This window comes from Buttiauxella sp. A111 (genome assembly GCF_014189855.1).
In the GTDB taxonomy this organism is placed as follows: domain Bacteria; phylum Pseudomonadota; class Gammaproteobacteria; order Enterobacterales; family Enterobacteriaceae; genus Buttiauxella; species Buttiauxella selenatireducens.
Map to the genome: position 1 here is coordinate 57,672 of NZ_BJFN01000007.1, position 115,343 is coordinate 173,014.

The 115,343-nt window shown below is 50.7% G+C and carries 99 protein-coding genes and 1 pseudogene (2 of these 100 cut by a window edge); 58 read left to right on the forward strand and 42 right to left on the reverse strand.

Annotated features, from left to right (window positions below; all coding sequences use genetic code 11):
* Window positions 1-625, forward strand: the 3' portion of a protein-coding gene (locus BSPA111_RS19220) for an ornithine decarboxylase (RefSeq protein WP_183272750.1). The gene continues 1,514 nt to the left of window position 1, outside the view; only the last 625 of its 2,139 coding nucleotides appear in the window; the start codon falls outside the window, past its left edge; the stop codon is at window positions 623-625.
* 42 nt (window positions 626-667) lie between these two features.
* On the opposite strand, the gene BSPA111_RS19225 is transcribed toward BSPA111_RS19220, so the two are convergent.
* From BSPA111_RS19225 to mutY, 4 genes are all read right to left on the reverse strand, one after another.
* A complete protein-coding gene (locus tag BSPA111_RS19225; protein ID WP_183272751.1) occupies window positions 668-1,921 on the reverse strand; it encodes a nucleoside permease in 1,254 nt (417 codons plus the stop codon).
* A 252-nt stretch (window positions 1,922-2,173) separates the two neighbouring features.
* The gene (gene mltC, locus BSPA111_RS19230; protein WP_183272752.1) at window positions 2,174-3,250 is read right to left on the reverse strand and encodes a membrane-bound lytic murein transglycosylase MltC; all 1,077 of its coding nucleotides are present in this window, start codon (window positions 3,248-3,250) and stop codon (window positions 2,174-2,176) included.
* A 60-nt stretch (window positions 3,251-3,310) separates the two neighbouring features.
* Window positions 3,311-3,583 carry an oxidative damage protection protein gene (locus BSPA111_RS19235; RefSeq protein WP_034493327.1) on the reverse strand — a complete coding sequence of 91 codons (273 nt, stop codon included), beginning with the start codon at window positions 3,581-3,583 and terminating at the stop codon, window positions 3,311-3,313.
* A 2-nt stretch (window positions 3,584-3,585) separates the two neighbouring features.
* A complete protein-coding gene (gene mutY / locus BSPA111_RS19240) occupies window positions 3,586-4,668 on the reverse strand; it encodes an A/G-specific adenine glycosylase (protein ID WP_183272860.1) in 1,083 nt (360 codons plus the stop codon).
* Window positions 4,669-4,823: 155 nt separating this feature from the next.
* Here mutY and trmB point away from each other — a divergent pair, with 155 nt between their 5' ends.
* From trmB to BSPA111_RS19255, 3 genes are read left to right on the forward strand one after another with little or no spacing between them, the layout of a single operon-like run.
* On the forward strand, window positions 4,824-5,543 hold the full coding sequence (gene trmB, locus BSPA111_RS19245) for a tRNA (guanosine(46)-N7)-methyltransferase TrmB (protein ID WP_183272753.1): 720 nt from the start codon (window positions 4,824-4,826) through the stop codon (window positions 5,541-5,543).
* Window positions 5,543-5,869 (forward strand): YggL family protein, encoded by a 327-nt coding sequence (locus tag BSPA111_RS19250; protein WP_183272754.1) that lies wholly within the window; start codon window positions 5,543-5,545, stop codon window positions 5,867-5,869. Before trmB ends, BSPA111_RS19250 begins: the two co-directional genes overlap by 1 nt.
* 54 nt (window positions 5,870-5,923) lie before the next feature.
* Complete coding sequence (locus BSPA111_RS19255) at window positions 5,924-6,640, forward strand: DUF2884 domain-containing protein (protein ID WP_183272755.1); 717 nt, start codon at window positions 5,924-5,926, stop codon at window positions 6,638-6,640.
* 156 nt (window positions 6,641-6,796) lie between these two features.
* Here BSPA111_RS19255 and leuD read toward each other — a convergent pair whose 3' ends face one another.
* From leuD to leuL, 5 genes are all read right to left on the reverse strand, one after another.
* The gene (gene leuD, locus BSPA111_RS19260; protein ID WP_183272756.1) at window positions 6,797-7,402 is read right to left on the reverse strand and encodes a 3-isopropylmalate dehydratase small subunit; all 606 of its coding nucleotides are present in this window, start codon (window positions 7,400-7,402) and stop codon (window positions 6,797-6,799) included.
* An 11-nt stretch (window positions 7,403-7,413) separates the two neighbouring features.
* On the reverse strand, window positions 7,414-8,814 hold the full coding sequence (leuC, locus tag BSPA111_RS19265) for a 3-isopropylmalate dehydratase large subunit (RefSeq protein WP_183272757.1): 1,401 nt from the start codon (window positions 8,812-8,814) through the stop codon (window positions 7,414-7,416).
* A 2-nt stretch (window positions 8,815-8,816) separates the two neighbouring features.
* Window positions 8,817-9,908, reverse strand: coding sequence for a 3-isopropylmalate dehydrogenase (gene leuB, locus BSPA111_RS19270; protein WP_183272758.1), 1,092 nt, complete (start codon window positions 9,906-9,908; stop codon window positions 8,817-8,819).
* A gap of 1 nt (window position 9,909) precedes the next feature.
* Window positions 9,910-11,481 carry a 2-isopropylmalate synthase gene (leuA, locus tag BSPA111_RS19275; protein ID WP_183272759.1) on the reverse strand — a complete coding sequence of 524 codons (1,572 nt, stop codon included), beginning with the start codon at window positions 11,479-11,481 and terminating at the stop codon, window positions 9,910-9,912.
* Window positions 11,482-11,569: 88 nt separating this feature from the next.
* On the reverse strand, window positions 11,570-11,653 hold the full coding sequence (gene leuL / locus BSPA111_RS22830; RefSeq protein WP_183272861.1) for a leu operon leader peptide: 84 nt from the start codon (window positions 11,651-11,653) through the stop codon (window positions 11,570-11,572).
* A 671-nt stretch (window positions 11,654-12,324) separates the two neighbouring features.
* Here leuL and leuO point away from each other — a divergent pair.
* The 20 genes from leuO (at window position 12,325) to lpxC (ending at window position 35,508) form a co-directional block, all read left to right on the forward strand.
* Complete coding sequence (gene leuO / locus BSPA111_RS19285) at window positions 12,325-13,269, forward strand: transcriptional regulator LeuO (RefSeq protein WP_183272760.1); 945 nt, start codon at window positions 12,325-12,327, stop codon at window positions 13,267-13,269.
* A gap of 414 nt (window positions 13,270-13,683) precedes the next feature.
* Entirely contained in the window at window positions 13,684-15,408 is a 1,725-nt protein-coding gene (ilvI, locus tag BSPA111_RS19290; RefSeq protein ID WP_183272761.1) for an acetolactate synthase 3 large subunit, read from the forward strand.
* A gap of 2 nt (window positions 15,409-15,410) precedes the next feature.
* Window positions 15,411-15,902 (forward strand): acetolactate synthase small subunit, encoded by a 492-nt coding sequence (gene ilvN, locus BSPA111_RS19295; protein WP_183272762.1) that lies wholly within the window; start codon window positions 15,411-15,413, stop codon window positions 15,900-15,902.
* Between the two features lie 176 nt (window positions 15,903-16,078).
* Window positions 16,079-17,083 carry a catabolite repressor/activator gene (gene cra, locus BSPA111_RS19300; RefSeq protein WP_183272763.1) on the forward strand — a complete coding sequence of 335 codons (1,005 nt, stop codon included), beginning with the start codon at window positions 16,079-16,081 and terminating at the stop codon, window positions 17,081-17,083.
* A 562-nt stretch (window positions 17,084-17,645) separates the two neighbouring features.
* Window positions 17,646-18,104, forward strand: coding sequence for a division/cell wall cluster transcriptional repressor MraZ (mraZ, locus tag BSPA111_RS19305; RefSeq protein ID WP_064539946.1), 459 nt, complete (start codon window positions 17,646-17,648; stop codon window positions 18,102-18,104).
* 3 nt (window positions 18,105-18,107) lie between these two features.
* Window positions 18,108-19,049, forward strand: a complete 942-nt coding sequence (rsmH, locus tag BSPA111_RS19310) for a 16S rRNA (cytosine(1402)-N(4))-methyltransferase RsmH (protein ID WP_183272764.1) — start codon at window positions 18,108-18,110, stop codon at window positions 19,047-19,049.
* Window positions 19,046-19,411, forward strand: a complete 366-nt coding sequence (gene ftsL, locus BSPA111_RS19315; RefSeq protein ID WP_183272765.1) for a cell division protein FtsL — start codon at window positions 19,046-19,048, stop codon at window positions 19,409-19,411. The genes rsmH and ftsL overlap by 4 nt, the downstream gene beginning before the upstream one ends.
* 15 nt (window positions 19,412-19,426) lie before the next feature.
* Window positions 19,427-21,193, forward strand: coding sequence for a peptidoglycan glycosyltransferase FtsI (locus BSPA111_RS19320; RefSeq protein ID WP_183272766.1), 1,767 nt, complete (start codon window positions 19,427-19,429; stop codon window positions 21,191-21,193).
* Window positions 21,180-22,667, forward strand: a complete 1,488-nt coding sequence (murE, locus tag BSPA111_RS19325; RefSeq protein ID WP_183272767.1) for a UDP-N-acetylmuramoyl-L-alanyl-D-glutamate--2,6-diaminopimelate ligase — start codon at window positions 21,180-21,182, stop codon at window positions 22,665-22,667. Before BSPA111_RS19320 ends, murE begins: the two co-directional genes overlap by 14 nt.
* Window positions 22,664-24,022 (forward strand): UDP-N-acetylmuramoyl-tripeptide--D-alanyl-D-alanine ligase, encoded by a 1,359-nt coding sequence (gene murF / locus BSPA111_RS19330; protein WP_183272768.1) that lies wholly within the window; start codon window positions 22,664-22,666, stop codon window positions 24,020-24,022. The genes murE and murF overlap by 4 nt, the downstream gene beginning before the upstream one ends.
* On the forward strand, window positions 24,016-25,098 hold the full coding sequence (gene mraY / locus BSPA111_RS19335) for a phospho-N-acetylmuramoyl-pentapeptide-transferase (RefSeq protein ID WP_183272769.1): 1,083 nt from the start codon (window positions 24,016-24,018) through the stop codon (window positions 25,096-25,098). The genes murF and mraY overlap by 7 nt, the downstream gene beginning before the upstream one ends.
* Window positions 25,099-25,100: 2 nt before the next feature.
* On the forward strand, window positions 25,101-26,417 hold the full coding sequence (murD, locus tag BSPA111_RS19340) for a UDP-N-acetylmuramoyl-L-alanine--D-glutamate ligase (protein WP_183272770.1): 1,317 nt from the start codon (window positions 25,101-25,103) through the stop codon (window positions 26,415-26,417).
* Window positions 26,417-27,661 carry a cell division protein FtsW gene (gene ftsW, locus BSPA111_RS19345; protein WP_183272771.1) on the forward strand — a complete coding sequence of 415 codons (1,245 nt, stop codon included), beginning with the start codon at window positions 26,417-26,419 and terminating at the stop codon, window positions 27,659-27,661. Before murD ends, ftsW begins: the two co-directional genes overlap by 1 nt.
* Entirely contained in the window at window positions 27,658-28,725 is a 1,068-nt protein-coding gene (gene murG, locus BSPA111_RS19350; protein ID WP_183272772.1) for an undecaprenyldiphospho-muramoylpentapeptide beta-N-acetylglucosaminyltransferase, read from the forward strand. The genes ftsW and murG overlap by 4 nt, the downstream gene beginning before the upstream one ends.
* A gap of 67 nt (window positions 28,726-28,792) precedes the next feature.
* On the forward strand, window positions 28,793-30,268 hold the full coding sequence (gene murC / locus BSPA111_RS19355; protein WP_183272773.1) for a UDP-N-acetylmuramate--L-alanine ligase: 1,476 nt from the start codon (window positions 28,793-28,795) through the stop codon (window positions 30,266-30,268).
* Window positions 30,261-31,181, forward strand: a complete 921-nt coding sequence (locus BSPA111_RS19360) for a D-alanine--D-alanine ligase (RefSeq protein ID WP_183272774.1) — start codon at window positions 30,261-30,263, stop codon at window positions 31,179-31,181. The genes murC and BSPA111_RS19360 overlap by 8 nt, the downstream gene beginning before the upstream one ends.
* 1 nt (window position 31,182) lies before the next feature.
* On the forward strand, window positions 31,183-32,016 hold the full coding sequence (gene ftsQ, locus BSPA111_RS19365; protein ID WP_183272775.1) for a cell division protein FtsQ: 834 nt from the start codon (window positions 31,183-31,185) through the stop codon (window positions 32,014-32,016).
* A gap of 2 nt (window positions 32,017-32,018) precedes the next feature.
* A complete protein-coding gene (gene ftsA, locus BSPA111_RS19370) occupies window positions 32,019-33,275 on the forward strand; it encodes a cell division protein FtsA (protein ID WP_034460940.1) in 1,257 nt (418 codons plus the stop codon).
* Window positions 33,276-33,338: 63 nt separating this feature from the next.
* The gene (gene ftsZ / locus BSPA111_RS19375; protein ID WP_064539921.1) at window positions 33,339-34,490 is read left to right on the forward strand and encodes a cell division protein FtsZ; all 1,152 of its coding nucleotides are present in this window, start codon (window positions 33,339-33,341) and stop codon (window positions 34,488-34,490) included.
* Window positions 34,491-34,590: 100 nt separating this feature from the next.
* On the forward strand, window positions 34,591-35,508 hold the full coding sequence (gene lpxC / locus BSPA111_RS19380) for a UDP-3-O-acyl-N-acetylglucosamine deacetylase (RefSeq protein ID WP_183272776.1): 918 nt from the start codon (window positions 34,591-34,593) through the stop codon (window positions 35,506-35,508).
* A gap of 8 nt (window positions 35,509-35,516) precedes the next feature.
* On the opposite strand, the gene BSPA111_RS19385 is transcribed toward lpxC, so the two are convergent.
* Window positions 35,517-36,035 (reverse strand): DUF721 domain-containing protein, encoded by a 519-nt coding sequence (locus tag BSPA111_RS19385; protein WP_183272777.1) that lies wholly within the window; start codon window positions 36,033-36,035, stop codon window positions 35,517-35,519.
* Between the two features lie 22 nt (window positions 36,036-36,057).
* Here BSPA111_RS19385 and secM point away from each other — a divergent pair, with 22 nt between their 5' ends.
* The 3 genes from secM to mutT all read left to right on the forward strand — a co-directional run bounded on the left by secM (window position 36,058) and on the right by mutT (window position 39,791).
* The gene (gene secM / locus BSPA111_RS19390) at window positions 36,058-36,564 is read left to right on the forward strand and encodes a secA translation cis-regulator SecM (RefSeq protein ID WP_183272778.1); all 507 of its coding nucleotides are present in this window, start codon (window positions 36,058-36,060) and stop codon (window positions 36,562-36,564) included.
* 67 nt (window positions 36,565-36,631) lie between these two features.
* Window positions 36,632-39,337: a preprotein translocase subunit SecA gene (gene secA / locus BSPA111_RS19395; RefSeq protein WP_183272779.1), complete on the forward strand. Its 2,706-nt coding sequence runs from the start codon at window positions 36,632-36,634 to the stop codon at window positions 39,335-39,337.
* A gap of 64 nt (window positions 39,338-39,401) precedes the next feature.
* Window positions 39,402-39,791, forward strand: coding sequence for an 8-oxo-dGTP diphosphatase MutT (gene mutT, locus BSPA111_RS19400; RefSeq protein WP_183272780.1), 390 nt, complete (start codon window positions 39,402-39,404; stop codon window positions 39,789-39,791).
* Here mutT and yacG read toward each other — a convergent pair.
* Genes yacG through coaE form a run of 3 tightly spaced genes read right to left on the reverse strand, consistent with a single transcriptional unit; the run spans window position 39,788 to window position 41,358 of the window.
* Window positions 39,788-39,985: a DNA gyrase inhibitor YacG gene (gene yacG / locus BSPA111_RS19405; protein WP_183272781.1), complete on the reverse strand. Its 198-nt coding sequence runs from the start codon at window positions 39,983-39,985 to the stop codon at window positions 39,788-39,790. The genes mutT and yacG overlap by 4 nt on opposite strands.
* Before the next feature lie 9 nt (window positions 39,986-39,994).
* Window positions 39,995-40,738, reverse strand: coding sequence for a cell division protein ZapD (gene zapD, locus BSPA111_RS19410; RefSeq protein ID WP_183272782.1), 744 nt, complete (start codon window positions 40,736-40,738; stop codon window positions 39,995-39,997).
* Between the two features lie 2 nt (window positions 40,739-40,740).
* The gene (gene coaE / locus BSPA111_RS19415; RefSeq protein ID WP_183272783.1) at window positions 40,741-41,358 is read right to left on the reverse strand and encodes a dephospho-CoA kinase; all 618 of its coding nucleotides are present in this window, start codon (window positions 41,356-41,358) and stop codon (window positions 40,741-40,743) included.
* Window positions 41,359-41,632: 274 nt separating this feature from the next.
* On the opposite strand from coaE, the gene BSPA111_RS19420 reads away from it, so the two are divergent.
* A complete protein-coding gene (locus BSPA111_RS19420) occupies window positions 41,633-42,676 on the forward strand; it encodes a GMP reductase (RefSeq protein ID WP_183272784.1) in 1,044 nt (347 codons plus the stop codon).
* A gap of 36 nt (window positions 42,677-42,712) precedes the next feature.
* Here the strand turns inward: BSPA111_RS19420 and hofC are convergent, their stop codons facing one another.
* The 4 genes from hofC to nadC all read right to left on the reverse strand — a co-directional run bounded on the left by hofC (window position 42,713) and on the right by nadC (window position 46,823).
* Entirely contained in the window at window positions 42,713-43,918 is a 1,206-nt protein-coding gene (hofC, locus tag BSPA111_RS19425) for a protein transport protein HofC (protein WP_183272785.1), read from the reverse strand.
* Window positions 43,911-45,290 carry a type II secretion system protein GspE gene (gene gspE, locus BSPA111_RS19430; RefSeq protein ID WP_183272786.1) on the reverse strand — a complete coding sequence of 460 codons (1,380 nt, stop codon included), beginning with the start codon at window positions 45,288-45,290 and terminating at the stop codon, window positions 43,911-43,913. The genes hofC and gspE overlap by 8 nt, the downstream gene beginning before the upstream one ends.
* A 3-nt stretch (window positions 45,291-45,293) precedes the next feature.
* Window positions 45,294-45,743 carry a prepilin peptidase-dependent pilin gene (ppdD, locus tag BSPA111_RS19435; protein WP_183272787.1) on the reverse strand — a complete coding sequence of 150 codons (450 nt, stop codon included), beginning with the start codon at window positions 45,741-45,743 and terminating at the stop codon, window positions 45,294-45,296.
* 189 nt (window positions 45,744-45,932) lie between these two features.
* Window positions 45,933-46,823, reverse strand: a complete 891-nt coding sequence (gene nadC / locus BSPA111_RS19440; RefSeq protein ID WP_183272788.1) for a carboxylating nicotinate-nucleotide diphosphorylase — start codon at window positions 46,821-46,823, stop codon at window positions 45,933-45,935.
* A gap of 82 nt (window positions 46,824-46,905) precedes the next feature.
* On the opposite strand from nadC, the gene ampD reads away from it, so the two are divergent.
* Both ampD and ampE read left to right on the forward strand, forming a co-directional pair.
* On the forward strand, window positions 46,906-47,469 hold the full coding sequence (ampD, locus tag BSPA111_RS19445; protein WP_183272789.1) for a 1,6-anhydro-N-acetylmuramyl-L-alanine amidase AmpD: 564 nt from the start codon (window positions 46,906-46,908) through the stop codon (window positions 47,467-47,469).
* On the forward strand, window positions 47,466-48,320 hold the full coding sequence (gene ampE, locus BSPA111_RS19450; protein WP_183272790.1) for a beta-lactamase regulator AmpE: 855 nt from the start codon (window positions 47,466-47,468) through the stop codon (window positions 48,318-48,320). The genes ampD and ampE overlap by 4 nt, the downstream gene beginning before the upstream one ends.
* A 27-nt stretch (window positions 48,321-48,347) precedes the next feature.
* Here the strand turns inward: ampE and BSPA111_RS19455 are convergent, their stop codons facing one another.
* The 3 genes from BSPA111_RS19455 to aroP all read right to left on the reverse strand — a co-directional run bounded on the left by BSPA111_RS19455 (window position 48,348) and on the right by aroP (window position 52,253).
* Window positions 48,348-49,304 carry a family 43 glycosylhydrolase gene (locus tag BSPA111_RS19455; protein WP_183272791.1) on the reverse strand — a complete coding sequence of 319 codons (957 nt, stop codon included), beginning with the start codon at window positions 49,302-49,304 and terminating at the stop codon, window positions 48,348-48,350.
* Window positions 49,305-49,314: 10 nt separating this feature from the next.
* A complete protein-coding gene (locus BSPA111_RS19460; protein ID WP_183272792.1) occupies window positions 49,315-50,715 on the reverse strand; it encodes a glycoside-pentoside-hexuronide (GPH):cation symporter in 1,401 nt (466 codons plus the stop codon).
* Between the two features lie 167 nt (window positions 50,716-50,882).
* Window positions 50,883-52,253, reverse strand: coding sequence for an aromatic amino acid transporter AroP (gene aroP, locus BSPA111_RS19465; RefSeq protein ID WP_183272862.1), 1,371 nt, complete (start codon window positions 52,251-52,253; stop codon window positions 50,883-50,885).
* Window positions 52,254-52,834: 581 nt separating this feature from the next.
* Between aroP and pdhR the strand changes: the two genes are divergently transcribed.
* From pdhR to lpdA, 4 genes are all read left to right on the forward strand, one after another.
* Window positions 52,835-53,599: a pyruvate dehydrogenase complex transcriptional repressor PdhR gene (gene pdhR, locus BSPA111_RS19470; protein ID WP_064516235.1), complete on the forward strand. Its 765-nt coding sequence runs from the start codon at window positions 52,835-52,837 to the stop codon at window positions 53,597-53,599.
* Window positions 53,600-53,749: 150 nt separating this feature from the next.
* Complete coding sequence (aceE, locus tag BSPA111_RS19475) at window positions 53,750-56,413, forward strand: pyruvate dehydrogenase (acetyl-transferring), homodimeric type (protein WP_183272793.1); 2,664 nt, start codon at window positions 53,750-53,752, stop codon at window positions 56,411-56,413.
* A gap of 15 nt (window positions 56,414-56,428) precedes the next feature.
* On the forward strand, window positions 56,429-58,300 hold the full coding sequence (gene aceF / locus BSPA111_RS19480; RefSeq protein WP_183272794.1) for a pyruvate dehydrogenase complex dihydrolipoyllysine-residue acetyltransferase: 1,872 nt from the start codon (window positions 56,429-56,431) through the stop codon (window positions 58,298-58,300).
* 201 nt (window positions 58,301-58,501) lie between these two features.
* Window positions 58,502-59,926: a dihydrolipoyl dehydrogenase gene (lpdA, locus tag BSPA111_RS19485; protein ID WP_183272863.1), complete on the forward strand. Its 1,425-nt coding sequence runs from the start codon at window positions 58,502-58,504 to the stop codon at window positions 59,924-59,926.
* A gap of 49 nt (window positions 59,927-59,975) precedes the next feature.
* Here lpdA and BSPA111_RS19490 read toward each other — a convergent pair whose 3' ends face one another.
* A complete protein-coding gene (locus BSPA111_RS19490) occupies window positions 59,976-60,824 on the reverse strand; it encodes a DUF2950 domain-containing protein (protein ID WP_183272795.1) in 849 nt (282 codons plus the stop codon).
* Between the two features lie 11 nt (window positions 60,825-60,835).
* Window positions 60,836-62,449 carry a DUF3300 domain-containing protein gene (locus BSPA111_RS19495; protein ID WP_183272796.1) on the reverse strand — a complete coding sequence of 538 codons (1,614 nt, stop codon included), beginning with the start codon at window positions 62,447-62,449 and terminating at the stop codon, window positions 60,836-60,838.
* 404 nt (window positions 62,450-62,853) lie between these two features.
* On the opposite strand from BSPA111_RS19495, the gene acnB reads away from it, so the two are divergent.
* Together acnB and yacL are read left to right on the forward strand one after the other, a co-directional pair.
* Entirely contained in the window at window positions 62,854-65,451 is a 2,598-nt protein-coding gene (acnB, locus tag BSPA111_RS19500; RefSeq protein WP_183272797.1) for a bifunctional aconitate hydratase 2/2-methylisocitrate dehydratase, read from the forward strand.
* A gap of 245 nt (window positions 65,452-65,696) precedes the next feature.
* Window positions 65,697-66,062, forward strand: a complete 366-nt coding sequence (gene yacL, locus BSPA111_RS19505; RefSeq protein WP_183272798.1) for a protein YacL — start codon at window positions 65,697-65,699, stop codon at window positions 66,060-66,062.
* A 129-nt stretch (window positions 66,063-66,191) separates the two neighbouring features.
* Here the strand turns inward: yacL and BSPA111_RS19510 are convergent, their stop codons facing one another.
* Complete coding sequence (locus tag BSPA111_RS19510; protein WP_064539870.1) at window positions 66,192-66,539, reverse strand: YacC family pilotin-like protein; 348 nt, start codon at window positions 66,537-66,539, stop codon at window positions 66,192-66,194.
* Between the two features lie 156 nt (window positions 66,540-66,695).
* Between BSPA111_RS19510 and cueO the strand changes: the two genes are divergently transcribed.
* On the forward strand, window positions 66,696-68,279 hold the full coding sequence (gene cueO / locus BSPA111_RS19515; protein WP_183272799.1) for a multicopper oxidase CueO: 1,584 nt from the start codon (window positions 66,696-66,698) through the stop codon (window positions 68,277-68,279).
* 92 nt (window positions 68,280-68,371) lie between these two features.
* Here the strand turns inward: cueO and BSPA111_RS19520 are convergent, their stop codons facing one another.
* Complete coding sequence (locus BSPA111_RS19520; RefSeq protein ID WP_373925647.1) at window positions 68,372-70,786, reverse strand: glucose/quinate/shikimate family membrane-bound PQQ-dependent dehydrogenase; 2,415 nt, start codon at window positions 70,784-70,786, stop codon at window positions 68,372-68,374.
* Between the two features lie 160 nt (window positions 70,787-70,946).
* Between BSPA111_RS19520 and hpt the strand changes: the two genes are divergently transcribed.
* Complete coding sequence (hpt, locus tag BSPA111_RS19525) at window positions 70,947-71,483, forward strand: hypoxanthine phosphoribosyltransferase (protein ID WP_183272800.1); 537 nt, start codon at window positions 70,947-70,949, stop codon at window positions 71,481-71,483.
* Between the two features lie 65 nt (window positions 71,484-71,548).
* On the opposite strand, the gene can is transcribed toward hpt, so the two are convergent.
* Entirely contained in the window at window positions 71,549-72,229 is a 681-nt protein-coding gene (gene can, locus BSPA111_RS19530; RefSeq protein ID WP_034493430.1) for a carbonate dehydratase, read from the reverse strand.
* A gap of 233 nt (window positions 72,230-72,462) precedes the next feature.
* On the opposite strand from can, the gene BSPA111_RS19535 reads away from it, so the two are divergent.
* The 4 genes from BSPA111_RS19535 (at window position 72,463) to BSPA111_RS19550 (ending at window position 76,598) form a co-directional block, all read left to right on the forward strand.
* Window positions 72,463-73,389, forward strand: coding sequence for an ABC transporter ATP-binding protein (locus tag BSPA111_RS19535; protein ID WP_183272801.1), 927 nt, complete (start codon window positions 72,463-72,465; stop codon window positions 73,387-73,389).
* Window positions 73,386-74,156, forward strand: a complete 771-nt coding sequence (locus BSPA111_RS19540; protein WP_183272802.1) for an ABC transporter permease — start codon at window positions 73,386-73,388, stop codon at window positions 74,154-74,156. Before BSPA111_RS19535 ends, BSPA111_RS19540 begins: the two co-directional genes overlap by 4 nt.
* Before the next feature lie 675 nt (window positions 74,157-74,831).
* Window positions 74,832-75,263, forward strand: coding sequence for a PTS sugar transporter subunit IIA (locus BSPA111_RS19545; RefSeq protein WP_183272803.1), 432 nt, complete (start codon window positions 74,832-74,834; stop codon window positions 75,261-75,263).
* 84 nt (window positions 75,264-75,347) lie between these two features.
* Window positions 75,348-76,598: a polysaccharide deacetylase family protein gene (locus tag BSPA111_RS19550; RefSeq protein ID WP_183272804.1), complete on the forward strand. Its 1,251-nt coding sequence runs from the start codon at window positions 75,348-75,350 to the stop codon at window positions 76,596-76,598.
* Between the two features lie 53 nt (window positions 76,599-76,651).
* On the opposite strand, the gene panD is transcribed toward BSPA111_RS19550, so the two are convergent.
* The 9 genes and pseudogenes from panD to thpR form a co-directional block, all read right to left on the reverse strand.
* A complete protein-coding gene (gene panD / locus BSPA111_RS19555) occupies window positions 76,652-77,032 on the reverse strand; it encodes an aspartate 1-decarboxylase (RefSeq protein WP_034493438.1) in 381 nt (126 codons plus the stop codon).
* 98 nt (window positions 77,033-77,130) lie between these two features.
* Entirely contained in the window at window positions 77,131-77,985 is an 855-nt protein-coding gene (gene panC, locus BSPA111_RS19560) for a pantoate--beta-alanine ligase (protein ID WP_183272805.1), read from the reverse strand.
* Window positions 77,986-77,998: 13 nt separating this feature from the next.
* Window positions 77,999-78,793: a 3-methyl-2-oxobutanoate hydroxymethyltransferase gene (gene panB / locus BSPA111_RS19565; protein WP_183272806.1), complete on the reverse strand. Its 795-nt coding sequence runs from the start codon at window positions 78,791-78,793 to the stop codon at window positions 77,999-78,001.
* Between the two features lie 119 nt (window positions 78,794-78,912).
* Window positions 78,913-79,392 carry a 2-amino-4-hydroxy-6-hydroxymethyldihydropteridine diphosphokinase gene (folK, locus tag BSPA111_RS19570; RefSeq protein ID WP_183272807.1) on the reverse strand — a complete coding sequence of 160 codons (480 nt, stop codon included), beginning with the start codon at window positions 79,390-79,392 and terminating at the stop codon, window positions 78,913-78,915.
* On the reverse strand, window positions 79,389-80,786 hold the full coding sequence (pcnB, locus tag BSPA111_RS19575; protein ID WP_221200576.1) for a polynucleotide adenylyltransferase PcnB: 1,398 nt from the start codon (window positions 80,784-80,786) through the stop codon (window positions 79,389-79,391). Before pcnB ends, folK begins: the two co-directional genes overlap by 4 nt.
* A 56-nt stretch (window positions 80,787-80,842) precedes the next feature.
* Window positions 80,843-81,747 (reverse strand): annotated as a pseudogene (gene gluQRS, locus BSPA111_RS19580) (tRNA glutamyl-Q(34) synthetase GluQRS).
* Between the two features lie 190 nt (window positions 81,748-81,937).
* Entirely contained in the window at window positions 81,938-82,393 is a 456-nt protein-coding gene (dksA, locus tag BSPA111_RS19585; RefSeq protein WP_183272810.1) for an RNA polymerase-binding protein DksA, read from the reverse strand.
* A gap of 191 nt (window positions 82,394-82,584) precedes the next feature.
* The gene (gene sfsA, locus BSPA111_RS19590) at window positions 82,585-83,289 is read right to left on the reverse strand and encodes a DNA/RNA nuclease SfsA (RefSeq protein WP_183272811.1); all 705 of its coding nucleotides are present in this window, start codon (window positions 83,287-83,289) and stop codon (window positions 82,585-82,587) included.
* On the reverse strand, window positions 83,290-83,829 hold the full coding sequence (gene thpR / locus BSPA111_RS19595) for an RNA 2',3'-cyclic phosphodiesterase (RefSeq protein WP_183272812.1): 540 nt from the start codon (window positions 83,827-83,829) through the stop codon (window positions 83,290-83,292).
* A gap of 79 nt (window positions 83,830-83,908) precedes the next feature.
* On the opposite strand from thpR, the gene hrpB reads away from it, so the two are divergent.
* The 6 genes from hrpB to fhuB all read left to right on the forward strand — a co-directional run bounded on the left by hrpB (window position 83,909) and on the right by fhuB (window position 95,153).
* Window positions 83,909-86,341, forward strand: a complete 2,433-nt coding sequence (hrpB, locus tag BSPA111_RS19600; protein WP_183272813.1) for an ATP-dependent helicase HrpB — start codon at window positions 83,909-83,911, stop codon at window positions 86,339-86,341.
* Window positions 86,342-86,485: 144 nt separating this feature from the next.
* Window positions 86,486-89,029 carry a bifunctional glycosyl transferase/transpeptidase gene (mrcB, locus tag BSPA111_RS19605; protein WP_183272814.1) on the forward strand — a complete coding sequence of 848 codons (2,544 nt, stop codon included), beginning with the start codon at window positions 86,486-86,488 and terminating at the stop codon, window positions 89,027-89,029.
* 211 nt (window positions 89,030-89,240) lie between these two features.
* On the forward strand, window positions 89,241-91,412 hold the full coding sequence (fhuA, locus tag BSPA111_RS19610) for a ferrichrome porin FhuA (RefSeq protein ID WP_183272815.1): 2,172 nt from the start codon (window positions 89,241-89,243) through the stop codon (window positions 91,410-91,412).
* 62 nt (window positions 91,413-91,474) lie between these two features.
* Entirely contained in the window at window positions 91,475-92,272 is a 798-nt protein-coding gene (fhuC, locus tag BSPA111_RS19615; protein ID WP_183272816.1) for a Fe3+-hydroxamate ABC transporter ATP-binding protein FhuC, read from the forward strand.
* Window positions 92,272-93,171, forward strand: coding sequence for a Fe(3+)-hydroxamate ABC transporter substrate-binding protein FhuD (gene fhuD / locus BSPA111_RS19620; protein WP_183272817.1), 900 nt, complete (start codon window positions 92,272-92,274; stop codon window positions 93,169-93,171). Before fhuC ends, fhuD begins: the two co-directional genes overlap by 1 nt.
* Window positions 93,168-95,153 (forward strand): Fe(3+)-hydroxamate ABC transporter permease FhuB, encoded by a 1,986-nt coding sequence (gene fhuB, locus BSPA111_RS19625; RefSeq protein WP_183272818.1) that lies wholly within the window; start codon window positions 93,168-93,170, stop codon window positions 95,151-95,153. The genes fhuD and fhuB overlap by 4 nt, the downstream gene beginning before the upstream one ends.
* A gap of 210 nt (window positions 95,154-95,363) precedes the next feature.
* Here the strand turns inward: fhuB and hemL are convergent, their stop codons facing one another.
* Window positions 95,364-96,644, reverse strand: coding sequence for a glutamate-1-semialdehyde 2,1-aminomutase (gene hemL, locus BSPA111_RS19630; protein ID WP_183272819.1), 1,281 nt, complete (start codon window positions 96,642-96,644; stop codon window positions 95,364-95,366).
* Between the two features lie 138 nt (window positions 96,645-96,782).
* Here hemL and clcA point away from each other — a divergent pair, with 138 nt between their 5' ends.
* Window positions 96,783-98,204, forward strand: coding sequence for a H(+)/Cl(-) exchange transporter ClcA (clcA, locus tag BSPA111_RS19635; RefSeq protein WP_183272820.1), 1,422 nt, complete (start codon window positions 96,783-96,785; stop codon window positions 98,202-98,204).
* An 82-nt stretch (window positions 98,205-98,286) separates the two neighbouring features.
* Complete coding sequence (erpA, locus tag BSPA111_RS19640; protein ID WP_183272821.1) at window positions 98,287-98,634, forward strand: iron-sulfur cluster insertion protein ErpA; 348 nt, start codon at window positions 98,287-98,289, stop codon at window positions 98,632-98,634.
* Window positions 98,635-98,822: 188 nt separating this feature from the next.
* Here erpA and BSPA111_RS19645 read toward each other — a convergent pair whose 3' ends face one another.
* The 3 genes from BSPA111_RS19645 to mtnN are packed head-to-tail and all read right to left on the reverse strand — an operon-like array spanning window position 98,823 to window position 100,956.
* Window positions 98,823-99,443: a TRIC cation channel family protein gene (locus tag BSPA111_RS19645; RefSeq protein ID WP_183272822.1), complete on the reverse strand. Its 621-nt coding sequence runs from the start codon at window positions 99,441-99,443 to the stop codon at window positions 98,823-98,825.
* Between the two features lie 21 nt (window positions 99,444-99,464).
* The gene (gene btuF, locus BSPA111_RS19650) at window positions 99,465-100,265 is read right to left on the reverse strand and encodes a vitamin B12 ABC transporter substrate-binding protein BtuF (RefSeq protein WP_183272823.1); all 801 of its coding nucleotides are present in this window, start codon (window positions 100,263-100,265) and stop codon (window positions 99,465-99,467) included.
* Complete coding sequence (gene mtnN / locus BSPA111_RS19655; protein ID WP_183272865.1) at window positions 100,258-100,956, reverse strand: 5'-methylthioadenosine/S-adenosylhomocysteine nucleosidase; 699 nt, start codon at window positions 100,954-100,956, stop codon at window positions 100,258-100,260. Before mtnN ends, btuF begins: the two co-directional genes overlap by 8 nt.
* Window positions 100,957-101,050: 94 nt before the next feature.
* Here mtnN and dgt point away from each other — a divergent pair, with 94 nt between their 5' ends.
* The 3 genes from dgt to BSPA111_RS19670 all read left to right on the forward strand — a co-directional run bounded on the left by dgt (window position 101,051) and on the right by BSPA111_RS19670 (window position 105,479).
* Window positions 101,051-102,565 (forward strand): dGTPase, encoded by a 1,515-nt coding sequence (gene dgt, locus BSPA111_RS19660; RefSeq protein ID WP_183272824.1) that lies wholly within the window; start codon window positions 101,051-101,053, stop codon window positions 102,563-102,565.
* A 143-nt stretch (window positions 102,566-102,708) separates the two neighbouring features.
* Window positions 102,709-104,157, forward strand: a complete 1,449-nt coding sequence (degP, locus tag BSPA111_RS19665; RefSeq protein ID WP_183272825.1) for a serine endoprotease DegP — start codon at window positions 102,709-102,711, stop codon at window positions 104,155-104,157.
* Window positions 104,158-104,321: 164 nt separating this feature from the next.
* Window positions 104,322-105,479, forward strand: a complete 1,158-nt coding sequence (locus BSPA111_RS19670; protein ID WP_183272826.1) for a CdaR family transcriptional regulator — start codon at window positions 104,322-104,324, stop codon at window positions 105,477-105,479.
* 84 nt (window positions 105,480-105,563) lie between these two features.
* Here BSPA111_RS19670 and BSPA111_RS19675 read toward each other — a convergent pair whose 3' ends face one another.
* The 4 genes from BSPA111_RS19675 to map form a co-directional block, all read right to left on the reverse strand.
* Window positions 105,564-105,953 carry a DUF3461 family protein gene (locus tag BSPA111_RS19675; RefSeq protein ID WP_034493480.1) on the reverse strand — a complete coding sequence of 130 codons (390 nt, stop codon included), beginning with the start codon at window positions 105,951-105,953 and terminating at the stop codon, window positions 105,564-105,566.
* 236 nt (window positions 105,954-106,189) lie between these two features.
* Window positions 106,190-107,014 carry a 2,3,4,5-tetrahydropyridine-2,6-dicarboxylate N-succinyltransferase gene (gene dapD / locus BSPA111_RS19680; RefSeq protein ID WP_034461055.1) on the reverse strand — a complete coding sequence of 275 codons (825 nt, stop codon included), beginning with the start codon at window positions 107,012-107,014 and terminating at the stop codon, window positions 106,190-106,192.
* A 37-nt stretch (window positions 107,015-107,051) separates the two neighbouring features.
* Window positions 107,052-109,724 carry a bifunctional uridylyltransferase/uridylyl-removing protein GlnD gene (gene glnD, locus BSPA111_RS19685; protein WP_183272827.1) on the reverse strand — a complete coding sequence of 891 codons (2,673 nt, stop codon included), beginning with the start codon at window positions 109,722-109,724 and terminating at the stop codon, window positions 107,052-107,054.
* Window positions 109,725-109,786: 62 nt separating this feature from the next.
* Window positions 109,787-110,581 (reverse strand): type I methionyl aminopeptidase, encoded by a 795-nt coding sequence (gene map, locus BSPA111_RS19690; RefSeq protein ID WP_183272828.1) that lies wholly within the window; start codon window positions 110,579-110,581, stop codon window positions 109,787-109,789.
* Between the two features lie 311 nt (window positions 110,582-110,892).
* Between map and rpsB the strand changes: the two genes are divergently transcribed.
* The 5 genes from rpsB to ispC all read left to right on the forward strand — a co-directional run.
* Entirely contained in the window at window positions 110,893-111,618 is a 726-nt protein-coding gene (gene rpsB, locus BSPA111_RS19695) for a 30S ribosomal protein S2 (protein WP_183272829.1), read from the forward strand.
* Between the two features lie 153 nt (window positions 111,619-111,771).
* A complete protein-coding gene (gene tsf, locus BSPA111_RS19700; RefSeq protein ID WP_183272830.1) occupies window positions 111,772-112,623 on the forward strand; it encodes a translation elongation factor Ts in 852 nt (283 codons plus the stop codon).
* A 143-nt stretch (window positions 112,624-112,766) separates the two neighbouring features.
* Window positions 112,767-113,492, forward strand: a complete 726-nt coding sequence (gene pyrH, locus BSPA111_RS19705) for a UMP kinase (RefSeq protein WP_183272831.1) — start codon at window positions 112,767-112,769, stop codon at window positions 113,490-113,492.
* A 172-nt stretch (window positions 113,493-113,664) separates the two neighbouring features.
* The gene (frr, locus tag BSPA111_RS19710; protein WP_183272832.1) at window positions 113,665-114,222 is read left to right on the forward strand and encodes a ribosome recycling factor; all 558 of its coding nucleotides are present in this window, start codon (window positions 113,665-113,667) and stop codon (window positions 114,220-114,222) included.
* A 131-nt stretch (window positions 114,223-114,353) separates the two neighbouring features.
* Window positions 114,354-115,343, forward strand: partial view of a 1-deoxy-D-xylulose-5-phosphate reductoisomerase gene (ispC, locus tag BSPA111_RS19715; RefSeq protein ID WP_183272833.1) — the 5' portion only. 210 nt of this gene lie beyond the right edge of the window; the window shows 990 of its 1,200 coding nt (coding positions 1-990); the start codon lies at window positions 114,354-114,356; the stop codon falls past the right edge of the window.

Consider the following 115,343-nt stretch of genomic DNA (forward strand, 5'->3'; position numbering starts at 1 on the left):
TGGTGTGCCTGCGGCGATCCTCGCAAACTATCTGCGTGAGAACGGTATTGTGCCTGAGAAGTCGGATCTCAATTCGATCCTGTTCTTGCTCACTCCTGCGGAAAGTACTGAGAAAATGGCGCATCTGGTCGCGATGCTGGCGCAGTTTGAGCGGCATATCGAAGACGATGCGCCTTTGGCGGATGTACTGCCGACAATCTATCAGAAGTATTCACAGCGCTATCACGGCTACACGCTGCGTCAACTTTGCCAGGAAATGCACGATCTTTACGTCAGCTTTGCCGTGAAGGATCTGCAAAAAGCGATGTTCCGCAGCGCCAGCCTGCCTGCCGTTGCAATGAACCCACAGGATGCAAACAGTGAGTTTATTCGCGGTAACGTCGAGCTGGTGCGTTTGAGTGAGTCTGAAGGGCGTATTGCTGCTGAAGGCGCGTTGCCATACCCGCCAGGCGTGTTATGTGTGGTGCCGGGGGAAGTGTGGGGCAGCGCTGCGCTGCGTTATTTCCTGGCACTGGAAGAAGGTGTGAATATGCTGCCGGGATTCTCGCCGGAATTGCAGGGTGTTTATAGTGAAACGGATGCGGACGGGATTAAGCGACTGTACGGCTATATGATCCAAGCCTAAAAAAATGTTCCCCATGTCGGGTGACACGGGGAACATTATCTATCAGGCCGCTGGCTGGGCTGCCGTTGGTGTTCTGACGTGTTTATATTTGAAGAGTGCGACAAAGGCGAAGGCCAGAACCAGTGAATAACCGGCGAAAATTAGCCATACGCTCTGCCAGTCGGTGATTCCCGCCGTAGTGAAGTTCTCCACCACTTTCCCGCTGACAATCCCACCCAGGATGCAACCAAACCCGTTGGTCATCATCAGGAACATGCCCTGAGCACTGGCACGAATCTCTGGTTTCACCTCTTGTTCCACGAATACAGAACCGGAGATGTTGAAGAAGTCGAAGGCACAACCGTAGACGATCATCGACAATACCAGCAGTACGGTGCCCATTGGTGTTGGGTCGCCAAAGGCAAACAATCCAAAGCGTAGCATCCACGCAACGATACTGATAAGCATCACGTTTTTGATGCCGTAACGAATCAGGAAGAACGGAATCGTCAGGATAAATACGGTTTCAGAGATCTGCGAAATAGACATCAGCACTGACGCATGTTCGACAATAAAGCTGCTGGCGAACAATGGGTTCTGATCAAAGCTGTGAAGGAAGGTATTACCAAACATATTGGTAATTTGCAGTTCTGCGCCTAACAGCATGGAAAAAATGAAGAAAATTGCCATGCGCTTGTTTTTGAAAAGTGCGAACGCATCCAGTCCTAACATTGAGCTCCAGCTCTGATTTTTTTGTGCATTGGCGACTGGAATATGTGGCAGTGTCAGGGTGAAAAGCGCTAACACGACTGACAGTGTTGCACCGATATAAAGCTGCATGTGGCTGAGTTCAAAGCCTGAGAAGCTTACGCCCCACATGGCGAAGATGAAGCCGATTGTTCCCCAAATACGAATTGGCGGGAAGTCGGTGACGATATTCATCCCTGCGGATTGCAGGCGATAGTAAGAAATCGTGTTAACCAGTCCAAGCGTTGGCATGTAGGCGAGCGAGTTCAGCAGGATCACAATGAACATCGCACTTGGTGAGGTAACCTGGGCTGCGAAATACAATGTGATGGCGCCTACCAGATGACAGGCCGCGTAGAGCCAGCGCGCACTGATCCATTTGTCCGCAATAATACCAAGCAGCGTTGGCATAAATACCGCAGCAATACCCAATGAACTGTATACCGCGCCGATGGCTGCACCATCGAACTTGAGGGTGACGAACATATATGAGCCGAGCGTAGTCAGCCAGCTTCCCCACAAGCAGAACTGCAGAAACGAAAGTACTTTAAGCTGCAGCTTAAGGTTCATGTAAATTACCTCACAGGATTTAATATCGGATGTTGCATTTCTAACATATCCCTTTCGATATGTTGTAATCGTAACATTAGCAGTGCTGCGGGGTAATTTTTGGTACATTCAGCAAATAAATGAAAACATCTGCAGGTTACATTTGAAAATAGTGACCTGGGCTGCATTTTTGGGTGTTGAAACGTGGAAATCAGAAGGGAGTTGTATCTCCCGCCGTCAAAAAGAGTGGCAGGAGATACAACAAACTGAGTGTTAACGCCGACGATAGCTCTTCTGCGCGGTATTCACTTTGTACAGATAATGACGTGATTCCGCTGAAGGATGGCGTGTTGTCAGTACCTGATACACATCACCTGGCGTCATGCTGTTGATAATACTGAAGGCGCGGTTCTTATCGTTGTTGAACACACGCAGCACACTGCCCGCACCACCGTTATACGCGGTGATCACTGCATAGCGGCGTGAGGTTGGGTTATCAATTCCGCCCAAATAACTCTCTTGCAAAATTGCCAGATAAGCCGTGCCGGTATCGATATTGCTTTCAGGATCAAACAAGAAGCTGCGGCTCGGTTTGCCCCATTTGCCTTGCGATTTAAAGACATCAACCCCTGCGCTGTGCTGTACAACCTGCATCAGACCCAGTGCATCAGCGTGGCTCACTGCATACGGGTTAAAGCTCGATTCGGTTTGCATGATAGCCAGAATCAGGGATTCATCGACACCATATTTCTTCGATGCTTTGCGCACCATGCCAAGGTATTTATGTGCACGTTTATCAAGGTGGTTGGGGACCAGATTGATGGTCACGCTATAAACAATTTTCAGCCCGGTGCTGCGGCTTTTCATGCGTGTTTGCAGCAGGTAATCAGCAAATTTTGACGCACGTCCTTCCCAGCGAATAGGCTGGCCGGTGTTATCCACAACCTGACCATACAGGAACGGTTCTTTGGAGATAACCACATCGTTGGCATCAGAATAAAGATCGATAGAGCCTGGATCGTCACCCATCAGTAAGGTGTTGATAATAGCCTGACGCAAGTGCGCGGCAGGTTCAGTGCCGGCAATGGTTTCGATGGTAATCGTACCTTCGTCAAAGTTGATATGGCTACGGGTCAGGTATTGGTCGGTATATTTTACGTAGTCTTTTGGACCCGCAATCAACACTTCCTTCATGCCCCAAATATTTTCGATGTTATGAGCAAATTGCCCCATCAAAATATCGAAACCATTGGTGTCCTTAACAAAAGCCTCGTTATAGGCATCGTCTTTTTTGCTCGAACATGAAATGAGCAGGGGGACAACCAGAGCTAGCGCGAGAAATTTTTTCATCGTTCCGTGTATGAGTTGTGCTTGATGTGTTGTGCAAAAGGGCCGAAGGCCCCTGTATTTTTATTTTTCTGGTGGCGTGTAGCCTTCGATATGGACTTCTTTGCCTTCGAACAGGAAGTTGACCATTTCAGCTTCCAGCTCTTTACGGTGTTCAGGATTCATCATGCTCATTTTACGTTCGTTAATCAGCATGGTTTGTTTGGTTTGCCACAACGCCCACGCTTCTTTTGAGATCTCGTTATAAATACGTTTGCCCAGTTCGCCCGGATAAAGTTGGAAATCCTGGCCTTCTGCGTCACGTTGCAGGTAAGTACAAAAAATAGTTCTGCTCATCATTATTCCTCTTCAACGATGCGGGCGGGTTTTAGTACCACCGGATCGGCGTGTAATTGCTGTAATAAACGCTCTACCGGAGCGGCCAGTCCTACGGACGGAGGCTGCGCTAAGTTATACCAGAGAGCGGTTCCTTCATCCATGCACCCGCTAAACGAAAGCACCGGGAGCCACATTGGAACAATATCCAAATGGAAGTGGCTGAATGTATGGCGGAAGGCGGTTAATTGCGTGAGATTTTCCGCAGGGATTTGGCGTTGTGCTAGCCAGTCGCGTAACTCTGCTTCGGTTTCGAACTGTGGGAAGCAATACAAACCGCCCCAAAGACCAACAGCAGGGCGCTGGGATAGCAAAATACTTTGCTGATGCTGCATCATCAGGAAATAGCCAGTACGCTCCGGTATTGTCACCTTCGGTTTTTTTCCTGGATAGTTCGCCCAGCTATTATTGGCATACGCCAGACAAATATTATTCACCGGGCATAGTTCGCATTTGGGTTTCGAGCGGGTGCAAACCATCGCGCCCAAATCCATCATCGCCTGGTTAAATTGGCTAACACCTTGCGCTGGCGTGACTTGTTCAGCTATATCCCACAGCTTCTTCTCTACGTCTTTTTTACCCGGCCAGCCAGAGACTGCGTAACAACGTGCGAGCACGCGTTTGACGTTGCCATCCAGAATAGGGAAATGTTTGCCGAGTGAAAGCGAAAGAATGGCACCCGCGGTAGAACGCCCAACACCGGGAAGTGCGGCCACTTCTTCAAAGGTTTCCGGGAATACGCCGTGGTGCTGGTTTGCCACCATTTGCGCAGCTTTGTGCAGGTTTCTGGCACGCGCGTAATAGCCAAGGCCGGTCCACAAATGCAGAACTTCATCCAGTGGAGCGTTGGCAAGATCGGTTACCATTGGGAAGCGATCCATAAAGCGCTCAAAGTAAGGAATGACGGTAGCAACTTGCGTTTGTTGCAACATCACCTCAGACAGCCATACTTTATAAGGCGTTTTTTCGAGTTGCCATGGCAGGGTTTTGCGCCCGTATTTTTGATACCAGTCAAGAACCTGGTTGGCGAATTGCGGCGCTTGTATCATTGTTGCCCAGCATCCGATAAATGTGTGATTTAGGGGGCTGATTCCAGCACAGACGGCTCCGTGCTGTAAACCGGAACTTTCTGGTGCTTGCTTCTCATCATTAACTTTGGATAATGCCCGTTTCCCGAACACTAACTCAAAGCCTGAACACCATGAAAAATGACGTCATCTCACCGGAATTTAATGAAGAAGGCCGCGCAATGCGCCGGATTCGTAGTTTTGTGCGCCGCCAGGGCCGCCTGACTAAAGGTCAAGAGTTCGCACTGGAAAACTATTGGCCGGTGATGGGCGTTGAATATGAAACCGCACCTGTTGATTTTGCAGCACTATTTGGTCGCGAAGCGCCAGTAACGCTGGAAATTGGTTTTGGCATGGGGACGTCGCTTGTCGCAATGGCACAGGCAAATCCACAGCAGAATTTTTTGGGTATTGAAGTACACTCGCCAGGTGTCGGGGCTTGTCTCGCGACAGCCCATGAAGAAGGCGTTGAGAACCTGCGTGTGATGTGTCACGACGCAGTAGAAGTGTTGCAAAAAATGATTCCTGACAATTCTTTATCTATGGTTCAGCTCTTTTTCCCTGATCCATGGCACAAAGCACGTCATAATAAACGCCGTATCGTTCAAGTGCCGTTTGCCGAGTTGGTGAAAAGCAAATTGAAACTGGGTGGTGTGTTCCATATGGCAACCGACTGGGAACCTTATGCGGAACACATGCTCGAAGTGATGTCCTCTATCGACGGTTATCAAAACCTGTCGCAGAGTAACGACTACGTACCGCGCCCGGATTCACGTCCGGTGACCAAATTTGAACAACGTGGCCATCGTCTTGGTCACGGCGTATGGGACTTAATGTTCGAGAGGATAAAGTAATGGCAAAAAATCGTAGCCGTCGTTTGCGTAAGAAAATGCACATCGACGAATTCCAGGAGTTGGGGTTCTCTGTTGCATGGCGTTTCCCGGAAGGCACCTCCGAAGAACAAATTGATAAAATCGTTGATGCATTTATTGACGATGTTATCGATAAAAATGGTCTGGCTTTTGATGGCGGCGGCCACCTCTCCTGGGAAGGCTTAATTTGTCTGCAGGAAATCGGTAAATGCACCGAGGAGCATCAGGCTCTGGTGCGCAAATGGCTCGAAGAACACAAAGCTGAAGACATTCGCACCAGCGATCTGTTTGATGTTTGGTGGGATTGATATTTGCAGCATAAACAGGTCGGTGAAAACCGGCCTTTTTTTATAGGAATGAATATGATTCGTAAGGCTCTGATGGGCGTCCTGCTGCTTACTGCGATGCAGGCGCAAGCCGACTATAAGTGCAGCGTCACGCCTCGCGATGACGTCGTGATCAGCCCGCAATCTGTTCAGGTTGTGGGTGAGAATGGCAATCTGGTTATTGCCCCGGATGGCAGCCTGCAATTTAACGGCAAGCCACATACTTTAAACGCAACGCAGCGCCAGTTGGCGGTGAGTTACCAGCAAGCGTTGCGCACTGACCTGCCGTGGATCAACAACGGTGCGCTGACTCGCGTGGAAAAAGGCCGTATTGCGCTGGATAAAATCATCGCTCAGGAAGTCGGTGAGAGCAGCAATATGCGTGGCCGTCTGACTAAACTCGACGCGCAGCTTAAAGAGCAAATGAGCCGCATTATTGAAACGCGTCAGGATGGCTTAACGTTCCACTATAAAGCGATTGATCAGGTTCGTGCCGATGGGCAACAACTGGTGAATCAGGCAATGGGTGGCATCTTGCAGGACAGCATCAATGAAATGGGTGCTAAAGCCGTTCTGAAAGGTGGCGGTAATCCGTTACAAGGCGTGTTGGGTAGCCTCGGTGGGTTACAGACAGCTATCCAAAAAGAGTGGAAGAATCAGGAACAAGATTTCGAGCAGTTTGGCCGCGACGTATGCAGCAAAGTCGTGACGCTGGAAGGGCAGCGGAAAGGACTGGTTGAAACATTAAAATAGTTACCCTTCATACTTCGAGCTGTGGGGGTGTTGGCTGCACTGGCTCACCCCAGTCACTTACTTTAGTAAGCTCCTGGGGATTCGTCAGTTTGCCGCCTACCCACAACTCGAATTATTTTGGGTATAAACAGGCGAGTGGTATACCCGCCATACTAATTAGCGCATAAACACCGGTTGTTTCTGCTCGTAAGCAGAAATTGAACCTTCGTGTTGCAGCGTCAAGCCGATGCTATCCAGCCCTTCCAACATGCAGTGGCGGCGGAAAGTATCGATGTTAAACGCGTAGTTTTTCTCACCCGCTTTCACCGTTTGCGCTTCCAGGTCGACAACGAACGTAATCCCCGGATTTGCCGCGACCAGTTTGAACAGTTCATCCACCTCTTCTTCGCTCAACGTCACCGGCAGCAGCTGGTTGTTGAATGAGTTGCCGTAGAAGATATCTGCAAAACTTGGTGCGATAACCACTTTAAAACCGTAATCGGTTAACGCCCACGGCGCGTGTTCGCGTGAAGATCCACAGCCAAAGTTTTCACGTGCCAGCAAAATAGAAGCACCTTTAAACTCCGGGAAGTTCAGGACAAATTCTGGATTCGGCTTTTGGCCTGCATCGTCCAGAAAACGCCAGTCATTAAACAAATGTGCGCCAAAACCGGTGCGCGTCACCTTCTGCAAAAACTGCTTAGGGATGATTGCGTCGGTATCAACGTTTGCGGCATCCAGCGGAACGACCAGGCCGGTATGTTGGATAAATTTCTCTGCCATGGTGTTTTCCCTTATTTCAACGTGCGGATGTCAGCAAAATGACCGGATACAGCAGCGGCAGCGGCCATTGCCGGGCTCACCAGATGTGTGCGTCCACCGCGGCCCTGACGGCCTTCAAAGTTACGGTTGCTGGTGGAGGCGCAACGCTCGCCTGGCTCCAGACGATCGTTGTTCATCGCAAGACACATAGAGCAGCCAGGCAAGCGCCATTCAAAACCCGCTTCGATGAAAATCTTATCCAGGCCTTCAGCTTCAGCCTGCGCTTTCACCGGACCAGAGCCTGGAACGACTAATGCCTGCACGCCTGGTGCGACTTTACGACCTTTGGCGATTTCAGCCGCAGCACGCAAATCTTCAATACGTGAGTTAGTACACGAGCCGATAAATACTTTATCGATAGCCACTTCGGTCAGCGGGATCCCCGGTTTCAAACCCATGTACGCCAGCGCTTTTTCAGCAGACGCTCGTTCTACCGGGTCGGCGAAGGATTCAGGGTTCGGGATATTTTCAGTAACCGAAATGACCTGGCCTGGGTTTGTGCCCCAGGTGACTTGCGGTGCGATATCTGCGGCATCCAGGGTGACAACGGTATCAAATTTAGCACCTTCATCTGTGCTGAAGGTTTTCCAGTACGCAACCGCATCGTCCCAATCGGCAGCTTTCGGAGCGTGCAGACGCCCCTTCACATAGTTGAAGGTCGTGTCGTCTGGCGCAACGATACCGGCTTTAGCACCCATTTCGATTGCCATGTTGCACAACGTCATTCGTCCTTCCATCGACAGCGCCTGAATCGCGCTACCGCAGAATTCCACGACATGCCCGGTGCCGCCAGCGCTGCCGGTTTTGCCGATGATCGCCAACACAATATCTTTCGCCGTGATACCAGGTGCTGCATGGCCTGTGACTTCAATTTTCATGGTTTTGGCGCGGCCCTGCTTCAGGGTTTGCGTGGCCAGAACATGTTCAACTTCAGAAGTCCCGATACCAAACGCCAGTGCACCAAATGCGCCATGGGTTGCAGTGTGGGAATCGCCACAAACGATTGTCATGCCCGGCAAAGTTATGCCTTGCTCAGGGCCCATCACGTGGACGATCCCCTGGAATGGGTGGTTCAGGTCGTACAGCTCAACGCCGAATTCTTTGCAGTTTTTCATTAATTCCTGCATTTGAATGCGGGCCATCTCGCCGGAGGCGTTGATGTCTTTGGTCTGCGTAGAAACGTTGTGGTCCATAGTGGCAAATGTTTTGCCTGGCTGACGCACCGGGCGCTTATGCGCGCGCAGGCCATCGAATGCCTGCGGAGAGGTGACTTCATGCACCAGATGACGGTCGATATACAGCAGAGGAGTTTCATCCACTGCTTCGTAGACGACATGGGCATCGTACAATTTCTGATATAACGTCTTCGCCATGATTATTTCCCCTCTGCAACAAAACGAGCAATGGTATCGCCCATTTCATCGGTGCTGATTGCGTTGCCATCACGCGCTAAATCGCCAGTACGGAAGCCTTCTTCCAGCGCAAGGTTGATAGCGTTTTCGATAGCCTGAGCGGCCTCTTCAGCATCCAGGCTGTAGCGCAGTAACAGAGCCAAAGACAGGATTTGCGCAATTGGGTTAGCAATATTTTTACCCGCGATATCTGGCGCAGAACCACCAGCAGGTTCGTACAGGCCAAAACCTTGTTCGTTCAGGCTGGCGGATGGCAGCATGCCCATCGAGCCTGTGATCATCGCGCATTCATCTGACAGAATGTCGCCAAACAGGTTGGAACACAGCAGTACGTCAAACTGGGATGGATCTTTGATCAGCTGCATCGTGGCGTTGTCGATGTACATGTGGGACAGCTCAACGTCCGGATATTCTTTCGCGATTTCGCCAACGATTTCGCGCCACATCACAGAACTTTGCAATACGTTGGCTTTATCAATCGATGTCACTTTATGGCGACGTTTGCGCGCTGACTGGAAGGCTATGTGCGCAATACGTTCGATCTCGAAGCGGTAATAGACTTCAGTATCAAAAGCTTTCTCGTGTGCGCCGGAGCCTTCGCGACCTTTTGGCTGGCCGAAATAGATACCGCCAGTTAATTCACGAACGCACAGAATATCGAAGCCGTTAGCCGCGATGTCAGCGCGCAGTGGACAAAACTCTTCCAGGCCTTGGTACAAGCGCGCTGGGCGCAAGTTGCTGAATAATTTAAAGTGCTTACGCAGTGGCAACAGCGCACCACGTTCAGGTTGTTGAGCGGGCGGCAGGTGTTCCCATTTTGGGCCACCGACGGAGCCGAACAGAATCGCATCGGCTTGTTCACAGCCTTCAACTGTAACCGGTGGCAGCGGGTTGCCGTGACGGTCAATAGCAATACCGCCCACGTCATATTGACTGGTGGTAATACGCATATCGAAGCGCGTACGAACTGCATCCAGCACTTTCAGCGCCTGAGCCATAACTTCTGGGCCAATGCCGTCACCCGGCAATACTGCTATATGATGAGTTTTTGACATGTCACACGGTTTCCTGATTATTTTCTTTATTATGAGCTTTGCGTTGCAATTCTTTTTCAACGATGCCTGCGCGCCAGATGTTATTCAGCACGTTTACCATCGCTTTCGCAGAAGATTCCACAATATCGGTCGCCAGACCTACACCATGGAAGCGACGACCTTTATGAGTCACGACAATATCTACCTGACCCAGCGCGTCTTTACCCTGGCCTTTCGCAGACAGCTGATATTTAACCAGCTCAACATCGTAATTTGTGATGCGGTTAATCGCCTGGTAGACCGCATCGACCGGGCCGTTGCCTGTTGCCGCTTCAGACTGTGTTTCTTCACCACACTGCAACTGGACGGAAGCGGTAGAAATCACGCTTGAGCCGGATTGCACGTTGAAATATTCCATGCGGAAATGTTCTGGTTCTTCTTGTTGTTTACCGATGAAGGCCAGCGCTTCCAAATCGTAATCGAAGATCTGACCTTTTTTGTCTGCCAGTTTCAGGAAGGCGTCGTACAAAGAATCCAGGTTGTAATCGTCTTCTTTATAACCCATCTCTTCCATACGGTGTTTCACTGCCGCACGACCTGAGCGTGAAGTTAAGTTCAACTGCACCTGATTCAGACCGATAGTTTCCGGGGTCATGATTTCGTAGTTTTCGCGGTTTTTCAGCACGCCATCCTGGTGAATACCGGAGGAGTGAGCGAAAGCATTAGAACCGACAACCGCTTTGTTGGCCGGAATTGGCATATTGCACAGCTGGCTGACAATTTGGCTGGTACGGTAAATTTCATGGTGATTGATATTGGTATGCACGCCCAGCATTTGACTGCGCACTTTAATCGCCATGATGACTTCTTCCAGCGCAGTGTTACCGGCGCGTTCGCCGATACCGTTCAGCGTGCCTTCAACCTGGCGTGCGCCAGCCTGAATTGCGGCGATGGAGTTTCCGGTCGCCATCCCTAAGTCGTCGTGACAGTGCACAGATATAATCGCTTTATCAATGTTTGGCACACGGTTGTACAACGTCTGGATGATGCCACCGAATTGGACTGGGGTGGTGTAACCCACAGTGTCAGGGATGTTAATGGTTGTCGCGCCTGCGCCGATTGCGGCTTCTACGATGCGGCACAGGTTGTCGATGGGGGTACGACCGGCATCTTCACAAGAGAATTCAACGTCATCGGTATAGTTACGAGCACGTTTTACGGAATTGACTGCGCGGGCTAAAACATCATCGAAGGTACTGCGCAATTTGGTTTCGATGTGCATGGTGGATGTTGCCAGGAATACGTGGATACGAAACGCTTCGGCAATTTTCAACGCTTCGGCAGCGACATCAATATCTTTATCCACACAACGAGCGAGACCACACACACGGCTATTTTTGATATTGCGGGCGATGGTTTGTACAGATTCGAAATCACCAGGGGAGGAGACCGGGAAACCCACTTCCATTACGTCAACACCCATACGTTCCAGTGCCATCGCAATTTGCAGTTTCTCTTTAACACTCAGACTTGCCTGTAACGCCTGCTCACCATCACGTAAGGTTGTATCGAAAATAATGACTTGTTGGCTCATGTTGTGGTCCTTTCTTGTCTTGGGGGCCGTTGCTACGAGCAAAAAAAAACCCGCGCAGTGGCGCGGGTTTTTTGTCTGGAGGCTTGAATCAACGCTTGATTTCGCCCACCAGTCTACCGCGCAATGAAGTTGCGTTTAGTAGTAGACCTAGTAGGCGAATGGTGCGAATCATGTTTCAAGTCCCAAGTAAATTCGTTATGCATTTATTGGTACTTGATCTGTCCTGCTGTGTCAATACTCGATTCTTTTAGATAGAGGTAATGCTGAGTCAGTCAGGGTTATGTCGTAGCAAATCATGCTGGTATACGGAGGATTCATAATATATATATATAAAGTATGAAAAAGGATTGTTTACCCTTGCATGAAGAAATGAAATCATCAGAAACAATTATAAATATGATGTTTATTATATGTAGTATTCATCATGGTTATGATTTGGCAGGGTTATTCATTATCTGGATTGTTTTTTAGGAATTTGGCCTCTTTTTTTATTGGTAATTTTTTAGTAAGCCGGCTGTTTCTGAATAGGATATGTTATCCATACTTAATATATTATTCATTTGGCGAATCATTGTGTGTTAAGTCATTTTGTGATTTGATTAGCACGATCCAGAAGTCAACTGACGAAATAAAATCATATGAATTTTATAGATTTATCAGACTTGTCAGTAGCTGAAGTCGTGTTGATACATTAGAAAACGTAAGTTTATTGATTTATATTCAAATTGTTTAAATAACGTTTTTAATTGCAGTAATCAGCATGTTCTGCATAGCAAATGATAATAGGGGAAGCTCGCAGAGTTAATCTGTGAAGAAGGAAATGCAATCTTAGTGGAGTCTGACATGTCTGAAGATTATGTAGAACAACCGGCAGTGCATGATGGGTTTAAACCTCAACTGCGTTCTGTTGACTTAAATTTATTAACTGTATTTGATGCGGTTATGCAAATGCAGAATATTACCCGTGCTGCTCAATCTCTGGGAATGTCTCAACCCGCAGTGAGTAATGCTGTAGCCAGGCTGAAAGTGATGTTCAACGATGAGTTGTTTGTTCGCTACGGGCGGGGTATCCAGCCTACAGCGCGTGCGTTTCAGCTGTTTGGTGCAATTCGCCAGGCATTGCAACTGGTGCAGAATGAATTACCAGGAGCAGGCTTCGACCCAGGTAGCAGTGAAAGAGTATTTAACATCTGCGTCAGTAGCCCTTTAGATAATATGTTGACCTCTGTCATTTTCAATAATATGAAGCGCTTTGCTCCGGGCATTCAATTATTGTTTAAATCAGCTTTAAATAAAGACATTGAACATCAATTGCGTTATCAGGAGACCGATTTTGTTATTAGCTACAGTGAATTCCGTCGTCCAGAGTTCACTTGTATCCCATTGTTTGAAGATGAAATGGTGCTGGTGGCTAATCAGAAACACCCACGCTTAATTAAACCGATAACGGAAGAAGACGTCTATAACGAAAAACATGCGGTCGTTTCTCTTGAGCGTTTTGCATCATTTAGTGCGCCGTGGTATCAAACTCCGGAAAAACAAGCCAGCATTGCTTATCAGGGAATGGCATTGACCAGTGTTTTAAATGTCGTCTCACAAACCCACCTGGTCGCTATCGCGCCACGTTGGTTAGCTGAAGAGTTTGCTGATTCACTTCATTTGCAAACCTTCGCATTACCACTAAAAGATAATATAGCGACCTGCTATTTATCATGGCACGAAGCTGCCGGACGGGATAAAGGGCATCAATGGATGGAAAAACTTTTGACCACGGTATGTAGTAAATAGATACAGACTGTTAGCCTTGATTCATCCGGGTGGTGAAAACCATCCGGTTATTCTTCATTTTTTTCATTTTGTAGTTTTTTCAGCTGTTATTGATTTGTCTCTTAATCACCGAGTGAATCAATGAACCCTCCCACGAATTAGATTTAACCTGCAAAACATCTTTTTATAACATTTCCAATCATACTATTTCCTTATGTTCAGAGTTTTACTTTGCCAGATTAGGCTTTTGTAGTGTTCGTCAGGAATCCGCGTATTGACGGTTGAAGATTGACAATTGATTGCCTGATTTTCAACGGTTATGTTAGGCGGACTATCAAAAATAAAAAGAGATATGCAGGGCGCAACAACCTGCCTCAACGACTTAGCGGAAATGATTTCAGCGGTCGGTCAAACACGTAAGCCTGGAGGCAAACCATGGAGATGTTGTCAGGAGCCGAGATGGTCGTCCGATCGCTTATCGATCAGGGCGTTAAACATGTATTCGGTTACCCCGGAGGCGCGGTACTCGATATTTACGATGCGCTTCATACTATTGGCGGCATTGATCATGTGCTGGTGCGCCATGAACAAGCAGCAGTGCATATGGCCGACGGTCTGGCACGTGCGACTGGGGAAGTGGGTGTCGTACTGGTGACGTCAGGTCCTGGGGCCACAAACGCGATCACCGGTATTGCTACAGCTTATATGGATTCAATTCCAATGGTGGTGCTGTCAGGCCAGGTCGCGACGTCCCTCATTGGTTACGATGCTTTCCAGGAATGCGACATGGTGGGAATTTCTCGTCCGGTCGTGAAGCACAGCTTTTTAGTCAAGCAGGCGGAAGATATTCCGGCCATTATCAAAAAAGCTTTCTGGCTTGCTGCAAGTGGTCGACCAGGGCCAGTTGTGGTGGATTTACCGAAAGACATCATGAGCCCGGCTAACAAACTGCCGTATAGTTACCCTGAATCCGTTAGCATGCGCTCTTATAATCCCACCACTCAGGGTCACAAAGGGCAGATTAAACGCGCACTGCAAACTTTGCTGGCCGCGAAAAAACCCGTGATGTACGTTGGCGGTGGTGCGATTACATCTGCCTGCCATGACGAATTACGCGAGTTGGCGGAGAAACTCAATATTCCCGTTGTCTCTTCCTTAATGGGATTGGGGGCATTCCCTGGAACGCATCGCCAGGCATTAGGCATGCTGGGCATGCACGGCACTTACGAAGCCAATATGGTGATGCACAACTCTGACGTTATTTTCGGCGTCGGTGTGCGCTTTGATGACCGCACCACCAACAATCTGGCGAAGTACTGCCCGAACGCGACCGTGCTGCATATTGATATCGATCCGACTTCTATATCCAAAACCGTCGGTGCAGATATTCCAATTGTGGGCGATGCACGGCAGGTTCTGCAGCAGATGTTGGAATTGCTCGCACAGGAAGATACGCCGCAGTCTTGTGATGACATTCGTGACTGGTGGCAGCAGATTGAGCAATGGCGTGCACGTCAGTGCCTCGAATTTGACCGAACCAGTGATAAAATTAAGCCACAGGCGGTTATTGAAACAATCTATCGACTGACGAAAGGCGAAGCTTACGTCACTTCGGATGTCGGTCAGCATCAGATGTTTGCCGCACTCTATTACACCTTTGATAAACCACGGCGTTGGATTAACTCCGGCGGTCTGGGCACCATGGGCTTTGGTTTGCCGGCGGCACTCGGTGTGAAATTGGCATTGCCGGACGAAACCGTCGTCTGTGTCACCGGCGATGGCAGTATTCAGATGAATATCCAGGAACTTTCCACCGCACTGCAATATGGATTGCCGGTGCTGGTGTTAAACCTCAACAACCGCTATCTCGGAATGGTTAAGCAGTGGCAGGACATGATCTATTCCGGGCGTCACTCCCAATCTTATATGGAATCGTTGCCTGACTTTGTGCGCGTCGCAGAAGCTTATGGGCACGTAGGGATTGGTATCAGTAAACCTGAAGAGCTGGAAAGCAAACTGATTGAAGCACTGGAAGCGGTGCGCAATCAGCGTCTGGTTTTCGTTGATGTCACAGTTGATGGCACTGAACATGTGTACCCAATGCAGATCCGTGGCGGCGGTATGGATGAGATGTGGTTAAGTAAAACGGAGAGAACCTGATTATGCGCCGGATATTATCTGTATTACTCGAAAATGAGTCCGGGGCGCTGTCCCGTGTTATTGGCTTGTTCTCCCAGCGTGGTTACAACATCGAAAGCCTGACTGTGGCGCCGACTGAAGATCCAACGCTTTCACGTATGACTATCCAAACGGTAGGGGACGCGAAAGTCCTTGAGCAGATTGAGAAGCAACTGCATAAGTTGGTGGATGTGCTGCGGGTAAGCGAACTGGGGCAGGGAGCGCATGTTGAGCGTGAAATCATGCTCGTAAAAGTTCAGGCGAGTGGTTATGGGCGCGAAGAAGTGAAGCGCAACGCAGAAATCTTCCGCGGGCAAATCATTGACGTGACTCCTACGCTCTACACGGTTCAGTTGGCAGGAACCAGTGATAAGCTGGACGCATTCCTGAATACTATTCGTGAAGTGGCAAAAATTGTCGAAGTGGCGCGCTCTGGGATCGTAGGCGTTTCACGCGGTGACAAGATTATGCGTTAGCCATGAAAGGTGGCTAAATAATAAACCCGGTAAACTCGTGCCGGGTTTTTTTTTGCAAATCACACAACAACTGCCAGTAAAAGCGGTTGCCCGAGTTATTATTCTGCGCTTAGATGATAAAAATGAAACCATGACCAGAGTATGGATATGGCAATCCTATAAATTAAGGGGCTACTGTGAAATTGGATGAAATCGCGCGCCTGGCTGGAGTTTCGCGCACCACGGCGAGCTACGTCATCAACGGCAAGGCAAAGCAGTATCGTGTCAGCGATAAAACCGTTGAGAAAGTCATGGCGGTTGTTCGCGAGCATAACTACCACCCGAATGCGGTGGCCGCGGGGTTGCGGGCCGGGCGTACGCGTTCTATCGGATTAGTTATTCCAGACCTTGAGAACACGAGTTATACCCGTATTGCTAACTATCTTGAGCGGCAGGCCCGTCAGCGTGGATACCAGCTGCTCATTGCCTGTTCTGAAGATCAGCCAGATAATGAAATGCGCTGCATTGAACATCTCTTGCAACGCCAGGTGGATGCCATCATTGTTTCCACTTCACTGCCGCCTGAGCATCCTTTCTACCAGCGTTGGGCGAACGACTCCTTCCCGATCATTGCGCTCGACCGTGCCTTAGACCGTGAAAACTTCATCAGCGTCGTCGGTGCGGATCAGGAAGACGCGGAAATGCTGGCCAGTGAGCTTCGTACTTTCCCCGCCGAAACCGTACTTTACCTTGGTGCGTTGCCGGAGCTTTCCGTCAGCTATTTGCGTGAGCAAGGTTTCCGCAGTGCATGGAAAGACGACCCTCGTGAAGTGCATTTCCTTTATGCCAACAGCTACGAGCGCGAAGCCGCGGCGCAGTTGTTTGATAAATGGCTGGAAACCCATCCAATGCCGCAGGCTCTGTACACCACTTCATTTGCATTATTACAAGGTGTTATGGATGTCACGTTGCGACGTGAAGGGCGATTACCGACTGAGCTGGCGATCGCCACCTTCGGGGACCATGAACTGCTCGATTTCCTGCAATGCCCAGTTCTGGCAGTCGCGCAGCGCCACCGTGACGTTGCGGAACGTGTGCTGGAACTCGTTCTTGCCAGCCTTGATGAGCCACGTAAGCCGAAAGCAGGCCTGACTCGTATTCGCCGTAATCTATACCGCCGCGGAAGTTTAAGTCGCCACTAACAAGAGATGGCAGTTACGGCTGCCATTCTTAATTAAGAATATTCTCGCTTTATTTTTATTGGTTATTCAGGTAATTATTTTTCTTTGGTAAAAGATGAATCTTTAATTCCTTAATCGATATAAGACTACTTCAGAATTATTTTGTTACATAGCATTGTGTAAAAATGCCGGATAATTAAACAATAGCTATCTGATAAGAATCAAACTTCCCTCCAGCCCGCGCTTCGCCTGCATCTGACGCTGTTAACCTGTCGAGAAATACCTTAAAATGCCGACCGCGTCGCAAACTGAACACTTCATATTTTACCTGTCAGGTTTTCAGTCGATTTAACGATATTTATGCTTATTGACCATTTTTCTTTCAAATATTCATAACGTTAATTTTGCATCGTGAATGTAGCGCCTTTTCACGCCAGTCATTTATCAATCGCTTATGAGATGAAAATTATTTCCATCAGCGTTGTAGCTTGCTTGACAAGGTTTTCCTCCGCTCCGTAAACTCCTTTAGGTGGGATTTTGTGGGTGAAAGTGGTGGAAAGGGGATTTTAAGGGTGAGGCTGGCATGTTCCGTGGGGCAACATTAGTCAATCTCGACAGCAAAGGGCGGCTCGCCGTACCTACCCGTTACCGGGATGCGCTTGTCGAAACCTCTGAAGGTCAGATGGTTTGTACCATCGACATCCATCACCCATGCCTGCTGCTTTATACCCTCCCCGAGTGGGAAATTATTGAACAAAAGCTAGCTCGTCTGTCGAGTATGAACCCTGTAGAACGTCGCGTGCAGCGACTGTTATTGGGCCATGCCAGTGAATGTCAGATGGATAGTGCCGGGCGTTTGTTATTGGCACCTGTTTTGCGCCAACACGCCGGGCTAACCAAAGAAGTGATGCTGGTTGGGCAGTTCAATAAGTTTGAACTGTGGGATGAAACAACCTGGCATCAACAGGTCAAGGAAGACATCGACGCTGAGCAGGCCACGACGACTACGTTGTCGGATAGGCTGCAGGACTTGTCACTATAAATAATGATGGAAAATTTTAAACATACTTCGGTGCTGCTTGATGAGGCCGTGAATGGTCTCAACATTCGTCAGGATGGCATCTACATTGATGGCACGTTTGGTCGTGGCGGACATTCTCGATTGATTCTTTCCCAACTGGGACCAGAAGGACGCCTGCTGGCTATCGACCGTGACCCGCAAGCCATTGCAGCAGCACAAGCAATTGATGACCCGCGCTTCTCCATCATTCATGGACCTTTCTCTGAATTAGCTCAATACGCAAGCGAACGCGATTTGCTGGGCAAAATTGACGGTATTCTTTTGGATTTGGGTGTCTCCTCGCCTCAGCTTGATGATGCCGAACGTGGCTTCTCGTTTATGCGTGATGGCCCGTTGGATATGCGCATGGATCCGACTCGCGGCCAATCTGCGGCAGAATGGTTGCTTAGCGCTGATGAAGCGGATATCGCCTGGGTTATCAAAACCTTCGGTGAAGAAAAATTCGGCAAACGTATTGCGCGCGCCATTATTGAGCGTAACCGCGAACAGCCAATGACGCGTACCAAAGAACTGGCAACGGTTGTGGCTGCGGCAATGCCGGTCAAAGACAAGTTCAAACACCCGGCGACGCGCACGTTCCAGGCTATCCGAATCTGGATCAACAGTGAACTTGAAGAAATTGAACAGGCGCTCAAAGGTTCAATTCCAACACTGTCACCAGGTGGTCGTCTGTCGATCATCAGTTTCCACTCTTTGGAAGATCGAATTGTTAAGCGCTTTATGCGTGAAAACACCCGTGGGCCGCAAGTTCCTGCGGGGCTGCCAATGACTGAAGCACAACTGAATAAGCTCGGCGGCAGATATTTAAAATCCATTGGCAAAATGATGCCGGGTGATGAAGAAGTGGCGGAAAACCCGCGCGCGCGTAGTTCGGTACTGCGCATCGCTGAAAGGACAAACGCATGATCAACAAAGTGGCAGAAGCCCTCACTAAAGTTACTGGCCAATTGAGCAGTGGCGAACGCCATGCACTACCAGCGGTGATTGGTGGTGACTTGCTGCGTAATGGGAAAATGCCACTGATTTTGTTTACCGCCATTATCGTAACAGCCATTTTCGTTGTAACGACCGCGCACCATACCCGTCTGCTCACCGCACAGCGTGAGCAAATGGTGGTGGAACGTGATGCGTTAGATATCGAGTGGCGTAACCTGATTCTGGAAGAAAACGCACTGGGCGATCATAGCCGGGTGGAGCGGGTCGCGACGGAAAAGCTGCAATTGCAGCATGTTGACCCATCGCAGGAAAACATCGTAGTTCAGCAATAAGGAATCGCGTGACAGATGAGAGCAGCGGCAAAAACGCTTAAACCGAAACGCCAGGAAGAACAGGCCAACTTTGTAAGTTGGCGTTTTGCGTTGCTTTGCGGTTGCATTTTGCTGGCGCTGGTTTTCCTGTTGGGGCGCGTTGCCTGGCTGCAAATCATCGCGCCGGACATGTTGGTACGTCAGGGAGATATGCGTTCCTTACGTGTACAGGAAGTTTCGACTTCTCGAGGCATGATTAGTGACCGTGCGGGCCGACCATTGGCAGTTAGTGTGCCGGTTAAAGCCATTTGGGCCGATCCGAAAGAGCTGCATGACGCGGGGGGTATTACGCTGGATAACCGCTGGAAAGCGCTGGCCGATGCACTGAAAATCCCTCTTGATCAGCTCGCTTCCCGAGTGAACAGCAACCCTAAAGGCCGCTTTATTTATCTGGCTCGTCAGGTGAATCCAGATATTGGCGACTACATCAAAAAACTCAAACTCCCAGGGATTCATCTGCGCGAGGAATCTCGTCGCTACTATCCTTCTGGCGAAGTCACCGCTCACCTTATTGGTTTCACGAACGTCGATAGTCAGGGGATTGAAGGTGTTGAAAAAAGCTTCGATAAATGGCTGACCGGCCAACCTGGCGAGCGAATCGTACGTAAAGACCGCTTTGGTCGCGTCATCGAAGATATCTCCTCAACCGACAGCCAGGCCGCTCATAACCTGGCTTTGAGCATTGATGAACGCCTGCAGGCACTGGTTTATCGTGAGCTAAACAACGCCGTGGCTTTCAACAAGGCCGAATCGGGCAGTGCAGTACTGGTAGATGTGAATACCGGTGAAGTATTGGCGATGGCAAACAGCCCGTCCTATAACCCAAATAATTTAAGTGGAACCCCGAAAGACATCATGCGAAACCGTACCATTACGGACGTTTTCGAACCGGGTTCAACAGTTAAGCCAATGGTGGTCATGACAGCGCTGCAACGTGGTGTCGTGCGTGAAAATACCGTCCTGAATACCGTGCCGTACCGCATCAATGGTCATGAGATCAAAGATGTGGCGCGCTACAGCGAATTGACCCTTACCGGGGTACTACAGAAGTCGAGTAACGTCGGGGTTTCCAAACTGGCGTTAGCGATGCCCTCCTCAGCGTTGGTAGATACTTACTCACGTTTTGGATTGGGAAAAGCGACCAATTTGGGGTTGGTCGGAGAACGCAGTGGCTTATATCCGCAAAAACAACGGTGGTCTGACATAGAGAGGGCCACCTTCTCTTTCGGCTACGGGCTAATGGTAACGCCGTTACAGTTAGCGCGTGTCTACGCAACGATAGGCAGCTACGGCGTGTATCGCCCGCTGTCGATTACGAAGGTTGATCCTCCGGTTCCAGGTGAGCGTATTTTCCCTGAACCGTTGGTTCGTACCGTCGTTCATATGATGGAAAGTGTGGCATTGCCTGGTGGTGGTGGCGTGAAAGCGGCTATCAAGGGTTACCGCATTGCAATTAAAACCGGTACTGCGAAAAAAGTCGGTCCGGATGGACGTTATGTTAACAAATACATTGCTTACACCGCAGGCGTAGCACCAGCCAGTAATCCGCGATTCGCATTGGTAGTGGTAATTAACGATCCTCAAGCAGGTAAATATTACGGTGGTGCCGTCTCTGCACCTGTGTTCGGTGCCATCATGGGCGGCGTTCTGCGCACCATGAATATCGAACCGGATGCTCTGGCGACAGGTGAAAAAAGTGAATTTGTAATTAATCAAAAAGAGGGATCAGGTGGCAGATCGTAATTTGCGCGACCTTCTCGCTCCGTGGGTACCAGCGCTACCTGCGAGAGCTCTGCGAGAAATGACACTCGATAGTCGCGTGGCGGCATCGGGCGACCTTTTTGTGGCTGTAGTCGGTCATCAGGCGGACGGGCGTCGATATATCCCGCAGGCAATAGCGCAAGGCGTAGCCGCTGTCGTTGCTGAAGCTGAAGGCGAAGCAACGGATGGCGAAGTCCGTGAAATGCACGGTGTGCCGGTTATTTATCTGAGCCAATTGCATCAACGTCTTTCTGCTCTGGCAGGGCGTTTTTACAACGAGCCTTCAAGCGCATTACGTTTGGTTGGTGTGACCGGGACTAACGGTAAAACCACGACCGCGCAACTGCTTGCTCAGTGGAGCCAGTTGTTAGGCGAAACCAGTGCGGTAATGGGTACTGTGGGTAATGGCCTGCTCGGCAACGTGAAACCAACTGAAAACACCACCGGTTCTGCCGTTGATGTACAGCAAGTGCTTGCTAACCTTGCAGATCAAGGGGCGAGCTTCGCCGCCATGGAAGTTTCCTCACATGGCCTGGTTCAGCATCGTGTTTCCGCTCTGAAATTTGCCGCCAGTGTGTTCACCAACTTAAGTCGTGACCACCTCGATTACCACGGGGATATGGCAGGCTACGAAGCGGCCAAATGGCTGCTGTTCTCTGAACATGATTACGGCAATGCCATCATCAATGCTGATGATGAAGTCGGACGCAATTGGTTAACGCGTTTACCTGACGCCGTTGCTGTCACGATGGAAGATAATTTACAGCCAGGCTGTCGTGGCCGTTGGTTGAAAGCAACCAATGTGCAGTATCACGATGGTGGGGCGACTGTTCGCTTCAGCTCTTCCTGGGGCGACGGTGAAATCGAAAGCCGCCTGATGGGCGCATTCAATGTCAGCAACTTGCTGTTAGCGTTGGCAACTCTGCTAGTGCTGGATTATCCCCTTGAAGAACTGCTGAAAACGGCACCGAGTCTGCAACCCGTTTGTGGACGTATGGAAGTTTTCAGCGCACCGGGTAAACCGACGGTAGTGGTGGATTATGCCCACACGCCGGATGCTCTGGAAAAAGCACTGCAAGCGGCGCGTTTACATTGCAGCGGTAAGCTGTGGTGTGTCTTTGGTTGTGGTGGTGACAGGGATAAAGGCAAGCGTCCAATCATGGGTGGTATTGCTGAACAGTATGCTGATGTTGTGGTTGTCACCGATGACAATCCGCGTACCGAAGAGCCGAATGCGATTGTGGCTGACATTTTGGTTGGCATGCTGGATGCAGGTCGTGCGCATGTGGTTGCGGGCCGTGCTGAAGCAGTAACCAACGCGATTATGCAGGCGAAAGAAAATGATGTCGTTCTGCTGGCAGGCAAAGGCCACGAGGACTATCAGATTGTTGGGGTGCGCCGTCTGGACTACTCCGACCGCGTCACTGCCGCCCGCTTGTTGGGGGTTGTGGCATGATCCGCGTTTCATTAAGCCAACTCGCCACTGTTTTGCAGGGTGAATTGCACGGGGCCGATGCCGACATCATTGATGTCACCACTGACACGCGCAAATTAACCCCTGGCTGCCTGTTTGTTGCCTTAAAAGGCGAGCGCTTCGATGCCCACGATTTTGCGCAAGATGCGGTCAGCGGTGGGGCAGGGGCGCTGCTGGTTTCCCGTAAGCTGGATGTTAATGTTCCACAGCTTGTGGTAGCGGATACACATCAAGCATTCGGCGAACTGGCTGCCTGGGTTCGTCAGCAGGTTCCGACACGTATTGTTGCGTTGACCGGCTCTTCTGGAAAAACCTCCGTAAAAGAGATGACCGCCGCGATTTTGCGCGAATGCGGTAGTACTTTATATACAGCCGGAAACCTGAATAACGATATTGGCGTGCCAATGACGTTATTACGCCTCACACCAGAATATGAGTATGCGGTCATTGAGCTGGGTGCAAACCATCAGGGTGAAATCGCCTGGACGGTGGGCTTGACGCGCCCGGAAGCGGCATTGGTCAACAATTTGGCGGCTGCACACCTTGAAGGTTTTGGTTCGCTTGCGGGTGTTGCGAAAGCGAAAGGTGAGATTTTCGCTGGCTTGCCTGCAAACGGCATCGCTATTCTCAATGCCGATAATAATGATTGGCTGAACTGGCAACAAACCATTGGCGAGCGCAAAACCTGGCGCTTCTCACCCAATGCAACCGGCAGCGATTTCACCGCGACCAATGTGCATATCACTGCCCATGGCACTGAGTTCACAATCAAAACGCCAATTGGCGACGTTGATGTGAATTTGCCACTTCCTGGGCGCCATAACATTGCTAACGCACTGGCTGCAACGTCACTTGCAATGGCGGTAGGTGCCTCGCTGGAAGCGGTTAAAGCAGGTCTTGCCGACTTAAAAGCTGTTCCTGGACGTTTGTTCCCGATTCAACTTTCTGAAAACCAACTTCTGCTTGATGACAGTTACAACGCCAATGTGGGGTCGATGACCGCCGCAGCACAGGTGTTGTCAGAAATGCCGGGCTTCCGTGTGATGGTTGTTGGGGATATGGCTGAGCTTGGTGATGAATCTGTAGAGTGCCATCGTCAGGTAGGCGAAGCTGCGAAAGCGTCCGGCATTGATTGCGTACTGAGCGTGGGCACACTGAGCGAAACAATCAGTCTGGCCTCTGAAGTGGGTGAACATTTTACCGATAAACCCTCTTTAATCGCACACCTGAAGGCGTTACTCGCCGAGCATTCGATGATGACTATTTTAGTGAAGGGTTCACGTAGTGCCGCCATGGAACAGGTAGTACGCGCATTACAGGAGAATGGAACATGTTAGTTTGGCTGGCCGAACACTTGGTCAAATATTATTCCGGCTTTAACGTCTTTTCCTATTTGACGTTTCGCGCCATCGTCAGCCTGCTGACTGCTCTGTTCATCTCGTTATGGATGGGGCCGCGTATGATTGCCCGTTTGCAGCAACTTTCTTTCGGCCAGGTCGTGCGTAATGACGGTCCTGAATCCCATTTCAGTAAGCGCGGAACACCAACGATGGGCGGGATTATGATCCTGACTTCTATCGTTATTTCCGTATTGATGTGGGCATACCCGTCTAACCCTTATGTCTGGTGCGTATTGTTCGTACTGGTCGGCTATGGTGCGATTGGCTTTGTCGATGATTACCGTAAAGTGGTGCGCAAAGATACTAAAGGCTTGATCGCCCGCTGGAAATATTTCTGGATGTCCGTCATCGCGTTGGCTGTGGCCTTCACGATGTACAGCGCAGGGAAAGGAACGCCAGCCACCGAGCTGGTTGTGCCGTTCTTTAAAGACGTGATGCCTCAGCTTGGCCTGTTTTATGTGCTGCTGGCGTATTTCGTTATTGTCGGCACCGGCAATGCGGTAAACCTGACCGATGGCCTCGATGGCCTGGCTATCATGCCTACTGTGTTGGTGGCATCCGGTTTTGCGCTAGTCGCGTGGGCAACAGGTAACATTAAGTTCGCTGAATATCTGCATATTCCTTATCTGCGCCACTCCGGCGAACTGGTTATCGTCTGTACGGCGATCGTGGGGGCTGGGCTTGGTTTCTTGTGGTTTAACACCTATCCAGCGCAAGTGTTTATGGGCGATGTTGGCTCTCTGGCACTGGGCGGTGCGCTCGGGACTATCGCCGTATTGCTGCGCCAGGAATTCCTGTTAGTGATTATGGGCGGGGTGTTTGTTGTTGAGACACTTTCGGTCATCTTGCAGGTTGGCTCCTTCAAATTGCGCGGGCAGCGCATTTTCCGTATGGCCCCGATTCATCACCATTATGAATTGAAAGGTTGGCCGGAGCCGCGAGTCATTGTGCGCTTCTGGATTATTTCGCTCATGCTGGTCCTGATTGGCCTGGCTACCCTGAAGGTGCGTTAACCATGGCTGATTACCAGGGTAAAAAAGTCGTTATTATCGGGTTGGGCCTCACCGGCCTTTCCTGCGTGGATTTCTTCCTTGCGCGTGGTGTGACGCCACGCGTGATGGACACCCGCATGACACCGCCTGGACTTGAAAAACTACCAGAAGCAGTGGAACGACATACTGGCTCACTCAATGAAGATTGGTTGTTAACGGCTGACTTGATTATTGCCAGCCCTGGTATTGCTATTGCCCATCCAGCGCTGAGTCGTGCTGCAGAAGCGGGCGTTGAGATAATCGGCGATATCGAACTCTTCTGCCGTGAAGCGACAGCACCGATTGTGGCGATCACCGGTTCGAACGGTAAGAGCACTGTCACCACTTTGGTTGGTGAAATGGCCAAAATGGCGGGCGTAAATGTAGGTGTAGGCGGAAATATCGGCTTGCCTGCCTTGATGCTGCTAGATCAAAACCGCGAGCTATATGTACTGGAGCTTTCCAGCTTCCAACTGGAAACCACTCATAGCCTGAAAGCAGCGGCGGCAACCATTCTCAACGTGACTGAAGATCATATGGACCGTTATCCGTTTGGTCTGCAGCAATACCGTGCGGCCAAATTGCGCGTTTATGAAAACGCCGCTGTGTGTGTAGTGAACGCGGATGACGCATTGACGATGCCTGTACGTGGTGCAGACGATCGTTGCGTTAGCTTCGGTGTAGACGTCGGTGACTATCATCTCAACCATCAGCAGGGCGATACCTGGCTGCGGGTGAAAGGTGAGAAAATCCTGAACACCAAAGAGATGAAAGTGGTGGGGCGCCATAACTACACCAACGCACTTGCTGCATTGGCGTTAGCGGATGCGGTGAAACTACCACGCTCCAGCAGCCTGAAAGCCCTGACGACCTTCACCGGTCTTGCTCACCGCTTCCAGCTTGCATGGGAACGTAACGGCGTACGCTGGATTAACGATTCCAAAGCGACCAACGTTGGTAGCACTGAAGCGGCGCTGAACGGTTTGCAGGTCGAAGGGACACTGCACCTGCTGTTGGGCGGTGACGGTAAATCTGCTGATTTCTCCTCACTTGCTCAATACCTGCAAGGGCCAGCGATTCGGCTTTATTGTTTTGGTCGTGATGGTGCGGAACTTGCTGCATTGCGTCCTGACGTTGCAGAGCAAACTGAAACGATGGCGCAGGCAATGAAATTAATTGCCGCTCGTGTACAACCTGGCGACATGGTTCTGCTCTCTCCGGCGTGCGCGAGCCTCGATCAGTTCAAAAACTTTGAGCAACGCGGTGACCAATTCACCTTACTTGCGAAGGAGCTTGGCTGATGCGCTTCTCTCTGCCTCGCCTGCGTATGCCAAGACTGCCGGGATTTGCCGTCCTGAGTTGGCTTGCGTCAGCAATTAAAGGCTGGGTGATGGGCTCCCGCGAGGCCGACTCAAATAACATCGTAATGTATGACCGCACCATGCTATGGCTGACTTTCGGGCTAGCTGCGGTTGGTTTTATTATGGTGACATCCGCGTCAATGCCTGTCGGGCAACGCCTGGCGAATGACCCATTCTTGTTTGCTAAACGTGACGGTCTGTACATCATTCTGGCGTTTGTGCTGGCGTTGTTCACCCTGCGTTTGCCGATGGATTTCTGGCAGCGTCACAGTACCGCGCTGCTGTTGTTATCTATTGCTATGTTGTTGATTGTGTTGGTTGTTGGTAGCTCGGTTAACGGTGCGTCACGTTGGATTGCTTTTGGTCCACTGCGTATTCAGCCCGCTGAGTTCACTAAGTTGTCGCTGTTCTGCTATCTCGCCAACTACCTGGTTCGTAAGGTTGATGAGGTGCGCAATAACCTGCGTGGCTTCCTCAAACCGATGGGGGTTATCCTGGTTCTGGCCGTGTTACTGCTGGCACAGCCCGATCTTGGTACGGTGGTTGTACTGTTTGTTACTACGCTGGCGATGTTGTTCCTGGCGGGTGCCAAACTCTGGCAGTTCCTCGCCATCATTGGTATGGGTATTTCCGCAGTTGTGCTGTTGATCCTTGCTGAGCCGTATCGTATTCGCCGCGTAACATCCTTCTGGAATCCGTGGGATGACCCGTTTGGTAGCGGCTACCAGCTAACACAATCTCTGATGGCATTTGGTCGCGGTGAATTGTGGGGGCAGGGGTTGGGCAATTCGGTACAAAAACTCGAATATTTACCGGAGGCTCACACCGACTTCATCTTCTCAATTATCGGAGAAGAGCTGGGATATATCGGTGTGGTGCTGGCATTATTGATGGTATTCTTCGTGGCTTTTCGTGCGATGTCCATCGGTAAGCGGGCGCTCGAAATGGACCAGCGCTTTGCTGGTTTCTTAGGCTGCTCCATCGGGGTCTGGTTTAGCTTCCAGGCGCTGGTAAACGTGGGTGCTGCGGCGGGGATGTTACCAACCAAAGGTCTGACATTACCCCTGATCAGTTACGGTGGTTCAAGCCTGTTAATTATGTCTACAGCAATCATGATGTTGCTGCGTATTGATTATGAAACACGTCTGGCTAAAGCGCAGGCGTTTACGAAAGGTGTGCGATGAGTAATCAAACCCGGCGGTTAATGGTGATGGCTGGTGGGACCGGTGGGCATGTATTCCCTGGTCTTGCCGTAGCGCATCACTTAATGGCTCAGGGCTGGCAAGTACGCTGGCTGGGAACCGCTGATCGTATGGAAGCAGATTTAGTTCCTAAGCATGGAATTGAGATCGATTTTATTCGTATTTCAGGTTTGCGTGGGAAAGGCCTGAAAGCCATGTTGCTGGCACCCGTGCGGATTTTCAACGCCTGGCGCCAGGCTCGTGCAATCATGAAGGCTTATCGCCCTGACGTTGTTCTGGGAATGGGCGGTTATGTCTCTGGTCCTGGCGGGCTGGCGGCCTGGTCGCTTGGCATTCCGGTCGTGCTGCATGAGCAAAACGGGATTGCTGGGCTGACCAACAAATGGTTGTCAAAAATTGCCAAAAAAGTGATGCAGGCATTTCCAGGTGCATTCCCGAATGCTGATGTAGTGGGCAACCCGGTTCGTACCGATGTGTTGGCTCTGCCTTTGCCGCAAGAACGTTTAGCGGGGCGTGAAGGCCCGGTTCGGGTGTTGGTTGTCGGTGGTTCTCAGGGCGCACGCGTGCTGAACCAGACCATACCGCAAGTTGCTGGTCGCCTGGGCGACGCTGTCACTATTTGGCACCAGTGTGGCAAAGGTGGTCAGGAAGCGGTGCAGCAGGCTTACGTACAAGCCGCACAGCCACAGCATAAAGTCACTGAATTTATTGATGATATGGCCGCTGCTTACGCGTGGGCCGATGTCGTGGTATGTCGTTCCGGAGCGTTAACCGTAAGCGAAATCGCGGCGGCAGGATTACCTGCACTGTTTGTTCCCTTCCAACATAAAGACCGGCAGCAGTACTGGAATGCACTGCCACTGGAAAAAGCTGGAGCGGCAAAAATACTGGAGCAACCGCAGTTTACCGTGGATGCCGTTACCCAAACGCTCGCCGGGTGGGACAGAGCAACGTTATTGGCAATGGCCGAACGTGCGCGTGCTGTTTCCATTCCCGATGCCACAGAGCGGGTAGCAAAAGAAGTGAGCGCCGCAGCACTGGCGTAATCATTGTGGGTGGCTGTTTTGCCCATGAATATTTGAAGTAATGGCGTTTGACGCTGCAGGTTAGAGAATGAATACACAACAACTGGCGAAACTGCGTTCTATCGTGCCCGAGATGCGTCGCGTCCGGCACATTCACTTTGTTGGCATCGGCGGCGCCGGTATGGGCGGTATTGCCGAAGTTTTAGCTAACGAAGGTTACCAGATCAGCGGGTCTGATTTGGCTCCGAACCCGGTTACTCAGCAGTTGTCGGCGCTGGGCGCCACGATTTATTTTAACCATCGCCCGGAAAACGTGCTTGATGCGAGTGTTGTGGTGGTTTCTACCGCAATCTCTATGGATAACCCAGAAATTGTCGCGGCTCATGAAGCGCGTATCCCTGTTATCCGTCGTGCTGAAATGCTGGCAGAGTTGATGCGTTTTCGTCATGGCATCGCGATTGCCGGGACACACGGTAAAACCACAACCACAGCGATGGTTTCTAGTATTTATGCAGAAGCAGGTCTTGATCCTACTTTTGTTAACGGTGGCCTGGTTAAAGCCGCAGGAACGCATGCCCGTTTAGGCAACAGCCGTTACCTGATTGCTGAAGCTGATGAGAGTGACGCGTCATTCCTCCATTTGCAGCCAATGGTTTCCGTGGTGACGAATATCGAAGCCGATCATATGGATACCTACCAGGGCGACTTCGAAAATTTAAAACAGACGTTTATTAACTTCCTGCACAACTTGCCGTTTTACGGTTTGGCGGTCATGTGTGTGGACGATCCGGTTATCCGCGAGCTACTGCCGCGTGTGGGACGCAAAACCACCACTTACGGTTTTAGCGAAGATGCTGACGTTCGTGTAGAAAATTATCACCAGAAAGGGCCGCAGGGTCATTTCACTATCGCGCGTCAGGGCAAGCCTGCATTGCAAGTCACGCTGAATGCGCCAGGTCGCCACAATGCATTAAACGCCGCTGCTGCGGTGTCAGTGGCGACAGAAGAAGGCATTGATGATGCTGACATCCTGCGTGCGCTGGAGAGCTTCCAGGGTACAGGGCGTCGCTTCGATTTCCTCGGCGAGTATCCGCTTGCCGAAGTGAATGGCAAAGAAGGCACCGCCATGCTGGTTGATGACTATGGTCACCATCCAACTGAAGTGGATGCCACCATTAAAGCGGCACGTGCGGGCTGGCCGGATAAAAATCTGGTTATGATTTTCCAGCCACACCGTTTCACGCGTACTCGTGATTTGTACGATGATTTTGCTAACGTATTGTCACAAGTTGATTCTTTGCTGATGCTGGATGTTTATTCTGCTGGCGAAGCGGCGATTCCTGGTGCTGATAGCCGTTCACTGTGCCGCACGATTCGTGGGCGTGGAAAAGTTGACCCAATTCTGGTTCCTGATGCAAGTCAGGTTGCAGATGTTTTAGCACCCGTTTTGTCGGGAAATGACTTGATCCTGGTGCAAGGTGCAGGAAATGTTGGGAAAGTTGCCAGAAACCTGGCTGAATTTAGATTGCAGTCCCACACTAAGGAAGGAGACCAACATGGCTGATAAAATTGCAGTCCTGCTGGGCGGAACTTCCGCTGAACGTGAGGTGTCTTTGCAATCAGGTGCGGCGGTTCTTGCAGGCCTGAGAGAAGCAGGAATTGACGCGCATGAAGTCGACCCGAAAAATACGCCAGTTACTGAGCTAAAAGCGCAGGGTTTTGACAAAGTATTTATTGCCTTACATGGCCGTGGCGGCGAAGACGGAACCCTTCAAGGGCTGCTGGATTTCCTAAAACTGCCTTACACCGGTAGCGGCGTGATGGCTTCAGCTATCACCATGGATAAGCTGCGAACCAAATTGTTGTGGCAAGGTGCAAATTTACCGGTAGCTCCATCGGTCGCATTAACGCGACGTGATGTGGAAGCGGGCATTTGCGCAGGTACGGTAGAACGTATTGCAGGCCTGGGGATGCCAGTCATCGTTAAGCCTAGTCGCGAAGGCTCAAGCGTCGGTATGTCGAAGGTCGACAATGTTGCGGCACTGCCAGCAGCACTTGAACTGGCCTTCAAACATGACGAAGAAGTGTTGATCGAAAAATGGTTAAGCGGCCCTGAATACACGGTCGCTATCCTGGGCGAAGAAATTTTACCGTCTATTCGTATCCAACCCGCCGGAATTTTCTATGATTATGAGGCGAAGTATCTCTCTGATGAGACTCAGTATTTTTGCCCAAGCGGTTTAATTGAGCAGCGCGAGCAAGAATTGCAGGCTTTAGTGCTGCAAGCCTGGCAAGTTTTGGGTTGCAGCGGTTGGGGACGTGTAGATGTCATGTTAGATAGCGATGGACAGTTTTACCTGCTGGAGGTTAATACCTCTCCAGGCATGACCAGCCATAGCCTGGTGCCGATGGCAGCTCGTCAGGCTGGGATGACATTCTCTCAACTGGTCGTGCGTATTCTGGAGTTGGCAGACTGATATGTCGCAAGCAGCTCTGAATACGCGTAATCGCCAGGAAGAAGAAGAAACCAGTTCTCGTCGCAGTAACGGTGGGCGACTGGCCGGGATAATTTTCCTGAGCGCAGTACTGTTTACGGTATTTATTGGCGGCTGGATTGTCGTGGGCTGGATGGAGGATGCGCAGCGCCTTCCACTGTCTAAGTTGGTGGTTACTGGTGAACGGCATTACACCCGTAACGATGATATTCGTCAGTCAATTCTGGCACTGGGTCCGCCTGGCACCTTCATGACCCAGGATGTGAATATTATCCAACAGCAAATTGAACGTTTGCCATGGATTAAGCAGGCGAGTGTGAGAAAGCAGTGGCCTGATGAATTGAAGATTCATCTGGTTGAATATGTGCCCATCGCGCGCTGGAATGATCAGCATATGATTGATGCGCAAGGAAATGCGTTCAGTGTTCCAGCCGAACGTGCTGTAAAGCAGACTTTACCTATGTTATCTGGACCGGAAGGCAGTGAAGGTGAAGTATTGCAAGGCTTTCGCGCAATGGGCGATGTGCTGGCAAAGGATAAATTTACATTGAAAGAAGCGGCAATGACCGCTCGTCGTTCCTGGCAATTGACGTTGAATAATGGCATTAAGCTTAACTTGGGCCGGGGCGATACGATGAAACGCTTGAGTCGCTTTGTGGAGCTTTACCCTGTTCTGCAGCAGCAAGAGCAAGCCGACAATAAAAGGATTAGCTATGTCGACTTGCGTTATGACTCAGGCGCGGCAGTGGGATGGCAACCTGCTCCCGTAGAAGAACCTAATCCTAATCAGCAACAGAATCAGGCACAGGCAGAATAACAATGATCAAGGCGACGGACAGAAAACTGGTAGTAGGACTGGAGATCGGTACCGCAAAGGTTGCCGCTTTAGTAGGGGAAGTTCTGCCTGACGGTATGGTCAATATTATTGGCGTGGGCAGTTGCCCATCGCGTGGTATGGACAAAGGTGGCGTAAACGATCTCGAATCAGTCGTGAAATGCGTTCAGCGCGCGATTGACCAGGCCGAATTAATGGCTGATTGCCAGATTTCTTCGGTCTACCTTGCGCTGTCAGGTAAGCACATTAGCTGTCAAAACGAGATTGGCATGGTGCCAATTTCTGAAGAAGAAGTGACGCAGGAAGACGTTGAAAACGTCGTTCACACCGCGAAATCGGTGCGTGTACGTGACGAGCATCGTGTTTTACACGTTATCCCGCAAGAATATGCAATTGACTACCAGGAAGGCATCAAAAATCCTGTAGGTTTATCGGGTGTCCGCATGCAGGCTAAGGTGCACTTGATTACCTGCCATAACGACATGGCGAAAAACATCGTTAAAGCCGTTGAACGCTGCGGCCTTAAAGTTGACCAACTGATCTTTGCAGGGCTTGCGGCAAGCTACGCAGTATTGACCGAAGATGAACGTGAGTTAGGTGTCTGCGTAGTCGATGTCGGTGGTGGTACTATGGACATCGCGGTCTACACCGGAGGTGCGTTGCGCCACACCAAAGTTATCCCATATGCAGGGAACGTGGTAACCAGCGACATCGCTTATGCCTTCGGTACACCGCCAAGTGATGCCGAAGCCATTAAAGTACGCCATGGCTGCGCACTGGGTTCGATTGTTGGCAAAGATGAAAACGTTGAAGTGCCAAGCGTCGGTGGACGTCCACCACGTAGCCTGCAACGCCAGACGCTCGCTGAAGTTATCGAGCCTCGTTATACCGAATTGTTGAACCTGGTAAACGAAGAGATTTTGCAATTACAAGAGCAACTTCGCCAGCAAGGTGTGAAGCACCACCTGGCGGCGGGGATTGTGCTAACGGGGGGCGCGGCGCAAATTGAAGGCCTGGCAGCCTGTGCGCAACGTGTATTCCATACGCAAGTGCGTATAGGACAACCGTTAAATATTACCGGCCTGACTGATTATGCCCAGGAGTCTTATTACTCCACCGCAGTCGGCTTGCTGCACTACGGGAAAGAAACACATCTCAGTGGTGAGGCAGAAGTGGAAAAAAGGACCTCTGTCGGCTCATGGATTAAGCGAATCAACAGCTGGCTGAGAAAAGAGTTTTAAATTTTATAAGAGACCAGACAAAATTAGTGGTCTCAGGCGACAGGCACAAAACGGAGAGAAACTATGTTTGAACCTATGGAACTGACCAACGACGCGGTGATTAAAGTCATCGGCGTCGGTGGTGGCGGCGGCAATGCCGTTGAGCACATGGTGCGCGAACGCATCGAAGGTGTTGAATTCTTTGCAGTGAATACTGACGCTCAAGCGTTACGTAAAACTGCGGTAGGCCAGACTATCCAGATTGGTAATGGTATTACCAAAGGTCTGGGTGCTGGGGCTAACCCTGAAGTGGGCCGTACTGCTGCGGAAGAAGACCGTGATGCATTACGTGCTGCACTGGAAGGCGCAGACATGGTATTTATCGCCGCAGGTATGGGTGGCGGTACAGGTACAGGTGCAGCACCTGTAGTTGCAGAAGTCGCTAAAGATCTGGGCATCCTGACCGTAGCTGTTGTGACGAAGCCTTTCAACTTTGAAGGCAAGAAGCGCATGGCATTCGCGGAGCAGGGTATTGCCGAACTGTCTAAGCATGTTGACTCATTGATCACCATCCCGAATGATAAGCTGCTGAAAGTTCTGGGCCGCGGTATCTCTTTGCTTGACGCTTTTGGCGCAGCTAACGACGTACTGAAAGGCGCAGTGCAGGGTATCGCTGAACTGATTACCCGTCCGGGTCTGATGAACGTCGACTTTGCTGACGTGCGCACCGTAATGTCCGAAATGGGATATGCCATGATGGGTTCCGGTGTGGCAAGTGGCGAAGACCGTGCAGAAGAAGCGGCAGAAATGGCGATTTCCAGCCCACTGTTGGAAGATATCGACCTGTCTGGTGCGCGTGGCGTTCTTGTCAACATCACCGCTGGCTTCGACCTGCGTCTGGATGAGTTCGAGACTGTGGGTAACACCATTCGTGCGTTTGCATCTGATAACGCCACGGTAGTTATCGGTACATCTCTGGATCCAGAGATGAACGACGAACTGCGTGTGACCGTTGTTGCAACCGGTATTGGTATGGACAAACGTCCAGAAATCACTCTGGTGACCAACAAGCAAACTCAGCAACCTGTAATGGATCGCTACCAGCAGCACGGAATGGCTCCGCTTCAACAAGAGCAAAAGCCAGTTGCTAAAGTAGTGAATGACAATACGCCACAAACAACGAAAGAGCCTGATTATCTGGATATTCCAGCGTTTTTGCGCAAGCAAGCTGATTAAGAATAAACCGGAAGTTGGGGATCTCCGCTCTTTGTGCTAAACTGGCCCACCGATTGTGATATACACTTCGGTTGGATAGGTAATTTGGCGAGATTATACGATGATCAAACAAAGGACACTTAAACGTATCGTTCAGGCGACTGGTGTCGGTTTACATACCGGCAAGAAAGTCACACTGACGTTGCGCCCTGCGCCGGCAAATACCGGGGTCATCTATCGTCGCACCGACTTGAATCCTCCGGTAGATTTTCCGGCAGATGCCAAATCTGTGCGTGATACCATGCTCTGTACTTGCCTGGTGAACGAGCACGATGTGCGGATTTCTACCGTTGAGCATTTAAATGCCGCCCTTGCGGGATTAGGTATTGATAACATCATTATTGAAGTCAATGCCCCAGAAATCCCAATCATGGACGGTAGTGCAGCGCCATTCGTCTACCTGCTGCTTGATGCCGGGATTGACGAATTAAACTGTGCGAAGAAATTTGTGCGCGTCAAAGAAACAGTTCGCGTTGAAGATGGCGATAAATGGGCTGAATTCAAACCGTATAATGGTTTCTCGTTGGATTTCACCATCGACTTTAACCATCCGGCGATTGATGCCAGCACCCAACGCTACAGCATGAACTTCTCTGCGGAAGCATTTATGCGCCAGATTAGTCGTGCTCGCACCTTCGGTTTTATGCGTGATATCGAATATCTGCAGTCCCGTGGTTTGTGCCTGGGCGGTAGCTTCGATTGTGCCATCGTTGTTGACGATTATCGCGTACTGAACGAAGACGGCCTGCGTTTTGAAGATGAATTCGTTCGTCACAAAATGCTCGACGCGATTGGCGACTTGTTCATGTGCGGCCACAACATTATTGGTGCGTTTACTGCCTATAAGTCTGGCCATGCGCTGAACAACAAATTGCTTCAAGCGGTTCTGGCGAAGCAAGAAGCCTGGGAATGGGCAACCTTCCAGGACGATGCCGAACTTCCGCTAGCGTTCAAAGCACCGAAAATGGTTCTGGCTTAACACCAGAATTATTTATTGCGACTGGTTTCATTGGTACTCTCTCCGGCCAATGATGCCAGTCGTTCTATTGCTGCCTTTAATTTCTCTGGGCTACGTTCAGCCACCATCCGTAATGCCTGAGCACTTTGCTGGCTCAATTCTCTGTTTACCCCCTCAGTTTTACCTTTCACCGTTTGAATGCTGTTTTCTTGTACTGATTCTTGCCCAATAGCAGCCAGTGATGGATTAATCCTGATGTCGATTGATGTCAATGATGGTAATATTTGTGCGCGTAATGCACTCAGTAGCGTGGCTTGTTCATAGCGTAAGCGCATCAGCCAGCTAGCATTCGCGGTTTCAAGCACGAGAATGCCTTGTCGGAAATTAGCTACCCGGCACCAGGGATGCAGTTGAGCGGGTAATATCCCTTTCACTGCCCTGTTGAGCTTAAGTAGCGCAGTTGCGCGTTGTTGCACGTTTTGCAACACGCTTTCGGCACCAGCATCATCGAACAAATGATCTAAAGATTGTGGGCGACTATCACGCATACATAATGCTCCGGCGGATAAAGTGATTGGTATTCTAAATCGTTGGCGACAGTTTGGCAGACGTTATTTCTGGCCGCATCTCCTGTTGGGGATGGTCGCGGCGAGTTTTGGCATGCCTGCTCTCAGCCAAAATACCGAGCCAACAGCCCCCGCAGAAACGTCTACCAGCAGTCATGACTACCTGAATAAGGTCAGCTTCAACAGTCTGGCATTATTGCAGGAAAGTACCCGGCGACCATCATTTAGTGTCGATTACTGGCATCAACATGCCATTCGCACAGTAATTCGCCATCTTTCATTTGCTATGGCACCCCAGACGTTGCCAGCTGCACAAGAAAGCTTGCCACTTCAGGCACACAAACTTGCTTTGCTGGATACGCTCACGGCGCTCCTCACTCAGGAAAGCAAACCCCCTGTAATTGTGCGCCATACTGCACTTTGGCAATCCCCTGCGGTTGAGACTTTCAGTCCTGCCATTTGGATTAGCCAGGTTTACGGTATCCGCGCCGGTCCGCAACGCCTCAGCTAAAACCATTTCCTTAAATTATAACGTTATTTTTAGCTCTGCCCTGACGGCAGGCGTTTGAGAATTTATTATGCTAATCAAATTATTAACTAAAGTTTTCGGTAGCCGTAACGACCGCACCCTGCGTCGTATGCGTAAAGTTGTTACTCTGATCAACAGCATGGAACCGGAAATTGAAAAACTTTCCGATGACGAATTAAAAGCAAAAACCAATGAGTTTCGCGCACGTCTTGCGAAAGGTGAAGTGCTTGAAAATCTGATCCCTGAAGCTTTCGCCGTTGTTCGTGAAGCGAGTAAGCGTGTATTCGGCATGCGTCACTTCGACGTACAGTTGCTCGGCGGTATGGTTCTAAACGACCGCTGTATCGCAGAGATGCGTACAGGTGAAGGTAAAACGCTGACTGCAACGCTGCCTGCGTATCTGAACGCATTGAGCGGCCGCGGTGTTCACGTGGTTACCGTCAACGACTACCTGGCCCAGCGTGATGCTGAAAACAACCGCCCTCTGTTCGAGTACCTGGGTTTGAGTGTGGGCATCAACTTGCCTAACATGCCAGCCGTTGCAAAACGCGAAGCTTACGCTGCTGACATTACTTACGGCACCAACAACGAATATGGTTTTGACTACCTGCGCGACAACATGGCGTTCAGCCCTGAAGAACGTGTTCAGCGTAAACTGCACTACGCGTTGGTGGATGAGGTTGACTCAATTCTTATCGATGAAGCGCGTACGCCGCTTATCATCTCTGGCCCTGCTGAAGACAGCTCCGAGATGTATAAAAAAGTAAACAAAATCATCCCAAGCCTGATTCGTCAGGAAAAAGAAGATTCTGATACTTTCCAGGGTGAAGGTCACTTCTCAGTAGACGAAAAATCTCGTCAGGTAAACATTACCGAACGTGGTCTGGTACTGGTTGAAGAGCTGCTGGTACGTGAAGGCATCATGGAGGAAGGTGAATCACTTTACTCTCCGACCAATATCATGCTGATGCACCACGTAACTGCTGCATTGCGTGCACATGTGCTGTTCACCCGTGACGTTGACTACATCGTGAAAGATGGCGAAGTCATCATCGTTGATGAACATACCGGCCGTACTATGCAAGGCCGCCGTTGGTCTGATGGCCTGCACCAGGCTGTTGAAGCCAAAGAAGGCGTCGACATTCAGAACGAAAACCAAACGCTGGCGTCTATCACCTTCCAGAACTACTTCCGCCTGTATGAAAAACTGGCTGGTATGACGGGTACAGCAGACACTGAAGCGTTTGAATTCAGCTCAATCTATAAACTCGATACCATCGTTGTGCCAACCAACCGCCCAATGATCCGTAAAGATATGCCTGATTTGGTCTATATGACCGAAGCGGACAAGATTACTGCGATTATTGAAGATATTAAAGAGCGTACAGCGAACGGCCAGCCAGTGCTGGTGGGGACAATTTCTATCGAGAAATCCGAAGTGGTTTCTGCTGAATTGACCAAAGCTGGTATCAAGCACAATGTTCTTAACGCTAAGTTCCACGCGAATGAAGCAGGGATTGTTGCCCAGGCGGGTTATCCAGCCGCAGTGACCATCGCGACTAACATGGCTGGTCGTGGTACGGATATCGTATTGGGTGGTAGCTGGCAGGCAGAAGTCGCTGAGCTGGAAAATCCAACCCCAGAACAAATCGCGCAGATTAAAGCAGACTGGCAGGTTCGCCATGACGCGGTTCTGGCATCGGGTGGTCTGCACATCATCGGTACAGAGCGTCACGAATCTCGTCGTATCGATAACCAGTTACGTGGTCGTTCTGGTCGTCAGGGGGATGCGGGTTCATCTCGTTTCTACCTCTCTATGGAAGATTCCCTGATGCGTATTTTTGCATCAGATCGCGTTTCAGGCATGATGCGTAAGCTGGGGATGAAACCAGGCGAAGCCATTGAGCACCCATGGGTGACTAAGGCGATTGCTAACGCACAGCGTAAAGTTGAAAGCCGCAACTTTGATATCCGTAAACAGCTGCTTGAATACGATGATGTAGCTAACGATCAGCGTCGCGCTATCTACAGCCAGCGTAACGAATTGCTGGATGTGAGTGACGTCAGTGAAACCATCAACAGCATCCGTGAAGATGTCTTTAAAGTGACTATCGATACACACATTCCTCCGCAGTCACTGGAAGAAATGTGGGATGTTGAAGGCCTGCAAGAGCGCCTGAAAAACGACTTCGACCTCGATCTGCCAATCAAAGAGTGGCTGGATAAAGAACCTGAGCTGCATGAAGAAACTCTGCGTGAGCGTATTCTGCAGAACGCGGCCGAAGTGTATAAGCGTAAGGAAGAAGTCGTTGGTGTTGAAATGATGCGTCATTTCGAAAAAGGCGTGATGCTACAGACTCTGGATTCATTGTGGAAAGAGCACCTGGCGGCAATGGACTATTTGCGTCAGGGCATTCACTTGCGTGGCTATGCACAAAAAGATCCTAAGCAAGAATACAAGCGTGAATCTTTTGCCATGTTTGCTTCTATGCTCGAAGCTCTGAAATATGAAGTTATCAGTACGTTGAGCAAAGTTCAGGTGCGTATGCCTGAAGAAGTCGAAGCGATGGAACAGCACCGTCGTGAAGAAGCTGAGCGTCTGGCACAGATGCAACAGTTGAGTCACCAGGATGACGACACGCTGGCTGCGGAGTCACTGGCAGCAGAAACGGGTGAGCGCAAAGTAGGTCGTAATGATCCTTGCCCATGCGGTTCTGGTAAAAAATACAAACAGTGTCATGGCCGTTTAAGCTAAGAACGGTATTGTCGACGAAGGCGCAGCTTGCTGCGCCTTTTTTCTATGGAGTACCTGCACAAAAATGAAACAACTAGAAATTGCCGTCGGTATCATTCGCAACTCTCGGCGGGAGATTTTTATCACGCAACGAGCTGCTGACGCTCATATGGCAAATAAACTGGAATTCCCGGGAGGAAAAATCGAAACCGGTGAAACCCCAGAACAAGCATTAGTTCGTGAACTGCAGGAAGAAACAGGCATTACAGCGAACCAGTATGGACTGTATGAAAAACTTTCTTATCAGTTCCCGGATCGGTTTATCACTTTGTGGTTTTTCATGGTGGAAAGCTGGGAAGGCGAGCCGTGGGGCAAAGAAGGGCAACCGGGTCAATGGATTGCGCAAAATTCGCTGGTGGCAGCAGATTTCCCACCAGCAAATGAACCGATTATCAGCAAATTACTGCAGAGTTAACGCAGGTCTTCTTCACTCCAGTCATCACTCTCTGACAAATCGCCGCTGCTAGGAATTCGTTTTTCCTCGGCGGCCCATTCACCTAAGTCAATGAGCTGGCAGCGTTTGCTGCAAAACGGGCGGTACGGGCTGGTTTCATTCCAGATAACGACTTTGCCACAACCTGGGCAGTTTACTTTTGTTGGTTCAGACATATGCGCTCCTTAACAGCATGCCAGCTCAAAATCGAGGCGCTCAGGGATAATTCCATTTTCGCTATCAAGTGGTAAGAAGCGGATCGCAAAACGGCTTTTATGCCCGGACACCTGAGGATAAAGCTGTGAAGAGAGAGAAAGCTGCAAACGCAGCAAATCAGCATCATCACCATTGTCCTGATAAAAACCGTTCAGACTGGTTTGCTTACGGAATGGCGCAGAATTACGAATAATATCCAGTAGCAGATCCAATGCCTGTTTCAACGGCTGCAAACTTGTCCGCCAGGCATTAATTTGTGCATTGCGCTGATCTTGTGGCGAATAAAGCCAGATATGCAAAGTCGGTAAATCAAAGCTACAGCAACCACCTGGAATACTTAGACGCTGACGAACAAGGGCAATCAGACGATCTTCACGCAAAGACTGCCCGAGGCGCGGTGCTGCCATTAAAACACTGCCGCGTTCTTTAAGTTGGCTACGCAGCGAATCGATAAGCTGCATATCTACACCAGGAACTTCGGCCCAGTTCAATAGTTTACGCTGCTGGCGCTCCAGCTCTTTGAGAATATCTGTGCGGATCTCGCCGCGCTCAAAGACGTCTAGCAGGTCACCGACATTACGGAAAAAATGAAGGGCTTTGGAAGTCTCATCTACCGGTAATGAACTTTCGAGCTGTTGGATTAAAAACTCGATACGCAACCAGGTGCGCATTTTTTCATTCAGTGGGTGCTCAAAAAGAATCTGGGTGCTCATTATTAATTTTCCTGCTGTGCGGCCTGGGCCGCCAGTTCCAGATACTGGCGGTGCAGACGGTCAACATGTGCGGCCACCTGCTCGGCGGCACCATCATTATTAATTACATCATCGGCAACGCTCAAGCGTGCCTCGCGTGTCACCTGTGCCGCAAGGATTTGTTGCACATGTTCACAACTGACTTTATCGCGCGCAATAGTACGTGCGATTTGCACCTCTGGCGAGACATCCACAACCAGCACGCGATCGGCCATCTGCTGAAGGTTATTCTCAATTAGCAACGGAACAACCCACAAAACGTAGGGAGAAACGGCTTGATTGATTTCAATTCGGGTTCGTTGATGGATAAGTGGATGTAACAGCGCATTGAGCCACTGTTTTTCCTCTGGGGAGGAGAAGATCTTTTCACGAAGAACCCGGCGGTTAAGAGAGCCGTCCTGAAGAAGAATTTCTTTACCAAAATGGTCAGAGATAATGGTGAGAGCAGGCTGCCCTGGCTCAACTACCTGACGAGCAATCACGTCAGCGTCTACAACGGTAATACCTAATCGGGAAAAGTTATCGGCGACAGTACTTTTACCACTGCCAATCCCGCCCGTTAATGCCACCGTATAAACCATAAAAACCAGACCCTAAATCTACGTTTTATCAAGGATATAAAAAGTTAATTTATACCTGGTATGTTGCAGGAAGGCGCGGAGGCATTGGAAAAATGAACCCCATATAGCGATTTCCTGTTTCTCAGGTAAATTTTAACGATTGTAGCGCAAAAAAGAGTGTTTTCGCAGTCTTGCAGCGGCATTAATAGTGCGTATGATAACGTCACTGGAATTGGTGCCTAAATAGCCAATTGCGTTCACGCGTCCTTCGCCATTCGACCCAGGAATCTGCAACATGCGTATTGAAGAAGATTTGAAGTTAGGTTTTAAAGACGTTCTTATTCGCCCAAAACGTTCCACTCTTAAAAGCCGCTCTGATGTAGAGCTTGAGCGCCAATTCACTTTCAAACACTCCGGTATTGCATGGTCAGGTATTCCGATCATTGCGGCTAACATGGACACCGTTGGTACATTCGGTATGGCTCAGGCGTTAGCCTCGTTTGATATCCTGACTGCGGTCCATAAACACTACTCTGTGGAAGAGTGGAGCAACTTCGTTAAGTCTGTGTCAGACGACATCCTGAGGTTCGTTATGGTTTCAACCGGTACATCAGACGCTGATTTCCAGAAAACCAAGCAGATTCTTTCTCTTCATCCTGCACTGCAATTTATCTGCATCGACGTGGCTAACGGCTACTCTGAACACTTCACTCAGTTCTTGTCTAAAGCGCGTGAAGCATGGCCGGATAAAGTTATCTGTGCAGGCAACGTTGTGACTGGCGAAATGTGCGAAGAGCTAATCCTCTCTGGTGCTGACATTGTTAAAGTCGGTATCGGCCCTGGTTCCGTATGCACTACTCGCGTGAAAACAGGCGTAGGTTACCCGCAACTGTCTGCTGTGATTGAATGTGCTGATGCTGCTCATGGCCTTGGCGGTCAGATTGTTAGCGACGGCGGCTGTACTGTTCCGGGTGATGTTGCTAAAGCATTCGGCGGCGGTGCAGATTTCGTGATGCTCGGCGGTATGCTGGCTGGCCACGAAGAAAGCGGCGGTACAGTTGTTGAAGAAAACGGCGAGAAATTCATGCTGTTCTATGGCATGAGCTCTGAATCTGCAATGACTCGCCACGTTGGTGGTGTTGCACAATACCGTGCAGCGGAAGGCAAAACTGTAAAACTGCCATTACGTGGCCCTGTAGAAAACACTGCCCGTGATATCCTGGGCGGATTGCGTTCTGCATGTACTTACGTTGGTGCTTCTCGTTTGAAAGAGTTGACCAAGCGCACGACGTTTATTCGTGTTGCTGAGCAGGAAAACCGCGTTTTCAATAGCCTCTAAGCTATACACGCATACGGTGCGGCACTCGCTGCACCGTCATCCAGCACTCATTGCGTCTCCTAGCTGGAAAATAGGTAGATACATCGCAATCACCAGCGTCCCAATAATGACTCCCACGATTAACATCATTAGCGGTTCCAGCGCAGCGGCCAGGTTATCAGCCCGTTCTTCCGTATTGTTGTGATGCCAACTCGCCAGTTTTTCTAGCATCAAATCCAAAGCACCTGACTCTTCACCCACTCGTATCAACTGGTAACACAACGGTGTAAATCGCTCACTCTCAGTGAGTGCAAGCCAAAACGGGACGCCTTGCATCACTTTGGTACTAATGCGTGAAATAACCTTCTTCCACAAAAGTGATGAGAGGGTTGTCTCCACTGCACTAAGCCCTTGCAGCAAAGGGATCCCTGCCTGTTGGGATAGCGAAAGAGTGGTGTAGATTTGGCTGAGAACTTGTCCACGCCAAAGTGGGGCAACCAGAGGGATGCGGAGTAATAGATTTTGTTCATACTCTTGCCAGTGAGGTTTTCGCTGTCGAAGAAAATATCCGCAAGCAAAGAGGGTGGCAGACACCAGTAACCACCCCAACCCTTGTGTTGTTACCCAGTTTGAAATCGCCATTACTGCCAGTGTTATAGCAGGCAGAGGAGCGTTAAAAGACCGATAGATATTGGCAAACTCCGGCAATACAAATCCCATCATCCCGATAGTGACAAGCAGAGCGACAGCCATAATAAACAGTGGGTAACGTAAGGCTTTCATGACCTTTTTATGCAGTTGATATAGTTTTTCTTGTTGGTCAGCCAGCCTTTTGCAACATTCGTCTAGCTTCCCCGTTAACTCACCAATATGAATCAGGGCAATAAACAATGCGGGGAAAATCTTCGGCCATTGGCTTAATGCGGCTGAAAATGGCGTACCACTCGAAACACGTTTTTCTATGTCTTTTAGTAATGCAGACCATTCTTCAAAGGGATGCTGCTGCGCGATAAGCAACAGCCCATCAGATAAAGAAATTCCAGCCTGAAGTAAAGTGGCAAGCTGGCGAAATACCTGAATTTTTTGCTGAATATGCCAGCAACCACGACGGGTTCGCGACGTTTTGCGTAGATGCAAAAGCTGAAGATCCGCATTGAACAATTGATCGGTAACAGATGCGGTATCTTCTGCAATTAACGTTCCCTTCTGGAGTTGCCCGAATTGATCGACCGCTTTCCAGTGCCAGAGCAAAAATTTAGCCATGAGGCACACCCAGCACACGATACAGTTCTTCAAGCGTAGTTAGACCCTGCTCAACAGCCTGACATCCCCTTTCGAATAGCGTCATCATGCCTTGTTGACGAGCGAGCGTTTCGAGCTCGTGAGCAGCCATCCCCTTGATAATGGCTGTTTGTAGTGCTGGCTCGATAAGCAGGATCTCAAACAATGCGCTTCGCCCATAAAAACCGCCGTAGCAACGTTCGCACCCCACAGCCTGCCAGTGTGGTAATGCTCGTTTCCAGAGTGTTGTCGGAAGGAGGATGTCATCGGGTTGCTGCTGCTTGCAGTGAGGGCAGAGTTTGCGAACCAGACGCTGTGCGACCACCATGTTCAACGCAGAAGCTAACATCCAGGGCTCTACTCCCATTTGTTGCAGGCGAACGACGCTCTCTGCCGTTGAGTTGGTATGCAGAGTTGAAAGAACAAGATGTCCGGTCTGTGCCGCCTTAATGGCAATTTCTGCAGTATCGCCGTCCCGAATCTCACCCACCATAATGATATCGGGATCCTGGCGCAGTAAGGCGCGTAACACACTGTGGAAGCTCAGCCCTGCTTTGCTGTTTATTTGCGTTTGATTGAGCCCACGCATTGGGATCTCTATAGGATCTTCTACGCTACAGAGGTTGCTGGAAACCTGGTTTAGTATTTTTAGTGCGCTGTAAAGCGTGATGGTTTTGCCGCTCCCGGTGGGGCCGGTGACCAGGATCATGCCTTGCGGGTTGGCTAAACAACGCTGAAAGCGGATGCAATCATCTGGTGACATGCCTAAATCCGAAAGCTCAAAAGTTTGTTCGGTCTGGGTCATTAAACGTAAAACAACTTTCTCACCGTGATACACCGGTAACGTAGCAATGCGAAATGAATATTTATGTTGTTCGACTTCAATCTCCATTTGTCCGTCCTGCGGCAGACGGCGCTCCGCAATATCCAGATTCCCCAGTACTTTTAGTCGTGCAGTTAACGGAGCGGCTACATGAGCCGGAAGGAGAGGTTGCAGTTGCAGTACTCCATCGACCCGAAAACGAATCTGGTAGCCTTGCTCTATCGGCTCAAAGTGAATGTCCGATGCGCGCAACTGAATCGCTTTGTGAAGCGTTTCCTGTAGCAGTTGAACCACGGGAGCTGTGTTTTCATGCTGTACATCTGTGTTTACCAAAACACCAGAATGCCGTGCTTTTTCTAACTGTTCAGCCGACCAGTATTCAACGTTTACCTCCGTATCGCAGATAAAACGCAATGCTTCAAAAAACTGAGCAGATGGATTCGGTGCAATAGCGATGTGCAGTATGGGATCTTCAGAAAGTAATACCGCCTGATACTGGTTGCACAGAGCCAGGATTTGCCGATTTTCCATGGCTTAGTGACTCGCAGAGTTATTATCAAAACGGAAAACTTCTTCGCAGCTTTGCTTCAGCGAAGCGCCATCGGTAGTGGCACAGGCCCGACTCCAGCCTTCAACGCCCTCAGCGTCACTCCATCGTGGGGATAACGAAACGGTAAGACCGTTCAGGCTTTCTTGCCCTGTCAGCGTGACAATGCCGTTTGCAACGCTCATATCGCTGATATAACGGGTCGTTTTAGGCGAAGGAATACTGTTACTACCCGCATTGCACTGGCTAATCCCACCCCGTTCAATCGCGCAAAGTTCAATGGCGGTACGGTAGGGAACAAAGGTTTGTAACATGTCGGTAAGTGCTGCTTTTCGCAGGTAGTTCTGATAGGCGGGAATTCCAATGGCACTCAGTATCGCGATAATGCCGATAACCACCATCAGCTCGATAAGTGTAAATCCACGTTGTTTGTTCATATGCCGCTCCTGATTGGGATGGCGGCACTTTGCGCTGTAAAAAACAGACAGGCGAGAGTGAGTTATAGCTTCAGGAAGGGGCTTTCCAGCATTTCTGTGAAGTTTGCACGGAGCAACAATGAAAATGCGAGCATTGACGCAAGGGAAAGAAAAAGGCAGATGAGTTTCACCCCATCTGCCTGGCAGAAATTAGCGGAAGCGCATTGAGAGATCGAGTGCGCGGACATGTTTAGTCAGCGCGCCCACAGAGATAAAGTCGACACCGGTTTCAGCAAATTCACGGATAGTTTCTTTCGTCACGTTTCCGGAAACTTCCAGACGTGCTTTGCCATTTGTGAGCACGACAGCCTTGCGCATATCTTCAACATTGAAATTATCGAGCATGATAATGTCAGCGCCGGCATGTAGCGCTTGCTCCAGCTCTTTAAGTGACTCAACTTCAACTTCCACAGGCACATCAGGGTGGTACCAGAATGCTTTTTCTACCGCCTGGCGAATAGAGCCGGAAGATATGATGTGGTTTTCTTTAATCAAAAAAGCATCAGACAAGCCCAGGCGATGGTTGCTGCCACCACCGCATAGCACCGCGTATTTCAGTGCCGTGCGCAGGCCAGGTAGAGTTTTACGCGTATCAAGCAGTTGGGTATTTGTTCCCGCCAGCAGATCAACATAAGTGCGAACTTCGCTGGCAACGCCTGACAAGGTTTGTACAAAGTTCAGCGCGGTACGTTCACCAGTGAGCAGCACGCGTGAAAGCCCCGTCAGTTCGAATAAAGGCTGGTCTACCACTACGGTTTGGCCATCTTCAACATGCCAGGTGACTTTGACATCCCCGCCAAGCTGAATAAATACCTCTTCGACCCAACGTTTGCCACAGAACACACCGTCTTCACGTGTGATAACAACGGCATGCGAACGATGATCTGCATCCAGTAATTGCGCGGTGATATCGTTATTAGGATCGATCTCACCACCAAGATCTTCGCGCAAAGCCTGCGAAACAGCCTGTGGAATATCAAGGTTGATACGGTCGAGAAGCTCGTCACGTCGGCGGTCTGAGTTATAACGGCGAGGCGGCATGATAAAACTCCGAAATGGCTTAGTTAATGTCGAAACATGCTACATTGATGCGACGCCAAGTACCACTCAAAGGAGACCGCGGATGCAGCTAAAAAACGGCTGGCTGGTGGGTGTTAAGCAAGTTCCTTCCCCACATTTTGATTGCCGACCGGAGGATGAGACACCTTCGCTACTGGTAGTGCATAACATCAGTTTGCCACCGGGAGAGTTTGGTGGCCCATGGATTGACGCGCTGTTTACCGGAACGCTCGATGCGCACGCCCATCCCTATTTTGAGGGAATTGCTCATTTGCGTGTTTCCGCACATTGTTTGATTCGCCGTGACGGTGAAATCGTTCAGTATGTTCCTTTCGATAAACGCGCCTGGCATGCCGGAATCTCTTTATATCAGGGGCGTGAGCGTTGTAACGATTTTTCAATTGGTATTGAGTTGGAGGGGACAGATACGCTCCCCTATACTGATGCGCAATATCAACAACTTACTGTGATTACTGACACACTAATTCAGGCTTATCCGGCTATTGCAGACCATATGACAGGGCATTGCGATATAGCCCCGGGGCGCAAAACGGACCCAGGTCCTGTTTTTGACTGGCCGCGTTTTCGCCACTCGGTTGAGGTAACGTCAAATAAGGAGATGAAATGACGCTGTTTACGTTGCTGCTGGTGATGATTTGGGAACGGTTGTTCAAACTGGGCGAGCACTGGCAGCTGGATCACCGCCTTGAAGTTCTCTTTCGGCGGGTAAAAAGTTTTTCTCTGCTTCGTACGATCTTGATGACTGCTCTGTGCATGCTGGTGGTTTTCCTGGGGATTCGTGCGCTACAAGGTTTGTTTTTTAATGTGCCGTTGTTGGTGTTCTGGATTGCCCTCGGCGTTTTGTGCATGGGCGCAGGCCAGGTTCGTTTGCATTATCACGCTTATTTAAAGGCCGCGAGCCACGACGACAGCCATGCTCGTGATGCAATGGCGAGTGAGCTAACGCTGATCCATGGGGTTCCGCCAGATTGCGATGAACGTGAATATCTGAAAGAGCTGCAAAACGCGCTTTTGTGGATTAACTTTCGTTTTTACCTCGCACCGCTTTTTTGGTTTATCGTCGGTGGAGTTTGGGGGCCAGTAACGCTGGCAGGTTATGCGTTCCTGCGTGCATGGCAAACCTGGCTTGCTCGCCATCACTCACCGCAACAGCGTTTACATTCTGGTATCGATGCGATTCTGCATGTTCTGGATTGGGTGCCGGTGCGTCTGGTTGGCGTGGTATATGCGCTGGTGGGTCACGGTGAGCGAGCTCTTCCTGCATGGTTTGCATCACTGGCTGACCGCCATACTTCGCAATATCAGGTGTTGACTCAACTGGCGCAGTTTTCGCTAGCACGCGAGCCGCATCTGGATAAAGTGAAAACACCAAAAGCTGCCGTAACGATGGCAAAGAAAACGTCTTTGGTGATTTTGGTTGTGGTTGCGTTACTGACGATTTACGGCACTCTGGTTTAAGTAAAATAACCAGAGCACCGCATTAGGTTAGTTGTTGTCAGCAGGCGGTATGCCAAACAGTGGCATACCGTTTTCGTCCCATTCGAGCGTTTTCAGGCGCGTATGACGATTTGGGTCATACAGTGGATCGCCTTCAATTTCCGTGTAGTTCCGTGCGTGGTAGACCAGCACATCTTTCCCGTCTTTTGTTTTAGTAAAACTGTTATGCCCTGGCCCGAACTGCTTGTTTGGGTAACTCGTGGTAAACACGGGCTCAGAAGATTTATGCCAGTTTGCTGCGTGGGTTGGGTCAGCATTGAGATCGATCCACAACAACCCGATACAGTAGTTTTCGTCGGTGGCGCTTGCGGAGTAACTGACAAACAGTTTGTCGCCGTGAACCAATACCGCGGGCCCTTCATTTACCAGAAAGCCCCGGCATTCCCAATCCAGTTCAGGTTTACTTAACAACACGGGTTTGCCTTTGATTGCCCATGGCGTTTCCAGCTCGGCGAGATACAGATTTGAGTTACCCGCAATATTGGGGTCTTTCTGCGCCCATAAATACCACTGTTTACCTTGATGGTGGAAAGTGGTGGCATCCAGACAGAAGCTGTCGAACTGCGTTTTTACCTGGCCTTTTTCTACCCATTTACCCGTTAAGGGATTTGCATCGGCACACTCCAGGGCAAACATCCGGTGCTGGAACATATTTAGCTCGTCCAGCTCCTGTGTGTGGGTTGCGGCAAAGTAGATGTACCATTTCCCGTCAATATGGTGCAGCTCTGGTGCCCAGATCAGTTCGCTCATCGGGCCGCAGCTCGGCTTGCGCCACACAACGGCGGGTTGGGCATTTGGCAGTTCGCTTATTGTTGCCGCTCGGCGGATTTCCAGCCTGTCATACTCGGGTACTGATGCAATAAAGTAGTACTCATTTTCATGCAGCAAAATAAACGGATCGGCACGCTGCTCGATAAATGGATTAGGCCATTGCTCCTGATTCATAAGGCTTTCCTTATAGTTTTGCTTCGACGGGTTTGCTGTCGTGATATTCGTTCAATTCGCGATAGTTAAGACGGCGCTTTTCAAGGTCTGCCTGAATGCGTTGCATCATTTCACGGTCAACTTTCAGCAGGCGTACGACCCCTGCGGTAATCAGGTATCCAACGCCGGGAATGATGGTAAACAGCATCACAATGCCGTTGATTGAATCCGCACTTTGTTGTTTCGCACCTGCATCGTAGCCGTACCAGGAAAGCAAGAAACCTACCATCGCGCCCGCAATCGCCAGACCCAATTTCAGGAAGAACAAGTTACCGGAGAAGCTAATGCCGGTGATGCGTTTACCGGTTTTCCACTCGCCGTAATCATCAACGTCAGCCATCAACGACCAGTGTAGTGGAGAAGGAATCTGGTGCAGAATGTTCAGCAGGAAATACATCACCACAATGAGCGTGGTCGCGTGCGGGTCGAGGAAGTAGAAGCCGCATGAGAAAATTGCCAATACGATGTTGGTCCAGAAGAACACTTTCAGTTTGCAAATACGGTCAGTTAACACTTTAGCCAGCATACTGCCGCCCATCATGCCAACCACGCCAAGGCTGATAAAGAGAGTGGCGAAACTGGTGCTTTGGCCCATCACCCAGGTGACGTAATACATGGTTGCTGCCATGCGGATAAACCCTGGGCAAACGTTACACAGCGTCAGAAGTAAAATCCGCACCCACTGGTCATTTTTCCACACGTCTTTCAGGTCAGAATTTAAATCGTCATTGCTGGGTACTGCAGGGCGTACACGCTCTCTGACGGTCGAGAAGCAGAACAGGAACATACACATGCCGAGCACTGCCAGAATGCCCATCGCCATTTGGTAGCCTTTCGCTTTATCACCGCCGCCAAACCAGTCAACCATTGGCAGCAAGGAGAGTGAAAGGATCAGCGTCGCGATACCAACCATGACAAAGCGATAGGACTGGCAGGCAACACGTTCTTTCGGGTCGTTTGTAATCACGCTTCCCAGGGAGCAATAGGGAATGTTGATCGCGGTATAGGTCAGCGAGAGCAGGAAGTAAGTGACGAAGGCATAGATAACTTTGCTGCTGTATCCCCAGTCAGGCGTGGTAAACATCAGGTAACTGAAGAAGGCAAATGGAGCCGCCATCCATAAAATCCATGGACGAAAACGCCCCCAGCGGCTTTGGGTTCTGTCGGCAATAGCGCCCATAATAGGGTCGGTAACTGCATCAATGACTCTAATTGAAAGCAGCATAACTCCAACAAGTGCCGGAGACAGGCCAAAGATGTCAGTGTAAAAATAGTTAACAAACAACATAATGGCGCCAAAGATAATGTTGCACCCGGCGTCGCCCATTCCATAGCCGATCTTTTCTTTAATTGATAGTTTGCTGTTTTCCATTGGAAATGCTCCTGGCCTGAATATGGACAAGAGTATTGGGCTATTGGAATAAATTTGCGTGTCAGGAAACCGTTGCAGAGATGGACAATACTGTCGTTGTAAAGGAAGTGTGAAGCAGATAACAAAGCGCCCCGGCGAACCGAGGCGCTTATCAAAGCAGAAGATCGTTAAGCTTTAACGCTTTTCAGGTTCTGTTGTTTAATGAAGTAACCAATACCCAGAATCACGATCCACACCGGAATCAGCCACACAGAGATGGCCATGCCCGGGGTGATTGCCATAATGACGAGAACAGCCGCCATAAACAGCAGGCAAACATAGTTACCCAACGGATAGAACAGGGCAGGGAACTTACTCTTAACACCTTGTTGTTGCTTAGCCTTGCGGAACTTAATGTGTGCCAGGCTAATCATCGCCCAGTTGATCACCAGAGCAGAAACCACCAATGCCATCAGCAGGCCAAAGGCTTCTGCCGGGGCAAAGTAGTTAATCAGTACACACAACGCGGTGAACAGTGCAGAAACCAGAATGGTATTTACCGGCACGCCGCGTTTATCCACTTTCTGGAACGCTTTTGGCGCGTTGCCTTGCTGGGCCAGACCAAACAGCATACGGCTGTTACAGTAAACACAGCTGTTATAAACAGACAGTGCAGCGGTCAGAACCACAACGTTAAGTGCGTTTGCTACGAAGGTGTCACCCAGTTCGTGGAAAATCAGTACGAACGGGCTGGTATCAGCAGTCACGCGAGTCCATGGCATCAGAGACAGCAGAACAGCCAGTGAGCCCACATAGAAAATCAGAATACGATAGATAACCTGGTTGGTCGCTTTAGGAATGCTGACTTCTGGGTTATCCGCTTCTGCAGCAGTAATACCGACCAGCTCAAGCCCGCCGAAGGAGAACATGATAATCGCCATCATCATGACTAACCCGGTAAAGCCGTGTGGCAAGAATCCACCTTGCTCCCAAAGGTTACGAACAGTCGCTTGTGGGCCTGCATGGCCGCCAAACAGCAACCAGGCGCCAAACACGATCATGGCAACGACGGCGATGACTTTAATGATAGCGAACCAAAACTCCATTTCACCGAACACTTTTACGTTAGTCAGGTTGATGGCATTGATCACGACAAAAAAGACGGCGGCAGAGGCCCAGGTTGGGATCTCGGGATACCAGAACTGGATGTACTTACCTACCGCAGTGAGCTCTGCCATCGCTACGAGTACATACAGCACCCAGTAGTTCCAGCCAGACGCAAAACCTGCAAATCCACCCCAGTATTTGTAAGCAAAGTGGCTAAAAGAACCCGCTACAGGCTCCTCAACAACCATTTCACCCAACTGGCGCATGATCAGAAAGGCAATAAAACCTGCAATCGCGTAGCCAAGAATAATCCCCGGCCCGGCGGATTGGATGACAGACGCACTGCCCAAAAACAGCCCTGTTCCGATAGCTCCACCCAGCGCGATGAGCTGGATATGGCGGTTTTTAAGGCCGCGTTTCAGCGTGTCGCCTTGCTGTTGACCTTCCATAATTTAACCTCGTGTGTGGTTATTTTCAGGGCGCTGACCGCGCCTCTGTAAGTTTGTAATTCCGCATTGTGTAGTAATTATTTTACGGTTTTTAATTCCAGTATTTTGCGTAGTGGACTACCGCAGCGCAAAGAATAGTGGTAAGCGCAAATGTTTGCACCTGCTTTCTATTACTGGCGTGACCAGTTGAATAAAAAGAAAGCAGTTTGATTCCGTGCATCTCTTCTACTTCTGCAGTTATTTCTTCAGCCTAAGCGCAAACAGTGAATTAATATTCATATTTTAAACTGATGAATCGGTTCAATTTGCAAGAAAATCCATTTTTTACTGTTTCGTAAAAGTTAAATGCATCTGGGTGTGAGTAAATGTGACATTTGTGCAAAGTTACAACCTTGAAACATCATTTCTGTAATCTTGTTAAAATGTGCCGGGTTTAATGATTTCAATCAAAACCAATATGGACAGAAGGTGAATACTTTGTTACTTTAGCGTCAAGAATGTGAAATTGGTCATACCAATTGACTTTGCCCAGAATGATGTAATGTTTGAAGGGCATAAGCGCTAATGGCAGAGACAGGGAATAAATGGCCTACAGCAAAATCCGCCAACCAAAACTATCCGATGTGATTGAGCAGCAGTTGGAGTTTCTCATCCTCGAGGGAACCTTGCGTCCCGGCGAAAAACTCCCACCAGAGCGTGAATTGGCAAAACAGTTCGACGTTTCTCGTCCTTCACTACGCGAGGCCATTCAGCGTCTCGAAGCGAAAGGGCTCCTGCTTCGTCGTCAGGGCGGCGGTACTTTTGTCCAAAACAGCCTTTGGCAAAGTTTAAGCGACCCGCTGGTCGAACTGTTGTCTGACCATCCTGAATCCCAGTTTGATCTGCTTGAAACCCGCCATGCACTTGAAGGTATCGCTGCGTATTACGCTGCCTTGCGTGGTACGGACGAAGATCTCAAACGTATTGGCGACTGTCATTTAGCCATTCAAAAAGCACAAGAGTCCGGCGATCTGGATGCTGAATCCGATGCGGTCATGCAGTATCAAATTGCTGTAACCGAAGCCGCCCACAACGTGGTGCTACTACACTTGTTGCGCTGTATGTCACCGATGCTCGAACAAAACGTTCGTCAGAATTTTGAATTGCTCTATGCGCGCCGGGAAATGCTGGCGCAAGTGAGCAGCCATCGCGCCAGCATTTTTGCGGCGATTATGGCTCGCCAGCCGGAGCAGGCGCGCGAAGCGTCGCACCGTCACCTGGCATTTATTGAAGAAATATTGCTGGATCGCAGCCGCGAACAGAGTCGTCGAGAACGTTCTCTGCGGCGCTTACAGCAACGTAAGGAATGAGAACCTGAAATTTCTGGTTCTTTTAAGCGCCACTAATTTAGAGCGCGGCAACTAAACGCAGAACCTGTCTTATTGTGTTTTTTCAAGGAAAGCACAATTAGACAGGTTCCAGATAATCAACGTATTAGACACAGATAAGGAATACCACCCATGTCAGAACGTTTCCCAAATGACGTGGATCCGATCGAAACTCGCGACTGGCAACAGGCGATCGAATCGGTCATCCGTGAAGAAGGTGTTGAGCGCGCACAGTACCTGATTGATCAGTTACTGAGCGAAGCCCGTAAAGGTGGAGTAAAAGTTGCAGAAGGTTCTGCTGCCCGCCAGTACGTAAACTCCATCGCCGTTGAAGATGAACCGGAATACCCGGGGAATCTGGAGCTGGAACGCCGTATTCGTTCTGCTATCCGTTGGAATGCCATCATGACTGTCCTGCGTGCGTCTAAAAAAGACCTCGATCTGGGCGGCCATATGTCCTCTTTCCAGTCTTCTGCAACCGTGTATGACGTGTGTTTCAACCACTTCTTCCGCGCTCGCAATGCAAAAGATGGCGGCGATCTGGTGTACTTCCAGGGCCACATCTCCCCAGGCGTTTACGCACGTGCTTTCCTTGAAGGCCGCCTGACTGAAGAGCAGATGAACAATTTCCGTCAGGAAGTTCACGGTAATGGTCTGTCCTCTTACCCGCACCCGAAATTGATGCCAGAATTCTGGCAGTTCCCGACCGTATCTATGGGTCTGGGTCCAATCGGTGCAATCTATCAGGCTAAATTCCAGAAATACCTGGAACACCGTGGTCTGAAAGACACTTCCGCACAGCGCGTTTACGCGTTCCTGGGCGATGGTGAGATGGATGAGCCAGAATCCAAAGGTGCGATCACTATCGCAACCCGTGAAAAACTAGATAACCTGTGCTTCATCATCAACTGTAACCTCCAGCGTCTGGATGGCCCAGTAACCGGTAACGGCAAAATCATTAACGAACTGGAAGGTATCTTCGCGGGTGCTGGCTGGAACGTTATCAAAGTGATTTGGGGCTCTCGTTGGGATGCTCTGCTGCGTAAAGATACCAGCGGTAAACTGTTGCAGTTGATGGGCGAAACCGTTGACGGTGACTACCAGACCTTCAAATCCAAAAATGGCGCTTACGTTCGTGAGCACTTCTTCGGTCGTTATCCAGAAACTGCTGCACTGGTTAAAGATATGTCCGACGATGAGATTTGGGCTCTGAACCGTGGCGGCCACGATCCGAAGAAAATCTACGCTGCACTGAAAAATGCACAAGAAACCAAAGGCAAGGCAACTGTCATCCTGGCTCATACCGTTAAAGGTTATGGCATGGGTGAAACTGCCGAAGGTAAAAACATCGCTCACCAGGTTAAGAAAATGAACATGGACGGCGTACGCTATGTGCGTGACCGTTTCAATGTGCCGGTGACCGATGCTGAAATCGAAAAACTGCCATACATTAAGTTCGAAGAAGGCAGCGAAGAGTACAAATACCTGCATGGCCAGCGTGAAAAACTGAACGGCTACCTGCCGAGCCGCCTGCCAAAATTCACCGAGAAACTGGATCTGCCTACCCTGGCTGACTTCAGCTCTCTGTTAGAAGAGCAGAACAAAGAGATCTCCACCACTATCGCTTTCGTTCGTGCCCTGAACGTGATGCTGAAGAACCCGTCTATCAAAGACCGTCTGGTTCCAATCATTGCCGATGAAGCGCGTACTTTCGGTATGGAAGGTCTGTTCCGTCAGATCGGTATTTACAGCCCGAACGGCCAGCAGTACACCCCGCAGGACCGTGAGCAGGTTGCATACTATAAAGAAGACGAGAAAGGTCAGATCCTGCAAGAAGGTATCAACGAGCTGGGCGCAGGTTCATCCTGGCTGGCTGCTGCGACCTCTTACAGCACCAACGATCTGCCAATGATCCCGTTCTACATCTACTACTCCATGTTCGGTTTCCAACGTATTGGCGACCTGTGCTGGGCAGCGGGTGACCAACAGGCGCGTGGCTTCCTGGTCGGCGGTACTTCCGGTCGTACCACACTGAACGGTGAAGGTCTGCAGCACGAAGATGGCCATAGCCATATTCAGTCTCTGACTATTCCTAACTGTATCTCTTATGACCCGTCTTACGCGTACGAAGTGGCTGTCATCATGCATGACGGTCTGGTGCGTATGTACGGTGAAGCGCAAGAGAACATTTATTACTACATCACCACGCTGAACGAAAACTACCACATGCCAGCCATGCCACAAGGCGCGGAAGAAGGCATCCGTAAAGGTATCTACAAACTGGAAACAGTTGCAGGTAGCAAAGGTAAAGTTCAACTGCTGGGCTCCGGTTCTATCCTGCGTCACGTCCGTGAAGCAGCGCAGATTCTGGCGAACGATTACGGTGTCGGTTCCGATGTGTACAGCGTGACTTCCTTCACTGAACTGGCGCGTGATGGCCAGGATTGTGAGCGTTGGAACATGCTGCACCCACTGGAAACTCCGCGCGTTCCTTACATCGCTCAGGTGATGAACGACGCTCCTGCAGTGGCATCTACTGACTATATGAAACTGTTCGCCGAGCAGGTTCGTACTTATGTACCGGCTGATGATTACCGCGTACTGGGTACCGACGGCTTCGGTCGCTCTGACAGCCGTGAAAACCTGCGTCACCACTTCGAAGTGGACGCATCTTACGTGGTTGTTGCAGCACTTGGCGAACTGGCTAAACGTGGCGAAATCGATAAGAAAGTGGTGGCTGACGCTATCACCAAATTCAACATCGATGCAGATAAAGTCAACCCGCGTCTGGCATAAGAGGTAAAGAATAAAATGGCTATCGAAATCAACGTACCGGACATTGGTGCAGACGAAGTTGAAGTCACCGAAATCATGGTGAAAGTGGGCGATAAGGTTGAAGTTGACCAGTCCATCATCTCCGTGGAAGGTGATAAGGCTTCAATGGAAGTTCCTTCTCCGCAAGCAGGTGTGGTCAAAGAGATCAAAGTTGCGGTAGGTGACAAAGTTGAAACCGGCAAACTGGTTATGATTTTCGAATCCGCCGAAGGTGCCGCGCAAGCGGCTCCTGTTCAGGCAGAAGAGAAGAAAGAAGCAGCGCCAGCGGCCGCTCCTGTGGCTGCCGCGGCCAAAGAAGTGAACGTACCAGACATCGGCGGTGACGAAGTTGAAGTGACCGAGATCATGGTTAAAGTGGGCGACACCGTTGCCGCTGAACAATCCCTGATCACTGTAGAAGGCGATAAAGCTTCTATGGAAGTCCCGGCTCCGTTCGCGGGTGTGGTTAAAGAAATCAAAATCAATACTGGTGACAAAGTGTCTACCGGTTCCCTGATTATGGTCTTTGAAGTGGCGGGTGCTGCACCAGCTGCCGCTCCGGCACAGGCTTCGGCTCCAGCTGCACCAGCGGCATCAGCTGCTAAAGAAGTTAATGTTCCAGACATCGGCGGTGACGAAGTTGAAGTGACTGAAGTGATGGTTAAAGTGGGCGATAAAGTGGCCGCTGAACAATCACTGATCACCGTAGAAGGCGACAAAGCTTCTATGGAAGTCCCGGCTCCGTTCGCGGGTGTGGTTAAAGAAATCAAAATCAAAGCGGGCGACAAAGTGTCTACCGGTTCTCTGATTATGGTCTTTGAAGTGGAAGGTGCTGCACCAGCTCCTGCCGCTAAGCAAGAAGCAGCAGCTCCGGCTCCTGCAGCACAAAAACCAGCGGCAGCGCAAGCTCAGGCTTCTGGTAAAACTGAATTCGCTGAAAACGATGCTTACGTTCACGCAACTCCACTGATTCGCCGCCTGGCGCGTGAATTCGGTGTGAACCTGGCGAAAGTGAAAGGGACTGGCCGTAAAGGTCGTATCCTGCGCGAAGACGTTCAGGCTTACGTGAAAGACGCGGTTAAGCGTGCTGAATCTGCACCTGCTGCTGCAACCGGCGGCGGTCTGCCTGGTATGCTGCCATGGCCGAAAGTGGACTTCAGCAAGTTTGGTGAAATCGAAGAAGTTGAACTGGGCCGCATTCAGAAAATCTCTGGTGCTAACCTGAGCCGTAACTGGGTGATGATCCCGCACGTTACGCACTTCGACAAAACGGATATCACTGAGCTGGAAGCGTTCCGTAAACAGCAGAACGTAGAAGCTGAGAAGAAGAAACTGGGCGTTAAAATCACGCCAGTGGTCTTCATCATGAAGGCTGTTGCTGCCGCGCTTGAGCAAATGCCACGCTTCAACAGTTCTCTGTCCGAAGATGGTCAGAAGCTGACGCTGAAAAAATACATCAACATCGGTGTTGCGGTTGATACGCCAAACGGTCTGGTTGTTCCTGTCTTCAAAGACGTGAACAAGAAAGGCATCGTTGAGCTGTCTCACGAACTGATGGCTATCTCCAAGAAAGCTCGCGATGGCAAGCTGACTGCTGGCGAAATGCAGGGCGGTTGCTTCACTATCTCAAGCCTGGGTGGTATCGGGACGACTCACTTCGCGCCAATCGTTAACGCGCCAGAAGTGGCAATCCTGGGTGTCTCCAAGTCTTCTATGGAGCCAGTCTGGAATGGTAAAGAGTTCACGCCGCGTCTGATGATGCCAATGTCTCTTTCCTTCGACCACCGCGTGATTGACGGTGCTGATGGTGCGCGCTTTATCACCATCATCAACAACATGCTGGCCGACATTCGCCGCCTGGTGATGTAAGTCAAAAAGCCGGCCAATCGGTCGGCTTTTTTCTGGTAATCTCATGATGCTGTTTGAGATTATCAGGTGCCAAATACAAATCGTTTGCCGTTTGTTGTTTCAAATTTGTTAACAATTTTGTAAACTGCGGGCGGATAGAACGTCCCGGTGGCAATGGGCGTTAAAGACCAGGGACCGCCGGAAATAAATTAAGAGGTCATGATGAGTACTGAAATCAAAACTCAGGTCGTCGTACTTGGGGCAGGCCCGGCAGGTTACTCTGCTGCATTCCGTTGCGCTGATTTAGGTCTGGAGACCGTCATTGTAGAGCGTTACAGCACCCTTGGTGGTGTTTGTCTGAACGTTGGCTGTATCCCTTCTAAAGCCCTGCTGCACGTTGCTAAAGTTATCGAAGAAGCGAAAGCTTTAGCTGAGCATGGCATTGTTTTCGGCGAGCCGAAAACTGACATCGACAAAATCCGTACCTGGAAAGAAAAGGTTATCAACCAGTTGACTGGTGGCCTGGCGGGTATGGCGAAAGGTCGTAAAGTTAAAGTGGTGAACGGCCTGGGTAAATTTACCGGTGCTAACACCTTAGTTGTTGAAGGCGAAAATGGTCCAACGACCATCACCTTTGATAACGCCATTATCGCAGCGGGTTCCCGTCCGATCGAACTTCCATTCATTCCGCATGAAGATCCACGCGTATGGGATTCTACCGACGCACTGGAACTGAAAACCGTTCCGAAACGCCTGCTGGTCATGGGTGGCGGTATCATCGGTCTGGAAATGGGTACCGTGTACCATGCGCTGGGTTCAGATATTGACGTGGTTGAAATGTTTGACCAGGTTATCCCGGCTGCCGACAAAGACGTGGTGAAAGTGTTCACCAAACGTATCAGCAAGCAATTCAACCTGATGCTGGAAACCAAAGTGACTGCGGTTGAAGCCAAAGAAGATGGCATCTACGTCACTATGGAAGGCAAAAAAGCCCCAGCAGAACCACAGCGTTACGATGCGGTTCTGGTTGCAATCGGCCGTGTACCTAACGGTAAACTGCTGGATGCAGGCGCTGCTGGCGTTGAAGTTGATGACCGTGGCTTCATCCGTACCGATAAGCAAATGCGCACTAACGTGCCGCACATCTATGCAATCGGCGACATCGTGGGCCAGCCAATGCTTGCGCACAAAGGTGTTCACGAAGGTCACGTTGCCGCTGAAGTTATCGCTGGCATGAAGCACTACTTCGACCCGAAAGTGATTCCTTCAATCGCCTATACCGAACCAGAAGTTGCATGGGTGGGTCTGACCGAGAAAGAAGCGAAAGAAAAAGGCATCAGCTACGAAACCGCCACCTTCCCGTGGGCTGCTTCTGGCCGTGCTATCGCTTCAGATTGCGCAGACGGTATGACCAAGCTGATTTTCGACAAAGAAACTCACCGTGTTATCGGTGGTGCGATTGTCGGTACTAACGGCGGTGAGCTGTTGGGCGAAATCGGTCTGGCTATCGAAATGGGTTGTGACGCAGAAGATATCGCGCTCACTATCCACGCGCACCCGACTCTGCACGAGTCAGTAGGTCTGGCTGCTGAGATCTTCGAAGGTAGCATCACCGACCTGCCAAACCCGAAAGCGAAAAAGAAGTAATCGCTTGATGGTAATAAAAAAAGCGGCTTAGGCCGCTTTTTTTATTGGGTTATTGCTGCTCTTCTTCCCAGCTTTTATCTGGGTTGAAATGTTTTATCTCATTCACTTTTTCAGCCGTTTGCTCACCCAAATCCTTCTGATAAACCGCCCCCTGGTTATTTACCATAAAGGTAGTGACACCCGTTTCCCCATACTCGACAGGCCAGGCAATTAACGCAAAGCCGTCTACCATTTTCCCGTCTGAAATATAGTTTTTCTCACCACCCGGTGCGTCTGGGCCTTGAGCTGTAAGAATACGGAAGTGATAACCGTGATACCCCATGCCAGGTTGCGCAGGGCTGAAGCCTGGACCGAGCGGGCTGGGCGCTTCACCCGGAGTGACTGGCCAGTACAAACCGTCTTTCTTACCTTCGCTACTGACAAATTTTTGTGCGTATTGCTGATCGAGCTGATAGTAATCTTGCTGAGCCGCCACATAGGCATCTATCGCCTGAATCGCAGACAGTTCGTTAAGGCCAATGGTGCGCGTGAGAATTTCATCCGCAGCCTTCTGCATATCGAAGTGCCAGCCCGCATCCGTTTTCACTATCGGGATAGGCAATTGCCAGTTTTCTTGCCCAACATTCAGATGCGCAGTTTCCTCTTTCTGCTCGATTTTATGACTCACTTTCCAGTCACGAATAAAACGCGCTACCGCTTCAGGATCGGCTTTGTCATCAGGAAGATACTGCCGCCAGTTATCGCCAAGTACCTTGGTCAGTGCGGCTTCATCCTGGTTAATAACGGCATTCGCAAATGTGGTGGCTGCCAGTTCAGGTGTGGTGAACAGTTGCTGTGCCTGCACAAAGGCAGGCAGCATAAGCATTACTAATGCACTTAACTTCATACGATTTTTCATGATGCCTCCTTTTAACGACGATTAAATTCACGACCCTGAGAGCCACGTTCTCTGCCACCACCGCGCTGTTCACGGTTTACCGATGAGCGATTAAGACTTTGTTGCCCACGTTGGTTTTGTGCCTGCCAGGAAGGGGAACGACTGTCGTTACCGCTTAATGCAGATCTGGATTGTTGTGGAGCGCGTTGCTGACGCTGCGCCACATTGGTGCTGGCCCGATTCTGTTGTTCACGCGTCTGTGTTCTGGCCGCTTCCTGACGACGTTGGGTCTGCTGATTCGTTGAACGGTTGGCCTGCGTCTTCGCGGCGTTGCGGCGAGCATCCGTGTTTGGTGTGTCGTAACCCCTATAATTATTGCGCTGAGCAATTTTGTTCACTTGTTGGGAAGATGCCTTACGCTGAGCATCGCGGGAAGAGAGCTGTGGTGCTGAGCCTCCCGTTTTCCGCTGAGTTTGCTGCATCTGGGTCTTGGCCGCTTGTCGCTGGGCATCACGGTTGGCTGATGCGGCGTTTGGCGTTGCGCTAAGCCCTGCGGCAGCATTCGTCCGGTTATAACGCTCAGAAACAGCATTGGACTGGTAGCCAACCCCATCCCTGTACGCAGGGTTATGCTGGAAGCGCATATTGTTGCTATTGGCCAGATGTTGCCCGGAAACGCGGTTGTAACGGTCAACGTCAATATTGATGTTGTTGTCTCCATTACGGTTATATCCGCCGCCGCCATTGTAATTATCATGGTGGTGGTAATCGTCATCATCCCAGTCGATGCTGCCAAATAAAGCCGCCGTGGTGACTATGCCGAGACCAAATCCCAGCCCATCAACAAAGTTGTCACCGAATTGATCTTCCGGAGGGGGAAGATAAACGGGTGGATAAGCCGTGTTTGGCCAGGTGCCGTACACAGTCGATGGATTATAAGTCGGGACATAAACGACCTGCGGGTCAGTCGGTTCGATTTTTATGACCGTCGGAGCCGGGGCTGCGCTGGTGCCCGATGACTCTTTAACCGTTGTGTTCTGATTTACTGTTACCGGGGCGGTGGTCACCGTTTGTTGCGGTGTCGTTTTCAGGGCACCGGTTTGTTCCGCCAGCAAACGCAATTTCTGCACGGAATCCATCACATCTTTAGGTTGTGCAAGGAAGGCATCACCCAGATTCTGCACCCACTGCGGGTTTTCCCCCATCAGCGCCGTTAATTGCGGGAATGCGACCAGAGATTTCACACTCGGATCCCAAGGCTGATTAGAGACAGCCTGAACGGCGGCATCACCCTCGAGTTTAGGGTTGTCATGAGACCATTGCACTGCCTGAACCACGTTCGCCGGGTAGGTCGCCGCCATGAGCACTTGCGATAAAAGTGGGTCAGGGAATAGCGCAACAGGCGCAACCCATTGGTCGATTTGGGCAGACGTAAAGGTGGGGGCATTTGTGAGTGGTGCAGTCGTCCCTGCTACGGGTGTCGCGGGTGCGGCAGCAGGGGCAGGCGCTGCAGGTTGTGCGACTGGTTCAGGTACAGACGATGCTGCCTCTGTTGACTGGCTTTTCACTATTAGCATGCCTGACGCCGCTAAAATGACAGCACTCCCAACGAGGGCAAGAATATGAGGCTTGAATGGCAACTTCATTTAACGTCTCCTGGTATTCAGAAGTAGGGAGCTGTGCCGGGAAGCGGCAAATCGTGGCGAGTATAGAGAGCTGATAGTTTAATTTTTGTCTTAAACAGGGATTCTTGCCGTGAAAATAAGACAAAACCGTGAAATATTATTTCCGCCTATACAAATCTTGTACAAAACCTGGCATCCCAATGCGGTTTTTTTGTGCCAGAAGCTCATATCTAAAAGTAATATTTTGTCCTTAACGATTCAGCAAGTATTTAATGTTGCTTTTTTGTAAACGGATTAACACCCCCTGAAAATCCTGCTATGCTGCCCGTCGCGGAACCGGGCATTGACCCTACAAACTGCTGTCTCACAGGAGCGTGAAGAGAATAGCCGGAACCGAAATGACAATGAGAGCGAGGAGAACCGTCGTGCTAGAAGAATACCGTAAGCACGTAGCCGAACGTGCTGCAGATGGGATTGTTCCAAAACCTTTAGAAGCATCCCAAATGGCCGCACTGGTCGAGCTGCTGAAAACCCCGCCAGCGGGTGAAGAAGAATTCCTTTTAGATCTTATTACCAATCGTGTTCCGCCAGGCGTTGATGAAGCCGCCTACGTTAAAGCCGGTTTCCTGGCTGCCATCTCCAAAGGTGAAGCCACTTCCCCGTTAATCTCCCCTGAGAAAGCTGTAGAACTGCTTGGCACCATGCAAGGTGGCTACAACATTCACCCGTTGATTGACGCGCTGGATAACGAAAAATTGGCACCGATTGCAGCCAAAGCGTTGTCCCACACGTTGCTGATGTTTGATAACTTCTACGATGTAGAAGAGAAAGCAAAAGCCGGTAATCCCCACGCACAACAAGTGCTGAAAGCCTGGGCTGATGCCGAGTGGTTCCTGTCTCGCCCTAAACTGGCTGAGAAAATCACCGTTACCGTATTTAAAGTGACGGGTGAAACGAACACCGATGACCTGTCTCCTGCACCTGATGCCTGGTCACGCCCGGATATCCCTCTGCACGCGCTGGCGATGCTGAAAAACGCCCGTGAAGGTATTGTGCCGGATCAACCAGGCAGCGTTGGCCCGATCAAACAGATCGAAGAATTAAATAAGAAAGGTTTCCCACTGGCATATGTGGGCGACGTTGTTGGTACCGGTTCTTCGCGTAAATCTGCGACCAACTCTGTACTGTGGTTTATGGGCGACGATATCCCGAACGTGCCGAACAAGCGCGGCGGTGGTGTGGTGCTCGGCGGCAAAATCGCGCCAATCTTCTTTAACACCATGGAAGATGCCGGTGCACTGCCAATCGAAGTTGACGTAAACAATCTGAACATGGGCGATGTTATCGATATCTACCCATACAAAGGTGAAGTACGTAACCACGAAACTAACGAAGTCATCGCGAATTTCGAGCTGAAAACCGATGTGCTGCTGGACGAAGTGCGTGCTGGTGGTCGTATTCCGTTGATCATCGGTCGCGGTCTGACAACCAAAGCGCGTGAAGCGTTGAACTTGCCACGTAGCGAAGTGTTTGTGCAGGCGAAAGATGTTGCGCAAAGTACTCGTGGTTTCTCGCTGGCACAGAAAATGGTTGGCCGTGCGTGTGGCGTTGAAGGTATCCGCCCGAATCAGTATTGCGAACCAAAAATGACTTCAGTCGGTTCTCAAGACACCACCGGTCCAATGACCCGTGATGAACTGAAAGACCTGGCGTGCCTGGGCTTCTCTGCTGATTTGGTGATGCAGTCCTTCTGCCACACTGCCGCTTATCCTAAGCCGGTGGATGTGAATACTCACCACACGCTGCCTGACTTCATCATGAACCGTGGCGGTGTGTCGCTGCGTCCGGGTGATGGTGTTATCCACTCCTGGCTGAACCGTATGCTGCTGCCTGATACCGTGGGTACCGGCGGTGACTCCCATACTCGTTTCCCAATTGGTATTTCCTTCCCTGCGGGTTCTGGTTTGGTGGCGTTTGCTGCGGCAACCGGCGTGATGCCACTGGATATGCCTGAGTCAGTACTGGTGCGCTTCAAAGGCAAAATGCAGCCGGGGATCACCCTGCGTGATTTGGTTCATGCGATCCCGCTGTATGCCATTAAGCAAGGCCTGCTGACCGTTGAGAAGAAAGGTAAGAAAAACATCTTCTCTGGTCGCATCCTGGAAATCGAAGGTCTGCCAACGCTTAAAGTTGAGCAGGCATTTGAACTGACCGATGCTTCCGCTGAGCGTTCAGCTGCTGGCTGTACCATCAAGCTTGATCGCGAACCGATCGAAGAGTATCTGAGCTCTAACATCGTGCTGCTGAAGTGGATGATCGCAGAAGGTTACGGCGATCGTCGTACGCTTGAGCGCCGTATCCAGGGCATGGAAAAATGGCTGGCCGATCCTCAGTTGATGGAAGCGGATGCCGATGCAGAATACGCAGAGATCATTGAAATCGATCTGAACGATATCAAAGAGCCTATTCTGTGTGCGCCAAACGATCCGGACGATGCACGTCTGCTGTCTGATGTTCAGGGCGAGAAAATTGATGAAGTGTTCATCGGTTCTTGCATGACCAACATCGGCCACTTCCGTGCGGCAGGTAAACTGCTCGATAGCCACAAAGGTCAGTTGCCGACTCGTCTGTGGGTTGCTCCGCCAACGCGTATGGATGCCGCTCAGTTGACTGAGGAAGGCTACTACAGCGTGTTTGGTAAGAGCGGTGCACGTATCGAAATCCCGGGCTGTTCACTGTGTATGGGTAACCAGGCGCGTGTGGCAGATGGCTCGACCGTGGTTTCAACGTCGACGCGTAACTTCCCTAACCGTTTGGGTACTGGTGCTAACGTGTTCCTGGCTTCCGCAGAACTGGCCGCAGTGGCTTCACTGCTGGGCAAACTGCCAACGCCTGACGAATACCAGACCTTTATGGCGCAAGTTGATAAGACGGCTGTCGATACCTACCGTTATCTGAACTTTGACAAACTTTCTCAGTACACCGAGAAAGCAGACGGTGTGATTTTCCAGACCGCGGTGTAAATGATTTTCCCCTCACCCTAACCCTCTCCCAACGGGAGAGGGGACTGTCCGGTTTTCTCTCTCTCCTGGCAGAGCACGGTTTTCTCCCTCTCCCCGTGGGAGAGGGGCGGGGTGAGGGCATCAGACCACTCAATTTTATTTCCCTATCCTCTACTTACATCCTGTTTTTCGCCGGTTTTGCTGCGATAATTACCTTATACGCTAAGGGGTACTGTATTTCCCCAGGCCGGGTAGAGGAAAACACCATGGAATATGAATTTTTGCGCGATGTCACCGGGTTGGTGAAAGTGCGTATGTCGATGGGTCACGAAGTGGTGGGTCATTGGTTTAATGAAGAAGTAAAAGATAATCTCGCCCTGCTCGATGAAGTTGAAGAGGCAGCAAACTCAGTAAAAGGTAGTGAACGCCAGTGGCAACGTACTGGGCACGAATACACGTTGTGGCTCGATGAAGAAGAGGTGATTATCCGTGCCAATCAGCTGGAAATAACCGGTGATGAAATGGAAGACGGGATGAATTACTACGACGAAGAGAGCTTGTCATTCTGCGGCGTTGAGGACTTTATGCAAGTGGTTAACGCCTACCGGGAATTTATTGCGCAAAAGCGTTAATTCACTAAAACCCAAAATAATTCGAGTTGCAGAAAGACGGCAAGTGAGTAAATCCCCAGGAGCTTACATAAGTAAGTGACTGGGGTGAGCGAACGCAGCCAACGCAGCTGCAGCTTGAAGTATGACGGGTTATTTCACGTAGGCGAGCAGACTTAATGAATCCCGAGCCAGCGATTTACATTTGTTCGCTGTTGGGATGGCAATGCCACTAAGATCGCGATAGCTGTCTTCACCCAATGCTTTCATGTTGAAGGTATCGTAATTGCTCAAATCCCACTGGTTTTGTTGTGCAAAAAACACCAGTGCGCGACGAATTTGTCCGTTAGGCAGATTTTGGTAGCCGCAATCATTTTTCAGGAACACAAAAACCGCAGTAAGATCGGCCATATCTTCTGCTTCAGACTCGCTAAGTGCCTGACTGCTGGTAGAAAAAGCCAGCAACAATCCCAGCATTAATGCCCTAACACCCATCTTCATCACATCTACCACTTTTTATCAGATACGAAACGTTAGCACAGTTGAGCAAGACGCGACGAGAATTATTCACAGCTCTATTCTCTGGGTAAAACTTGACCTTCCCCTTGGGTAAAGGTTTATGCTCAACAGCACGCCTGCTAAAGAAAGGAATTGAATATGCATCGCCGTGATTTTCTAAAATATTCTGCTGCTATTGGTGCGTTTAGCGCTCTGCCGCTCTGGAGTAAAGCGGCACTGGCGGCCGACAGACCCGCATTGCCGATCCCCGGAATTCTCTCCCCTGATGCAAAGAATAGCATCCGTTTAACCGTACAAGGCGGCAAAAGCACATTCAATGGAAAAACGGCCACCACTTGGGGTTATAACGGCAATTTGCTTGGGCCTGCGTTACAGCTTAGTCAGGGTGAAGAAGTCACCGTTGAGATAAATAACACCCTCGCGGAAGAGACGACGCTTCACTGGCATGGTTTAGAAATCCCCGGCGATGTCGACGGCGGTCCACAAGGTGTCATTGCCGCAGGTGGCAAACGCACCGTGAAATTTACACCGCAGCAACGCGCGGCAACGTGCTGGTTCCACCCGCATCAGCATGGAAAAACGGGTCATCAGGTCGCGATGGGCCTTGCGGGGCTGGTATTGATTGAGGATAGCGAAAGCCGTGCGCTGCGCTTACCGAAGCAGTGGGGCATCGATGATGTGCCGCTGATTATTCAGGACAAGCGTTTCAGTGCCGATGGGCAAATTGATTATCAACTGGATCTGATGAGTGCGGCTGTTGGTTGGTTTGGCGACACGCTGTTGTGTAACGGAGCGGTGTACCCACAGCATGCTAACCCGCGTGGCTGGCTGCGTTTACGTTTGCTCAATGGCTGTAACGCTCGTTCATTAAATATTGCTGCCAGCGATAACCGACCGTTGTACGTGATTGCCAGCGATGGTGGCCTGCTCGCGGAACCGGTTAAAGTCACCGAACTCTCCATGTTAATGGGGGAGCGCTTCGAAGTGCTGGTGGATACTCGTGACGGCAAAGCGTTTGATATCGTCACGCTGCCGGTTAAACAAATGGGTATGACGGTCGCGCCTTTTGACCAGCCAGTGCCTGTCGTGCGCATCCAACCGTTGATTATCGCCGCTTCTGCCGAACTGCCCGATAAGCTGGCTACTGTCCCGGCGATACCCAATCATGAAGGGGTTACCGAACGCTGGTTGCAACTGATGATGGATCCGATGCTGGATATGATGGGAATGCAGGCGCTGATGGATAAATACGGCCCTCAGGCGATGGGCGGCATGGGCATGTCCGGGCATGGCAATATGGGCGGCATGGGGAATATGGACCATGGCAAGATGAATCATGGCGGCATGAATCACGGCAAACAGGGCGCTGGTTTCGATTTCCATAATGCGAATAAGATTAACGGCAAAGCGTTTGATATGAATACGCCAGCTTTCGCCGCCGAAAAGGGCAAATACGAGAAATGGACGATTTCCGGCGAAGGCGACATGATGCTGCATCCTTTCCATATTCATGGAACGCAATTCCGTATCCTCAGTGAGAATGGTCAACCGGTAGCGGCCCATCGTCAGGGCTGGAAAGATACCGTGCGTGTGGAAGGCGCGCGTAGCGAAGTGTTAGTGCGTTTTGATCATGTCGCTTCAAAGGAGCATGCGTATATGGCGCACTGCCATCTGCTCGAACATGAAGATACCGGCATGATGCTCGGATTTACGGTGGCGTAAAATGGCCCTCACCCCGGCCCTCTCCCACGGGGAGAGGGGGAATACCGAACGGTTCCCTCTCCCCGTGGGAGAGGGTTAGGGTGAGGGGAAAACTACTTAGCGTCGTCCGGCAAAGCATAAGCAACAATATAGTCGCCCATCTTGGTTCCGAAGGAGCCGTGGCCACCCGCAGAAATCACGACGTACTGCTTGCCATTCACTTCATAGGTCATCGGCGTCGCTTGTCCACCGGCTGGCAGACGCGCTTCCCACAGTTTGTCACCGTTGCTCATGTTATAAGCGCGCAAATAGTTATCTGCGGTTGCGCCAATAAACAGCACGTTCCCTGCGGTCGAAATTGGGCCGCCCAGCATTGGCATCCCCATTTTAAACGGCAGTGGAAGAGGTGAACTGTCACGCACCGTACCGATACGTTTCTTCCACACCACTTCATTGGTTTTCAAATCGATCGCAGAGATGTAGCCCCACGCCGGTTGCTTACACGGTAAGCCGAACGGAGAGAGGAACGGGTTCAGCGTCACGCCATATGGCACGCCGTACTGTGGCTGAATGCCAGATTCAGAACCGCTACCTTTAGCATCTTTCGGTGGTTCCATTGGGTTGCCTGGACCGCGTGGCATCAGCTTAGAAACAAACGGCAGGGCCATTGGGTTGGCGATCGCCACCTGACGGTTCGGGTCAACTGAAATTCCACCCCACTCGAACATCCCCAGGTTGCCCGGGAATACCAGCGTGCCTTGCTCAGACGGCGGTGTGAAAATGCCTTCATAACGCAAGTTGTGGAAGATAATACGGCAGACCATCTGGTCATAGAGCGTCGCCCCCCACATATCCGCGCCGCTGAGATCTTTCTTCGGACGGAAGCTGAGGTCGGAGAACGGTTGGGTTGGCGTAACGTAATCACCTTTCGCTGCACCCTGCGGAACGGGTTTTTCCGGAGCCGGAACGACCAGTTTGCCGTCACGACGGTCCAGCACAAAGATGTTGCCGGTTTTCGCAGGTGCGTAGATAACCGGGATCAGGTTGCCGTTCTTGTCGCTAATATCGGCAAGTGTTGGCTGCGATGGCATGTCCATATCCCACAGGTCGTGGTGAACCGTTTGATAAGACCATGCCAGTTTCCCGGTCGTTGCGTTCAAAGCGACAATGCTGCTGGCATAGCGCTCCTGTTCCGGTGTGCGATTACCGCCCCAAATATCTGGCGTGGTGACCCCCATCGGCAGGTAGACCAAATCAAGCTTTGCATCATAGGCGGCTGGCGCCCAGGAGTTCGGCGAGTTAAGGGTGAAATGATGTTCGTCGCCTGGAATGGTATTCGGATCTTTTGCACCCGGGTCGAATGCCCACAGCAGCTTTCCGCTGTTCACATCAAAGCCACGGATAACACCAGACGGCTCGCGAGTAGAGAAGTTATCTGTTACTGCACCCGCAATCACAATCACTTTATCGGTGATAACTGGCGGTGAAGTGGGTTCATACATGCCTGGTGTTGTCACCGGCATATTGGTTTGCAGATTCAGAATGCCTTTGTTAGCAAAGCTTTCGCACAGCTGGCCGTTATCGGCATTGATGGCAAACAGACGCCCGTCATTCACCGGAAGGATGATACGACGTGGGCAGTCTGAAACGACATCCGGACTTGCGTTATCCGCAGTCGCTTCGTGATAAGAAACCCCACGGCAAGTCACGTGCTGGAACGAAGGGTTGGTATCCAGTCGCGGATCGAATTTCCACTTCTGCTTACCGGTTGCCGCATCCAGCGCAAACAGTTGCTGGTGAGCGGTACACAGGTAAAGCGTGTCGCGGATTTTAATCGGAGTGACTTCGTTGGTGATTTCACCCGGATCGGTTGGGCGCTTCACGTCACCCGTCTGGAAGGTCCACGCCTCTTTAAGCTGACCGACGTTTTTATCGTTGATCTGTTTTAAAGGAGAGTAGCGCTGTCCTTCCTGATTGCGACCATATGCAGGCCAATCGGCATCAGGAATGGTGGAGCTTGCTGTCTTTGTCAGTTCATCGCTTTTCAGCGTGCCGTTAATTTCTTGCGGATCGTTAAATACCGCCCAGGCCAGCCCAATCACGGTAACAACCAGTACTGCCCCTAGCGCGGGAGCGGCACCTGTAGCCGGTTGAATCAGATGACGATAAACAAACGGTAGCAGTAACCAAACGCCGAAGAAGAAAAGTACGTCTAAACGCGGTGTTAATGCCCAGAAATCGAAACCGACTTCCCAGACTGACCACACTGCGGTGCAAAGCAGTAATGCGGCATAGAGCCACAGCGCCAATGCTTTACGTTGCCAAAGTAAACCTGCGGTGACTAGCATCACCACCCCTGCAATTGGGTAGTACCAGGAACCCCCAATTGCCACTAACCATATCCCGCCAATAAGTAAATACAGCCCGGTCAGTACTGCAAACAGGGCTGTTAAGGTTGCGATGACTCGCGAACCAGAGTTATTTGTTTTCACAATTATCACGCTCTTAAAAATTTGATAGCAATTCATTATAGTTATTAACAAGTGTGATATTCATCACATAAATGGCCTTTTTACGGATAGCGGATGAGAATGTGTTTTGCTGTTATACTGCTGGCCTGAATATTTTGTATTGGTTTACAATCAACCAATATCGAATGATTTATTTTTAAATCATATGGTTATAACTATGAAACATACTGTTGAAGTGATGATCCCCGAAGCGGAGATCAAAGCCCGTATCGCTGAGTTGGGTCGTGAGATCACTGAACATTATCGTGATAGCGGTAGTGATATGGTGCTGGTTGGTCTGCTGCGTGGCTCATTTATGTTCATGGCGGACCTGTGCCGTGAAGTCCACGTGCCACACGAAGTCGATTTTATGACGGCATCGAGTTATGGCAGCGGCATGTCCACCACCCGCGATGTGAAAATCCTGAAAGATCTCGATGAAGATATTCGCGGTAAAGACGTGCTGATCGTCGAAGATATTATCGATTCCGGTAATACGCTGAGCAAAGTGCGCGAAATTCTGAGCCTGCGTGAGCCAAAGTCACTGGCAATTTGTACGCTGCTGGATAAACCGGAGCGTCGTGAAGTGGACGTGAACGTTGAGTGGGTGGGTTTCGCCATTCCTGACGAATTCGTGGTGGGTTATGGTATTGACTACGCTCAGCGTTATCGCCATCTGCCATACGTCGGTAAAGTGGTTCTGCTGGACGAGTAACGTGTCGAAAAGCGCGAAGTTTTGACGTTAAAAAAGGGCCTTTAAGGCCCTTTTTGCTATCTGTGTTACTGAGAAGGTGTTCTATTCTTGTGGCTGATATGAGAATTCTGAAGATTTGAAATCCCGCTACGGTAGCCCTGTTCCAGCGATTCGCGGCTGGTGGCAGTCACTTCCAAATCGCGCAGGCGACCATCGTGAATACCGTAAGCCCAACCGTGTACGGTGACTTTTTGTCCACGTTTCCACGCGGACTGCATAATGGTGGAATGGCCGAGGTTATAAACCTGCTCCATTACGTTCAGTTCGCAAAGCGTATCCAGACGCTGCTCCGGTGGGAGTTCTCCCAGTAGGGAGCTATGCTTGAACCAGATATCGCGGATGTGCAACAGCCAGTTGTTAATCAGCCCTAAATCTGGGTTCTCAACCGCCGCTTGTACACCACCGCATCCGTAGTGACCGCAGATGATAATGTGTTCAACTTCAAGAACATCTACTGCGTACTGAACAACAGAAAGGCAATTCAAATCCGTATGAATGACCAGGTTTGCCACATTACGGTGAACAAACAACTCGCCAGGCTCAAGGCCCGTCAGACGCTCGGCAGGTACGCGGCTATCGGAACAGCCAATCCACAAGAAGCGAGGTTTTTGGGCTTGAGACAAACGTTCAAAAAAACCCGGATCTTCGTCCTCCATCAGTTTTGACCAGACCTGGTTATTGCTGATGAGGGTATCAATGTCTTTCATGGAAGTTAACAACCTGTAACAGGAGAAGTGCGTTGAGGTAATATAGGGCAACTGAATAAATTTTAAAACAGCTATCCCCTTCATACTTCAAGCTGCATGTGCGTTGGCTGCGCTCAATCACCCGAATCACTTACCTGAGTAAGCTCATCGGGATTCTTGTTCTTGCCGCCTTCATGCAACTCGAATTATTTGGGGCGCAACTTTTTTTGTACCGGACAAGGCAACCGTAAATAATGACAATTGCATTAGAACTGGAACAGTTAACGAAAACCTATGCAGGCGGTGTACAGGCACTGCGCGGCATAGATCTTCGTGTTGAAGCAGGGGACTTTTACGCCCTGCTGGGGCCAAACGGCGCAGGAAAATCCACCACTATCGGTATTATCAGCTCGTTGGTAAATAAAACCTCAGGTCGGGTTCGCGTGTTTGGTTACGATCTGCAAAAAGACATTGTTAACGCCAAACGCCAGCTTGGGCTGGTGCCGCAGGAATTTAACTTCAACCCATTTGAGACGGTGCAACAGATTGTTGTACATCAGGCGGGTTATTACGGCGTTGAACGTAGCGAAGCCATCGCACGTAGCGAAAAATACCTGAAACAGCTCGATCTGTGGGAAAAACGCAACGAACGTGCGCGCATGTTGTCCGGTGGCATGAAGCGCCGTTTGATGATTGCCCGTGCCTTGATGCATGAGCCTAAATTGTTAATTCTTGATGAACCAACAGCGGGCGTCGACATCGAACTGCGCCGTTCAATGTGGGGCTTCCTGAAGGATCTGAACGACAAAGGCACCACCATTATTTTGACCACCCACTATCTTGAAGAAGCAGAGATGCTGTGCCGCAACATCGGTATTATTCAAAATGGCGAGTTAGTCGAAAATACGTCAATGAAATCATTACTCTCCAAACTGAAGTCAGAAACTTTTATCCTCGATTTAGCGCCGAAAAGCCCGCTGCCACAGCTTGATGGCTACCAGTATCGCCTGGTGGATACGTCGACTCTGGAAGTTGAAGTGCTGCGCGAGCAGGGGATAAATAGTGTTTTCAGTCAGTTAAGTTCGCAAGGTGTTCAGGTATTAAGTATGCGTAACAAAGCAAACCGTCTTGAAGAGCTGTTCGTCACGCTGGTAAACGGGTCAAAAGGAGACCAGGCATGATGCATCTCTATTGGGTGGCGTTAAAAAGTATCTGGACCAAAGAAATCCATCGTTTCACGCGTATCTGGATTCAAACGCTAGTACCGCCGGTCATCACTATGACCCTGTATTTTATTATTTTCGGTAACTTGATCGGCTCGCAAATCGGCTCAATGCATGGTTTTACTTACATGCAGTTCATCGTGCCGGGTTTGATCATGATGGCGGTGATCACTAATTCTTATGCCAACGTAGCGTCTTCATTCTTTAGCGCAAAATTCCAGCGCAACATTGAGGAGTTGCTGGTGGCACCGGTGCCGACCCATATCATTATTGCGGGTTACGTTGGTGGCGGTGTTGCACGTGGCTTGTGCGTTGGGGTTATGGTAACTGCCGTTTCGTTGTTCTTCGTGCCATTCCAGGTTCATTCATGGCTCTTTGTCGCATTGACGCTGTTGCTGACGGCAATTCTGTTTTCGCTGGCGGGTCTGCTGAACGCGGTGTTTGCCAAAACCTTTGACGACATCAGCCTGATCCCCACTTTTGTGCTGACTCCGCTGACCTATTTGGGGGGGGTGTTCTACTCTCTGACGCTGCTGCCGCCGTTCTGGCAGGCGCTGTCCCACTTGAACCCAGTGGTGTATATGATCAGTGGTTTCCGTTACGGCTTCCTGGGCATCAATGACGTACCGCTGCTGTTCACCATCACGGTACTGGTCGGCTTTATCACCGCATTCTATATTCTGTGCTGGTATTTGATTCAACGTGGGCGTGGTCTGCGTAGCTAATTTTCATAGCCTCCCTGAGAGGCTGTCTCTTAGTCACATCTTTGAGATTAGGATTGGCTGTTTATGTCGGAAGTGGTGAAAGTTCCGTTCACTCGAAGTCTTCCGCTACATGCAGCCACCGAACCGGTGAACGTCCGAAGGGTGTTCACCGTCACACCCCTCGCTTTCACTCCACAATACGATGTTTACATTGCATCGCTTTAGATTTTTCAGCAAAACAAGGTCTGCGTTATCTACCTGAACTTGCCGCGACCCCCTTGTTCCCGGCTTAAATCGCCACAGTTTTTCCCCTTCAGTCAGGGTTGAGCCGCTGGGAGCGGCGAAAGAGAGCGATCGTCGGGAACGAATCGCGAACGACCCTGAATGTTGGGGGAAAACTGGGGTTTACCGCTTTAGCGGCGATTTATTGGCCGGGCGCCGAGGTCGCCAGGAGGATGCGTAATCCTCCTGGCACGTTCACCGTTCGCAATAGTGACAGGGATAATCAGCCGCACGGGTGAACGGAAAACCCACGAAGCCAACAGATCTCACCTTGGCAGACGGCCTCAGTGAGATCTGCATAAGCAATAGCCGAAAGGGGACATAAATTAAGAATTTTCTTACCTGCTATTGATTCGTATCACAGCGCAAAAATCTCACCTTGGCACACTGTCGCCCTGCAAAAAGGAGAATGCCATGTTAGGTTGGGTGATTGCGGGTCATGACTACTACGCTCAGGATATGCTGGATGCAATTGAGCGTCGTTTTGGGCCTCAGGCTCAATGTTGTTCGGTGAATTACTGGAAGGGACTGAGCACCAACATGCTGAGTCGTATGATGTGTGATGCGTTGTACAATTGTGATTCGGGTGACGGAGTGGTCTTTTTGACCGACCAGGCCGGGGCTGCCCCTTATCGTACTGCGGCATTAATCAGCCACCAACATACCCATTGTGAAGTGATTTCCGGCGTTACGTTACCCGTGTTGTTTGCGATGCGTGCGTATCGAACCACGTTGACCAGTGAAGCGTTCCGCGACCATATTGTTGAGCATGGCGGGGGCGACATCACCAGTCTTTGGCATCAGCAACAAAAAAATCCCCCCTTCGTGTTACTACACCATTATTGATTTGATCGGTTGGTATTGGGCGGGCTTTTGTTAGAATGACCGCTTCTTCTCGTCATTGAGACACTCAGTGCAATCAAACCCGTTATGCTAACTCGTCTTATCTTTGCAGCCCTGATGCTGATTTGTGGTAGTAGCGCTAATGCTAGCCTGCTCAGCAGCCACCATACTCCCGCGCAATATATGCAAACCACTGAAGATGCCGATATTTGGGCGCAAGTGGGGGATAAAGTCATCTCTGTCGGCACCATTCAGGAAGGGCAAATACTGGCAGTCGTCCCGACGGCGGCAGATTATTACGAGTTCAGTTTTGGCTTTGGTACGGGCTTTATTGATAAATCGCATCTGGAGCCAGTGCAGGGAAAACAACGTGTTGAAGATCGTCTGGGCGATTTGCATAAGCCATTGAGCAACCAAAACCTGGTGACCTTCCGTGATGTGGCCGTGTATAACGCACCAGACAGTGGCAGTGCCCCGTTTGGTACGCTGGCGAATAACTTACGTTATCCCATTATTGCCAGTCTGAAAGACCGGCTTAACCAATCCTGGTATCAGATTCGAATTGGCAACCGCCTTGGGTATATCAGCAGCCTTGATGCCCAGCCGGATAACGGCATTCCGGTGCTTACCTATCACCATATTCTGCGTGACGAAGAGAACACGCGTTTTCGTCATACATCAACCACGACGTCGGTTGTGGCATTCAACAACCAAATGACCTGGCTGCGGGATATGGGTTACACCACGCTGACTCTGTATCAGCTCGAAGGTTACGTGCGCAATCGAATGAACATGCCTGCGCGCGCGGTGGTGATTACTTTTGATGATGGGTTAAAGTCGGTGTATCGCTACGCATACCCGATCCTCAAAGAATACGGTTTTAAGGCAACGTCATTTATTATTTCGTCACGTATTAAAGCGCACCCACAAACCTGGAACCCGAAAACGCTGCAATTTATGAGCATATCGGAATTACAGGCCAGCCAGGATGTGTTTGATATCCAGTCGCACACGCACTTTTTGCATCGCGTTGATGCAAACCGCCAGCCGACACTTTTACGCCGTACCTACCGCAATATCTTGCTCGATTTTGAACATTCCAGACGCGCGCTGGCACAGTTTAATCCGCATGTTTTATACCTTTCGTACCCCTTTGGTGGCTATAACGATAAAGCCGTGAAAGCAGCCAACGATGCGGGGTTCCATATGGCGGTGACGACTGTACGTGGGAAAGTGAAGCCAGGAGATAACCCGTTTTTACTGAAACGGCTTTATGTATTACGCACCGACTCGTTAGAAACGATGTCGCGACTGATTTCCAACCAACCGAAATCATGAGACAAAAAAAGGCCTGCTTAACAAAGCAGGCCTTTTTAATTCAACGATCGGGGTCAGGCAACCTGAACCGGTACAGCCTTCGCCAGGCGTTTCATTTCGTTGTCGCCATCGAAATAAGCCACTTTCGGCTGCCAGCTACGCGCTTGCTCATCCGGCATCGTCACGTAAGTTGCGATAATCAGAATGTCGCCCACATCGGCACAATGTGCCGCAGCGCCGTTAACCGAAATAATTTTAGAACCGCGTTCACCAGCGATTGCGTAAGTAGAGAAGCGCTTACCGTTGGTGACGTTATAAATATCAATGGCTTCATATTCCAGAATGCCAGCCGCTTCAAGGAAATCCTGATCAATGGCGCAGGAACCTTCATAGTGCAAATCCGCCTGCGTCACTTTGACACGGTGAAGTTTGCCTTGCAGCATGGTGCGTATCATAGCTTAAACCTTCGTCACTATTGGGTTACATAAGCGGCAAGCTCAGTGCTTGCCGCCGGAATTTAGTTGGGCAGTATTGCCCGATTTTGCCAGGCTGTCTACTGCGCGAGCTCGACCTGAACATTATCAATTAAACGCGCTTGTCCGAGCCATGCCGCCATCAGCACCACCGCTCGCTTGCTCTCTGCACCCAGCTCCAGCAATGTATCCGCATCGCGGATTTGCAAGTCGTCTGAACGGAAGCCTTTTTCATTTAGCTCAGTTGCCGCGATCGCTAACAGCTCTTCGGTATCGCGCTCACCGGCAAGCAGCTTGTCCGCCAGAGACTGCATCACCTTATGCAGGCCCGGTGCGATTTTGCGTTGTTCAGCGTTCAGATAGCCATTGCGTGAGCTTAATGCCAGGCCATCTTTTGCGCGCACCGTTGGTACACCTATGATTTCGATGTCGTAGCCCATGTCTGCAACCATCTTGCGAATTAACGCGAGCTGCTGGAAATCTTTCTCACCGAAGCACGCGATGTCAGGCTGCACCATGTTAAACAGCTTACTGACGATAGTAGAAACGCCACGGAAATGCCCCGGACGGCTTGCACCTTCGAGCATGGTCGAAAGCCCTGGAACTTCGACGAAGGTCTGCGAATCCAGGCCTTTAGGGAAAATGTCGCCAGGAGCAGGTGCAAACACCAAATCCACTTTGCGGCGATTTAACTTTTCGCAATCTTCCTGCAAGGTGCGTGGATAGCGCGTTAAGTCATCCGGGCGGTCAAACTGCATCGGATTAACAAAAATGGTGGTTACTACCACATCGGCGCGGCTTTTTGCCTCATCGACCAGCTTCATATGCCCGTCGTGCAGGTTCCCCATTGTTGGGACCACCGCAATGCGCTTACCTTCCTGGCGCCAACGGCGGATTTGCTGACGCAGCAGCGGTATCGTTTCGATAATCAACACAACCCTTCTCCTGTCAGTGGAAACTGTGTTCTTCACCTGGATAGGTGCCGGACTCAACTTCGTTGATGTACTGGCGCACCGCAGCACGCATGTCGCCGGTTCCTGTAAGGAAGTTCTTCGCAAATTTTGGAATATGACCACCGGTAATGCCGAACGCATCGTGCATCACCAAAATCTGTCCGTCAGTGACATTGCCAGCCCCAATACCAATAACCGGGATAACCAGCGCGTCAGTGATGCGTTTTGCCAGTGCAACCGGCACACATTCCAGCACTAACAGCTGCGCACCTGCGGCTTCGAGCGCCAGGGCATCATCAAGCAGCGTTTGCGCCGTGGTTTCATCGCGCCCCTGGATTTTATAACCCCCGAAAATATTCACAGACTGCGGCGTTAAGCCCAAATGCCCACAGACGGGAACCGCACGTTCGGTGAGCATTTTGACGGTATCAACCAGCCAGCGACCCCCTTCGACTTTGACCATGTTCGCACCGGCGCGCATTACTTCTGCGGCGTTGGCAAAAGCTTGCTCCGGGGTGGCGTATGCCATAAACGGCAGGTCAGCCAGCAACAGGCAATTCGGCGCGCCACGGCGTACCGCGCGAGTGTGGTAGGCAATATCTGCTACGGTTACCGGCAGCGTGGAGTCGTGGCCTTGAACGGTCATCCCTAATGAATCGCCAACCAGCATGACGCCAATGCCTTCCTCGGCAAACAGTTTTGCGAAGCTGAAATCATAAGCAGTGATGGTGGCGAACTTGCGTTGTGCCTGTTTCCATTGGCGCAACTGAGACATGGTGATTGGTTTCATGGCAGTCCCTGAAAATTAAGGGTGGGGAGTGAATCTAAATACTCTTCAACTTTCAAGCTGCAGTTGTGTTGGCGGCATCTTGAAGTAGCCTGGGTATAAGAAGTAAAACACGTCCGTGGTTACCAAAAAGTAATCCCGTCCTGGGAGAGATTTTCTAAAACTTTAGCGACCAGTTGGCCGTCAGGGAAGGCGCAATCAGGCGCGATCTCCAGTAATGGAACTAACATGAACGCACGGTTTTTCATATCGTAGTGCGGCACGGTAAGTGCTGGCGTGACAATCGTCAGATTACCGAACAGCATAATGTCGAGATCCAGCGTTCGTGGTCCCCAGCGCTCGGCTTTTCGTACTCGTCCGTGCTCCAGCTCAATACGTTGAGTATGAGCCAGTAATGCCTCGGGAGACAGCTCAGTTTCAAGGGCGACAGCGGCATTCAGGTAATCAGGTTGGTCTTGCGGGCCGAGCGGTGGGGTGCGGTAGTACGAAGATGTTGCAACCACCCGGCTTTGCGGGATGGTTGCAATGGCGTCCAGTGCATGAGTCACTTGCTCAAGCGGCGACACAAGGTTGCTGCCAAGGGCGATATACGCCAGTGTCATGCACTTCCTCCGCTACGCGGTGCACGTTTGCGCGGACGGCGATGACGGCGGCGTAGCGCAGGTTCATCACCTAAAACATCGAGCATATCTTTTTGTGCTGGTGGAGCAGCCACCTGGAACTCACCCCACCATTTGGTCAGGCGCAGTAATTCCTGGTTATTTTCCACTTCAGCACGCAGTGCCAGCAAATCATACGCAGCGCGGAATTTAGGATGCTCCATTAACTTCCATGCGCGTTTGCCCTGACGACGAGACAGACGAAGCTGAAGGCCCCAGATGTCACGAACCAGAGTGGTGATACGTTTTGGAATAGCCAGCGCACGGCAGGCTTCGTCCAGCACTTCGTTCATCGCTAAAGCGAAGGCGTCCATATAGGCAAGCCCGCTTTCCTGGGTCAGCTTTTGAGCCATCTCCAGTTGCGGATACCAGAAAATGGCAGAGAACAAGAAGGCTGGGTTAACGCGCATATCGTTCTGAATGCGGTTATCGGTATTCTTCAGCACCTGAACGATCATGCGTTCCATTGGGCTGTCACCCTGCTCGGTGAAGTAGCGGGTGATGGTCGGGAATAACGGCTGGAAGAGCTGATATTCACGCAGCAATTCATACGTCTCGTAACCGTGGCCGGCTTGCAGAAGTTTCAGTGACTCTTCAAACAAACGAGCTGGAGGGACGTCATTGATCAAGGTGGCTAAACGCGGAATGGGCTCGCCTGTTTCCGGGCTGATCGTCATATTCAGCTTCGCGGCAAAGCGCACGGCACGCAGCATGCGAACCGGATCTTCACGATAGCGTGTTTCAGGATCGCCAATCAGACGGATGACACCATTGCGTAAATCACGCAGGCCACCGACATAATCGCGAACTGAGAAATCAGCCACGCTGTAATACAGGCTGTTGATAGTGAAATCGCGGCGCTGAGCATCTTCTTCGATAGAACCAAAGATGTTATCGCGAAGCAGCATGCCGTTCTGACCGGTCTGCGATGTCTGTTTATCAGACTTTTGCTCTTCGTGGTGACCACGGAAAGTGGCAACTTCGATGATTTCCGGCCCAAACATGACATGCGCCAGGCGGAAGCGACGGCCAACCAGACGGCAGTTGCGGAACAGTTTACGCACTTGATCCGGCGTGGCGCTGGTGGTGACATCAAAGTCTTTCGGCTGTTTACCGAGCAACAGGTCACGGACACCGCCGCCCACGAGGTAAGCCTCGTAGCCTGCTTTGTTCAGACGATAGAGCACCTTGAGGGCATTTTCACTGATATCTTTGCGGGACAGAGCGTGCTGGTCACGCGGAATTACCGTGATTTGCGGGAGATCTTCACTCTCCTCGACCACGACGTCATCGCGGTTAAGCACCTTGCGGCAAAAATTAGCGACTCGGGTAAAAATAGTACACCTCGGCAGTGTCAATCATAGGGACAAAAAAAACAGCGGCTAATCATAGCTCAGTGCGTGGCATTTGAGAATGACGTATTCACGAAGAGCCTGCTCCTACAGCCTGCAGCGACCAATTTTGCACCGCTAGACTGAGTAACTCACTCAGCGTTAAATCTTGCCAGCCAGCAATTTCTGGTTGGTTCAAAAATGCCAGCGCTGCATGAATAACCGGACGTGGATCGCCCTGTGGTAGGGCTGGCGCATGATTTTGCTTCGATAACTTGGCGCCATTCTCGTTGAGCACCAGCGGCAAATGGACGTAATCAGGTACCGTCCAGCCAAACTGTTGATACAGCGAAATTTGTCGTACTGTCGGCTCAATTAAATCTGCACCGCGTACAATTTCACTCACACCCTGAAAATTATCGTCCACGACCACAGCAAGATTATAGGCAAATAACCCATCACGGCGATGAATGATGAAATCTTCACGGGCCAGTTTTTCATCGGCAATTAATTTTCCGTGCAGTTTATCGGCAAAACTTAATACCGGATGATGCTGCACAAACCGTAATGCGGCATTCTCTGACCCATGATTTAGCGTGCGGCAATGACCGTCGTAGTAACCGCCAATTTGCTGAATGCGGCTGCGGGTACAGGTGCAGTAATAACTCAAACCTTGCTGCTGCAAGAAGGACAGGGCTTCGCGATAGGCTTCGTGTCGTTGGGATTGCCACAAAACTTCACCATCCCAGTGCAAACCATAATGCTCTAACTGCTGCAAAATCGTGGTAGCGGCGCCCGGGATTTCACGAGGTGGGTCGATATCTTCAATGCGAACCAGCCATTGGCCCTGCTGCGCGCGAGCTTGCAGATAACTACCAAGCGCGGCAATCAGTGAACCAAAATGGAGTTCACCAGAAGGCGAGGGAGCAAAACGTCCAATGTATCCCCGTCGCCCTTCAAAATGCAGGGGTGTTGACTGCTCTCGTTCACCCGAATCACTTACTTGAGTAAGCTCATCGGGACTCTCTCGTTTGCCGCCTACCTGCATCTTGAAGTTACTCGGGTATCGTGGAAAGTGGTCATCAGTATTGTGACAGGCTACAAATGAATAAGGCGGGAGAGTCTCCCGCCTTTGAAAGTGGTGAAATTGCGGGCCGTTAGCCAGCCATTTGTTTTTCGCGAATTTCTGCCAACGTTTTACAGTCAATGCACAAATCAGCTGTCGGGCGAGCTTCGAGACGGCGGATGCCGATTTCAACACCACAGGATTCGCAGAAACCGAAATCTTCGTCTTCTACTTTCTTGAGGGTCTTCTCGATTTTCTTGATCAGTTTACGTTCCCTGTCACGGTTACGCAGTTCGAGGCTGAACTCTTCTTCCTGGGCTGCACGGTCAACCGGGTCCGGGAAGTTTGCTGCTTCATCCTGCATATGCGTTACCGTGCGATCAACTTCATCCATAAGTTGGCTACGCCAGGCTTCAAGAATACGCTTGAAGTGCGACAGCTGGGCTTCGTTCATATATTCTTCGCCCGTTTTCTCCTGATATGGCTCCACCCCAGCGATGGCGAGGATACTCAGGGACGATGTTTTACGCTTTTGCCCTTCTTGCATGTTGTTTCTCCTTAACACGCACTATCGGTCCCCTGGTCGGGGGAAAATCAGGCCGCTATAAATAGCAGATGCTTTTCAGGATGGCAATTATATAAATTCCTCTCTTGACAAGCCTGTGAAGAAAAGCGTATTTACGCGAGCCGCCAGCACACAAAACAGACAAACGTTAACTGCTCTTTATTAAGTAAAAATTATAAATGGACAGGCAACGGCGAAATTAGAGTTAACCCACTTGCAGAAAGTTCAGCCTTATAAGCAAGAAGTTCGACTCCACACTGTTGCGCCTCTGATAACAATTGCGCATATTTTGCATCGATGTGGCGTGCCGGGGAGACCTGGGTAATAGCCGAATGCAACACTGTAAACAGCAGCACCGCGCGTTCGCCCTGCAAAACCACGTTCATCAATTCCCGCAAATGCTTTTGCCCTCGGAGGCTTACGGCATCTGGGAAATAGCCACAACCTTGTTGTGATAACGTGACTGATTTCACTTCAATATAGCAGTTAACCTTACAATCTGCTTGCAACATAAAATCAATACGGCTGCGCTCCGCGCCGTACTTTACTTCGCTTTTAATTGTGTTGTAACCCGATAGTTCTGAAATGGTTTCTGCCGCTAATGCTTCTTTAACCACTCCATTCGCGCGCAATGTATTTACACAGATAAATTCGCCACGTTGCGTCTGGGTTATTTCCCATGTGTGAGGATATTTACGCGTCGGATTGTCTGAGGTGGAATACCAGACAGTATCCCCAGGTGTTGCGCAACCGGTCATTGCTCCGGTATTCGGGCAATGAAGTGTTAATTCTTCGCCGGAAAGCGTGACGACATCGGCCAAAAAGCGTTTATAACGTTTAATCAGAGTGGCTTGCTGTAATGGCGGGCTAAATTCCATTTATTCTTCCTTATTACTGAGCGACCAGCGCTGCAATGGCTGGTAACGCGTTCGCCCTTGTTTGAAAACAGATTCATACAACACAAATTCATCTACCTGATATTGCCAGCGGAAATTGGGGGGCGGAATAGCGACTGCGCGCGGCGTATTGCGATAAATCGTGATATGCGGATGAAACGGCTGCGGGCTTTGATAACAACCGCTGCGAGCCGCCTGTGAGCGTAACATGTTTGCCAGTTGAATGAGTCCTAAAGGCGCATGGCGCGGGCCAATCCATACGACATTCGAACGCAGCCATTGCCCGGCATCATCAATGGTCAGGGTAAAACCGCGCTGGCGAATTCGCCCAGCTAACTGGCTGAGCGCCTTTTGCTTTTCCACGCTGATGTCACCTAAAAAGGCGAGCGTCAGATGCAGGTTAGCGGCGGCAATCGGCCGCCCGGTATCTTCAGGAAACTGTGCGGCGCGCCACTGGATAATCTGTTTTTGCACCTCTGCTGGGAGTTCGAGTGCAAAGAACAGACGGCGAGTTTCAGCCATTGTTGGGTCTCTCGGTTATGTATGATTTGGCGTGATGCTACAATAGCGAACTTTCAATAATACCTTTTTGGAGCCGTTTGTGCCGTCATTACCGGTCGCCGCAGTGCTACCCGATATTCTTCACGCTTTGCAAAATGCACCGCAAATTTTACTGAGCGCGCCAACAGGTGCCGGTAAATCGACCTGGCTGCCATTGCAGATTTTGCAACAGGCAAACTTAGGCGGGCGCATTCTGCTACTTGAGCCGCGACGGCTGGCGGCACGCAATGTTGCACAGCGTCTGGCTGAACTTTTGGGTGAAAAGCCGGGTGAAACTGTGGGATATCGCATGCGTGCTGAAACCTGCGTGGGGCCAAATACACAGCTCGAAGTCGTCACCGAAGGTATTCTGACGCGCATGATCCAGCACGATCCGGAACTCGACGGTGTGGCGCTGGTGATTCTGGATGAATTTCATGAACGTAGCCTGCAAGCCGATCTTGCGTTAGCGCTGTTGCTCGATGTGCAGCAGGGATTACGCGACGATCTCAAACTTTTGATTATGTCGGCAACGCTTGATAACCCGCGCCTGCAACAGTGTTTGCCGAATGCGCCAGTGATCGCCTCTGAAGGGCGGGCATTTCCTGTTGAGCGCCGCTACAGTCCGCTTCCCACTCAACCCCGTTTTGATGAAGCGGTGGCTATCGTCGTGGCGAATTTACTGCGGGAAGAGTCGGGGTCGGTGTTGCTGTTTTTACCCGGCGTTGCTGAAATCCAGCGCGTTCAGCAGCAGTTACAAGAGCGGGTAGCAAGTGACGTGCAGCTTTGCCCGTTATACGGTGCGCTGCCTTTAAACGAACAACGTAAAGCGATTTTGCCTGCGACAAATGGCATGCGCAAAGTGGTGCTGGCGACCAATATTGCTGAAACCAGTCTCACCATCGAAGGCATCCGCCTGGTGGTGGATACCGCGCTTGAACGCGTGGCGCGTTTTGATGTTCGCACCGGTTTGACGCGACTGGTTACGCAACGTATTAGTCAGGCGTCGATGGTTCAACGTGCAGGGCGAGCAGGGCGACTGGAATCGGGTATTTGCCTGCACTTAACCAGTGCCGAGCAAGCAGAACGCGCCTCCTCGCAAAGCGAGCCGGAAATTCTGCAAAGCGATCTGTCCGGTCTGCTACTCGATTTGCTGCAATGGGGTTGTCAGGATCCGCATCAACTCACCTGGCTTGACACTCCTCCCGGTGCCAATCTTGCCGCTGCTCAGACATTACTACGCCAGCTCAATGCGCTGGATGAGCAAAACCGGCTCACGTCAGTCGGCCAGCAGATGGCTAATTTGGGTAATGAACCTCGCCTCGCCGCAGTCCTGATCAATGCCAAAACCGCCGATGAACAAGTCACAGCCGCTCGGCTGGTCGCGATTCTGGAAGAACCGCCCCGTGGTCAGGACAGTGATTTGCGAAACGCATTTAGCCGTCGGCAGGAAAACTGGCAGCAGCGGAGTTCTCAGTTGTTAAAGCGGTTGAATAATCGTGGCGGTGCTGCTGATGCCTCTCTTATCGCCCCGTTACTGGCTCACGCTTTTCCCGATCGTATCGCCCGGCGCCGTGGCCTGGATGGTCGTTATCAATTAGCTAACGGTATGGGGGCGATGCTCAATCAGGACGATCCTCTCACGCGTTATGAATGGTTGTTAGCACCTTTATTATTGCAGGGAAGCCAAACTCCAGACGCACGTATCTTGCAGGCGATACCTCTGGATATTGATGTGCTGACGGCGAAATGTCCGTCGTTATTAAACCAAAGTGACTCCATTGAATGGGATGAAACCCAGGGTACGTTGAAAGCTTATCGTCGCACGCAGATTGGCAAACTCGTGGTGAAAGTCCAGCCGCTGGCGAAACCTTCCGAAGGGGAGTTGCATCAAGCAATGCTCAACGGCATTCGTGAAAAAGGCCTGGCGATACTGAACTGGTCACCCCATGCGCAACAGTTTCGTTTGCGTCTGGCATGTGCAGCCAAATGGTTGCCGGAAGTTGCGTGGCCTGATGTTTCGGATGATGCTTTGCTACGAAATTTAGACAGCTGGTTATTACCTGAACTGCATGGTGTACACTCGTGGCGCGCGCTTAAAAACATTGATGTCACACGCGCGTTACAGAATCTGCTCGACTGGAACACACGCGTTCGTCTGGATAGTGCGTTGCCAACTCATTACACTGTGCCGACTGGAAGCCAGATAGCGATTCGCTATGATGATGAAAATCCGCCAGTTCTTGCTGTTCGTATGCAAGAAATGTTTGGTGAAGCGCGAACGCCAGTGATTGCTGAAGGCCGTGTGCCACTGGTTCTGGAACTGCTCTCCCCGGCTCAGCGCCCTTTGCAGATAACGCGTGATTTAACCGCTTTCTGGAACGGAGCCTATCGGGAAGTGCAAAAAGAGATGAAGGGACGTTATCCAAAACATGTCTGGCCGGATTCGCCAGCAGACGCGCAGCCCACGCGGCGCACTAAAAAATATTCGTAGGTGTGAGCTGTCTGACGCCCTCACCGCGGCCCTCTCACATTGGGAGAGGGAGGAAACACTGTTTATTTTGAGAGATTTCCTCTTTCGCCTTTGGTGGAAGAAAGGAGAATCAGGCCGTGCGCCTTATTTTTGGTGGAGAAAGCAATGGCGGGGAATGACCGCGAACCGATTGGACGTAAAGGTAAACCTTCACGTCCTGTAAAAGAGAAAGTAAGCCGCCGTGTCCGCGAAGAGGAATACGATGCGGATTACGACGATGATTATGACGACGAGGAACCGATGCCACCGCGTAAAGGAAAAGGCAGCGGCAATGGCCGTCCGCCACGTAAAAAGCGCCGCTGGTTGTGGTTCTTACTAAAACTGTTTGTCGTTTTTGTTGTGCTGTTCGTGATTTACGGCGTCTATCTGGACCAGAAGATCCGCGCGCGTATTGATGGCAAAGTCTGGCAACTCCCGGCGGCGGTATATGGCCGCATGGTGAACCTTGAACCAGACATGCCGTACAGCAAAAAAGAGATGATCAACCTGCTGGAAGCCACGCAATATCGCCAGGTGACGAAGATGACTCGCCCTGGTGAATTTACGGTGCAGGGCAACAGTATTGAGATGATCCGTCGCCCGTTTGATTTCCCTGACAGTAAAGAAGGGCAGATCCGCGCACGTCTTGTTTTTGATGGCGACCATCTTGAATCGATCCAGAACATGGATAACAACCGCAGCTTCGGTTTCTTCCGTCTGGATCCGCGTTTAATCACTATGTTGTCTTCACCCAATGGTGAACAGCGTCTATTCGTGCCACGCACCGGATTCCCGGAACTGCTGGTTGATACGTTGATCGCTACGGAAGATAAGCACTTCTACGAACATGATGGGATCAGCTTCTACTCCATCGGTCGTGCGGTGCTGGCGAACCTGACTGCCGGTCGTACGGTGCAAGGTGCGAGTACGCTGACGCAACAGCTGGTTAAAAACCTGTTCCTGTCGAGCGAACGTTCTTACGTGCGTAAAGCTAACGAAGCGTACATGGCGCTGATCATGGACGCCCGTTACGGTAAAGATCGCATCCTTGAGCTGTATCTGAACGAAGTGTACCTCGGCCAGAGCGGCGATAACGAAATTCGCGGTTTCCCGTTGGCGAGCTTGTACTACTTTGGTCGTCCGGTTGAAGAGCTGAGCCTTGACCAGCAAGCGTTGCTGGTCGGCATGGTGAAAGGGGCGTCGATCTACAACCCATGGCGTAACCCGAAACTGGCGCTGGAACGTCGCAACCTTGTGCTGCGCTTGTTACAAGAGCAGAAGGTGATCGACCAGGAACTTTACGAGATGCTGAGCGCTCGTCCTCTGGGTGTGCAGCCGCGTGGCGGGGTGATTTCGCCGCAGCCTGCATTTATGCAGATGGTGCGTAACGAACTCCAGGCCAAGCTTGGTGATAAAGTTAAAGACCTGTCCGGCGTGAAGATCTTCACCACTTTTGACTCCGTTTCCCAGGACGCGGCAGAGAAAGCAGTGAGCGAAGGCGTACCGGTTCTCCGCGCTTCTCGTAAGCTGAAAGATCTTGAAGCAGCAATGGTGATTGTTGACCGTTCAACCGGCGAAGTTCGTGCCATGGTTGGGGGGGCGGAAACACAATATGCAGGCTTTAACCGCGCAATGCAGGCACGCCGTTCTATCGGTTCTCTAGCCAAACCTGCAACGTATCTGACAGCGTTAAGCCAGCCCGATGCCTATCGCCTGAATACCTGGATTGCCGATGCACCGATTGCGCTGAAGCAGCCAAATGGTCAGGTTTGGTCGCCGCAAAACGATGATCGTCGCTATAGCGGTCAGGTGATGCTGGTTGATGCGCTGACACGTTCGATGAACGTACCAACGGTGAATCTGGGTATGGCGCTTGGCCTGCCAGCCGTCACCGACACCTGGATTAAACTGGGTGTGCCGAAAGACCAGTTGCATCCGGTTCCGGCAATGTTGCTGGGCGCATTGAACCTGACGCCAATTGAAGTGGCTCAGGCGTTCCAGACCATTGCCAGTGGTGGTAACCGCGCAACGCTGTCTGCATTGCGTTCGGTGATTGCTGAAGATGGTACCGTGCTGTATCAAAGCTTCCCGCAGGCGGAACAGGCAGTTCCTCCACAGGCGGCTTACATGACGCTGTACACGATGCAGCAGGTTATGGCTCGTGGTACTGGGCGTGCGTTGGGTGGCAAGTATCCGAACTTGCATCTGGCAGGGAAAACGGGGACCACCAACGATAACGTTGATACGTGGTTTGCCGGGATTGATGGTAAAGAAGTCGCCATCACCTGGGTTGGGCGTGATAACAACCAGCCGACCAAACTGTACGGTGCGAGCGGGGCGATGTCGCTTTACCAACGCTACCTGGCGAACCAAACGCCAATTCCGTTGGTGCTGAACCCACCGGAAGATATCGTCGATATGGGCGTTGATAGCGCAGGTTACTTCCAGTGCGGTGGCGGTGGTGATCGTGTGCTGCCAGTGTGGACGACGAATCCGGATGGATTGTGCCAGCAAAGCCAGCAGGTTGAGCAGAACAATAATCCGTTTAGCCAGTCGCAGCAGCAGCCTCAACAGCAGCCGCAACAACAACAGCAGCAACCGCAGCAGCAACAACAAGAGTCAGGTGATGGTGTTGCCGGTTGGATAAAAGACATGTTCGGCAGTAAGTAATCGTTACTGCTTTCCAAAAAAGCCTTCGTTTATACCGGGGGCTTTTCTTTTTTCATACTCCATGTAATTACTCTGGTTAATTATTATTCCCTCGCACTTACAAGGGGTGTGATCCGCTTGCTATGCGCTTTCCGTTTCGTCTATTATTCTGCGGCATAATAATAATTCTCGTTTTCGTTATCATTCGTCACTTCATCAGAGATAAAGCACAATGGCACGTTTAAGAACTGGACAACCAGTCAACACCTCTATTCGCAAGCTCGCTTTTTTTGTTGCTGCCGCTGTAAGCGGTGTCAGCGCACCGAGTTTTGCCGCTGATAGCACAGCAACCAAAGAAGATACCATCACCGTTTCTGCAAGCGCGGCTGATGAAAGTGCATGGGGCCCGTCTCCGACGATTGCGGCTAAACGCACGGCAACCGCCACCAAGACCGATACGCCAATTGAAAAGACTCCGCAGTCTATTTCTGTTGTGACGCGTGAAGAGATGGATACTCACCAGCCAGCTTCCGTTAAAGAAGCGCTGGGCTATACGCCGGGCATTACCGTTTCAACTCGTGGCTCTTCAGACACGTATGACGCGGTGAAAATTCGTGGTTTCGGTTCTGTTAACCAGAACAACTATTTAGATGGTCTGAAGCTTCAGGGTGATTTCTACAACGAAGTCATCATCGACCCGTATATGCTTGAGCGCGTGGAATTAATGCGTGGCCCAACGTCCGTACTGTACGGAAAAAGCAGCCCAGGTGGCATCATCACTATGGTGAGCAAACGCCCAACCACTGAACCGCTGAAAGAAGTGCAGTTCAAAATGGGTACCAACAACCTGTGGCAAACTGGTTTTGATTTCAGTGATTCACTGGATGATGCAGGTGAGTACTCTTATCGTCTGACCGGCGTGGCGCGTTCTAACGACGACCAGCAGCAGTTCTCCAAACAGAAACGATATGCGATTGCACCGTCGTTCTCCTGGCGTCCTGACGATAAAACCAATTTCACGTTCTTAGCTAATCTGCAAGACACCCCAGAAACCGGTTATTACGGTTGGTTGCCTAAAGAAGGCACCGTTGAGCCGTTGCCAGATGGTTCGCGCTTGCCGACTAACTTCAACGAAGGTGTACCAAATAACACCTACTCGTTGTCCCATAAAATGGTCGGTTACAGCTTTGACCATGAGTTCAACGACACTTTCACCGTGCGTCAGAACCTGCGTTATGTTGACTCCAAAACCAATCAGAAAAGCGTTTACGGTACAGGTGTAGATTCAACGGGTCATATGTTGACTCGCGGTACCGTTGTGGATAACGAAAAACTGCACAACTTTGCGGTTGATACCCAGTTGCAGAGCAACTTTGCAACTGGCGAAATTGCACATACCTTGCTGACAGGTGTGGATTTCCAGCAAATGCGTAACGATGTGAACGCGACCTTTGGCAGCGCGCCTCCGCTGGATTTGTATAACCCAGTCTATGAAAACTACGATTTTGGCGATGCGGATCCGTATCAGCAAAACAAACAGAAACAGACCGGTATCTACATTCAGGATCAGGCGGAGTGGAACAAGTTTGTTCTGACTGTAGGGGGCCGTTACGATTGGCTCAAACAGTCTACTCTCGCGTACCAGGCGAATAACTTCACCGAGCGTGACGACAGCGAATTCACTGGCCGTGCAGGTCTGAACTATCTGTTCGATAACGGTGTATCGCCATACATTAGCTACAGTGAATCTTTCGAACCCAACTCAGGTGCGGATTTTTACGGCAACACCTTCAAACCTTCTAAAGGCCGTCAGTACGAAGCGGGCGTGAAGTATGTGCCGAAGGATATGGCGGTGGTCATTACCGGTGCGGTTTATCAGCTGACCAAGTCTGATAACCTGATGTCCGATCCTGATACTTCCCACGGTTTTTCCTCCATTCAGGGCGGCGAAATTCGTTCTCGTGGCGTAGAACTTGAGGCAAAAGCGGCGGTTAATGCCAACATTAACGTCACTGCGTCCTACACCTACACCGATGCGGAATACACCACCGACACCACTTTCAAAGGCAATACGCCTGAGCAGGTGCCAGAGCATATGGCTTCACTGTGGGGTGATTACACCTTCAATGAAGGTGCGCTGACCGGTCTGACTATCGGTACTGGCGGCCGCTTCATCGGTTCCAGCTACGGCGACCCGGCGAACAGCTTCAAAGTGGGTAGTGCTGCGGTGCTGGATGCAGTGGTTAAATATGACCTTGGCCGCTTCGGTATGAATGGTTCAAGTGTTGCGGTAAACGTGAACAACCTGCTTGATCGTGAATACGTTGCCAGCTGCTTCGCCACTTACGGTTGCTTCTGGGGCGCAGAGCGTCAGGTTGTTGCGACGGCAACATTCCGCTTCTAAGTTGGTTTAGAATCAGCAATTTAGGGCACGGTTCGCCGTGCCCATCAACAAAGTTGGCTACCATGCAGGACAAACACCTTCATCCCGATACCACGTTTAGCCTCACTGACGTTACCTTCCGCGTACCCGGTCGCACGCTCCTCCACCCCCTGTCGATGACCTTTCCTGTGGGAAAAGTCACCGGTCTGATTGGGCACAATGGGTCGGGCAAATCGACATTGCTGAAAATGCTTGGCCGTCATCAGAAGCCCTCTGAAGGGGAGATTCACCTCAACGATCATCCTCTGGATAGTTGGAGCAGCAAGGAATTTGCGCGCAAAGTCGCGTATTTACCGCAGCAACTTCCTGCAGCAGAAGGGATGACGGTGCGTGAACTGGTGGCGATTGGGCGTTATCCGTGGCACGGCGCGCTGGGTCGTTTCGGTGCGGCCGACAGAGAGTTGGTTGAAGAAGCGATTACGCTGGTTGGGCTAAAGCCTTTTGCGCATCGCCTTGTGGACAGTCTTTCCGGTGGTGAGCGCCAACGTGCGTGGATTGCCATGCTGGTGGCACAAGATAGCCGTTGCCTGCTGTTGGATGAGCCGACATCGGCGCTGGACATTGCCCATCAAGTTGATGTGCTGGCACTTATCCATCGTCTTAGCCAGGAGCGTGGTCTGACCGTGATTGCTGTGCTGCATGATATTAATATGGCTGCGCGCTACTGCGATAACCTCGTGGCGTTGCGCGGTGGCGAAATGATTGCCCAGGGTAGCCCGGCTGACCTGATGCAAAGCGCTACGCTTGAGCAGATTTACGGTATTCCAATGGGCATTCTGCCCCATCCTGCGGGTGCAGCCCCGGTAAGCTTTGTTTACTGATGAGTGAGCTGATTAATCCTTTTTTGAGTCGTCGGCAGTTGCTAACCGCGCTGGCGCTCTCACCGTTACTGCTCAAAATGGGCAATGCACAGGCTGCAACAATAGATCCTCGCCGCATTGTGGCGCTGGAATGGTTGCCCGTCGAACTGATGCTGGCGCTGGGCATCACGCCTTATGCGATGGCAGATATCAAGAATTATCAAGCCTGGGTCGGTGAGCCAAAATTGCCAGAAGGCATTATCGAAGTTGGCTTACGTACTGAACCTAATCTCGAACTTCTCACCCAATTAAAACCGTCGCTGATTCTCTATTCCGCAGGCTATGGCCCGTCACCGGAAAAGATGTCGCGTATCGCGCCGGGTTTAGGTTTTAGCTTTAACGATGGTTCCGGCAAACCGCTGACCGTTGCCCGCCAGTCACTGACGCAACTGGGTGAGAAACTCGGTATGCAGCAAGCGGCAAGCGATCACCTACTGAAGTTCGACCAATTTATCGAGCAGATGAAACCTCGCTTCGCTTTGCGCGGTGACAAACCGGTATTGCTGATGACACTGTTAGATTCCCGCCATGCGCTGATTATTGGGAAAAACAGTTTGTTCCAACAGGTAATGGATTTGCTGGGTGTGAAAAACGCATGGTCGGGTGAAACCAATTTCTGGGGGAGTGCGGTGGTTGGCCTTGAGCGTTTAGCCGAGGTCAAAGACGCCGATGTTATCTGCTTTGATCATAATAACGATGCTGAAATGGCTCGCGTAACCGCGACGCCTCTGTGGAATGCCATGCCTTTCGTTCGTCAGAATCGTTTCCAGCGTGTACCTCCGGTGTGGCTTTATGGCGCGACGCTTTCCGCGATGAGCTTCACAACCACGCTGGCTAAAGCCATAGGGAGCCAGGCGTGAAACATCGTTATGCGCTGTTCCCTGCGTTGCTTTTATCACTGCTGTTTATTCTTGCCTGTGCGCTGACTCTGCATAACCTGAATGCACAACTGCCTTTCGCGCAGTGGACTGCGGCCTTACGACAACCGAGTATTGATGACATCAATCAGATGTTGTTCCACTACAGCTTACTCCCGCGTCTGGCTATCTCGTTATTGGTGGGAGCCGGACTTGGGCTGGTAGGTGTGCTATTCCAGCAAGTGCTGCGTAACCCGCTTGCCGAGCCGACCACGCTTGGCGTGGCGAGTGGCGCGCAGTTGGGCGTCACGGTTGCCACGTTGTGGGCGCTGCCCGGCGGATTTGCGACACAACAGTTCGCGGCATTAGTCGGGGCGGGCGTTGTCGGCTTATTGGTGTTTGGTGTCGCCTGGGGCAAGCGTTTATCGCCAGTCACACTGATTCTTGCCGGTCTGGTGCTTAGCCTGTATTGCGGTGCGGTAAACCAGTTGCTCGCTATTTTCCATCACGACCAATTACAGAACATGTTCCTGTGGAGCACCGGTTCGCTGAACCAGCAAGACTGGGACATCGTTAACGGCTTGTGGCCGCGTCTGGTGGGCGGTTTGCTGCTAACGCTTTTGCTGCTGCGCCCGTTAACGCTAATGGGTCTCGACGATGGCGTCGCACGTAATCTGGGCCTGGCACTTTCGATGGTGCGCCTGGCAACGCTGGTGCTGGCGATTGCCATCAGCGCGTTACTGGTTAATGCGGTTGGGATTATCGGTTTTATCGGCCTGTTCGCCCCGTTGTTGGCGAAAATGCTCGGTGCGCGCCGCCTGGTTGCACGCTTGTTGCTGGCACCGGTTATTGGTGCGTTGATTCTGTGGCTATCGGATCAATCGGTTGTCTGGCTTACCAGCGTATGGCGTGAAATTTCTACCGGTACGGTAACGGCGTTGATTGGTGCTCCTTTACTGCTTTGGCTTTTGCCACGCCTGCGCACCGTTGGCCAGCCAGCCATGAATCAGGGCGATACCGTTCCTGATGAGCGCCAGCATTTAGCATGGTGGGCGTTAATCGGTAGCGGCGTGTTGGCGCTGATTATCGTGACTGCGCTGACGCTTGGGCGCGACGCGTATGGCTGGAATTGGGCGAGTGGTTCGTTATTCCACGACTTGTTGCAGTGGCGCTGGCCTCGGGTATTAGCGGCACTGACGGCTGGCATGATGCTGGCGGTTGCGGGCAGCGTGATACAACGTCTGACCGGCAATGCCATGGCGAGCCCTGAAGTTCTGGGTATCAGTTCCGGCGCGGCATTTGGCGTGGTCGTGATGCTGTTTATTGTACCAGGAAATGCATTTGTCTGGTTGTTCCCAGCGGGCAGTCTGGGGGCGGCAGTCACATTGCTGGTGATTATGGTCACGGCAAGTCGTGGTGGTTTTTCACCCCAACGCATGCTGCTGGCGGGGATGGCGCTGAGTACGGCGTTTACCATGCTGCTGATGTTACTGATGGCCAGTGGCGATCCGCGCATGGCAGGCATACTGACCTGGATTTCAGGATCGACTTATAACGTCACCGGCGATCAGGCCGTCAGAACGCTTATCCTGATGGTGATTTTATTTGCTCTGACGCCTCTGTGTCGCCGTTGGTTAATGATTCTGCCGCTGGGTGGAGCCACCGCGCGGGCGATTGGTATGGCGCTGACGCCATCACGCTTTGCACTGCTTTTACTGGCCGCGACGTTAACGGCTGCGGCCACGATGACCGTCGGCCCGCTGAGTTTTGTTGGTTTAATGGCACCGCATATCGCGCGTATGCTCGGTTTTAGACGCGCAATGCCACAGTTGATGATATCGGCGTTGTTGGGTGGGATGTTGATGGTAGCGGCGGACTGGTGTGGCAGGATGATTCTGTTCCCGGATCAAGTTCCGGCGGGGTTATTGGCAACGTTTATTGGTGCGCCGTACTTCATCTATTTGCTGCGTAAGCAGACTCGCTAATCTTTCTCCTTCTCCTGGGGGGAAGGGCTGGGATGAGGGGGCTATTGACTAAAACCACCCTCACCCTGGCTATTGTTTTCTCCTTCTCCTGGGGGAGAAGGCTGGGATGAGGGGGCTATTGACTAAAACCATCCTCACCCTGGCCCTCTCCCAAAGGGAGAGGGGAATTGCCGGGTTTCCTCCTCTCCCGGAGGGAGAGGGAACGACAGATTAAAGCTTCGCGAACACCCGACGCGCGGCGTCGATGGTTTTCTGAATATCTTCTTTCGAATGCGCAACCGACATAAAGCCTGCTTCAAACGCAGACGGTGCAAGGTAAACGCCTTCTTCCAGCATTAAGTGGAAGAACTTCTTAAAGCGCTCAACGTCACACGCCATCACATCCTGATAGCAGGTCACAGATTCTGCATCGGTAAAGAACAGACCGAACATCCCGCCGACATTATTGACCACCAGGGGAATATTTTCGGCTTCAGCCGCGTTCAACAAGCCATCAGCCAGCATTTCCGTCAACTCGGTCAACGTCTGGTGAATACCCGGTTGTGCGACTTCAGTCAGGCAAGCGTAACCGGCTGCCATCGCGATTGGGTTACCGGAAAGCGTACCCGCCTGATAAACCGGCCCAGTGGGTGCCAGCGCGTCCATGATTTCGCGACGACCACCGAAGGCGCCGACTGGCATACCGCCACCAATAATCTTGCCCAAACAGGTTAAGTCTGGCTCAACACCGTAGTAAGACTGTGCGCCAGCCAGTGCGACACGGAAACCGGTCATCACTTCGTCGATAATAAACAGTGCGCCAAACTCGTCACACAGTGCACGCAGGCCTGGCAGGAAATCATCGTTTGGTGGAATGCAGTTCATGTTGCCCGCAACCGGCTCAACAATAATGCAGGCGATCTCTTGCGGATATTGCTCAAACGCTGCGCGTACTGAGGCAAGATCGTTATAGGTGCAGGTGAGGGTGTGTTTGGCAAAATCAGCCGGAACGCCCGGAGAGTTTGGCTGGCCGAGGGTCAGTGCGCCAGAACCGGCTTTCACCAGCAGGCAGTCGGCGTGGCCGTGGTAGCAGCCTTCGAATTTGATGATTTTATCGCGGCCGGTGAAACCACGTGCCAGGCGAATGGCACTCATGGTGGCTTCAGTACCGGAGTTCACCATACGAACCATATCCATCGTTGGAACCAGTTCAGTTACCAGTTCCGCCATTTTCACTTCCATCTCGGTTGGCGCACCAAAGCTCAGGCCGCGTTCAACCGCTTCAATAACGGCATTGCGGATCGCCGGATGGTTGTGGCCGAGCACCATTGGCCCCCATGAACCGACGTAATCGATATAGGCTTTGCCGTCAGCGTCATACAGGTAAGCCCCGTCAGCACGTTCGATAAACAGCGGCACACCGCCGACACCGGTAAAAGCACGAACAGGTGAGTTAACCCCACCAGGAATGACTTTACGTGCGGCAGCGTACAGGTTTTCAGACTTACTCATGAATCGGCTCCTGATTCGTGGAAATAGTGGCAACACGCTATTCTAAGGGAAACGGTGGACGTTATGAAGGTATTGCCCAAACGCATCGAGGGAGTAGAATGCCCCTTCGATTTGTATTACCAATAAATGATTAGCCAAATGAATCACTCCCACCCCTCTTTTGAAGCACAGCAGGTTGTGCGCTTACGTAGGGGCGACATGGTGCGTCGCCTTATTAGACAGGATAAAACTCCAGTCGCAATTCTATTTATGGCCGCGATAGTAGGGACGTTAGCCGGTTTGATGGGTGTCGCCTTTGAGAAGTCGGTGACGTGGATGCAGCAAAACCGCCTGGCAATGCTGGCGCATGTGGCTGATTACAGTCTCATTGTCTGGCCGTTGGCGTTCATCAGTTCAATGCTTTTGGCGATGGTCGGTTACTATCTGGTGCGTCGTTTTGCTCCGGAAGCGGGGGGATCGGGTATCCCTGAAATTGAAGGGGCTCTCGAAGAATTACGCCCGGTCCGCTGGTGGCGCGTCATCCCGGTTAAGTTTATCGGTGGTATGGGAACGCTCGGTGCGGGGATGGTTCTCGGGCGCGAAGGCCCGACAGTGCAGATGGGTGGCAATATCGGGCGCATGGTGCTGGATATTTTCCGCCTGCGGGGTGCTGAAGCCCGCCATTCTCTGTTGGCAACCGGTGCGGCTGCGGGTTTGTCCGCAGCGTTTAACGCGCCGCTGGCGGGGATACTGTTCATCATTGAAGAGATGCGTCCGCAGTTTCGCTATAACCTGATTTCGATAAAAGCCGTGTTTATTGGCGTGATCATGTCGAGCGTGGTTTTCCGTATTTTTAACGGTGAAAACGCGGTGATTGAAGTCGGGAAGCTTTCGAATGCACCTGTTAATACGCTGTGGTTGTATCTGGTGTTAGGCATGGTCTTCGGTATCGTTGGCGTGTTTTTCAACGCGATGGTGTTCCGCACTCAGGATATGTTCCAGCGTATGCACGGTGGAAACCTCAAAAAATGGGTGATCATCGGCGGCTTGTTGGGTGGCATTTGTGGCGTGTTAGGGCTTATCCAACCCGCAGCGTCTGGCGGTGGTTTTAACCTGATTCCCATCGCGGCTGCCGGAAATTACACGTTAGGGATGCTGCTGTTTATCTTTATTGCGCGTGTGATTACTACGCTACTGTGTTTTTCTTCCGGTGCACCAGGCGGGATTTTTGCGCCTATGTTGGCTTTAGGCACATTGCTTGGGACCGCGTTTGGTATGGCGAGTGCTGCCTGGTTCCCTGTCTATCACCTTGATGTTGGGACATTTGCGATTGCCGGAATGGGCGCGTTGTTTGCCGCATCGGTGCGTGCGCCGTTGACGGGGATCGTGCTGGTTCTGGAAATGACTGACAATTATCAGCTCATTCTGCCAATGATTATTACCTGCCTTGGCGCGACACTATTGGCACAATTTCTTGGCGGAAAGCCGCTATACTCCTCGATCCTTGCGCGAACGCTTGCCAAACAAGAAGCCGAGAAGCAGGCTAAAGAACAGCAAACCCCGAGCGGGGAGAATACTTGAACGATTTACTCGGGTATTAGATAATGACCTTAAAGTCTGGGTATCTTTTTTGTCCGACTACCTATTTCGTTGGGAGCAAATAATGAGTGATGACGTAGCAGCGCTGCCGTTGCAGTTTACAGAAGCAGCAGCCAATAAAGTAAAAACCCTGATCGCAGATGAAGAGAACCCAAATCTGAAACTGCGTGTTTACATCACCGGTGGTGGTTGCAGCGGCTTCCAGTATGGTTTTACTTTCGACGATCAGATCAACGACGGTGATATGACTATTGAGAAGCAAGGTGTTTCGCTGGTTGTTGACCCGATGAGCCTGCAATATCTGGTAGGTGGCGCGGTGGATTACACCGAAGGTCTGGAAGGTTCCCGTTTTGTGGTGACTAACCCGAACGCGAAAAGTACTTGCGGGTGTGGTTCTTCCTTCAGCGTCTAAACCCGTCATACTTCAAGTTGCTGGTGCGTTGACTGCACCCGTGCGCCCCAGTCACATAGTTATCTATGCTCCTGGGGACTTACGGCTTTGTCGCCTTCCTGCAACTCGAATTATTTAGGGTTAGATTTGGTACAAATTAAGATTTTAATAGGGCGGGTAAGCGAAAGCGTTACCCGCTTTTTTATCTCTTATGCTCGGTCATCCAACGCAAACGTCGGCAGTTTAAGGTGCCAACGAATGGCGGCCAGTCGAATAGCCAGGGTGACGACCATGCCAATCATACTGGCTTGTTCTAACGGGACGTGGAACGTGTCATATGCTGTCGCGTGCACAATACCGCCTGCGATACAGGCCGTGGCGTAGATCTCGGTACGCAAGATCATCGGGATTTCACGCGCTAATACGTCGCGAATAATCCCGCCGCCAACACCGGTCAGCACGCCCATGCAAATAGCAATCAGCGGACTGGTGCCAGCCAAAAATGCTTTGTTAACCCCAATCCCAACGAACACCGCAAGGCCGACAGCATCCAGCACCGGCAAAATCCATTTTGGCAGGCGACGCGGCTGGCGCACGAGCAAGATAGTCAGCAAACAGGTGACCATCGCGACCACTAAGTCTGTGGGATCTTTAACCCAAAATACCGGGCCGTTATCCAGCGCCATATCGCGAATGGTCCCGCCGCCGACGGCTGTTACTACGCCCAGCACCAGCACGCCGAAAGGGTCCATACGAAGTTTTCCAGCCAACAGCACGCCGGAGATGGCAAAGACGGCTGTGCCAATGATGTCCAGCCAATAGACGAGCATGGGAGATTACCCTCAGTAAGTTTATTTTTCTGCCAGCTCCTTACAGAGCTGTTTTGCGGCGAGGATAATACGTGGGCTCGAGCGACTAAACCAGTCATCATTCACTGCAATAACCGGAATTTTTAACTGGGTATTCCAAAAATGTTCAACGGGTGGAATCTGGGTCTCATCGCCGGTAATAATAATAGCCTGCGGACGCCGACTAATCACTTGTTCGCGGCTCACTTGCGGCCAGGGAACCCGACTATCAGCAAAGATATTTTGCCCGCCACAGACTTCCAGAATTTCGTTTTGAATCGAACCGCGCCCAGAAGTAAACAGCGGCTGCTGGCCGAATTGTAAAAACACTTTTTTCTTCGGATGCTGGGAGTAGTGCGCTTTCAAATCTGCAAATTCTTTTGCCAGTTGATCAGCGGCGTCTTGAGCGGTTTGTGGTGTTGGACTGTATTGGCTCAGTTGACGCAGTGCGGCAACAACACCTTCGACGGTCGTCGGATCAAGCCAAATAACGTTAATCCCCAGCGCCTGCATCTGATTGACTTGCCGTTCTGCATTTCCACCACGCCACGCCAGCACCACATCGGGTTTTAGCGCCACGATGCGCTCGAGGTTCATCCCTTGCCAGTTTGAGACTTGCTCAAGCTTTTTGGCCGCCTCCGGATAGTTTGACCAGGCGCTAACCGCAACCGGTGTGATCCCCGCAGCGAATGCCAGTTCAGTATTACTCGGCGACAATGAGATAACCCGCGGCGCTGCAATCAGCAACGCCGGGAGACAACATAGCAGCGCGACTAGCCCGCGCCAGAGGTTCTTATTACGCACGCGCCAGTTTCTGTATCAGGTTTTCAACCATCAGCGTGGACTGCTTCGCTGCTACGGCGAGGAACTCGTCAAAGCTCAGGTGAGATTGCTGATCGGCAACGTCAGAAATAGCGCGAACCACGACAAACGGCGTACCAAAATTGTGGCAAACATGCGCAACGGCAGTGGCTTCCATTTCAACCGCGATAGCCTCAGGGAAGTTATGGCGGATTTTTGCCAATGCCACAGAACCATTAATAAAGGCATCACCACTGACAACCAGGCCGCGTACCGCGTTCAGGTTCAACTCGGCAATGCACTCTTCAGCTGCTGCAATCAGTTTGGCATCGGCGGCGAAACCTGCCGGGCAACCTGGCAGTTGGCCGTATTCATAGCCAAAAGCGGTCACGTCTGCGTCGTGATAACGCACTTCATCAGAAACCACGATATCACCGACGTTAAGCGTAGGGGCAAGACCACCCGCAGAACCGGTGTTAATGACAACATCCGGTTTGCAATGCTCAAGTAGCAGCGTTGCACCCATTGCAGCGGCAACTTTACCGATACCTGATTTCAACAATGCCACTTCAACACCGTTAAGCTGACCGGTGTAGATTTCACACCCTGCCAGCGTCAGAGTTTGACGGTTTTCAATTTTGTCACGCAGTAGCGTAACTTCTTCTTCCATTGCACCAATAATGCCTGCTTTCATAGTGATACTCGCTAATGTGGTGGAATTTGAACCAAATTTCAGCGCATAGTCTATCATGGCTGGCAGCGAGGCTTTAAATGGAACAGAGGTGGGCATGAGCGAAATAGATTTCCGCAAGAAAATTAACTGGCACCGTCGTTTCCGTTCGCCCGAAGGACAAAAGAACGAGCATGAGATCCTGCGTATTTTTGAAAGCGATCGCGGGCGAATCGTTAACTCTCCGGCAATCCGCCGTTTGCAGCAAAAAACCCAAGTCTTTCCGCTGGAGCGTAATGCTTCTGTTCGCACCCGTTTGACCCACTCGATGGAAGTTCAGCAAGTCGGGCGCTATATCGCCAAAGAGATATTGAGTCGCCTGAAAGAACAGCAAGATCTTGAACGCTATGGATTGCATGAACTGACTGGCCCATTTGAAAGCATCGTGGAAATGGCGTGCTTGATGCACGACATCGGCAATCCGCCGTTTGGTCATTTTGGCGAGTCGGCAATAAATGACTGGTTCCGTCAGCGCCTGTTTCCGGGAGATGCGGGAAGCCAACCGCGGAGCGACGATCGTTGCCGGGTCGCAACATTACGTCTGCATGAAGGCGAAGATCAGTTGAATGGTTTGCGCCGTAAAGTCCGCCAGGATCTTTGCCAGTTTGAGGGGAATGCGCAAGGTATTCGCCTGGTGCACAACCTTTTACGCATGAATCTGACCTGGGCGCAGGTTGGCTGCATTCTCAAATATACCCGTCCCGCCTGGTTTGTGGGTGAACCGCCAAAAAGCCATGCGTATTTGATGAAGAAACCAGGCTTTTATCTGTCTGAAGAGTCGTACATTGTGCGTCTGCGTGCAGAGCTTGGGCTCGGTGAGTACAGCCGGTTTCCACTGACGTGGATAATGGAAGCGGCTGACGATATCTCTTATTGCGTGGCGGATCTCGAAGATGCCGTTGAGAAGCGCATCTTTAGTGTTGAGCAGCTTTATCAGCACTTATGTGATGCCTGGGGCGAGCGCTGCGAGGGCGATCTTTTTGAGCGAGTGGTGAATGAAGCCTGGGAGAAATCCCGTTCAAATCAGATGCGTCGCAGTACCGAAGACCAGTTCTTTATGTACCTGCGCGTCAATACGCTAAATCAACTGGTGCCTTACGCCGCGCAACGTTTTATCGATAATCTGGATGAGATATTTAGTGGGGAGTTTAATCACGCGCTTCTTGAAGATGACAGCTCATTTGCTCGCTTGTTGGAACTCTATAAACAAGTGGCATTTAAACATGTGTTTAGCCATCCGGAGGTAGAGCAGCTCGAATTACAGGGTTATCGTGTCATTAGTGGTTTACTTGAAATTTACAGTCCGCTACTCAATATATCCTGCGAGGATTTTGCTGAACTGGTGGAAAAAGAAAGTTTACGTCGTCTACCGATTGAGACACGGTTATTCCACAAATTATCGACAAAACACCGGCTTGCTTATATCGAAGCCGTCAATGACTTAGCACCGTCAGCCAGTCATTTCCCAATATGGGAATATTACTACCGCTGTCGTCTGATTCAGGATTATATCAGTGGAATGACGGACTTATTCGCCTGGGATGAATATCGCCGTTTAATGGCCGTGGAATAAGTGAGTTATTGAGTTTTGTAAAGACGGACAATAAATTTTTACTTTTTCCAGTGACTTATCGGCGGAACTTAGCGCCTCAATTGTCACTCTATATTGGCCTACACAGCAATTTTGCGTGACTTATTAACTTGAGACTTATACAGATGAAAAAAACAACTTTAGCAATGAGCGCGCTGGCTCTTAGTCTGGGTTTGGCGCTGGGTCCTGTATCCGCTATCGCCGCAGAAACGGCTTCTTCTTCCACCGCAACGGCTGCGCAACCGTTGCCAAGCCTTGCGCCAATGTTGGAAAAAGTAATGCCATCAGTGGTGAGCATTAATGTTGAAGGAAGCACCACCGTTAACACGCCACGCATGGGGCGTAACTTCCAGCAGTTCTTTGGTGACAACTCACCGTTCTGCCAGGAAGGTTCACCGTTCCAGAGTTCACCTTTCTGCCAGGAGGGTGCGGCTGAAGGGGGTTCCCAGGGTGGTGCACAACAGCAGAAATTCGCAGCCCTTGGTTCTGGTGTCATTATTGATGCAGCGAAAGGCTATGTCGTAACTAACAACCACGTTGTTGATAATGCAACAAAAATTCAGGTTTCACTGAGTGATGGCCGTAAGTTTGAGGCAAAAGTCGTGGGTAAAGATCCACGTTCTGATATTGCGCTGCTGCAGTTGCAAGATCCGAAAAACCTGACCGCGATTAAGATGGCTGATTCCGATGCACTGCGCGTTGGTGATTACACCGTCGCAATCGGTAACCCATATGGCCTGGGTGAAACGGTGACTTCCGGTATTGTTTCAGCGTTGGGTCGTAGCGGCCTTAACATTGAAAACTATGAAAACTTTATCCAGACCGATGCGGCAATCAACCGTGGTAACTCCGGTGGTGCACTGGTTAATTTGAACGGTGAACTGATCGGGATTAACACCGCGATTCTGGCGCCAGATGGCGGCAACATCGGGATCGGCTTTGCTATCCCAAGCAATATGGTGAAAAACCTCACCGCGCAAATGGTTGAGTTCGGCCAGGTTCGTCGTGGCGAGCTGGGTATTTTGGGTACCGAACTGAACTCTGAACTGGCGAAAGCCATGAAGGTTGACGCACAACGCGGCGCATTTGTAAGCCAGGTTATGCCGAACTCTTCGGCTGCAAAAGCAGGTATTAAAGCCGGTGATGTGGTGGTTTCATTGAACGGTAAGCCGATTAGCAGCTTTGCTGCACTGCGTGCGGAAGTCGGTTCTATGCCAGTTGGCAGCAAACTGACGCTTGGCTTGCTGCGCGATGGCAAACCCGTCTCCGTGGATCTGGAACTGCAACAAAGCAGCCAGACTCAGGTTGACTCAGCAACCATCTTTACCGGTATTGAAGGTGCTGAAATGAGCAACCGCAGTGGTAAAGGTGAGAAAGGGGTTATCGTTAATAACGTGAAAGCGAATACCCCGGCTGCGCGTATTGGCCTGAAAAAAGGTGACGTCATCATTGGTGTGAACCAGCAGGTGGTCAATAACATTGCTGAGCTGCGTAAAATTCTCGACACCAAACCGTCAGTCATGGCACTCAACATTCAGCGTGGTGATACCACTATCTACCTGCTGATGCAGTAATCGTCACTGAGTCACACTCAAAACTATCAGGGCCGCGCTATGCGGCCCTTTTTTGTGAGCCTTTCCACAACTCCATATTCTTCATTCGCGCTTTGTGCATTTGCACAATGCCGAGGCAATTCATCTCGCCTATGCTAGTCCATTAGCACGACTCAGGAGGAAGCATGGCTGGCTGGCATCTTGATACCAAAATGGCGCAGGACATCGTGGCGCGCACCATGACCATCATTGATACCAATATTAATGTGATGGATGCGCGTGGGCGGATTATTGGTAGCGGCGATAAAGAACGTATTGGTGAATTGCACGAAGGTGCGTTGCTGGTGCTCTCTCAGGGACGAGTTGTCGATATTGATGATGCGGTTGCCCGGCATCTGCATGGCGTGCGTCAGGGTATCAACCTGCCATTGCGCATCGACGGTGAAATTGTTGGTGTGATTGGTTTGACGGGCGAGCCAAAGTCGCTGCGCAAGTACGGTGAGCTGGTGTGTATGACCGCTGAGATGATGCTTGAACAATCTCGCTTGATGCACCTGCTGGCGCAAGACAGTCGCTTACGCGAAGAACTGGTGATGAATTTAATCCAGGCTGAAGAACATACGCCCGCGCTGAGTGAATGGGCGCAGCGTTTGGGGATCGACCTGAATCAGCCTAGAGTGGTTGCGGTGGTGGAAGTCGACAGCGGCCAGCTTGGTGTGGACAGCGCGATGGAGGAGTTGCAACAGTTGCAAACCGCACTGACAACACCTGAGCGGAATAACCTGATTGCGATTGTATCGTTAACGGAAATGGTGGTGCTGAAACCCGCGCTAAACCAGTTTGGCCGTTGGGATGCAGAAGATCACCGTAAACGCGTTGAACAGTTGATTAGCCGCATGAAAGAAAACGGTCAGCTGCGTTTTCGCGTTGCGCTGGGAAATTATTTTACTGGCCCTGGTAGCATCGCACGTTCATACCGTACTGCCCGCACGACCATGATGGTCGGCAAGCAGCGTATGCCGGAAAATCGCGCTTATTTTTATCAGGATTTAATGTTGCCGGTGCTGTTGGATAGTTTACGCGGTGGCTGGCAGGCAAACGAACTGGCACGTCCTTTAGCGCGACTGAAATCAATGGATAACAACGGGCTACTACGGCGTACCCTCAGCGCATGGTTTCGTCATAACGTACAGCCACTGGCTACGTCCAAAGCCTTGTTTATTCATCGCAATACGCTTGAGTATCGGTTGAACCGTATCTCTGAATTAACCGGTTTAGATTTAGGGAATTTTGACGACAGATTGTTGCTCTATGTGGCATTGCAGTTGGACGAGCAGAGGTAATAAATACAAAACGGTAACCCAAAGGTTACCGTTTTTAGTGAATGCACCCTCTCCACGTGAGAGAGGGTGAGGGCATCAGGCTGCTTATTTACCGCGGGTTAGCTTATCCAGATCGGATTCAATTTCACTGATCTTATGAGCAACCACAGATTCCAGATGGCGAAGATCATCGAGAATTTTGCGTTTCAGATCGACTTCAGTGCGATCGCGTTGGCAAAGTTGATCCAGTTCATCAATCACATAACGCAGGTTCGGGCTGATTTCCTGCACTTCTTTGTAGCCCTGGCCCACGCCATCGGCAACGACAGTTTTACGCTGGCGTGGGTATTTGAATTTCACGCTTTTAGCAAAAAACTCGCCTTTATCCTTCTGGAAATAGATTTTCAGGATATCGTTGTTGGCTTCCTGCCGGAGGCTGTAACGATCGATTTCATCAGGATTGGTAATACCCAAACTTTTCAAGTTATCGTACATAGCGTTACCTTTTTCCATACTATTAATCGACAGATAATCAGCGGGAAACTCTTTTTCCGCCAGTCCCGGATGCTAAAAAGGTGGGTTACCCCACCTTTTACACATTTATACCCTTCATACTTCAAGTTGTGGGGGTGTTGGCTGCACTGTCTCACCCCAGTCACTTACTTTAGTAAGCTCCTGGGGATTCGTAAGTTTGCCGCCTACCCACAACTCGAATTATTTTGGGTATGTATTTAGTCGATGGTGCGAAGTAGCTCGTTGATACCCACTTTACCACGGGTTTTGGCATCTACTTTTTTCACGATAACAGCGCAGTACAGGCTGTACTTACCATCTTTTGATGGCAGGTTACCGGAAACGACAACAGAGCCCGCAGGCACGCGGCCGTAATGTACTTCGCCGGTTTCACGGTCATAAATACGTGTGCTTTGACCGATGTAAACGCCCATGGAAATGACAGAACCTTCTTCAACGATAACGCCTTCCACAACTTCTGAACGCGCACCGATAAAGCAGTTATCTTCGATGATGGTAGGGTTAGCCTGCAGCGGCTCCAGAACACCACCGATGCCCACACCACCAGACAGGTGAACGTTTTTACCAATCTGCGCGCAAGAACCCACGGTTGCCCAGGTATCAACCATCGAACCTTCATCAACGTATGCACCGATGTTGACGTAAGAAGGCATCAGTACGGTATTGCGTGCAATGTATGCGCCCTGACGTACTGCTGCTGGTGGTACAACGCGGAAACCTTCTTTCTGGAAGCGAGCTTCGTCATAGTTGGCGAATTTCATCGGCACTTTATCGAAGTAGCGGCTTTCTGCGCCATCAATAACCTGGTTGTCATTGATACGGAAAGAGAGCAGAACGGCTTTTTTCAGCCATTGGTGGGTTACCCACTGGCCATCAATTTTTTCGGCAACGCGCAGCGCACCGCTGTCGAGCAGGGAGATGACCTGGTTTACCGCTTCACGAGTAACGGTATCAGCATTTGCCGGAGTGATTTCGGCGCGGCGCTCGAAAGCGGTTTCAATTACGTTTTGTAGCTGCTGCATTGACTTGTTCCTGATTGTGACAAAATTAAAAAGACTGTTATTTATCGTTTGGATTAAGGGCCGCTGTCAACCGTTGCTGTACTTCCTGTTGTAACTCATCATTAAGAGCACGCCGGTCGGCAGTGGCGATTATAAATAAATCTTCTACTCGCTCACCAATTGTCGTGATTCTTGCACCATAAAGCGAGATCCCGAGATCGGCAAACACTTCTCCCACACGCGCCAGCAAACCAGGCTGATCTAAAGCAATCAGTTCCAGGAAGGTGCGCCTGTCGGTATGTGTCGGTAGGAAATTCACCTCGGTATCGACAGTAAAGTGACGCAGTTTTGCTGACTGGCGGCGTGGTTGAGGCGGCTGCCAACTGGTCTGGGTGATAGCCTGTTCCAGGCTGTGGCAAATAAGTGCGTGACGATCGGCGGAAAGCGGGCTGCCATCTGGCTCCAGAACGATAAAGGTGTCCATTGCCATGCCGTCACGCGTGGTAAAGATTTGCGCGTCATGAACGCTGAGATTGCGCCTGTCCAGCTCTGCACAAACCGCAGCAAACAGGTAAGGGCGGTCAGGGCTCCAGATGAAAATCTCTGTGCCACCGCGAGTTGCTTGTGGGCTGAGCAAAATCATCGGTTTGCTTAGATCGTGTTTCAGCAAATGACGGGCGTGCCAGGCAATTTGATTAGGTGTATGGCGGACGAAGTAGTTGGCCCGACAACGACGCCAGATGTTATGCAATGCTTCTTCGTCAATGTTATCCATACGCAGCAATGCCAGCGCCTGCAATTGATGGTGACGGACACGCTCGCGCATATCCGGGCTGTTTTGCATCCCACGACGGAGTTGTTTTTCGGTAGCGAAATACAACTCGCGTAACAAACTCTGTTTCCAGCTATTCCACAAGGTTTCGTTCGTCGCGCAGATATCAGCAACGGTCAGGCAAACCAGGTAGCGCAGACGGTTTTCAGTCTGGACTTCTTCGGCAAACTGCTTGATGACTTCTGGATCCTGAATATCGCGGCGTTGTGCCGTAACGGACATTAACAAATGCTGGCGTACCAGCCAGGAGACGAGCTGTGTTTCACGAGAATTCAGCCCATGAAGCTCCGCAAATTTTACGATGTCCTGAGCGCCGAGTACCGAGTGATCCCCACCACGGCCTTTGGCGATGTCGTGGAATAGCGCGGCGATCAGAATCAGCTCCGGGTGTGCCAGGCGTGGCCACAAATCTACGCATAAAGGGTGTTTAGGGCGCGTTTCTTCTTTGGCGAAACTTTCCAGTTTTAGCAGCACACGTATGGTGTGTTCATCAACGGTATACGCGTGAAACAGGTCAAACTGCATCTGGCCGACGATATGTGACCATTGTGGCATATATGCCCACAGCACGCTGTGACGGTGCATGGGCAGTAATGCGCGGCTCACGGCACCCGGATGGCGCAGGATGACGAGGAACAGTTCACGTGCTTCGGGAATGTAGCAAAGGGGTTGCTTGAGATGGCGACGCGCATGGCGCAAATGGCGCAGCGTGGTTGAATATATGCCGGTGATGTCCCGGTTGCGCACCATCAAGTAAAACATGCGCAAAATGGCCTGCGGCTCGCGTATAAACAGCGTTTCGTCGCGTAGATCAATAAGTGATCCACGCAGTTGGAAGTCATCATCCAGAGGTCGCGGCTTTTCGCTGGCATCGAGTGCGAGAATCGCTTCATCAAAAAGCTGCAATAGCATCTGGTTAAGTTCACCCACACGTCGCGTCACACGATAAAAGTCTTTCATCATATGCTCGATCGGCTGATTCCCTTCGCCGTGGTAATTCAGGCGTTGGGCGACGCTGAGCTGTCGGTCGAACAATAACCGATTATCGTAGCGATTCACTTCAAGGTGCAGGGCAAAACGGATGCGCCACAACAGATGCTGGCACTCATCGAGTTCATTTCGTTCCGCTTCAGTTAAAAAGCCAAAGCCGACCATTTCGCTTAATGACGTTGCGCCAAAGTGGCGACGTGCGACCCATTGCAGGGTATGGATATCGCGCAGGCCACCAGGGCTACTTTTGATATCCGGTTCGAGGTTGTAACTCGTGCCGTGATAACGTTGATGACGTTCGTTTTGCTCATCAATTTTGGCGGCGAAGAATTTCGCCGAAGGCCAAAAGCCATCACTAAAAATGTGTTTGTGTAGTTCGAGGAAGAGGGCGACATCGCCAATCAGCAAACGTGATTCAATCAGGTTAGTGGCGACCGTTAAATCTGACAGACCTTCGAGTAAACACTCTTCAAGCGTACGCACGCTGTGGCCGACTTCCAGTTTCACATCCCAAAGTAGCGTCAGCAGCTCGCCGATTTTCTGGGCTTGTGATTCGGTCAGACGTTTACGGCTGAGAATCAGCAAATCAATGTCGGAAAGAGGATGCAGTTCCCCGCGTCCGTAGCCGCCTACTGCAACCAGGGCCGTTTCAGTCACATCGCCAAAGCCGTATTTCAGCCACAATCGTTGTAGTAGTTGGTCGATAAATTCGGTGCGGGCATCCATCAACTTTTCGGCAGAAATACCGTCGTCGAAAGCGCTCCCCAGCCATTGTTGGAAGAGGTCGATACGGGCTTTTATCTGGCTGCAATGGAACTCTGAATCTGGCCAGTTGACGGGGTATTCAGGTTGCCCGGAAATCTCAGGAAGCACAGTGGTCGCGTACTGCTCGGGTAAGCTCTGGGTCATATCGCCATCCATAAAAAAAGCCGGCATAAGCCGGCTTCAATTGCTGACTTTTGTCAGGCGAATCACTCGTTATGCGAAATTACACTTGGGATAGTGTCATCTTTACGCAAAGTGAGAATTTCGCAGCCGTTATCTGTCACCACAATAGTATGCTCGTATTGTGCAGACAAGCTGCGATCTTTGGTTTTCACCGTCCAACCGTCTTTCATGGTGCGAATGCGGTAATCACCGGAGTTGACCATTGGCTCGATGGTGAAAGTCATGCCCGGTTGCAGCACCACGCCACCGTCATCAGCATCATAATGCAGAACTTGTGGTTCTTCGTGGAATACACGGCCAATACCGTGTCCGCAGTACTCACGCACCACAGAAAAACCTTCCGCTTCAACGAACTTCTGAATTGCTGCACCGAGGGTACGCAGGCGAATGCCTGGTTTTACCATGCGCAGCGACAAATACAGGCTTTCTTGCGTGACTCGGCACAGGCGCTCGCCCAGAATTGTTGGCTTGCCAACGATGAACATTTTTGAAGTGTCACCGTGGTATTCGTCTTTGATGACGGTAACGTCGATGTTGACGATATCGCCATCTTTCAAGATTTTAGTTTCGTCAGGTATGCCGTGGCAGACGACTTCATTGATAGAAATGCACACTGATTTTGGGAAACCGTGGTAGCCCAGGCAGGCTGAAATCGCCTGTTGATTGTTAACGATGTAATCGTTGCAAATACGATCCAACTCGCCAGTGCTGACGCCGGGTTGTACGTGAGGTTCAATCATTTCCAGCACTTCAGCGGCAAGTCTGCCCGCAACGCGCATTTTTTCAATTTCTTCTGGGGTTTTAATTGAGATAGCCATTCATTCGATCCGCAGGTGTCGTCAATATCGACAATAATTAAGCAAGTGTATGGCAATGTTATCAGGGCGTGCGATCGGTGCCAAATCGAGAATAGGTGAACACGCTTTCTGCTAACAACTATTGGTGTCTGGGTCTGTTTTATGGTATAAAGCGCGCCGGACTTGTATTCCGATTTTTCGGATACAGCCAACACTCTCACTTTGTGTAAATAACACACACGTATCGACACATATTCCGGGGTGCCCTTTGGGGTCGGTAATATGGGATACGTGGAGGCTTAACCCCATACTTTTATATAGAGGTTTTAAACATGGCAACTGTTTCCATGCGCGACATGCTCAAGGCTGGTGTTCACTTCGGTCACCAAACCCGTTACTGGAACCCGAAAATGAAGCCTTTCATCTTCGGCGCTCGTAACAAAGTTCACATCATCAACCTTGAAAAAACTGTACCTATGTTCAACGAAGCTTTGGCTGAACTGAGCAAGATCTCTTCTCGTAAAGGCAAAATCCTTTTCGTTGGTACTAAGCGCGCAGCAAGCGAACCAGTAAAAGACGCTGCTCTGAGCTGCGATCAGTTCTTCGTGAACCATCGCTGGTTGGGCGGTATGCTGACTAACTGGAAAACCGTTCGTCAGTCCATCAAACGTCTGAAAGATCTGGAAATCCAGTCCCAAGACGGTACCTTCGACAAGCTGACCAAAAAAGAAGCACTGATGCGTACCCGTGAGCTGGAGAAGTTAGAAAACAGCCTGGGCGGTATCAAAGATATGGGCGGTCTGCCGGATGCTCTGTTTGTAATCGACGCTGATCACGAACACATTGCAATCAAAGAAGCGAACAACCTGGGTATCCCAGTATTCTCTATCGTTGATACTAACTCCGATCCAGATGGCGTTGATTTCGTTATCCCTGGTAACGACGATGCAATCCGTGCTGTAACCCTGTACCTGGGTGCTGTAGCTGCTACCGTTCGTGAAGGCCGTTCTCAGGATCTGGCTTCTCAGGCAGAAGAAAGCTTCGTAGAAGCTGAATAATAAGGTTCGCTCTTATTTGAGCCCTTATTAACCAGGTATTGAATAGTTTGGTTAGGGGGCCTGTCTCAGGCCCCCTTTTTATTTTGAGCCAGGGTTCGTCTGTTCCGTGGACCAGGGCTTATCTCTCTCTACGAGATAACCGAGGATTTTAGAATGGCTGATATTACTGCTGCTCTGGTAAAAGAACTGCGTGAGCGTACTGGCGCAGGCATGATGGATTGCAAAAAAGCACTGACTGAAGCTAATGGCGACATCGAGCTGGCAATCGAAAACATGCGTAAGTCTGGTGCGATCAAAGCAGCTAAAAAAGCAGGCAACGTAGCTGCTGACGGCGTGATCAAAACTAAAATTGCAGACGGCTATGCTGTGATTCTGGAAGTTAACTGCCAGACTGACTTCGTTGCTAAAGATGGTGGTTTCCAGGCATTTGCTGACAAAGTACTGGACGCTGCTGCTGCAGGCAAAGTTACTGACATCGAAGTGCTGAAAGCACAGTTCGAAGAAGAGCGTGTTGCACTGGTTGCTAAAATCGGTGAGAACATCAACATTCGTCGTGTTGCTGTTCTGGAAGGCGATGTTCTGGGTAGCTACCTGCACGGTGCTCGCATCGGTGTTGTTGTTGCTGCTAAAGGCGCTGACGAAGAACTGGTTAAGCAAATCGCTATGCATGTTGCTGCAAGCAAACCAGAATTCGTTAAGCCAGAAGACGTGTCTGCTGAAGTTGTTGAGAAAGAGTACCAGGTTCAGCTGGACATCGCTATGCAGTCTGGTAAGCCGAAAGAAATCGCAGAGAAAATGGTTGAAGGCCGCATGAAGAAATTCACCGGTGAAGTTTCTCTGACTGGTCAACCTTTCGTAATCGACCCAAGCAAAACTGTTGCGCAGCTGCTGAAAGAGCACAATGCTGACGTTACTGGCTTCATCCGCTTTGAAGTGGGCGAAGGCATCCAGAAAGTTGAGACTGACTTCGCAGCAGAAGTTGCTGCAATGTCCAAGCAGTCTTAATTTTTAAAGGGAGCCGCCAATTGGCGGTTCCTTTTTATCTGGCTTTAAAAATCAGTCTGCTCTGATACAGAACTTGCTGATATGCGACACAATGTCGCCTGAATTAACCATCCCCATTCGTTGACTGTTCCCAGGAAAGAATCATGGCTACCAATGCAAAACCTGTCTACAAACGCATTCTGCTCAAGCTAAGCGGCGAAGCTCTGCAAGGTACCGAAGGCTTCGGTATTGATGCTAGCATCCTTGATCGTATGGCTCAGGAAATTAAAGAGCTGGTTGAATTGGGCATTCAGGTCGGGGTGGTGATTGGTGGTGGCAACTTATTCCGTGGTGCAGGCCTTGCGAAAGCAGGCATGAACCGTGTTGTGGGCGACCACATGGGCATGCTGGCTACTGTCATGAACGGTCTGGCAATGCGTGATGCTCTCCATCGCGCCTATGTGAACGCTCGCCTGATGTCCGCTATTCCATTGAATGGCGTGTGTGATAACTACAGCTGGGCAGAAGCAATCAGCTTGCTGCGAAATAACCGCGTAGTTATCCTGGCTGCTGGTACGGGTAACCCGTTCTTCACCACAGATTCCGCAGCGTGCCTGCGCGGGATTGAAATCGAAGCCGACGTCGTATTAAAAGCCACTAAAGTTGATGGCGTATTTACTGCCGATCCGGTGAAAGATCCTACCGCAACGCTTTATGAGCAACTGACTTACACTGAAGTGCTGGATAAAGAGCTGAAAGTAATGGATCTGGCAGCGTTTACCCTGGCTCGTGACCACAAATTGCCAATTCGTGTTTTCAATATGAACAAGCCTGGCGCATTACGTCGTGTGGTTATGGGTGAAAAAGAAGGCACATTAATCACTGATTAATTTCAGTCGATGCTTAATCAGGGTAATATTCAGTTTCAAATACTCTGAACAGTTTGAGTAACAGGCAACCCCAACGGGCGCCATGAATAAACAGGGCTATACTTAGCTCGCAGCGTCTGCATCGCGGCGTGAAGTGTGGTCTGCCCTAAACCAGTTTTCAAGGATTCGTAACGTGATTAGCGATATCAGAAAAGATGCCGAAGTGCGTATGGAAAAATGCGTAGAAGCATTCAAAACCCAAATCAGTAAAATCCGTACTGGCCGCGCCTCTCCGTCCCTGCTGGACGGGATCATTGTGGAATATTACGGAACGCCAACCCCACTGCGCCAGCTGGCAAGTGTCACGGTTGAAGATTCACGCACTCTGAAAATCAACGTGTTTGACCGTTCTTTGAGCCAGGCCGTTGAGAAAGCGATTATGACTTCTGACCTGGGTCTGAACCCAAGCTCTGCAGGTACTGACATTCGTGTTCCACTGCCTGCGCTGACTGAAGAACGTCGTAAAGACTTGATCAAAATTGTACGTGGCGAAGCTGAAGGCGCACGTGTTGCGGTTCGTAACGTTCGTCGTGATGCTAACGACAAAGTTAAAAACCTGCTGAAAGATAAAGAAATCAGTGAAGATGACGATCGTCGCTCCCAGGATGACGTTCAGAAAATGACTGATGCTGCTATCAAGAAAGTAGATGCTGCCCTGGCTGAGAAAGAAGCTGAGTTGATGCAGTTCTAATCCGTTAATATGACGGATCAAACGCCGTACGCAGGCTGTGGCTAACGTCGCAGTTATTGTTTACGGCGTTTTGTTTTTATGCGCGTTAAACTTTTTATCTGATTATTCATACTAAAATTCCAGAGCGTCTTATGAAGCAACTGACCATTCTTGGCTCTACCGGATCTATCGGTACCAGTACCCTTAGCGTTGTTCGTCATAATCCTGATACGTTTTCCGTCACGGCATTGGTTGCCGGGAAAAATGTCGCACGAATGGCTGAGCAATGCCTGGAGTTCAAGCCTCGTTGGGCAGTGATGGATGACGAAGTGTCTGCCGGGGAATTGCGTCGTCTGCTGAAAGAGCAGGGGAGTCGCACCGAAGTCCTGGCAGGGCAGCAAGCAGCTTGTGAAATGGCGGCGCTGGATGAAGTTAATCAGGTTATGGCGGCGATTGTGGGGGCTGCAGGGCTGTTGCCTACACTTGCGGCTATTGCTGCAGGTAAACAGGTTCTACTGGCAAACAAAGAGTCATTAGTCACCTGTGGGCGTCTTTTTATGGATGCGGTCCAGCGAAGTCACGCTCAGTTGCTGCCTATCGACAGTGAACACAACGCGATTTTTCAGAGTTTACCAGAACCCATCCAACAGAATCTTGGGTACGCTGAACTTGAGAGTAATGGCGTTTCGTCCATTATCCTTACTGGGTCAGGTGGCCCTTTTCGTGAGACCGCATTAGGTGATTTGGCGGCGATGACGCCAGACCAGGCATGTAGTCATCCGAACTGGTCGATGGGGCGTAAAATCTCTGTCGATTCAGCCACTATGATGAATAAAGGTCTCGAATATATTGAAGCTCGCTGGCTATTTAATGCTTCAGCGAAGCAAATGGAAGTCCTGATACATCCGCAATCGGTTATCCATTCGATGGTTCGCTACCGTGATGGCAGCGTGCTGGCACAGTTAGGCGCCCCAGATATGCGGACGCCAATCGCACATGCAATGGCGTTTCCAGAGCGAGTCGTATCAGGTGTTGAGCCGCTCGATTTTTGTAAAATTGGCACTTTCACGTTTATGGAACCAGACTATGATCGCTATCCGTGTCTGAAATTAGCGATGGATGCATTTGAGCAGGGGCAGGCC

Coding starts and splice junctions, on each gene's coding strand:
- BSPA111_RS19225 (WP_183272751.1), bottom strand. CDS start 1,921: ATGAACCTTAAGCTGCAGCTTAAAGTACTTTCGTTTCTGCAGTTCTGC.
- mltC (WP_183272752.1), bottom strand. CDS start 3,250: ATGAAAAAATTTCTCGCGCTAGCTCTGGTTGTCCCCCTGCTCATTTCA.
- BSPA111_RS19235 (WP_034493327.1), bottom strand. CDS start 3,583: ATGAGCAGAACTATTTTTTGTACTTACCTGCAACGTGACGCAGAAGGC.
- trmB (WP_183272753.1), top strand. CDS start 4,824: ATGAAAAATGACGTCATCTCACCGGAATTTAATGAAGAAGGCCGCGCA.
- BSPA111_RS19250 (WP_183272754.1), top strand. CDS start 5,543: ATGGCAAAAAATCGTAGCCGTCGTTTGCGTAAGAAAATGCACATCGAC.
- BSPA111_RS19255 (WP_183272755.1), top strand. CDS start 5,924: ATGATTCGTAAGGCTCTGATGGGCGTCCTGCTGCTTACTGCGATGCAG.
- leuD (WP_183272756.1), bottom strand. CDS start 7,402: ATGGCAGAGAAATTTATCCAACATACCGGCCTGGTCGTTCCGCTGGAT.
- leuC (WP_183272757.1), bottom strand. CDS start 8,814: ATGGCGAAGACGTTATATCAGAAATTGTACGATGCCCATGTCGTCTAC.
- leuB (WP_183272758.1), bottom strand. CDS start 9,908: ATGTCAAAAACTCATCATATAGCAGTATTGCCGGGTGACGGCATTGGC.
- leuA (WP_183272759.1), bottom strand. CDS start 11,481: ATGAGCCAACAAGTCATTATTTTCGATACAACCTTACGTGATGGTGAG.
- leuL (WP_183272861.1), bottom strand. CDS start 11,653: ATGATTCGCACCATTCGCCTACTAGGTCTACTACTAAACGCAACTTCA.
- leuO (WP_183272760.1), top strand. CDS start 12,325: ATGTCTGAAGATTATGTAGAACAACCGGCAGTGCATGATGGGTTTAAA.
- ilvI (WP_183272761.1), top strand. CDS start 13,684: ATGGAGATGTTGTCAGGAGCCGAGATGGTCGTCCGATCGCTTATCGAT.
- ilvN (WP_183272762.1), top strand. CDS start 15,411: ATGCGCCGGATATTATCTGTATTACTCGAAAATGAGTCCGGGGCGCTG.
- mraZ (WP_064539946.1), top strand. CDS start 17,646: ATGTTCCGTGGGGCAACATTAGTCAATCTCGACAGCAAAGGGCGGCTC.
- rsmH (WP_183272764.1), top strand. CDS start 18,108: ATGATGGAAAATTTTAAACATACTTCGGTGCTGCTTGATGAGGCCGTG.
- ftsL (WP_183272765.1), top strand. CDS start 19,046: ATGATCAACAAAGTGGCAGAAGCCCTCACTAAAGTTACTGGCCAATTG.
- BSPA111_RS19320 (WP_183272766.1), top strand. CDS start 19,427: ATGAGAGCAGCGGCAAAAACGCTTAAACCGAAACGCCAGGAAGAACAG.
- murF (WP_183272768.1), top strand. CDS start 22,664: ATGATCCGCGTTTCATTAAGCCAACTCGCCACTGTTTTGCAGGGTGAA.
- mraY (WP_183272769.1), top strand. CDS start 24,016: ATGTTAGTTTGGCTGGCCGAACACTTGGTCAAATATTATTCCGGCTTT.
- murD (WP_183272770.1), top strand. CDS start 25,101: ATGGCTGATTACCAGGGTAAAAAAGTCGTTATTATCGGGTTGGGCCTC.
- ftsW (WP_183272771.1), top strand. CDS start 26,417: ATGCGCTTCTCTCTGCCTCGCCTGCGTATGCCAAGACTGCCGGGATTT.
- murG (WP_183272772.1), top strand. CDS start 27,658: ATGAGTAATCAAACCCGGCGGTTAATGGTGATGGCTGGTGGGACCGGT.
- murC (WP_183272773.1), top strand. CDS start 28,793: ATGAATACACAACAACTGGCGAAACTGCGTTCTATCGTGCCCGAGATG.
- BSPA111_RS19360 (WP_183272774.1), top strand. CDS start 30,261: ATGGCTGATAAAATTGCAGTCCTGCTGGGCGGAACTTCCGCTGAACGT.
- ftsQ (WP_183272775.1), top strand. CDS start 31,183: ATGTCGCAAGCAGCTCTGAATACGCGTAATCGCCAGGAAGAAGAAGAA.
- ftsA (WP_034460940.1), top strand. CDS start 32,019: ATGATCAAGGCGACGGACAGAAAACTGGTAGTAGGACTGGAGATCGGT.
- ftsZ (WP_064539921.1), top strand. CDS start 33,339: ATGTTTGAACCTATGGAACTGACCAACGACGCGGTGATTAAAGTCATC.
- lpxC (WP_183272776.1), top strand. CDS start 34,591: ATGATCAAACAAAGGACACTTAAACGTATCGTTCAGGCGACTGGTGTC.
- BSPA111_RS19385 (WP_183272777.1), bottom strand. CDS start 36,035: ATGCGTGATAGTCGCCCACAATCTTTAGATCATTTGTTCGATGATGCT.
- secA (WP_183272779.1), top strand. CDS start 36,632: ATGCTAATCAAATTATTAACTAAAGTTTTCGGTAGCCGTAACGACCGC.
- mutT (WP_183272780.1), top strand. CDS start 39,402: ATGAAACAACTAGAAATTGCCGTCGGTATCATTCGCAACTCTCGGCGG.
- yacG (WP_183272781.1), bottom strand. CDS start 39,985: ATGTCTGAACCAACAAAAGTAAACTGCCCAGGTTGTGGCAAAGTCGTT.
- zapD (WP_183272782.1), bottom strand. CDS start 40,738: ATGAGCACCCAGATTCTTTTTGAGCACCCACTGAATGAAAAAATGCGC.
- coaE (WP_183272783.1), bottom strand. CDS start 41,358: ATGGTTTATACGGTGGCATTAACGGGCGGGATTGGCAGTGGTAAAAGT.
- BSPA111_RS19420 (WP_183272784.1), top strand. CDS start 41,633: ATGCGTATTGAAGAAGATTTGAAGTTAGGTTTTAAAGACGTTCTTATT.
- hofC (WP_183272785.1), bottom strand. CDS start 43,918: ATGGCTAAATTTTTGCTCTGGCACTGGAAAGCGGTCGATCAATTCGGG.
- gspE (WP_183272786.1), bottom strand. CDS start 45,290: ATGGAAAATCGGCAAATCCTGGCTCTGTGCAACCAGTATCAGGCGGTA.
- ppdD (WP_183272787.1), bottom strand. CDS start 45,743: ATGAACAAACAACGTGGATTTACACTTATCGAGCTGATGGTGGTTATC.
- nadC (WP_183272788.1), bottom strand. CDS start 46,823: ATGCCGCCTCGCCGTTATAACTCAGACCGCCGACGTGACGAGCTTCTC.
- ampD (WP_183272789.1), top strand. CDS start 46,906: ATGCAGCTAAAAAACGGCTGGCTGGTGGGTGTTAAGCAAGTTCCTTCC.
- ampE (WP_183272790.1), top strand. CDS start 47,466: ATGACGCTGTTTACGTTGCTGCTGGTGATGATTTGGGAACGGTTGTTC.
- BSPA111_RS19455 (WP_183272791.1), bottom strand. CDS start 49,304: ATGAATCAGGAGCAATGGCCTAATCCATTTATCGAGCAGCGTGCCGAT.
- BSPA111_RS19460 (WP_183272792.1), bottom strand. CDS start 50,715: ATGGAAAACAGCAAACTATCAATTAAAGAAAAGATCGGCTATGGAATG.
- pdhR (WP_064516235.1), top strand. CDS start 52,835: ATGGCCTACAGCAAAATCCGCCAACCAAAACTATCCGATGTGATTGAG.
- aceE (WP_183272793.1), top strand. CDS start 53,750: ATGTCAGAACGTTTCCCAAATGACGTGGATCCGATCGAAACTCGCGAC.
- aceF (WP_183272794.1), top strand. CDS start 56,429: ATGGCTATCGAAATCAACGTACCGGACATTGGTGCAGACGAAGTTGAA.
- lpdA (WP_183272863.1), top strand. CDS start 58,502: ATGAGTACTGAAATCAAAACTCAGGTCGTCGTACTTGGGGCAGGCCCG.
- BSPA111_RS19490 (WP_183272795.1), bottom strand. CDS start 60,824: ATGAAAAATCGTATGAAGTTAAGTGCATTAGTAATGCTTATGCTGCCT.
- BSPA111_RS19495 (WP_183272796.1), bottom strand. CDS start 62,449: ATGAAGTTGCCATTCAAGCCTCATATTCTTGCCCTCGTTGGGAGTGCT.
- yacL (WP_183272798.1), top strand. CDS start 65,697: ATGGAATATGAATTTTTGCGCGATGTCACCGGGTTGGTGAAAGTGCGT.
- BSPA111_RS19510 (WP_064539870.1), bottom strand. CDS start 66,539: ATGAAGATGGGTGTTAGGGCATTAATGCTGGGATTGTTGCTGGCTTTT.
- cueO (WP_183272799.1), top strand. CDS start 66,696: ATGCATCGCCGTGATTTTCTAAAATATTCTGCTGCTATTGGTGCGTTT.
- BSPA111_RS19520 (WP_373925647.1), bottom strand. CDS start 70,786: ATGAATTGCTATCAAATTTTTAAGAGCGTGATAATTGTGAAAACAAAT.
- hpt (WP_183272800.1), top strand. CDS start 70,947: ATGAAACATACTGTTGAAGTGATGATCCCCGAAGCGGAGATCAAAGCC.
- can (WP_034493430.1), bottom strand. CDS start 72,229: ATGAAAGACATTGATACCCTCATCAGCAATAACCAGGTCTGGTCAAAA.
- BSPA111_RS19535 (WP_183272801.1), top strand. CDS start 72,463: ATGACAATTGCATTAGAACTGGAACAGTTAACGAAAACCTATGCAGGC.
- BSPA111_RS19540 (WP_183272802.1), top strand. CDS start 73,386: ATGATGCATCTCTATTGGGTGGCGTTAAAAAGTATCTGGACCAAAGAA.
- BSPA111_RS19545 (WP_183272803.1), top strand. CDS start 74,832: ATGTTAGGTTGGGTGATTGCGGGTCATGACTACTACGCTCAGGATATG.
- BSPA111_RS19550 (WP_183272804.1), top strand. CDS start 75,348: ATGCTAACTCGTCTTATCTTTGCAGCCCTGATGCTGATTTGTGGTAGT.
- panD (WP_034493438.1), bottom strand. CDS start 77,032: ATGATACGCACCATGCTGCAAGGCAAACTTCACCGTGTCAAAGTGACG.
- panB (WP_183272806.1), bottom strand. CDS start 78,793: ATGAAACCAATCACCATGTCTCAGTTGCGCCAATGGAAACAGGCACAA.
- folK (WP_183272807.1), bottom strand. CDS start 79,392: ATGACACTGGCGTATATCGCCCTTGGCAGCAACCTTGTGTCGCCGCTT.
- dksA (WP_183272810.1), bottom strand. CDS start 82,393: ATGCAAGAAGGGCAAAAGCGTAAAACATCGTCCCTGAGTATCCTCGCC.
- sfsA (WP_183272811.1), bottom strand. CDS start 83,289: ATGGAATTTAGCCCGCCATTACAGCAAGCCACTCTGATTAAACGTTAT.
- thpR (WP_183272812.1), bottom strand. CDS start 83,829: ATGGCTGAAACTCGCCGTCTGTTCTTTGCACTCGAACTCCCAGCAGAG.
- mrcB (WP_183272814.1), top strand. CDS start 86,486: ATGGCGGGGAATGACCGCGAACCGATTGGACGTAAAGGTAAACCTTCA.
- fhuA (WP_183272815.1), top strand. CDS start 89,241: ATGGCACGTTTAAGAACTGGACAACCAGTCAACACCTCTATTCGCAAG.
- fhuC (WP_183272816.1), top strand. CDS start 91,475: ATGCAGGACAAACACCTTCATCCCGATACCACGTTTAGCCTCACTGAC.
- fhuD (WP_183272817.1), top strand. CDS start 92,272: ATGAGTGAGCTGATTAATCCTTTTTTGAGTCGTCGGCAGTTGCTAACC.
- hemL (WP_183272819.1), bottom strand. CDS start 96,644: ATGAGTAAGTCTGAAAACCTGTACGCTGCCGCACGTAAAGTCATTCCT.
- clcA (WP_183272820.1), top strand. CDS start 96,783: ATGAATCACTCCCACCCCTCTTTTGAAGCACAGCAGGTTGTGCGCTTA.
- erpA (WP_183272821.1), top strand. CDS start 98,287: ATGAGTGATGACGTAGCAGCGCTGCCGTTGCAGTTTACAGAAGCAGCA.
- BSPA111_RS19645 (WP_183272822.1), bottom strand. CDS start 99,443: ATGCTCGTCTATTGGCTGGACATCATTGGCACAGCCGTCTTTGCCATC.
- mtnN (WP_183272865.1), bottom strand. CDS start 100,956: ATGAAAGCAGGCATTATTGGTGCAATGGAAGAAGAAGTTACGCTACTG.
- dgt (WP_183272824.1), top strand. CDS start 101,051: ATGAGCGAAATAGATTTCCGCAAGAAAATTAACTGGCACCGTCGTTTC.
- degP (WP_183272825.1), top strand. CDS start 102,709: ATGAAAAAAACAACTTTAGCAATGAGCGCGCTGGCTCTTAGTCTGGGT.
- BSPA111_RS19670 (WP_183272826.1), top strand. CDS start 104,322: ATGGCTGGCTGGCATCTTGATACCAAAATGGCGCAGGACATCGTGGCG.
- BSPA111_RS19675 (WP_034493480.1), bottom strand. CDS start 105,953: ATGTACGATAACTTGAAAAGTTTGGGTATTACCAATCCTGATGAAATC.
- dapD (WP_034461055.1), bottom strand. CDS start 107,014: ATGCAGCAGCTACAAAACGTAATTGAAACCGCTTTCGAGCGCCGCGCC.
- glnD (WP_183272827.1), bottom strand. CDS start 109,724: ATGACCCAGAGCTTACCCGAGCAGTACGCGACCACTGTGCTTCCTGAG.
- map (WP_183272828.1), bottom strand. CDS start 110,581: ATGGCTATCTCAATTAAAACCCCAGAAGAAATTGAAAAAATGCGCGTT.
- rpsB (WP_183272829.1), top strand. CDS start 110,893: ATGGCAACTGTTTCCATGCGCGACATGCTCAAGGCTGGTGTTCACTTC.
- tsf (WP_183272830.1), top strand. CDS start 111,772: ATGGCTGATATTACTGCTGCTCTGGTAAAAGAACTGCGTGAGCGTACT.
- pyrH (WP_183272831.1), top strand. CDS start 112,767: ATGGCTACCAATGCAAAACCTGTCTACAAACGCATTCTGCTCAAGCTA.